At 46.4% G+C, this 115343-nt stretch carries 83 protein-coding genes, 1 tRNA gene and 3 pseudogenes (1 of these 87 running past the window's edge); 39 read left to right on the plus strand and 48 right to left on the minus strand.

What is annotated here, in order from left to right; genetic code table 11:
• The 5 genes and pseudogenes from NDI44_RS13335 to recQ all read right to left on the minus strand — a co-directional run.
• Positions 1 to 152 (minus strand): annotated as a pseudogene (locus NDI44_RS13335) (IS701 family transposase); the annotation flags it as partial.
• A gap of 48 nt (positions 153 to 200) precedes the next feature.
• Positions 201 to 554: pseudogene (locus NDI44_RS13340) on the minus strand (HEAT repeat domain-containing protein); the annotation flags it as partial.
• Between the two features lie 12 nt (positions 555 to 566).
• Positions 567 to 2633, minus strand: coding sequence for a HEAT repeat domain-containing protein (locus NDI44_RS13345; RefSeq protein WP_190410274.1), 2067 nt, complete (start codon positions 2631 to 2633; stop codon positions 567 to 569).
• 164 nt (positions 2634 to 2797) lie between these two features.
• Positions 2798 to 3610: a hypothetical protein gene (locus NDI44_RS13350; protein WP_190410275.1), complete on the minus strand. Its 813-nt coding sequence runs from the start codon at positions 3608 to 3610 to the stop codon at positions 2798 to 2800.
• A 607-nt stretch (positions 3611 to 4217) separates the two neighbouring features.
• Positions 4218 to 6371: a DNA helicase RecQ gene (gene recQ, locus NDI44_RS13355; protein ID WP_190410276.1), complete on the minus strand. Its 2154-nt coding sequence runs from the start codon at positions 6369 to 6371 to the stop codon at positions 4218 to 4220.
• A 200-nt stretch (positions 6372 to 6571) separates the two neighbouring features.
• On the opposite strand from recQ, the gene NDI44_RS13360 reads away from it, so the two are divergent.
• The 6 genes from NDI44_RS13360 to NDI44_RS13385 all read left to right on the plus strand — a co-directional run bounded on the left by NDI44_RS13360 (position 6572) and on the right by NDI44_RS13385 (position 10942).
• Positions 6572 to 6856, plus strand: a complete 285-nt coding sequence (locus NDI44_RS13360) for a DUF427 domain-containing protein (RefSeq protein WP_190410277.1) — start codon at positions 6572 to 6574, stop codon at positions 6854 to 6856.
• Positions 6857 to 7010: 154 nt separating this feature from the next.
• Positions 7011 to 7793, plus strand: a complete 783-nt coding sequence (locus NDI44_RS13365) for an SDR family NAD(P)-dependent oxidoreductase (protein WP_190410278.1) — start codon at positions 7011 to 7013, stop codon at positions 7791 to 7793.
• 94 nt (positions 7794 to 7887) lie between these two features.
• Positions 7888 to 7969 (plus strand) — tRNA-Leu (locus NDI44_RS13370).
• A 79-nt stretch (positions 7970 to 8048) separates the two neighbouring features.
• On the plus strand, positions 8049 to 9287 hold the full coding sequence (locus NDI44_RS13375; RefSeq protein ID WP_242031381.1) for a tyrosine-type recombinase/integrase: 1239 nt from the start codon (positions 8049 to 8051) through the stop codon (positions 9285 to 9287).
• A 259-nt stretch (positions 9288 to 9546) separates the two neighbouring features.
• Positions 9547 to 9705 (plus strand): ribbon-helix-helix domain-containing protein, encoded by a 159-nt coding sequence (locus NDI44_RS13380; RefSeq protein WP_190410279.1) that lies wholly within the window; start codon positions 9547 to 9549, stop codon positions 9703 to 9705.
• Positions 9706 to 9805: 100 nt separating this feature from the next.
• Positions 9806 to 10942: a virulence-associated E family protein gene (locus NDI44_RS13385; protein WP_190410280.1), complete on the plus strand. Its 1137-nt coding sequence runs from the start codon at positions 9806 to 9808 to the stop codon at positions 10940 to 10942.
• A gap of 268 nt (positions 10943 to 11210) precedes the next feature.
• On the opposite strand, the gene NDI44_RS13390 is transcribed toward NDI44_RS13385, so the two are convergent.
• Positions 11211 to 11960: an HNH endonuclease gene (locus NDI44_RS13390; protein WP_190410281.1), complete on the minus strand. Its 750-nt coding sequence runs from the start codon at positions 11958 to 11960 to the stop codon at positions 11211 to 11213.
• 972 nt (positions 11961 to 12932) lie between these two features.
• Between NDI44_RS13390 and NDI44_RS13395 the strand changes: the two genes are divergently transcribed.
• The 3 genes from NDI44_RS13395 to NDI44_RS13405 all read left to right on the plus strand — a co-directional run bounded on the left by NDI44_RS13395 (position 12933) and on the right by NDI44_RS13405 (position 17281).
• A complete protein-coding gene (locus tag NDI44_RS13395) occupies positions 12933 to 14297 on the plus strand; it encodes a hypothetical protein (protein WP_190410282.1) in 1365 nt (454 codons plus the stop codon).
• 538 nt (positions 14298 to 14835) lie between these two features.
• Complete coding sequence (locus tag NDI44_RS13400; protein ID WP_190410283.1) at positions 14836 to 16299, plus strand: hypothetical protein; 1464 nt, start codon at positions 14836 to 14838, stop codon at positions 16297 to 16299.
• Between the two features lie 763 nt (positions 16300 to 17062).
• Positions 17063 to 17281, plus strand: coding sequence for a hypothetical protein (locus tag NDI44_RS13405; protein ID WP_190410284.1), 219 nt, complete (start codon positions 17063 to 17065; stop codon positions 17279 to 17281).
• A gap of 260 nt (positions 17282 to 17541) precedes the next feature.
• Here NDI44_RS13405 and NDI44_RS13410 read toward each other — a convergent pair whose 3' ends face one another.
• The 3 genes from NDI44_RS13410 to hetZ all read right to left on the minus strand — a co-directional run bounded on the left by NDI44_RS13410 (position 17542) and on the right by hetZ (position 22070).
• Positions 17542 to 19842: a DUF3488 and DUF4129 domain-containing transglutaminase family protein gene (locus NDI44_RS13410; protein ID WP_199304691.1), complete on the minus strand. Its 2301-nt coding sequence runs from the start codon at positions 19840 to 19842 to the stop codon at positions 17542 to 17544.
• A 73-nt stretch (positions 19843 to 19915) separates the two neighbouring features.
• The gene (locus tag NDI44_RS13415; RefSeq protein ID WP_190410285.1) at positions 19916 to 20935 is read right to left on the minus strand and encodes a hypothetical protein; all 1020 of its coding nucleotides are present in this window, start codon (positions 20933 to 20935) and stop codon (positions 19916 to 19918) included.
• Positions 20928 to 22070 (minus strand): heterocyst differentiation protein HetZ, encoded by a 1143-nt coding sequence (gene hetZ, locus NDI44_RS13420; RefSeq protein ID WP_190410286.1) that lies wholly within the window; start codon positions 22068 to 22070, stop codon positions 20928 to 20930. Before hetZ ends, NDI44_RS13415 begins: the two co-directional genes overlap by 8 nt.
• A 98-nt stretch (positions 22071 to 22168) precedes the next feature.
• Here hetZ and NDI44_RS13425 point away from each other — a divergent pair, with 98 nt between their 5' ends.
• A complete protein-coding gene (locus tag NDI44_RS13425) occupies positions 22169 to 22654 on the plus strand; it encodes a hypothetical protein (protein ID WP_190410287.1) in 486 nt (161 codons plus the stop codon).
• Positions 22655 to 22786: 132 nt separating this feature from the next.
• On the opposite strand, the gene NDI44_RS13430 is transcribed toward NDI44_RS13425, so the two are convergent.
• The 4 genes from NDI44_RS13430 to NDI44_RS13445 all read right to left on the minus strand — a co-directional run bounded on the left by NDI44_RS13430 (position 22787) and on the right by NDI44_RS13445 (position 26314).
• On the minus strand, positions 22787 to 23212 hold the full coding sequence (locus tag NDI44_RS13430; RefSeq protein WP_190410288.1) for a hypothetical protein: 426 nt from the start codon (positions 23210 to 23212) through the stop codon (positions 22787 to 22789).
• Between the two features lie 26 nt (positions 23213 to 23238).
• Entirely contained in the window at positions 23239 to 23547 is a 309-nt protein-coding gene (locus NDI44_RS13435; protein ID WP_190410289.1) for a hypothetical protein, read from the minus strand.
• A gap of 199 nt (positions 23548 to 23746) precedes the next feature.
• A complete protein-coding gene (locus NDI44_RS13440) occupies positions 23747 to 25756 on the minus strand; it encodes an FHA domain-containing protein (protein WP_199300587.1) in 2010 nt (669 codons plus the stop codon).
• A 6-nt stretch (positions 25757 to 25762) separates the two neighbouring features.
• On the minus strand, positions 25763 to 26314 hold the full coding sequence (locus NDI44_RS13445; protein ID WP_190410290.1) for an FHA domain-containing protein: 552 nt from the start codon (positions 26312 to 26314) through the stop codon (positions 25763 to 25765).
• Between the two features lie 586 nt (positions 26315 to 26900).
• On the opposite strand from NDI44_RS13445, the gene NDI44_RS13450 reads away from it, so the two are divergent.
• Positions 26901 to 27521: a serine acetyltransferase gene (locus NDI44_RS13450; protein WP_190410291.1), complete on the plus strand. Its 621-nt coding sequence runs from the start codon at positions 26901 to 26903 to the stop codon at positions 27519 to 27521.
• A 98-nt stretch (positions 27522 to 27619) separates the two neighbouring features.
• On the opposite strand, the gene nfi is transcribed toward NDI44_RS13450, so the two are convergent.
• Together nfi and NDI44_RS13460 are read right to left on the minus strand one after the other, a co-directional pair.
• The gene (gene nfi, locus NDI44_RS13455) at positions 27620 to 28282 is read right to left on the minus strand and encodes a deoxyribonuclease V (RefSeq protein WP_190410292.1); all 663 of its coding nucleotides are present in this window, start codon (positions 28280 to 28282) and stop codon (positions 27620 to 27622) included.
• Positions 28279 to 29259 carry a glycosyltransferase gene (locus NDI44_RS13460; protein WP_242036939.1) on the minus strand — a complete coding sequence of 327 codons (981 nt, stop codon included), beginning with the start codon at positions 29257 to 29259 and terminating at the stop codon, positions 28279 to 28281. Before NDI44_RS13460 ends, nfi begins: the two co-directional genes overlap by 4 nt.
• A 490-nt stretch (positions 29260 to 29749) precedes the next feature.
• Here NDI44_RS13460 and NDI44_RS13465 point away from each other — a divergent pair, with 490 nt between their 5' ends.
• Both NDI44_RS13465 and NDI44_RS13470 read left to right on the plus strand, forming a co-directional pair.
• The gene (locus NDI44_RS13465) at positions 29750 to 30544 is read left to right on the plus strand and encodes a glycoside hydrolase family 16 protein (protein WP_190410294.1); all 795 of its coding nucleotides are present in this window, start codon (positions 29750 to 29752) and stop codon (positions 30542 to 30544) included.
• Positions 30545 to 30857: 313 nt separating this feature from the next.
• Complete coding sequence (locus tag NDI44_RS13470; protein ID WP_190410295.1) at positions 30858 to 31301, plus strand: hypothetical protein; 444 nt, start codon at positions 30858 to 30860, stop codon at positions 31299 to 31301.
• Here the strand turns inward: NDI44_RS13470 and ispD are convergent.
• Complete coding sequence (ispD, locus tag NDI44_RS13475) at positions 31298 to 31990, minus strand: 2-C-methyl-D-erythritol 4-phosphate cytidylyltransferase (protein WP_190410296.1); 693 nt, start codon at positions 31988 to 31990, stop codon at positions 31298 to 31300. The genes NDI44_RS13470 and ispD overlap by 4 nt on opposite strands.
• A gap of 95 nt (positions 31991 to 32085) precedes the next feature.
• Between ispD and NDI44_RS13480 the strand changes: the two genes are divergently transcribed.
• Together NDI44_RS13480 and NDI44_RS13485 are read left to right on the plus strand one after the other, a co-directional pair.
• On the plus strand, positions 32086 to 33045 hold the full coding sequence (locus tag NDI44_RS13480; protein WP_190410297.1) for a glycosyltransferase family 9 protein: 960 nt from the start codon (positions 32086 to 32088) through the stop codon (positions 33043 to 33045).
• 91 nt (positions 33046 to 33136) lie between these two features.
• Positions 33137 to 33730, plus strand: a complete 594-nt coding sequence (locus NDI44_RS13485) for an HAD family hydrolase (protein WP_190410298.1) — start codon at positions 33137 to 33139, stop codon at positions 33728 to 33730.
• 21 nt (positions 33731 to 33751) lie between these two features.
• On the opposite strand, the gene NDI44_RS13490 is transcribed toward NDI44_RS13485, so the two are convergent.
• The gene (locus NDI44_RS13490) at positions 33752 to 34657 is read right to left on the minus strand and encodes an ABC transporter permease subunit (RefSeq protein WP_190410299.1); all 906 of its coding nucleotides are present in this window, start codon (positions 34655 to 34657) and stop codon (positions 33752 to 33754) included.
• A 195-nt stretch (positions 34658 to 34852) separates the two neighbouring features.
• Between NDI44_RS13490 and NDI44_RS13495 the strand changes: the two genes are divergently transcribed.
• Positions 34853 to 37393 (plus strand): PAS domain-containing protein, encoded by a 2541-nt coding sequence (locus tag NDI44_RS13495; RefSeq protein ID WP_190410300.1) that lies wholly within the window; start codon positions 34853 to 34855, stop codon positions 37391 to 37393.
• A 381-nt stretch (positions 37394 to 37774) separates the two neighbouring features.
• Positions 37775 to 40438 (plus strand): EAL domain-containing protein, encoded by a 2664-nt coding sequence (locus tag NDI44_RS13500; RefSeq protein WP_190410301.1) that lies wholly within the window; start codon positions 37775 to 37777, stop codon positions 40436 to 40438.
• Positions 40439 to 40540: 102 nt separating this feature from the next.
• On the opposite strand, the gene murQ is transcribed toward NDI44_RS13500, so the two are convergent.
• The 9 genes from murQ to yidD form a co-directional block, all read right to left on the minus strand.
• Complete coding sequence (murQ, locus tag NDI44_RS13505) at positions 40541 to 41470, minus strand: N-acetylmuramic acid 6-phosphate etherase (protein WP_190410302.1); 930 nt, start codon at positions 41468 to 41470, stop codon at positions 40541 to 40543.
• Positions 41471 to 41553: 83 nt separating this feature from the next.
• The gene (locus NDI44_RS13510; RefSeq protein ID WP_190410303.1) at positions 41554 to 41946 is read right to left on the minus strand and encodes a DUF3110 domain-containing protein; all 393 of its coding nucleotides are present in this window, start codon (positions 41944 to 41946) and stop codon (positions 41554 to 41556) included.
• A 228-nt stretch (positions 41947 to 42174) separates the two neighbouring features.
• On the minus strand, positions 42175 to 42882 hold the full coding sequence (locus NDI44_RS13515; RefSeq protein WP_190410304.1) for a M15 family metallopeptidase: 708 nt from the start codon (positions 42880 to 42882) through the stop codon (positions 42175 to 42177).
• A 344-nt stretch (positions 42883 to 43226) separates the two neighbouring features.
• The gene (locus tag NDI44_RS13520) at positions 43227 to 43562 is read right to left on the minus strand and encodes a DUF6176 family protein (RefSeq protein ID WP_190410305.1); all 336 of its coding nucleotides are present in this window, start codon (positions 43560 to 43562) and stop codon (positions 43227 to 43229) included.
• A 35-nt stretch (positions 43563 to 43597) separates the two neighbouring features.
• The gene (locus NDI44_RS13525) at positions 43598 to 43843 is read right to left on the minus strand and encodes a hypothetical protein (RefSeq protein ID WP_190410306.1); all 246 of its coding nucleotides are present in this window, start codon (positions 43841 to 43843) and stop codon (positions 43598 to 43600) included.
• A 360-nt stretch (positions 43844 to 44203) separates the two neighbouring features.
• On the minus strand, positions 44204 to 44716 hold the full coding sequence (locus NDI44_RS13530) for a GNAT family N-acetyltransferase (protein WP_190410307.1): 513 nt from the start codon (positions 44714 to 44716) through the stop codon (positions 44204 to 44206).
• 147 nt (positions 44717 to 44863) lie between these two features.
• Positions 44864 to 46099: a serine hydrolase domain-containing protein gene (locus NDI44_RS13535; protein ID WP_190410308.1), complete on the minus strand. Its 1236-nt coding sequence runs from the start codon at positions 46097 to 46099 to the stop codon at positions 44864 to 44866.
• Between the two features lie 171 nt (positions 46100 to 46270).
• Positions 46271 to 48394: an ATP-binding protein gene (locus NDI44_RS13540; protein ID WP_190410309.1), complete on the minus strand. Its 2124-nt coding sequence runs from the start codon at positions 48392 to 48394 to the stop codon at positions 46271 to 46273.
• A complete protein-coding gene (yidD, locus tag NDI44_RS13545) occupies positions 48395 to 48640 on the minus strand; it encodes a membrane protein insertion efficiency factor YidD (RefSeq protein WP_190410310.1) in 246 nt (81 codons plus the stop codon).
• Between the two features lie 57 nt (positions 48641 to 48697).
• Between yidD and NDI44_RS13550 the strand changes: the two genes are divergently transcribed.
• Together NDI44_RS13550 and NDI44_RS13555 are read left to right on the plus strand one after the other, a co-directional pair.
• Positions 48698 to 49405, plus strand: a complete 708-nt coding sequence (locus NDI44_RS13550; RefSeq protein ID WP_190410311.1) for a diacylglycerol/polyprenol kinase family protein — start codon at positions 48698 to 48700, stop codon at positions 49403 to 49405.
• A gap of 149 nt (positions 49406 to 49554) precedes the next feature.
• Positions 49555 to 50247: a hypothetical protein gene (locus NDI44_RS13555; protein ID WP_190410312.1), complete on the plus strand. Its 693-nt coding sequence runs from the start codon at positions 49555 to 49557 to the stop codon at positions 50245 to 50247.
• 61 nt (positions 50248 to 50308) lie between these two features.
• Here the strand turns inward: NDI44_RS13555 and NDI44_RS13560 are convergent, their stop codons facing one another.
• Together NDI44_RS13560 and NDI44_RS13565 are read right to left on the minus strand one after the other, a co-directional pair.
• The gene (locus tag NDI44_RS13560) at positions 50309 to 50443 is read right to left on the minus strand and encodes a hypothetical protein (protein ID WP_277877453.1); all 135 of its coding nucleotides are present in this window, start codon (positions 50441 to 50443) and stop codon (positions 50309 to 50311) included.
• Between the two features lie 301 nt (positions 50444 to 50744).
• The gene (locus NDI44_RS13565; RefSeq protein WP_190410313.1) at positions 50745 to 50897 is read right to left on the minus strand and encodes a hypothetical protein; all 153 of its coding nucleotides are present in this window, start codon (positions 50895 to 50897) and stop codon (positions 50745 to 50747) included.
• Positions 50898 to 51385: 488 nt separating this feature from the next.
• Between NDI44_RS13565 and NDI44_RS13570 the strand changes: the two genes are divergently transcribed.
• The 5 genes from NDI44_RS13570 to NDI44_RS13590 all read left to right on the plus strand — a co-directional run bounded on the left by NDI44_RS13570 (position 51386) and on the right by NDI44_RS13590 (position 56409).
• Positions 51386 to 52795: a nicotinate phosphoribosyltransferase gene (locus tag NDI44_RS13570; protein ID WP_190410429.1), complete on the plus strand. Its 1410-nt coding sequence runs from the start codon at positions 51386 to 51388 to the stop codon at positions 52793 to 52795.
• Between the two features lie 97 nt (positions 52796 to 52892).
• A complete protein-coding gene (locus tag NDI44_RS13575) occupies positions 52893 to 53480 on the plus strand; it encodes a nicotinate-nucleotide adenylyltransferase (protein WP_190410314.1) in 588 nt (195 codons plus the stop codon).
• Positions 53453 to 54199 (plus strand): NUDIX domain-containing protein, encoded by a 747-nt coding sequence (locus NDI44_RS13580; protein ID WP_190410315.1) that lies wholly within the window; start codon positions 53453 to 53455, stop codon positions 54197 to 54199. Before NDI44_RS13575 ends, NDI44_RS13580 begins: the two co-directional genes overlap by 28 nt.
• A 137-nt stretch (positions 54200 to 54336) precedes the next feature.
• Complete coding sequence (locus NDI44_RS13585) at positions 54337 to 54660, plus strand: isochorismate lyase (RefSeq protein WP_190410316.1); 324 nt, start codon at positions 54337 to 54339, stop codon at positions 54658 to 54660.
• 57 nt (positions 54661 to 54717) lie between these two features.
• Positions 54718 to 56409 (plus strand): NAD+ synthase, encoded by a 1692-nt coding sequence (locus tag NDI44_RS13590; RefSeq protein ID WP_190410317.1) that lies wholly within the window; start codon positions 54718 to 54720, stop codon positions 56407 to 56409.
• 40 nt (positions 56410 to 56449) lie between these two features.
• Here the strand turns inward: NDI44_RS13590 and NDI44_RS13595 are convergent, their stop codons facing one another.
• Complete coding sequence (locus NDI44_RS13595; protein ID WP_190410318.1) at positions 56450 to 57676, minus strand: WG repeat-containing protein; 1227 nt, start codon at positions 57674 to 57676, stop codon at positions 56450 to 56452.
• Positions 57677 to 57935: 259 nt separating this feature from the next.
• Between NDI44_RS13595 and NDI44_RS13600 the strand changes: the two genes are divergently transcribed.
• Positions 57936 to 59462, plus strand: coding sequence for a site-2 protease family protein (locus NDI44_RS13600; RefSeq protein ID WP_190410319.1), 1527 nt, complete (start codon positions 57936 to 57938; stop codon positions 59460 to 59462).
• Positions 59463 to 59706: 244 nt separating this feature from the next.
• Positions 59707 to 59919 (plus strand): hypothetical protein, encoded by a 213-nt coding sequence (locus NDI44_RS13605; RefSeq protein ID WP_190410320.1) that lies wholly within the window; start codon positions 59707 to 59709, stop codon positions 59917 to 59919.
• Between the two features lie 218 nt (positions 59920 to 60137).
• Here NDI44_RS13605 and NDI44_RS13610 read toward each other — a convergent pair whose 3' ends face one another.
• A complete protein-coding gene (locus NDI44_RS13610) occupies positions 60138 to 61277 on the minus strand; it encodes a GDSL-type esterase/lipase family protein (protein WP_190410321.1) in 1140 nt (379 codons plus the stop codon).
• A 1-nt stretch (position 61278) separates the two neighbouring features.
• Between NDI44_RS13610 and NDI44_RS13615 the strand changes: the two genes are divergently transcribed.
• Positions 61279 to 61410, plus strand: a complete 132-nt coding sequence (locus tag NDI44_RS13615; protein WP_277877454.1) for a hypothetical protein — start codon at positions 61279 to 61281, stop codon at positions 61408 to 61410.
• A 146-nt stretch (positions 61411 to 61556) separates the two neighbouring features.
• Here NDI44_RS13615 and NDI44_RS13620 read toward each other — a convergent pair whose 3' ends face one another.
• On the minus strand, positions 61557 to 62744 hold the full coding sequence (locus tag NDI44_RS13620) for an acyl-CoA dehydrogenase family protein (RefSeq protein WP_190410322.1): 1188 nt from the start codon (positions 62742 to 62744) through the stop codon (positions 61557 to 61559).
• A gap of 316 nt (positions 62745 to 63060) precedes the next feature.
• The gene (locus NDI44_RS13625) at positions 63061 to 64134 is read right to left on the minus strand and encodes a class I SAM-dependent methyltransferase (protein WP_190410323.1); all 1074 of its coding nucleotides are present in this window, start codon (positions 64132 to 64134) and stop codon (positions 63061 to 63063) included.
• Between the two features lie 710 nt (positions 64135 to 64844).
• Between NDI44_RS13625 and NDI44_RS13630 the strand changes: the two genes are divergently transcribed.
• Positions 64845 to 65366 carry a hypothetical protein gene (locus NDI44_RS13630; RefSeq protein WP_190410325.1) on the plus strand — a complete coding sequence of 174 codons (522 nt, stop codon included), beginning with the start codon at positions 64845 to 64847 and terminating at the stop codon, positions 65364 to 65366.
• Between the two features lie 438 nt (positions 65367 to 65804).
• Positions 65805 to 66257 (plus strand): FxLYD domain-containing protein, encoded by a 453-nt coding sequence (locus NDI44_RS13635; RefSeq protein WP_190410326.1) that lies wholly within the window; start codon positions 65805 to 65807, stop codon positions 66255 to 66257.
• A gap of 618 nt (positions 66258 to 66875) precedes the next feature.
• Here NDI44_RS13635 and NDI44_RS13640 read toward each other — a convergent pair.
• Positions 66876 to 67109: a hypothetical protein gene (locus NDI44_RS13640; protein WP_190410327.1), complete on the minus strand. Its 234-nt coding sequence runs from the start codon at positions 67107 to 67109 to the stop codon at positions 66876 to 66878.
• Here NDI44_RS13640 and NDI44_RS13645 point away from each other — a divergent pair.
• Positions 67108 to 74592 carry an AAA family ATPase gene (locus NDI44_RS13645; RefSeq protein WP_190410328.1) on the plus strand — a complete coding sequence of 2495 codons (7485 nt, stop codon included), beginning with the start codon at positions 67108 to 67110 and terminating at the stop codon, positions 74590 to 74592. The two genes, NDI44_RS13640 and NDI44_RS13645, sit on opposite strands and share 2 nt — an antisense overlap.
• On the opposite strand, the gene NDI44_RS13650 is transcribed toward NDI44_RS13645, so the two are convergent.
• The 5 genes from NDI44_RS13650 to NDI44_RS13670 all read right to left on the minus strand — a co-directional run bounded on the left by NDI44_RS13650 (position 74593) and on the right by NDI44_RS13670 (position 83974).
• A complete protein-coding gene (locus NDI44_RS13650) occupies positions 74593 to 74883 on the minus strand; it encodes a DUF4242 domain-containing protein (RefSeq protein WP_190410329.1) in 291 nt (96 codons plus the stop codon). It lies immediately after the preceding gene.
• A gap of 79 nt (positions 74884 to 74962) precedes the next feature.
• Entirely contained in the window at positions 74963 to 81427 is a 6465-nt protein-coding gene (locus NDI44_RS13655) for an AAA family ATPase (RefSeq protein ID WP_190410330.1), read from the minus strand.
• Positions 81428 to 81852: 425 nt separating this feature from the next.
• Positions 81853 to 82437, minus strand: a complete 585-nt coding sequence (locus NDI44_RS13660) for a hypothetical protein (protein ID WP_277877455.1) — start codon at positions 82435 to 82437, stop codon at positions 81853 to 81855.
• A 13-nt stretch (positions 82438 to 82450) separates the two neighbouring features.
• Complete coding sequence (locus NDI44_RS13665) at positions 82451 to 82690, minus strand: hypothetical protein (RefSeq protein ID WP_199304694.1); 240 nt, start codon at positions 82688 to 82690, stop codon at positions 82451 to 82453.
• Positions 82691 to 82723: 33 nt separating this feature from the next.
• Positions 82724 to 83974: a GNAT family N-acetyltransferase gene (locus NDI44_RS13670; RefSeq protein WP_199304695.1), complete on the minus strand. Its 1251-nt coding sequence runs from the start codon at positions 83972 to 83974 to the stop codon at positions 82724 to 82726.
• A gap of 150 nt (positions 83975 to 84124) precedes the next feature.
• Between NDI44_RS13670 and NDI44_RS13675 the strand changes: the two genes are divergently transcribed.
• Positions 84125 to 85717 (plus strand): BamA/TamA family outer membrane protein, encoded by a 1593-nt coding sequence (locus NDI44_RS13675; RefSeq protein ID WP_199304696.1) that lies wholly within the window; start codon positions 84125 to 84127, stop codon positions 85715 to 85717.
• An 84-nt stretch (positions 85718 to 85801) separates the two neighbouring features.
• Here NDI44_RS13675 and NDI44_RS13680 read toward each other — a convergent pair whose 3' ends face one another.
• From NDI44_RS13680 to psaA, 3 genes are all read right to left on the minus strand, one after another.
• A complete protein-coding gene (locus tag NDI44_RS13680; protein WP_190410331.1) occupies positions 85802 to 86596 on the minus strand; it encodes a class I SAM-dependent methyltransferase in 795 nt (264 codons plus the stop codon).
• A gap of 144 nt (positions 86597 to 86740) precedes the next feature.
• Positions 86741 to 88954: a photosystem I core protein PsaB gene (psaB, locus tag NDI44_RS13685; protein ID WP_190410332.1), complete on the minus strand. Its 2214-nt coding sequence runs from the start codon at positions 88952 to 88954 to the stop codon at positions 86741 to 86743.
• 81 nt (positions 88955 to 89035) lie between these two features.
• The gene (gene psaA / locus NDI44_RS13690; protein WP_190410333.1) at positions 89036 to 91294 is read right to left on the minus strand and encodes a photosystem I core protein PsaA; all 2259 of its coding nucleotides are present in this window, start codon (positions 91292 to 91294) and stop codon (positions 89036 to 89038) included.
• A 471-nt stretch (positions 91295 to 91765) separates the two neighbouring features.
• Here psaA and NDI44_RS13695 point away from each other — a divergent pair, with 471 nt between their 5' ends.
• Entirely contained in the window at positions 91766 to 93568 is a 1803-nt protein-coding gene (locus NDI44_RS13695) for a hypothetical protein (RefSeq protein ID WP_190410334.1), read from the plus strand.
• Positions 93569 to 93816: 248 nt separating this feature from the next.
• Positions 93817 to 95345 (plus strand): annotated as a pseudogene (locus NDI44_RS13700) (thioredoxin-like domain-containing protein).
• A 143-nt stretch (positions 95346 to 95488) separates the two neighbouring features.
• On the opposite strand, the gene NDI44_RS13705 reads toward NDI44_RS13700, so the two are convergent.
• Together NDI44_RS13705 and NDI44_RS13710 are read right to left on the minus strand one after the other, a co-directional pair.
• Positions 95489 to 96271, minus strand: coding sequence for a circadian clock KaiB family protein (locus NDI44_RS13705; protein WP_190410335.1), 783 nt, complete (start codon positions 96269 to 96271; stop codon positions 95489 to 95491).
• Between the two features lie 30 nt (positions 96272 to 96301).
• Positions 96302 to 97693, minus strand: a complete 1392-nt coding sequence (locus tag NDI44_RS13710) for a type IV pilus twitching motility protein PilT (RefSeq protein WP_190410336.1) — start codon at positions 97691 to 97693, stop codon at positions 96302 to 96304.
• A gap of 635 nt (positions 97694 to 98328) precedes the next feature.
• Here NDI44_RS13710 and NDI44_RS13715 point away from each other — a divergent pair.
• Positions 98329 to 98703 carry a hypothetical protein gene (locus tag NDI44_RS13715; protein ID WP_190410337.1) on the plus strand — a complete coding sequence of 125 codons (375 nt, stop codon included), beginning with the start codon at positions 98329 to 98331 and terminating at the stop codon, positions 98701 to 98703.
• Between the two features lie 159 nt (positions 98704 to 98862).
• Entirely contained in the window at positions 98863 to 99981 is a 1119-nt protein-coding gene (gene wecB / locus NDI44_RS13720; RefSeq protein WP_190410339.1) for a UDP-N-acetylglucosamine 2-epimerase (non-hydrolyzing), read from the plus strand.
• Between the two features lie 14 nt (positions 99982 to 99995).
• Here the strand turns inward: wecB and NDI44_RS13725 are convergent, their stop codons facing one another.
• The 3 genes from NDI44_RS13725 to ilvN form a co-directional block, all read right to left on the minus strand.
• Positions 99996 to 101141 (minus strand): ABC transporter ATP-binding protein, encoded by a 1146-nt coding sequence (locus tag NDI44_RS13725; RefSeq protein ID WP_190410340.1) that lies wholly within the window; start codon positions 101139 to 101141, stop codon positions 99996 to 99998.
• 229 nt (positions 101142 to 101370) lie between these two features.
• Positions 101371 to 106485, minus strand: coding sequence for a hypothetical protein (locus tag NDI44_RS13730; RefSeq protein ID WP_190410341.1), 5115 nt, complete (start codon positions 106483 to 106485; stop codon positions 101371 to 101373).
• Between the two features lie 931 nt (positions 106486 to 107416).
• Positions 107417 to 107935, minus strand: a complete 519-nt coding sequence (ilvN, locus tag NDI44_RS13735) for an acetolactate synthase small subunit (protein WP_190410342.1) — start codon at positions 107933 to 107935, stop codon at positions 107417 to 107419.
• A gap of 333 nt (positions 107936 to 108268) precedes the next feature.
• Between ilvN and NDI44_RS13740 the strand changes: the two genes are divergently transcribed.
• The gene (locus tag NDI44_RS13740) at positions 108269 to 108637 is read left to right on the plus strand and encodes a BON domain-containing protein (RefSeq protein ID WP_190410343.1); all 369 of its coding nucleotides are present in this window, start codon (positions 108269 to 108271) and stop codon (positions 108635 to 108637) included.
• Between the two features lie 77 nt (positions 108638 to 108714).
• Here NDI44_RS13740 and NDI44_RS13745 read toward each other — a convergent pair whose 3' ends face one another.
• A complete protein-coding gene (locus tag NDI44_RS13745; RefSeq protein WP_190410344.1) occupies positions 108715 to 109665 on the minus strand; it encodes an alpha/beta fold hydrolase in 951 nt (316 codons plus the stop codon).
• A gap of 450 nt (positions 109666 to 110115) precedes the next feature.
• Here NDI44_RS13745 and infC point away from each other — a divergent pair, with 450 nt between their 5' ends.
• The 3 genes from infC to NDI44_RS13760 all read left to right on the plus strand — a co-directional run bounded on the left by infC (position 110116) and on the right by NDI44_RS13760 (position 114354).
• Entirely contained in the window at positions 110116 to 110649 is a 534-nt protein-coding gene (gene infC, locus NDI44_RS13750) for a translation initiation factor IF-3 (RefSeq protein ID WP_190410345.1), read from the plus strand.
• A gap of 124 nt (positions 110650 to 110773) precedes the next feature.
• Positions 110774 to 113746, plus strand: coding sequence for a HEAT repeat domain-containing protein (locus tag NDI44_RS13755; RefSeq protein ID WP_190410346.1), 2973 nt, complete (start codon positions 110774 to 110776; stop codon positions 113744 to 113746).
• Between the two features lie 128 nt (positions 113747 to 113874).
• A complete protein-coding gene (locus NDI44_RS13760) occupies positions 113875 to 114354 on the plus strand; it encodes a Crp/Fnr family transcriptional regulator (RefSeq protein ID WP_190410347.1) in 480 nt (159 codons plus the stop codon).
• A gap of 68 nt (positions 114355 to 114422) precedes the next feature.
• Here the strand turns inward: NDI44_RS13760 and NDI44_RS13765 are convergent, their stop codons facing one another.
• Positions 114423 to 115343 carry the 3' portion of a dynamin family protein gene (locus NDI44_RS13765; protein WP_190410348.1) on the minus strand. Its footprint extends 495 nt past the window's final position, so only the last 921 of its 1416 coding nucleotides appear in the window; the start codon falls outside the window, past its right edge — the gene reads right to left on this strand; it ends in the stop codon at positions 114423 to 114425.

Here is a 115343-nt window from a genome sequence, read left to right on the forward strand (position 1 = left end):
TGAGACAGGTTTTTTCGTTCACTTTCCCCCAATAATCCGCTTATATAGTTCCTAAACTCCCGTTTTTGGGCTTGATGCGTCAATATATCATCAAAGCGTTTGCACCATCTATTGAAGCAAGGGGGCATGGCGGCGGGAGTTGTCTCTTTCATTTATCACACCATAACGTGAAATGGTTGCCATGCCTGTATTATAACTTTTTAGAGTCTTGTTTTTCGTTTAAGCACCGTTAATTCATAAGCTGCACTACAACGTACAACATAAGATTCATCTTGCAGAGCATCAATTAAAGCAAAGACTACTTCTTCTGACTCAGGAGCAATTTTCCCTAGAGACTCAACAATACTTTTACGAGCATGATGGGGATTTAGTCCTTGTGCTTCAGTAGTGTTTTTCATTGCTTTAATAAGGGCAGGAATAGTAGCTTTTGCACCTGAACCAATTTCTCCTAAAGCACGAGCAGACCAGCTCCGAACGGAGTCAGTCCGATCCTCCAGAGCTTCCATGAGGGCAGGAACTACAACTTGTAAATCTGAGCCAATACGTCCTAAAGCAAGGGCAGAACCCTAACGGACTATTTCATACTCATCCTTCAATGTTTCTAGCAGAACAGGAACAGCATCTCTTGCTCCTGAGCCAATTTTTTCTAAGGATGATGCAGCACCATAGCGTGTATTTTTTGATTGTTCGTTCTTCAGTGCTTCGATGAGAGCAGGAACAGCATCGGAGCCAATTCCTCCCAAGGCAGAGGCAATCATGTCAGTGTTGAACTGCAACGCCTTATCCTCAAACAGTGCAATTAAAGGCTGAATTGCTTCTTTTGCCTCTGAACCTATTTTCCCTAAAGTTGTGACAGTATCTCGACGTACACTTGCGTCAGGATCTTCTAATGCATTAATTAAGGCAGGAACAGCAGGCTTTGCTGCTGCACCAATTTCTCCTAAAGCAGCAAAAACTCTTTGACGGAGATATTGATTTTCACTCTTGATTAACTTAACGAGAGCAGGAACAGCAGGCTCTGAGGCTGAGCCAATTTTTTCTAAGGCAGAGACAACGCCGAATAAAGACCTTCCATCTTCTAGAGCTTCAACGAGTGCGGGAACAGCAGCTTTAGCTTCTGAACCAATCTCTGCCAAAGCATAAGCCGCTGGTTCCCGTATGTACCACTCTCCAAACCTTAAAGCATCAATTAGTGGGAGAACCGCTGCTTGACCAATTTTTCCCAATGCAGATGCAGCTTCCCTCGCACTTATTTGCTCTTTTTGCTTAAGGAGTTCAACTAAATCTGGTATTGCTGCCTCTGCTACTGAACCCATATCGCCTAACGTTTGTGCAGCTCTAAGATGGACATGTCGCTTCTGATCTTTCAAAAGCTCAACTAGAGCCGGAATTGCTGCTTGACCAATTTGGGCTAGCACAGGAGCAGCAATGCTGCGACGATTCTTACTTTCTCTCTTCAACTGCTCAGCTAATGCAGGAATTGCTTCTTCTGCTGCTGAACCAAATCTTCCTAATGCAAAAGCAGCGCAGTCACAAACAAATTCATCCTCATCCTCTAAAGCTTGACTTAGTACAAAAATCACATCTTTGGTTGCTAAACCAATATTTCCAAGAGCGGAAGCAGCATTTCCACGAACTGTCTCGTCCTCATCCTCTAAAGCTTTGATTAGTGCGGGGACTGCTTTTTGAGCTGGCATTCCAATCTTTCCTAGAGCTTCAGCAGCAGCATAACGATCTTCAACATCTGGGAGCGAGAGATTAGAAATCAAACGCTGGATGCGTTGATTCAGTTGCTCTTGCTTAAGAGTTTCTGAATTCAAAATCAAAAGCTGTGCTGAAGAATTAATCAATCCAATCCACTCTTTTACTGACTGTGGACGATTCTCTGGTTTCACCTCTAGTCCTTTGAGAATAGCAAAGTTAACCTGCTCACTGATATGTTGGTTGATTTCTTTAGGTGGCTTCAGCGGATAACCATAAATCGCTCTAGATATGGCACCTTCAGGTTCTTGTCCTGTTAGCAATTTGTACAAAGTTGCCGCTAACGAGTAAACATCCGTGTACGAACCTGGTTTAGCACGGCTCTCATATTGCTCAGGTGGAGAATAAAAATCTGTCCGATGTTCTGTGTGAGTCTGTGTCAAATCAGGAGTAAACTCGCGGGCTATTCCGAAGTCAATAAGAACGGCTTCATCCTTTCCTGCCCGCACCATAATGTTTCGTGGCTTTACATCTCGATGTAATAAACCGTTTTCATGAACAGTTATCAGAGCATCAGCGACTTGTCTGATGTATTTTAAAGCTTCAGATTCAGCCAATACGCCTCTGTAAGCTAAATCTTCTCCCTCTATGTATTCCATGACCATCCCCCAGGTCATCCCTTCTGTGATGAGTTCATGAACTCTTACCACATGGGGATGCTGACACTTTTGCAGTCTTAGCGCTTCGTTCGCAAAATCTTGCTGCCACTTATCAAAGTCATGGCTGTTTGGATCTATATCTTTAAGTATTTTGATGACAACTAAGTCACTGTTTTTATGCCTAGCAAGATAAGTTATGCCAAAACCACCCCCACCAATTTTTTGCTCAATGGTGTATTTGCCGTTTTGCAAAATATGTCCTGGAGTCCACATGATTGACTATCTAGAGATGTTTGATTACGTGAGAAAGATTGCCAGAGCAGTTCACTGCTTACGTCTTTTCACTCTAGGGAAGGAATAATAGTAGCGCTCACTTCATCAACTAACTTCCAACATAGCCATTCTTCATAAAGCTATCTCCATTTGTCATTAACTTTTTAATTTTGCGCCTGCTGAAATGCTTCTATCTTTTCCTTCCCCCCAGGAAGATCAGAGCCGACGACATAAAAATCTTGTGGATAAATCCAGTGGGTGCCTAGAGGCCCATGAATTTGAATTCCGGTCATGACGGCGTAGTTAAACACAGAGCGATCGAGAATATTTAAGAGGGCTTCGACATCGTCGGAAATAATTTTAGATGCCAACTTTGTAATCTCTATCAAATCGGGTTTGTCCCCATAGGTAAGGGCTGAAAGAATTTTCTGCCGGATAATTGTTTGTTCAATATCCTGCATATCCATTTCTAGTTTCAGATGACCAGATGCCAATTCTTTGACGACTGTTTCTAATGCTCCACAAGCATGGGAAACTTTTTGAACACCATCTCGATAAACCTTACCAATATCACCATGTCTAGAAATAGCGATATGGGGCATCGCATAGAAGGTAAAACGACGGATACCATCAACGATAGGGGTATGGTCAGTCGCAGCGGCTAACCCCGTTTTCCCCATCATGACGAACCCGGCTAAGCTGCAACAATTAAAAGTTTTCCCCCAGTATCGAATTACTTCAATGAATAGGGGTTCGGCGACTTCATCCCGACAAATTGCTATCATTCCCATCGTGTTTTCGTCACAAAAACCGTAGGAACTCAAGCTTTGGAAAGTCTTTCTCATGTACTTGCTCATGGGAAGTGCCCCTGGAAAGTGAGTTTGCAGCGTTTCATGAAATGCTGGAAACACGTTAGGGTCATATCCATTGAGCGTTTGGGGGATAGTTTCGCCAAGCTGATTGACGTGATGGGTCATCTCTTAACTTCTCCTAAAGAGCTTGCAAAATCCGTCATTGCGTAGCTTAAACTTAACTTCACACCCGTCCTTGAGGATTCGGGCAATATTATTGGTTTTAACACTAGATGAGTGAGAAAGCTCCTGTCCTTACCATTTAAAAGGTTGGTGAAGCCCTCCTGACTCCCTCAGCTAAAGCGTTTAACCACAAATTTTAGACGATCAACGATCAACCGTGACGTCGCCTCTTTAACCGATGCTTGACTATCAGACGAATGCTGCATCCGATTGAGCCAGCTATTCGGCTTCAAATTAGTTGTCTTTTTATACGTGATTTGGTGGCTTGATTGAAGTGCAACTGCACGCCCCAAACATTCCTAGTGAAGCCCTTTTCTTGCTTCATCTTGTCGAAGAACCCAACGGGCTTCAGGGAGTAACAGCCTACCTTCGGTTATGGCGATCGCCAATATCCTTTGAACACATTTCCCACATTGCACCATACCCCAAAAGTAGTATTTTTTGCCTACTAACCACTTCAGGAAACGAGAGGTAAGCTCTTACCTTGCGTACCTTTGCTCTTACCTTGCGTACCTTTGCGCTAACCTTTGCGTACCTTTGCGTTAAAAAATTAACCTTTATTCTCTCGTTTCCACAGTCCCCGCACCAGCCGAATCTCATCAAAAGTATAGATTTCCCCCAGAGAATCTCGAATCTTTGAGAGTGAAGTAGCACCCACCTCTTGAATTGCTTTTAAAATGGGTTCTTGACGTTCTAGGGGTACTAACGAGTTTAAATCAACAGGCTGATTCATCGAAATTAATTCTGCTAGATGATCTAAGATAGTGCCTATACGCAAGTTACGTTTTAGAGCAATTTCCTCAATGCTCAAACCTTGCCTATACAAATCCAGCGTCGCTAACTGGGTGTAGCTAGGGTGATTTTTTTGAGTAATTGCCGCAACAGAAGTGGACTTGAAAATTCCTTGTTCTTTACAATAAGTTTGGATTTCAGCAACAAATCTCTCACCATATTGAGCTAATTTATAATCTCCAACACCGGAAATTTTGCCAAATTCCGGTAAGCTTTTAGGTTGCATTTGAGCCATCAGCTTTAGCGTAGAATCTGCAAAGACGACGTAGGGAGGCACGGATTGCTCATCAGCAAGTTGTTTGCGAAGCTGGCGCAATTGTTCATACAGCATTTCTACTTCTACTGCCATTTGCGGCGATTCATCAATTGCAGTAACAATTGGAACGGCAATCTGCACCTCACGCTGACGCCGCAAAATTTCCCAGCTTAAAGCATTGAGCTTCAAGACAGAATAACCGTCAGTGGTTTGATCGACAAGTCCTTGATGCAAGAGCGATCGCCCTAACATCTTCCAATCTTCTACACTTTTATCAGTGCCGATGCCGTAGGTAGAAAGTTCCTGATGCCCATTCTGAGAAATCTTCTGATTTTTTGAGCCGCGCAACACATCAATAATGTAATTCATCCCGTATCTTTCTTTGCATCTGGCGACACAAGAAAGAAATTTCTGCGCTTCGATTGTCCAATCTTGCACAGGTTTAGGAAAACGGCAGTTGTCGCAGTTGCCGCAATTTCCCGCAAAACGTTCGCCAAAGTAACCCAATTGTATTGTGCGGCGACAGTCTGTACCTTCCGCATAATCAATTACTTGTCGCAATTGTTGACGGGCAATTCTTTGTTCTTGCGGGTCAGTTTTTTGGTCGATAATATACTCAATCGTCTTCAAATCGCCGTAGCCAAAAAAGACCGTACAACGCGCAGGTTCTCCATCTCTTCCTGCCCTTCCAGCTTCTTGATAATAACTTTCTAAATTGCGCGGCAAGTCGTAATGAATGACAAAGCGCACATCTGGCTTATTAATTCCCATGCCAAAGGCAACCGTTGCTACCATTACTCGCACGTCATCTCGAATAAAGCGAGTTTGATTAGAAGTCCGTTCTTCATCATCTAGCCCTGCATGATAAGGTAGCGCTGAGATGCCATCTTTTTGTAATCGAAAGGCAATTTCATCCACGCGGCGACGACTGAGGCAATAAATAATCCCGGAACCCTCAGTTGTGCGAATTTGTTTTAAGAGTTGGGAGTAAGCTTGTTTCTCTTTTGGCTGAACTTCGTAGTAGAGATTGGGGCGGTTAAAACTGGCAATGTGAATACTGGGTTGCCTGAGCGCCAGCTGTTGGATAATATCTTGACGGACGCGATCGGTAGCGGTGGCGGTAAGGGCTAAAAAGGGCACATTCGGATAGCGTTGGCGTAATTGTCGCAATTGCCGATATTCTGGGCGAAAATCATGTCCCCACTCAGAAACGCAGTGCGCTTCATCAATCGCAATCGAGTGAATTCCAATTTGGTGTTGCACCAAATCTAAAAAGGGCAAAAATTTTTCCCCCAAGAGTCTTTCTGGGGCAACGTAGAGTAGTTTGATGCGGCGATTGAGGATATCTTGTTCGCGCGATCGCACTTGTCCCCAACTGAGACTACTATTGAGAAACGTCGCGCCAATGCCGTTATCCCGTAACGCTTCCACTTGATCTTGCATCAAGGCAATCAACGGCGACACTACCACGGTTAAACCAGATTTCAGTAGGGCTGGTAGCTGAAAGCACAAAGATTTTCCTCCGCCTGTAGGCATCACAACCAGCAAATCCTGGTTTTGTAGCGCTTCTTCAATAATCTGACGTTGCCCTAGGCGAAAGCTGTCGTAACCAAAGAAATGTTTGAGTGCCTGTTCGAGAGAATGAAACTGGGGCATCTTCCGAAGGATGAAGGATGTTAGCAAAGCGGCGCATCCGCGCAGGATCAAAAGGATGAATGAAGAAATTCCGAATTCTCCGCAAGGGAGTTTCAGAGTGCTGTGGGCATCCAAAACTGCTGCCCGAAATTGGTTGCGCTAACGAGAGCCTGCTTTACGAATCATAATGATACTTGGAAAGTCTATTAGTAAATTAACCCATGCCGAAAGCAATCTGGAATGGTACGGTTTTAGCCCAAAGCGATCGCACCGAAGTCGTGGAAGGCAACCACTACTTCCCGGCTGATGCTATCAACCAGCAATATTTCAAAGATAGCGACACTCACACCAGCTGTCCTTGGAAGGGCAAAGCCAGTTATTATTCCATCGAAGTCGATGGGCAAGTCAACAAAGATGCGGCTTGGTACTATCCCCAAGCCAAGGACGCCGCCAAAAACATTGAAGGATACATTGCCTTCTGGAAAGGCGTCAAAGTCGAAGCATAAGCCAGTGGAGGCACGGCATTGCCGTGCCCCCAAGCCTGGAAGGAATTACCTATCACCTTGCACGATTCCAAACTACGTCTTCCAGAAGACGGATGTAGTGTCCCTTCCTTTGTTCAACCATCAATAGGAAACAGGTCAAAGCAGAGGAGGGGCAATGCAACTTGGTGACAAAGTAGCACTGATTACAGGTGCGGGTTCGGGCATCGGCAAAGCAGCAGCAGTGCTATTGGCGAAAGAAGGTGCAAAAATCGCAGCCTTAGGACGTACTGAAGACGAACTCAACGAAGTCGTTGCCCAAATCCAACAAGCCGGTGGAGAAGCCATCCCGGTACTCGCTGACATCTCCGAAACAGAGGAGATGCAACAAGCGGTGCAACAAGTCATAAATCAATGGGGACGCCTTGACATTGTATTTGCGAATGCTGGAATTAATGGCGTCTGGGCACCGATAGAAGAGCTAGAGCCAGAAGAATGGGACAAAACGATTAAAGTCAATCTGAGAGGCACGTTCCTCACTGTTAAATATGCCGTGCCTCATCTCAAGAAACAAGGCGGATCTGTCATTATCACCTCCTCCGTCAATGGCACGCGGATGTTCAGCAACAGCGGTGCGACAGCTTATTCCTGCACCAAAGCGGCTCAAGTCGCATTCACCAAAATGGTGGCGCTAGAACTAGCCAAACACCGCATCCGCGTCAATGTGATTTGTCCGGGTGCCATAGAAACCAATATTGACCAAAGCACCGAACGACGGAGCTTGGAACAAGCTCGTGAACCCGTGGAGTATCCGGCAGGAAAAATCCCGCTAACTGATGGTAAACCTGGCTCCTCTGAACAAGTTGCCAACCTAGTGCTATTTTTAGCCTCAGACGCCTCCAGCCTGATTAGCGGGACGGAAATGTGGATTGATGGTGCCGAATCCTTACTGGCTGGCTAAAACATCCCAGCCCCCCTTGATCGGGAGGGCAAGAACAAATCTCAGAAAATGCTGGTATTGGCGATAGTTTCTGCTATGATTGTAAACGCCATGAGCGGATGTGGCGGAATTGGCAGACGCGCTAGATTTAGGTTCTAGTTTCGCAAGAAGTGAAGGTTCAAGTCCTTTCATCCGCATTACATACAGTATAAGGGTTTCAGCTTGTTAATAGGGCTGGAACCCTTTTTACTTTGGTACTGAATTGACGATTTTTACTTGACTTTTGACTATGGCGTGACTATGATTGGCGTCAATGGTACTAGAATTCATAGTCAAAAAATGAACACAACACAGAAAGCTTCTAAAGGGTCTGTAGGTATCGAATCATTTCAAGAGCGCTTACGCTTGCGTCTCCCACGTCAGCTTTTTGGAGGTAAGCAAAAATACTTAACACTTGGTCTATCAGATACCTCAGAAAATCGTAAGTCAGCAGAAATCAAAGCACGCCAGATTGAACTAGACATCATTTCCGGAAACTTTGACCCAACCTTAGCTAAATACAAACCACAGACATATCTAACTCTTATAGAAACGATTAAACCCAAGCAAGCAATAACGTTATCTGATTTGTGGAATAAGTACACAGAGTACAGAAAGCCTTTGATTGCTGAGACAACACTACGAATTCAGTATGCTGCTGTACGTAATCACATTGCCAAACTGCCTACTAAAGATTTAAATGATTCGATTAAGATTCGAGATTTCTTAGTTGCCAATCTCTCGAATGATGCTGCACGACGTACCCTAACACAGATTTCAGCCTGTTGTGAATGGGCTTGCGACTCTTTTCTTATCACCAATAATCCGTTTCACGGAATGGCTAAGAAAATAAAGGTAGTAAAGGACGAAGTAGATACTATTGACCCATTTACTGCTGAAGAGCGCGACACAATTATTGCTGCTTTTGAACAACATCCTTACTATTGCTTTTACGCAGCATTTGTCAAATTCCTGTTTATGACTGGATGTCGTACTGGTGAAGCCGTTGGTATAAAGTGGAAGCATATTAGTCAAGACTGCAAACTGATTACATTCTGCGAATCCGTTAGCAGTCAGCTAAAAATCCGAAAAGATTGCAAAACTCACAAAACACGTAAATTTCCTTGCAATCCGTCTTTACAAGCATTGTTGCTGAGTATTAAGTCTGAGAACTGCGATCCAGAATCATTAGTATTTCCTAGCAAACGCGGGGGTGAAATACGTTCAGGTCATTTTATTGATAGTGCTTGGAAGGGTCGCGGAGATAGAGGAGTTGGAATCGTAATGCAACTTGCTCAAGACGGGAAGATCAGCCGCTACCGAACTCAATATACTACTCGTCATACATTCATTACACTTTGCTTAGAAGCTGGGGTTACACCAGTACAAGTAGCTAAATGGGTAGGAAATACCCCTGAGATCATCATGAAGCATTACGCAGGTACAACTCTACAGATGCAAGTACCAGAGTTCTAAAATTCACTAACTATAACCTATAGAGGAGCGTAGAAAAAACTACTCTCCTTTTTCTATGTCTTCTATTTAGTCAATTTAATTGCTTCCTTTTAAAAGAAATCTACATCTAATTATCTTTATATAGATTCTCCTATAAAAACTATTTGCATCTAAATAAATGGCTTTACTTTTAGATATAAATCCTTAACTAATAAAGTAGAAAATATTAGAAAAAATAATTATAATGAAAATATAAGAAAACCTATTAAAAACAAAAAATATGAAAAGAAGGTTATTAACTGACTGGAAACCAATTACAGCAGCTATTCCATTTGAAACTATCGAAAAATTAGATGAAACAGCGGATAAACTTAAAGTAACTAGATCAATTGTTATTCGTGCTGCTTTAGATCAATACTTAGAAAAACAAGTTTTATAAAAATCCTAATTTCATAGTTCAAAAAAGCCAGACAACTAATATTGCTGGCGTTTATAAAAATTTATATTTTTATTACTAATTATTACATTCAAATTATATCATGAGCAAGGAATATATTCTAACTAAACAAGTTATAGACACTCATTTCTCTTCTAGATTAAAATATCATAGCGTAACTAAAGATATTTATTTGGACAATAAAATTTTTGACATTGCTGAATTTAGAGCGGAAGTATATAAAAATCACAACATCGTTCTAGACAAAGATACGTATATTTATGAAAATGCTTATTTAGCTGCAAAGAATAATCTTTTTAATCCTTTAAAAGATTATTTGGATAGTTGTATTCAAAAGTATCTAGATGTAAATCATCAGCAAGTTTTTGATGAATTAAGTGAAAAAGGATTACATATAGATCCATCTTCAATCGAAGCAAAATATTTATTTAAAACTGTAGTAGGTGCAGTTAAAAGAGTATTTAAGCCAGGATGTCAATTTGATACTGTGCTTATACTTAAAGGTGGTCAAGGTTTTTACAAAACATCTTTTTTCAGAGAACTTGCTAGTCAAGAATGGTTTACTTCTACCAATCTTCAGAATTATAATAAAGATGAATTAATGACTTGTCACAGCAAATGGATGATCGAATTAGGAGAATGTGATGAAACTCTTAAACCTCATTTAATGAGTAAATTAAAATACTTCATTACTACACAAGAAGATACATTTAGAAAACCTTACGATAGAAATGTTATTACAGCAAAACGTTCATTTATTCTTGTAGGTACTACTAATAAAGATCAGTTTTTAGTAGATCCAACAGGAAATAGAAGATTTTGGGTTATTGACATTAATCAAAAGATTGATATTGATTGGATTAAACTAAATAGAGATTTAATTTGGGCAGCAGCAGTTAAAGCATATAACCATAATTATCCTGTCTATCTAAATGAGACTGAACAGCAGATTAGTAATGCTATGAACATGAATCATCAAGAATCCGATATGTGGAAGGACTTAGTAATTAATTGGATATCGCAACAAAAAGAGCCATTTACATTATCTGATATTTTAGTTCAAGCTATCGGTAAAGAACCTAGAAGCTGGAAACGTTCCGATGAGACTCGTGTTACATCTATATTGGAATCTATAGGATTAGACAAACCTGATAAAGCTACGAGAGTCAATGGTAAATCTGGGAAATATTGGCATCCTAGCAACTTAGCTCTTGTGTAACTAGCTAATTGTTTAGTTACAAGTCAGTTACAAGCTGGAACTCCTATGATTAAAGGGTTTCAGCTTTTTTGTAACTATGTAACCATGTAACTGAAAAATGGAACCTTTTTTCAATAAATAAAGTTAGTAAAATATTAGTTACACCAGTTACAGTTACATAAATGATTGAAACTATTATTAGGACTAGATTATAGAAAATACTATCTAGTTACATCGCAGTTACATCAGTTACACCATGAAACAGAAATATGTATATACTTCAGCTCTTCTAGGAAGTCTTATAAAGACTGCTACTGTTTTGGCAAAGTATTTTTAACTCTTCAATAGAGAGCCAAGGTCGTTTCCTATGCAACATCCTATGACAGTTAGAACAAACAAGAGCTAAATCTTCAATCCTAGCTTTATGCTTATCTTCAAGCTCTGATACTGGCTTTATATGATGACACTCAATATAATCTTGTCCTAATTCTCCATAGGTACAAGAGAAATCAAAGTTACAGACATCACATCTAAGTGTACCTACTTCTTTCTTGCGTTTCTCTTTTGCTTTCTTTACTAAGCTCTGACTTCTTTCTCTTGTTCTGTGTATACGGTATAATACTTTACCTTCAGGAAATTCTTCTTCATCTTCATCGGTAAATACCCTATATGTATCATGTATTTCAGCTTTATTCTCTAAAACTGATTCAGTAATTAACTTAGCTATTTGCCTTAATTGGGTTTTATCAGATGAGAACTCTTCCCATATAATCTCTTCAAGCTTCCCTCCTGCACTTAGTCCTTTACCTTGATAATTAGGATCAAGTCTTAGAAAGTTACATAATTTCATGTAGACACCATTAGGGTTCCTAAACCTTTCTTGATCGGGACGTTCAGTATGTATTGGTAATCTATTAAGAATGTCGCTTAATGTAATTAGCTCAGGATGTGTTTGACTAATGCTGTATGGAGGATAACGAAAATAAAAGTCTAAAGCCAGAATTAATTCATCACGTTGCCAAGGTGGATTGCGTTTCATCCTGCTCTCTCCTAGCGATTTTATAAAAGCTAAATTCACAAACACCATGACTCATTCTTTTGAATCATCTCCTGAGTTTCATCTAGAGGTGATTTTGGGTCATCAAGCTTATCAGTACAGAATTATAAGTGAACTTTGTCTAAACCTAAATTTACATCACCTATACGTATCTCTATACTGACCTTTCCTTTTCCTGAACTTCAATGATTTCTGTCGATATTCAACTGAATAGGGTTTTATGCTGATTTTTATAATTGATAGGCTCGAATCATAGTATATTTCATAGATGTGAGAAATGTTATAAACTCAATAAGATAAATTGAGTTTGACTGGGTATGTATTAATCATTAAAAAACTCAAGTTGTATTTTTATCTACATAAATATGACTTAGGAATTTTTCTACTTGTATACTTTGGTTATAGTAATTTATTTTGACTAATAGATTCTATGCATCACAAACAAATAAAATTACTAAAAAATTTGATCAAAAATTTTCAAAATAATTTTTAAGGATAAATACTTATCCCCACTAAGCATAAATACTCATTATGTAGCGGGTTTAGCCTTATTTGGGTATAGCAGTGGTAAAAGCAAAGCTGATTTACGAAAAATCAAGGGTTTTGGGGCGATCGCCTATTCAGGTAGAAGGCTGAATATTTAATTGATTAAACCACTGAACGGCTGAAACCCTCACAAAATAAAGCTTTCAGGCTATTCTAACAGAAAGCCATAAAACCACATTAAAAACATTTTAGGTACTAGATGACCTAAAGCAAATTTCATGCCACTTAAAAGTGCTTATAGAGGCTAGGTACTTTTACTTAGGATCAATGGTTATGCTTTTAAAGACAGTGTGAACCGTAAAAATACGTGTTTCATAAATACTAAAGAATAATTTTCAGTAGAATTTACAATTTTTTAATTTCTTTATCTGTTGTATTTTATTACCACTATTAACTTAGAGTTTTAAAATGTCTGACGTTAAACCACAGAACTTATTGGAACTTTCTCAAGATAAACAATTAATTTTAAATCAGATAATAGAAAGATTACAAATTGATAGAACTTACCTACAGGAGAGTCCTAAGTTAATTTTTGGTAGTGTTGAGTTGATGAAAGAACAGGCTAATAAACTAATTGATATTGAAAATCAGTTGATGCACATAAACTATAAGGTAATTGCTGAAATTAAAAAACTTGAATCTAGAAATATAGTTGAGAATGTAGTTGTAAATGTAGTTGACAATGTTAGTAATACTGTTGATCGTACTGGAAAATTTGCCACTGGACTTGGTAAATTTGCATTAGGATTTAAACTAAAAGTAGTTACTATGCCAATCCCTGTTATATCAAATGTTGCCTCAGAAATAGGTCAAAACTTACTTGGAGATGGTGTTGATAACATGGTAAATGCTTTATTCGATAAAAGTAAAAAAGAAAGTAAAAAAAGCTTAGAACTTTCGGTGCTACTGTTTCTTATTAAGACAATCAACCTACTAATATCTGAAAATAGCAAGGTAAAAAGTTTAGCAGAAGAGTGCCTCAAGAACCCTAAGTTAAGGAAGCAGTTAGAGAAAAAACAACTAAGAAAAGAGTTTTTGAAGAAAAACTTAACGTTAATAATACTTTTAACATTTGCAAGTTTTATAAGTTTAAATGCTATTGTTTCAGAATTAAGGCGAATTCAATATCAACCAATAGTTGCTACTAAAAATATAGACACTAATAACAATGAAAGTGAAGCAATTGAAAATACAAATATATTATCCCAAAGTTTTGATAATCAAAAACAGGTAGTATCTAATATAGAGACTACTAATAAAATTTCAGAAAATCCTAATGTAAATGATGAATTACTTTCTGACAACCTAAAACTAGAAGCTGCACAAAAGAAAGCTATGGAAGCTTCTATTATTGCTCAAAATCCACCTCATTCACTGGAGGTTTGGCAACAGGTAGAATCTAAATGGCAGGAAGCGATCGATTTATTAGAAGTAATTCCTCCAAATTCACCTATCTATATTAAAGTAAAAGATAAACTTACTGCTTATCAACAAAATCATTCTATTATTAGTCAAAGAATTTTAATCGAACAGAAAGCAGCAGATAACTTAAAAACTGCTCAAGAGTTAGCATATGAAGCTGCTGTGATTGTTCAAAAACCTTATTCTATAGAAATATGGTTAAAAGCTCAATCAAAGTTGAAACAGTCAATTAATTTATTAAGTCTTATTCCTCAAGGAACATTTGTAGAATCTATAGCTAAAGAGAAGCGTATTACTTATCAAGCTAATTATGCTGTAATTAGTAGTAAATTAAAAAGCTATAAAAAATAGCTTGTAAATAACCATTTTAATCACAGCTAATATTTTAGGAGACTGTGAATTTATAGATTCTGTAAGTCCTTATAGAAAACATTTTTGATTTCTGCTGTTCGTCATCAACAATGTTTTTCAATTGTCAAATATACACTTTGCTCTATTCTAGAATAAGCATTTATATAAAAATATAGTTAATGTTTTCACCAATCCTATACACTTTTTTATATCCAGCTTGTTAAAATAAATCTTGCAAAAACATAGATTAATAGATTTTATGAGTAGCCAAAGTAAGACTTTGAGGAGTATTTAAACACTAATTTTTATCTATGCCTGTCTGATTAAATTCAGTTTTAAAGTTTATGTATATGTATATGTTTGACAAACTTAAGCTTCATCAATTTCTATATAAACCAGAAATAAAAAGGCGATATACACAAAGTAAATGATATCAATCATCAATATTTGTGATATTAATCACAAGAGCGAATAGTAACTGTAACTTTAAATTTGGGAATACTGCTAAAAGACGTACTAGACTTGGGAATTATAAACGATGGATAAGGCAATATCAATCTTGGGAGAAACTTTTGAAGAAGATATTATTAAAGCAAAAGATATTACGAAAGATGAATATGAACAATATATAAAGTTAGGCTTAATTTGTCCAGAATGTTATCTGCCTGTTTATTTTAGAGATGCTGCTACAGCACATTTTGCACATTTTCCTAATCTTCCAGAGTCTTGTCCAAGAGAAGAAAGCTCTCTATGTCAAACTTATTTAAGAAACGACAATATATTTAGAGGACAAAGTATAGAAAAATTTAAAGATGCTTTTTGGAATATTATAAAAAAGCGCAATCTCAATTTTGAAAAACAAGTTGATAAAGTTAAAAAAGTCAAACTATTAAATAACAAAAACATTACAAATATCGCAGCTATTGAAAAATATTGCAGGAATAATTGTAAAAATGAAGAAAATTTTAAAAAAATATCTACTAAAATAAAAAATGTTATTAATTTTTTGTATAAAACATTCGCTTCTGATTTTCTCACAGCATTGATTCACTACAGCATTTATAAGTGTAAAGAAGAAGCTAATAGTAGTAGCTTGAGAGAATGGATAAACAGTGACAATTTAGATATTTTGAAATCTCAAGTTATTAGCAAGTTATTGGAAATTATTGTATTAACGTTTGGTATCAGAGAAGATACTACACACACTATACTAAGAAAAGTATCAAGAGTTGTACCAGAATCTACAGGAATAGCAGAAGTTACTGAAGTTGTACCAGAATCTACAGGAATAGCAGAAGTTACTGATGATAACAAAAAAAAGATTAAACCTTTCCGCAAGTCATTCACGGTTACAGGTAACTCAGTATTTTTTCTATCCCACGTCACCCACGAAAAACGTCCGACAGTTTACCAACTTAACACAAAGGTTGAAACTGTATTTAAAAATAGAGTCAAAGACCGCCCACAATTATGCTTTATAGTAGAAGCGTTATATGGTGGAAAGCAGCGACCAAAAACAGCTTTCTCTATTCAGTTCTTTGAAGATTCCCATTTTTTCTATTCAGAACCACAGCCTAAAGATGTCAATCATATTGAGGACATAGTCAATGATTGGCTGACGTTTACTCAATCGTTTTATTCTGAAACTAGGGAGAAAATCTATTCGTTTAAACGGCTAGCGCAGGCAGTAAACGACGAGGATACGCCGATTTATTCGCTGTTAACTTTTATCCTGTTTACTCAGTTTCAACGACCAAAGTTTCAACTACCAAAAGCCGAACCGCTCAATTTATCGGACTTCTACGGTGCTTTGATCATTGCCTACCGAGCTGGCGTAAGCTTAGAACTTATAGAGAGTTGCTTCGGGCAAGATGAACAGGCAATAGAGGTGCTTAGAGGCTTTATTACAGACTCTGGATCTCAATCTAAGTATCTGGAGGGTAGTCTAGCTGATACAGAGTTGAAGAAAGCAATCTTTATAGACTTCACATCTGACATCTAGAACACGCAAATAAAGCTAAATTCTACCAATCTAGAGGGATACTTTACTTTTAATTAACTCTCTATTTTTCAATGTACATACTGAAAATTAACGGAGTTAAATCGATGTCAGTATGTCAATATTTAAAATATAGAAAGACAATCTAAAGATTGAGTATGCTTTAAAGGCTCTTAGTGAATAGTGTTTTAACAATGAGAATACTATAGTCAAACTTATTTATTTCCTAGCAATTATTGAAATAGTAAAAATCATTATAGTTTAATAAAAACTTTGAAAATAATATTACTGATTCTTTTATTGTTAATGTATCCCTATAATTACACAATTTATAGGCATATTGTGATTATTCATTAATTTATTACATATTCATGTATAACAGTATGTTCTACTTTTGTAAGCTAATTGTAGATACTGTGTGTGTATTTAATCCCAATAATATTGTGTTAGAAGCTTGAATTTCTGTTGTTTACATCAGTTGTATGTGTCTTTCTATAGCAGAAATTGTAAAATTACATCTGCTATGTGTATACAGCAATTATGTGTTTGTAGTTATAGAGCTATTGGATTTATATATGATTAGCACTCAAGAACTGATGATCAGGAGTATAGATACAGATAAGCCATAGTTCTGTTAGAGCTATCTGTACTTCCTCTAGAATCGTCTGTAAGGCACGATATAAGCTTATTAGGTACACTGGGAAAGAAAAAGTTGTTTTAGTGCTTTAGAGGCGCAAATAAGAGGTAGGTAGTTTTACTTATTAAAATGAATCAAGCGCAAGACTGGAAGCTACAGGAAACTGTAATAGCGATCGCTACTGATAAACCTGGTGAATGGATTTATAGTACATACCCCAATTGGAATGAAGCACGAAAAGCTGTCAATTCAGCACGTAGCCAAGGAAAAGCTGCTGTGATTTACGACGGAGCTTGTCCACCAACACCTCCGGATTTTAGCTTAATGACCCGTTTGACTATGAAATGACTATATATTAGATTGACTATTATTGACTATCCTTGCAAATCAAGGGTTTCAGGCTTTTTGCAGCTAGATTTAGGTTCTAGTTTCGCAAGAAGTGAAGGTTCAAGTCCTTTCATCCGCATGAGTGATGATAGATAACTCCGTAACTAACCGAGGCTTTTAGCCTCGGTTTTGTTTTGAGTGGGTTGGGTAGGACGGAGTCCGAGGCGAAGCCATCGCGATTTCCAGTTCAACGGCAAATAGCGATCGCAACCCGAAAAATATTATGGAGTCTTCAGCTTTAAATCTTGGCGCTGCTGCCAACGCTTCTTCAACTGAGATTTTTTCAACTCTCGCAGCCGCAGCCGCAACTGATTGACATTGGGATTCTGTTTCCCATAGCGCCAACTGACATAAGCTTGGGTAATCTCGTCAATTGCCTTAGCAGATTCTGGTGGCTGGTGTTGATACGCCAGATAAGCGTACTCCGAGGGCGTCTGGGCTGGATGTTTGGCATATCCCTGAGTGCGTAAATTTGCCAACATTTCCTGGTAAAGACTTTCCATCGGAGGCAGCTTCGCTAACCAGCGACGGTACAGCCATACACGCACCCCATTCCAAGCTAGCCAGCCCAAGAAACCCAGGCAAATCGCTAAGATGAGACCGGCGAACAAGCCCACCCACCCCCTGGATAATAGCGCCCACAGCCAGATGATTCCCCCAATCAGCCAGGTAGCGATCGCACCGAACACGTTATTCAGCCAACTGGTGAGTGGCGAAGGCAACCAACCAGCAACCCACTTCCAGAATTGGCGCAACACGCTAAAAGTTTGATCTTCTTCAATTGAAGGGGGAATGAGTGGATGCGTGGGAATCGGATCGAAAGCAAACCAACCGTTACTCGGAAAATACACCTCCGTCATCATATAGGCATCGGTGTTGCGGACGATGTATAAGCCAGTGAAAGGGTTGAACTCGCCAGGGGAAAAGCCCCCCACCAGTCGCGCTGGGATACCAATCGAACGCAGCATGATCGTGAGGACGCTGGAAAAGTGGTCTGGATAGCCGCCTTTGTACTTGAAAAGAAACGTTTCTACTAAGTCTTCGTTTTCATCCAAAAATGGCAAGCTATTGGGATCTGGTGGAATTGTGTAGTTTTGTTTGAGATATTGAGCCAAGTAGAGGGCTTTTTCGTAAGGCGAGGTGATGGGTTTTCTCGACTTCGCTAAGATTTCTTCCGTTAGCTGCCGCACTTTGTCAGCAATTTGCGGGGGAACTTGCAGATAGTAATTTCGGATGGGTTTGGAATAGTTAGTGGACGCCTGCCCCAAGCGAGTGCGATCGCGGTAAGGGACTTCTGAAACGACTGTGTAGGTGAGTCCTTCCTGCAACAGTCCAGGCGATCGCACGCTGCCTTCTGTATCCAGTGCCACTCTTTGCGTGGGATAGTAGAGTTCCTTAGGAAACGCCAGGGCTGGCAGCAGATTCGCCATATCAGACACCACCGTGTAGGTCTGAATCACTTCCCTAGTTTTCCCAGTAATGAACTGTCTGGGGATAAAAAATCGGTATGACCAAGGTGGACGTTCTACGGTCTGCGTTTGATTATTGCGGGAAATCTCCCACCCTTGACCCGTGTAGCGGTCGAACCCCAGCACCCGCCAAAATCCCTCTGACTGGGAACGTACCCGCATCAAAACCTTGGGCTTCATCTCTCCCCGCAGGTTCTGATTAATCTTGCTGTTAAAGCCGTAGTAAAAGGTATCATCGACATTGCCAGGACCAGTGTCTTGGTTTGACCCACCACCAGAACCTTCCTTACCCTGTCTACCAGGATTAACAATGCCACGGTTATTGTCAGGAAAATCCTTTTGGGCGAGATTGCTGGGGGCACTAACGGGAAATGTCTGTAGCTGATAGCTAGGAAACCGAGGCATCAGGGCGAAAATGGTCAGCCCCAGTCCTACAATCGCTAAAAAATTGATACTGAAAAACTTCCAATTAAAAATTGGGGAATTCCCCTTTTTTAATTTTTCATTTTTCATTTTTAAGTGTTCCAAACCGAGTCGCGAACGGTAATCTAGCACCAATACCGGCAGCCCGATGCCTAAGAACAAGAGCAATATAGGTGCAAAAGCGAACGTCTGGCTCACCGTCCCAGCAACACCCAACAAAATCAGCCCGATCACCATCGAATACCCCAAGTCCTTGCGACGAGGTAGATCGAAGCTGTGCAGCACTTGCAGATGAATTAACAACTCTGCCAGCACCAGCCGCGTATCGTTCAATTGACCGAACAGATTTCTCAAGAAAACTGCCAGTGCCACCAACATTCCAATCGCCAGTAAGAACTTCACTGGCACATTGCGATCGCGTCGTCGATACCAACTCCACGTCGCACCGGCAATGCTGAGCGGCACAGCCCACAAGCTAATCTGCGTCTCGGCTGCCACATCCGTCGCAATGATTCCTACCACCACGAGCGCCTGCACCAGCACCCGCAACAGAATGGATTCTTCCGTTTCGGGCATCGGCATCGCCGCTTGCCGCTGCCTAAACTGATTAAAAACTGGTAGACGCCGCATACTGGTGATTGGTCAATCGCTAATTGCTCATTGCTAATTGTTCTATCACAGTTAGCCATTCACCATTCGCCATTTAATTACCGACCGCGATCGCAAAAATCAGCGGTTGCCGATCGAGTTCCTGAAACTGAATCTCCAGAGGATAAGTCTGGTTGGCTTCCAAATCAAAGGATTCTACACTCAAATAGCCCGGATAAGTGCGCTGTGCCGTTGCCGAGCCTTGCGGGGTTCGTAAGGTTAACCTACCGCCGCGAGGCAAGCGCGTCTCAATCCGGCATCTGGGAACCCGCCCCTCTAACTGATATTCCGCCCTGAGAGTCATCAGTCCAACTGTCGTCTGCCACTGCCGCTCTACCGGCTGCCGATCCGGCGATACAGGCAGCGTCAGCGCGTTGATGATTTCTCTAGCCGCCAATAAGGACAGCGCCATTTGTTGGCTGTCTGTCGCCTCTTCATAACGATTTGTAAACAGTTGCTGCTCTTGAGGAGAACGGGTCGGATAGAGCAGCACCAATCCTGCTAACTGGTTCAGTGCCTGGGGTTGCCCTGGAAATAAGGCACTGGCAGCACGCACCATTTTTGCTCCCTGTTGCAGCGGCGACTGCATCGCCTCCTGGCAAGAGTTTAGCAGTTGTGTTAAAACCGTTTCGGGTAGGGTGACTGGCAGACTAAAGTTAGAAAGCTGCGGTGTCCATAGGGGAACCCAGCTGTTTGCTTGGCTGTCTGAATAGTCAGGTTCATAATTACGAATTTCCGTCTCCCAGGGAAACAGGGGCGGATTTCGTTCAATTTCTGTTTGTAGTTTGCGCTTCAAAAGCGCATGGAAACGATTTTGCACAGTCGGTATTTCTCCTCCCAAGTTGAGTGGTTGACAGCCTTGGGTCGCTTCACCGAAGTGGTCGGTCACTACGCTCAAGTCTTCTGAATCCAGTGGGTCTAACGCATCCAATTCCAGCTCTGCCGCCACCAAGTCGTCTGTAGGAGCAGGCGGCTCTTGGGGTGGTGGCGCTGCTAGAGGATCGCCATCCTCTAGCAGACTTGCCAGAAAGCGGTTTTCGATCGCTTCGGAATTGTTGTCTAGGTCACTATTCATCTTGAGATGCACTTGCTCCGGATACTGAACGATTGCGAATTTCCCAGGCAATCTCTAGCAGCTTGAACCACCGCTTCTCAACCTGGGAGACCGTACAACCCAAAGTTTGAGCGATCGCTGCATTTGGGAATCCCTGTTGCTTTAATCGTAGTAATTCCGCCTGCTCTTGGCTCAGCATTCCTTGAAATGTTTGCCACTGTTGCGGCGTCAAACCCAAATTCCGTTCTAAATCCGCTTCCAACCACTGATGCACCAGTTCCCATCGCTGGGAAAGAGCAAATCGAATCAAATGATATTTGAAGCGTTGCTGCAAATAATCCCTTTGGCGCGGCGTCAAACCTAAAATTGCTTCAATTTCCCCGGCGGATAAATCTTTCAGACGCAAAGTAAAATAATCGGCGCATTCAGTTTGCTGGCGCTCTTTCAGATAAGCCAGCAACTCCTTAATCACCGTCTGGCGCAGACTTTTTTCAAGAGGTTCGGATTCGTGAGCAACCATCGCCTCCCGCACCTGCTGCACCGTCGCTTCATTCCAAACCGAGTCGGAATCAGTGGCAGATCCCTCTGCCGCCTGCTCCATATCTACGGAAGTTTCCGGGGGTTGCTGTTGCGAAAAAGTTTGGGCCCGCAGGATGATTAATTGCTGAGTGCGATGACCAGGCAAAGGAATGCGCCGCTTGCCGTAGCGCTCGGCAAAAGCCATATACTCTGCCAGTTCCAACAAAGTATGAGGACGATACGCCGGACCCATGCCGCTTTCTCGTCGAAATGCATTTAAGGACTCAGCATAAAATCCCTGTAAGAAATCTTCTATCAGAGTTAGCCGTGCCTGGTAGCTCGTAGGCACCTGCGACGGTGTAATGTAGCGATAGATAATCGCACTCAGGGTGCTGTGTAATTCCACCCGTCCCCGGTGTGCCCCCATTTGGTAATAATGAAGACATTGCTTCAGGCGGAGACGAGCCAGTGTTATTGCCCAGGTTTCGATGTCTCCTGAGTCCTGGATTCGCTTACTCTCAGTGCAAATCCGACCGACTTCGCTAGCTATCCGCGCCGCAACCTCACGACAGTTCTGCTCCGAAGCCTTGGATGACTGTCGGAGTTCGTTAAATAGTAGTTGAAAGATTGCGTCCACCACTCCCTGGTAGATTTCCCCACAATGGCTAATTATTGTCAAGACCCTAGCATACCCAACTACGACACGTTAACGGCAGAAGACCCTATATAGTCCTTATGAACTTAGACCAACAAATTCAAGCTCTGATTGACAAAGCGTCCCTCTATCGCATCCCACCTAAGTGGATTACGGAAATTGCACCCGTTCTCGTAGACTATGCGACTGAGCTGCAACATTCCGAGTATTACATTCTCCAGAGTCAGGAAGATGGTTGGCTGTTGACGACCCTTAGCAATCGCGCCCAAGTCAATCTCGAAAAAAATGTGATACACGCCTTTTCAACTTTAGAAGACGCCAACCTTTTCTCTTCCGTGCCAGATCCGGAAATTATTGCCTTGGCAGAACCTGTAACTCACATTTTGTTTGAAATGGTTGGCAGAGATATTGTTGATAGCACGATTTTCTTTGAAACTCCCGGTAATCGTACCACCGGGGCTGAAATTTTTCGGGAAAATTTGCTAAGCCGGATTAAAGAACACCGGCAACAACACTGGCCTTCCTTCAACTCTAATCCCAGAAATTTGCCCCCCGATATCGCTTGAGTCATGGGCTTTTTGTAGGGTGGTGTTGTCCGCCCTACGAATCATTATGATTCTTTGAGCGTGTAACGCCGAATAAACCCTGCTAATTTTTAGATTTTTTAATAAACCGGATTCAATCCGCTGCAACGTTCGTCAGATTAACTGACCCCCGTGGAAACGCCAACGCGGAAATAAAATTCGCATGATGGTATGCGACGCCAGATAGACGCTCAGCCACACTAGACTGTAGTGCAGAACAAACCATTGCAACGGCAGATCCCGTCCTACACCTGGTAAGCTAAATATTTTCACCAGCAACCCGATAAATACTGCTTCCCAAATACCGGCAAGCAACTGTAAAGCTCCAGGCCAATCTCGATCCCAACGGAATTTCTGGATATAGTCATATAGGAGATCCCAGCCGAGTCCAAAAACCGCAACATACCCTAGTATCCAGAAAAAAAGCAAGTTGGCACCGGGACTAATAACGCCCAAAGCAAAGGGCAACGTTACCAACGCGCCCACTGTTGCTAGTAGAAATAATCGGGTTTGCCAACGACCAAAGAGTGTCGGAGTCATGGTAAATTTTTAATCCACTTACCGCATCAGTTTTCAAGCTTCAGTTCGGGCAGTCCGGACGTTTCTTTCTTGCGTAAATGACCTTCATAGACTGTTCCGACTTCTAGCTTAGATGGGCATTTCACCCACACAGAATTTCCAACAATTGGCAACCCTGTCGTTTCAGACATGACATTTGCTTCTTCGGGGTCGGAAATACAGCCAAAACCCATGTAGTCAGCAATTTCCTTCATCGTCAAATCTTCTAGAAGGTAGCTGCTGCTCATCTCAGCTTCTTTACACTTGAACAGCCTGACTTCAGGTAAAACTTCGTTAAAAATTTTGAGTTTTCGCACTTTATGGCCTCCATTCCGATAAGTGCAATGGACTCGCATATTTTTGGCTCGCTCAGGGCTATAACGGCAGTTATTGATGGAGTCAACTTTCTTTCAGTATCTATCTATATTTTCTGCTTGCCCGCTTCTAGATGAATCAGCAATATTGCTGAAATCTACTCTGACAATCCGTTGAGTGCCCAGAGCAAGTTTAGTAAATTTACGGTGCTTGGTTCGCGACCCATTTTATCCATTGCCCAAAAGAACTTAAAAAGTTCAATCGATGGATTCCAGGGGCACGAGCTGCCGACAGACTATCAACTGCACAAAGTGCTGCATATTGCAACCCTAAGAAGCTATCAACAGCGGCGTAAGGCCCACCGAGGGTCATGGCACCAGCAGCATACATCCGACCCTGCGGCGATCGCATTTCGACAAGTTCAAAATTGTTGGCAACAGCTATCCGCCCATTTTCATGGAGGGGGAGTTTGTAATGGGTGACAAGGTCGTTCAGGAGGGGATTCGCTTTGACTTTGGCATCGAGTCCGGTGGCGTCAATGATAAAGTCAGCTTCGAGGCGAATTTGTCCTTTTAATCCCTTTTCTTGAATATAGGTAACGGTGCGCTCAATTCCTGACGAGTGAGGGTTGCGTTCGACTCGTTCCACTTCCCCAAAGGTAATTTGATACCAGCCTTGACGGATGCCTTCTTCAACCATGCGTCGCCAATCCTGACGGTCAGCTGTGGTGGTGCCGCCCCAATCTGCGAGTAGGCGCTTTCGCTGTTCGGGTGCTGCTTTTTCAAGCATTATCCGCAATTCACCACCCCAAGTAGCTTTAGGCCAGTTAAAGGGTTGAAATTCGTAGTGATTTTCAACAGACCGTTGCGATCGCCCAAATTTGTTACCTTGGGGTTTAGGCGATCGCATCAAGTGTAGCAGGGAGATATTTGGGTTTTTTGCCCTCGCTTCATAAATTCGCTGTACGATCCGCGAAGCGACAATCCCCCGCCCCCGAATCATCACGGTACCGCCAAATTTCTCTAAATGCTCGTAGACGTGGTTATGTTCTTCGTAGGCATTGACGACGGACTTAAAATCATTGGTTTTTTCCCGGTAGGCTTGCAAATCCGGGAGAAACTGAATCGCCGCGTAGCCGGTGGCGAGTTGGACATTGCGGGCAATTAAGAAAGCATGGTCGCGCTGGTTGGCACTGGTACGAGAATAAGCGATCGCATATCGTCCATCCTCAGTTTTCCGAATCGAACGGACGCTGGCGTAACGAAACATCTGTTCCCAACCAATCCGTTTTGCTTCCCTATCAAGGGCGTCAAAGACATTACCCGCACGAGGGGTATAAGTTTGGGCAAAAGCCGGTTCGGCAAATACCTGCCACAAATACCCGAATGCTGTTCCTATGCTTCCCTTGAGCAAATCGTGCCCAGCTTCTCGCAGGGCATAGCTAGGCCAACCCCAAATATTATCGGGGCAAGAATCTGAATTTGACCGCAGGCGTTCGTACAGAGGAATTTGCGAATTCATGCACAGCCGCTTGTAACGAGCATACGGTTGGGGTTCCATTCCCAAAGCCACAATCTGACTGCTTTTCACCCCGTAAATTCTTAATAAATCTACCCAGACAAAGCTGCCCAAACCGCCCCCAACAGCGGCATAGTCCACTTCATCCACCCGCAATCCAGTGGCATGAAGGTCTTGCACGACGACTTGCTGCGCCTGAAAAGCCGGTGGAGGAAACGCTGCCGTTCCCCCTGGTTGCGCGGGGGAAGCAAGCGGAGGCAGGGGTGCCGGATGACTAATCCTGGGGTCAGGGAGATCTGTGTCTGGGTGGAAGAAAATCTGGGAATTTCCAGACGGGGGCGATGCAGGTGGATTGGCAGCGAAGGTAACGCTGATGTAATAAGGGCCAATTTGCAACGAGTCGCCATTCCCCAGAACACTGCGCGTCTGACGTTGTCCATTAATCAAGGTGCCGTTGCTGCTGTTTTGGTCAATAACCACCAACCCGCCAGCGTCCATATCAATCAGGGCGTGGAAGCGGGAAACCTCAAGACTATTGAGGGTTAATCGGGAGACGCGATGCCCATTCATTTCCCCTGGCATCTGATTAAATTCCCGTCCCAGTGCGATTGGAACTGCCAGCGTCGGTTCTTTCCGTTCTCCCGTTCCTGGATCGTCCCAGCTGAGGCGAAGGCGCATGGGTGCTGGATTCATGGTTGATTAGTTGCTGCTAGGAGTGACTAAAACGCTCAATGCTGCTGCTAGGGATGTGCCACACCACGGACACCCCAAATTCATTAAGTTATACGGTGAAACGCGATGGCAACTGGAACATTCCAAACCATAGGTTACAGCCGCTGGGTTAGGGGCGGTGGGGGCTGGTTTGCCTGCTGCGGGTGATGGCGGTGACAACAAAACCGTCGGAGGAACGCCCACCACTGCCAAGGAAACCTTTGTCACCTGGATTTCTATCTGTCCTAAACAGATCGTGCTACCCTGACTCAGAAGCACTTCGCCTTGGATGAGGGTGTGACCATCCACTAGCGGCGGATTACTTTCTCGCAGGTTCCGCAAGTAAAAGCTTTGCTGCTGTGGGTTAAAAAATATTTCGACGTGCAGCCCAGATACCGTGGGATCTGTCAAAACGATATCGCATCGAGCTGGGTCACGACCGATCCGGATAGTACCGGGATGTTTAGCGATTTGTCGATCGTGAATTGTTTGGGTTTGTCCCCGACCGGCTTCTTGCCACTCTAAAGTTAATTCATTCATATTGCTTAGCCTTTATATATTGTTTCTTTCTATAAACTGCTTCAAGTCTTAATGTCCTGATTTCTAACATGACCTGGAAGAAAAATCTGAAATTGTGTAGGAAGTTTAAAAAAACGAAAATCTACGGGAAATGACGATGAGCCGCTATCTTTGCTCAACTTTACTTCAGGAGAAGGCGTTACTTATGGGCAAACTTTGTCTATGTTCCCGATGTCGTTCTCGTATAATTCGTTTAACTTTGGGCATTCATGGTGGCACCAACCACCTCGCTTGCACAGTTTAATAATTTTGTCAACGGAAGCAAAATATAAAATTATAGCTGGCGTTGATACCAATTAGCGATCGCTTGCTCTTTTAGTTGCAAGATTGGGAAACTGAAAACGGCAACTCCTGCCCTGTTGATGATTTCTGACTCCTCACCGCCTAGATTAAACCTAAAAAAAGTAGTTGCATTGTTGATAATATGACTGCATTCTAGTTGGAGTCAGCATTATCCCCGGATTGGAAACACCTCTTAATAAACTATGGTATGTCGTAAAAACCTTTGCTATGATTTACGCTAACTAAGATTTCCTCTCTAACACCCATGAAAGATTTTTTTAGAAAAACTTTATACAACCTAGGAATAATTTTGGTTTCTCCTTTGTTAATTCCTTTCTTCTTAACCAGTGAAAAAGAAATTATCGAGGCAGATGTAAAGCGTTGGGTGAACGTATTTGGCTGGAAAGGCGAATCAAATTTAGGAAATTTACTTTCTTTGCTGGATCGTCAAAAAGAATTTAGGAACTTGTATTATCATCGATTATTTAAAGGAAACTTATCCGCCAGGATATTTATGTATTTATTCAGTTATTTTTATAAATCTTGTCCTTACCTTTTTATCGATACATCTTCTACTTTCGGTCCTGGACTGTTTATCCAGCATGGCTTCAGCACAATCATTATGGCAGACATGGGCGAAAATTGCTGGATTAATCAACAGGTGACAATTGGTTATAGAGATAAAACCAGTCGTCCAAAAATCGGGGATAATGTCCGCATTACTGCCGGTGCTAAAGTAATTGGCGGAGTAACGATAGGGAACAATGTTACGGTTGGAGCTAACGCAGTTGTCGTTAAAAATGTTCCTGATAACTGTGTGGTCGTCGGCGTTCCCGCTTATATTGTGAAGAAGAATGGCATCAAAGTAAAAGAAGAATTGGTTTAAGTTAGGAATTGAATTTAAGGCTTATATTGAGACACTCTATGAAGCGATCGCCCTTGGCAACCAATCTGTACGACGATCGCATCCCTCTCAAGCTTGCATTATCGATTTGACGCCAATTTATCAGCAATGCGAGTTGTCTCTGGTAAGCGATATTTCGTAGTGCAACGCATCACATAATCAATCGCCGTTTCTAGACTTACCCGATGTCCGCTAGAAACATAAACGGGTTTTACACCCGTGCGCGTCCGCAATACTGCACCAATGATTTCGCGGCGATACCGCAACGGTTGCCATGCGCCTTTTTCAACTGGCAACTCATCATGCTTACCAACGAGCAAAGATTTGGCAACGCCAATCGTGGGAAGGTCGATTAGAACTCCGAGATGGGAGGCGATGCCAAATCGGCGGGGATGGGCGATCCCCTGACCATCACAGAGGATTAAGTCAGGCGTGATGCTGACTTTTTCTAAGGCGTCTAGCACGGCTGGAATTTCTCGGAAGGAGAGGAATCCGGGAATGTAGGGAAACGTAGTGGGACGGAAGGCGATCGCTTGCTCTTGTAACTGTAAATCTGGAAAACTCAGAACAGCAACGGCTGCTCTGCTAATGGTACCCGACTCCTCAAAACCCATATCGACCCCGGCGACATACTGCACCGATTCCAACTGGTCTGAAGTAATCACTTCTTTGCTCAGTTGTTGCTGAATAGCGATCGCTTCCTCAGCCGTATCAGGCCATGCGTGGCGTTGGTGGATTTTCATGGATTTACTTCCACATCCTGGGGTTTTTCCAGCCACTCAATTACTTTGGCTGCTTCTGGAAGCCTAGCTTCATTTTGCCCTGCGGCTCTCGCGCGGACATTGATCAAATTAATCGGAGTCCTTAACAAGTCTACAAGCGCGGCTTTCCCCGCGATCGCTTTCACACCTGTCACCGGCACTTCCTTGACCAACCACCGGCTGAATCGATATAGATATTCCTTTGCACTCAGGTTTGCTGTCAGCTTGACACCATGCAGTTCGTGCAAGTATCGATTTGAGCGACCATACCGACGCAATTGACTTTGAAGTTCCTGGAACGTGGAGCGGTGACGGTGGCGGACAATAGCAGTTGGCGCAAAATGCAATTGCCAGTCACTTTCGCGTTGGATACGCCAACAGATGTCAGCATCGCCGCCAGTGGTTAGATAAGGGCGAAACAAACCTACCTGTTCCAAAGCTTTCCTCCGAATTGCCAAGTTAGCCGTTTGACCATAAGGACAGAACGGATTTGCTAAAGAATGTTTTTGAGACAAAACATTTTCTCGGTCAGCGTACTGTTCTAACAGGGTGTTCCCTGGCAAAGCCATAATTTCACCGACGACGATGCCAATCGTTGGATTGGCAAACGGCTCAATCAGGTCTGCCAACCACTGCGGTTGAGGACGACAATCGGCGTCGGTAAAAGCAAAAATTTCAGCCGTTGATGCCCGAATTCCGGCGTTTCGAGCCGCGTAAGAGCTTTGGATTTGGTTTTCCGCAATCGGGCGAATGGTTAAGCCGTCAGCGGCGGCTGAGGCGGCGGCTGACTGGAGAAGGGTGGCAGTGCGATCGCTACTATTATTATCGACCAGCAAATATTCGACAGACTCAGCAGAGTAAGTTTGCGATCGCAAGCAGTCGATTAAGTCTGGCAAGTCCGCCTCACCATTGTAGATAGGGACAATTACGGAAACCCTGGGCAGAAAGGGCTGTGTCATAGGGTGGGAATTCATATTTACCTGAAATCACCATAGCAAGCCTGCGAATGCCAAAGCAGGGTGCTGTATAACCGCTTCTGAGTCGTGTTTAGTTATCAACATGGCTTTGTTGCCATTAAAAAGAACGTCATTTCAACTGAAATTTAGCAGCTATGAAATTTAATTTGGGTCTTTATCTTGCTGATTTTCTTAGCTAGATACTCTAGCTGCTCTCTGGGGCTGCTTCAACCAACAAATTATTGAGCGATTAATCGAAGTATTTCTACTTAATTTGTTTAAATATTACTACATTTCTATCAAGTATTTACGGAAGCTTCTTGAGAGTGAAATCTAGTTACTACTCGTAAACAACAATATATTCCTTGACAGTTAGCATTACCCAGACAAGCAGGCGGTTCCTGATAGTGTCCGGTGCGATCGCAACAAGTCAGAAGAGTAAATAGGCTGATCCCCTGCAAGGAACAGCCATGAACAATTCGTTACGATCGAAATGAAAAGAATTCTTGTGTTTTTGTTCCTGTTTGTGCTACCGCTCGTGCCAATATTGAGCCTGAGCCAAACAGGTTCTGCAATCACTGCCACGACCGGAAGCGCTCCGAATATTCCGGGTTGGACTCTTACCTTCGCAGATGAGTTCAACTCAACTTCTCTCGATAAAGCGAATTACGTTCGATACTGGGGTAAACCGAGTACAGCAGGAGCAGTTTCCTGGTGGAATGGAAACTCAGCACTGATTGTACAAAACGGACTCTTGCGCCTCAAAATTGCCAAGGAAACCATCACTAAGGATGGAGTCACGTTTCCTTATACCGCAGGCGGGTTTACCCAACTTACGGCTCAAACCTACGGGCGTTGGGTAGTTCGGGCGCGTTTTCAAAAGGGAGAAGGTACCCAAGGTTACATTTCGCTGTGGCGACAGGACTTTAAATGGCCTCCGGAAATCGACTTTGCTGAACTTAGGGGAAACATCCCTAACGAAAATATTTTTACGCAGCACTATTTGCTGGATGGTAAAAAGAAGTCAGAAGTTTCCAAGCTGTACGAAACTAACTACACCGACGACTTTCACGAATACACTGTAATTTGGGAACCCGGACGCTTGACATGGCTCGTCGATGGCGTGCAAAAGTTTACCACCACGCAAAAGTTTGATGCTTTTCCAATGGTTCTGGCGGTGGGCAATCTCGTCGGTAGCTGCAACAGCTTTGCGGGATGTCCTCTCACCACCACCCCATTTCCGACTTACTTGGATGTTGACTACATCCGCATCTATAAAAAGGCTTAATAGATGTTTTCTAGTCAATCCAATTCACTTTCTGGGTTCAATAAAAACGCCTGACAACTAAAGTCACGACTACACAAATAAATACCATTTGGGTTGTGAGGCGCTACATTTTTGATTCCCCAACCCCCCAATTTATTGGGGGGTTAAGAAGTCCATCTATTGCAAGCAGGAAACAACAACGATCTCAAGCTCTCGTGAAAAACTAATCCAAATCGCGGATGTGTAGGCTGGGGAGCCACCTCTGGGCGCGGGGTGCATGGCGATTGAGTTGCGCGTTACCCAGCACTAGGGCAGTTTACCCTGCTACTCTCCCTTGAAAGCTCAAGCCTTACGGCACGAACACACCTACGTTTACGCTCTACCCGACCTCCGATTGTGCAAGGGTTTCAGAGTTTTAGACGTGGTTGAAACCGCCGACTTAAAAATGGTACAAGATACGGAGATATTTACTTTGGCTTCCTCCGCAAGACGGAGTGGACTGTTCCTTATCACAAGTTACATTAATTTACAAGACAGGTTAAAAAAAATTTGTGAAGGGGGACGAATGCAAGCTGTGGCTGACAGAGAACAGAAAAAAGTAAAAAATACGATTATTCATTGGCGCAATATTGACTTTCAGACGGTTAAGCAAAGAATTAATCAAATTACTAAGCAGCTGGAAGAAGTTCAAAAGAAATATGAACCCAGCAGTCAATTGAACTCCGATGCTCAAGAAAGCGCTCAGTGCGATCGCGCACCAGAGTCACACCGTCATTAAGATCGTTCCGTTGCCAAGCGATCGCGCAGGATAAACTCTGCTACGCTCAAATCCACCGGCGTAGTCACCTTCAGATTCGTCTCTTCTCCCTGGACAATCCGGACGTTCAAATTGCACTTTTCAAATAAAGCCGCATCGTCGGTAACTTCCCAATTTTGGCGTCGGGCTTCCGTATGACACTGTTGCAACAAATCAACTTTAAAACCTTGGGGCGTTTGAGCCGCCCATAGATGCTGTCGATCGGGTGTACTTTCAATGAACCCAGCCGCATCCACGACTTTAATCGTATCTTTCACCGGCACCGCTGCAATTAAGCCGGGACAATTTATTAGTTCCTCAGCACACCGATCCAGTAATTGGGGCGTCGCCAGACACCGAGCACCATCATGAATTAAGACGTGGTGGGCGGATGGGAGCGCCTGCAAGCCGTTGTAGACCGACTCTTGACGGGTTGACCCACCAACGATCAATTGCACGGGCTTAGTGAGGGAGAGGTCAGCGAGAATCTCCTTGAAGTCAGAAAAGTCATCTGGATGAGCAATTAAACCGATCCAACTGATGTGACGAGAAGCTTCAACCGCTTGGAGAGTCCAGTGAATTAAGGGTTTACCAAGCAACGTCAAAAGGAGTTTGTTGCGCTCGCTCCCCATCCGACGCCCCATCCCTGCTGCTGGAATCAATAAATGCACAGTCTTCCTCTTTTGCTGACCGCTTTGTTAATCCTTGTTGCGCTCAGTATATCTTCCCCTAAAATGAAGCTGATAAGTAACCTCAATCAACAGTAATGCGAATACTTGCCCTTGTCCCCGGCGGGATTGGCGACCAAATTCTGTTCTTCCCTACCCTGGATGACCTGAAGCGGTATTACCCGGAAGCTCAGATTGATGTCATTGTAGAACCCAGGGCAAAGGGTGCCTATCGGGTTTGCAAGTCGGTTAATGAAATCCTCACCTATGACTTCAAAGACCGTACCGGACCAGCAGACTGGGGAAATTTACTGGGTATAATCCGCGATCGCGAGTATGATATCGCCCTGTCTCTGGGGCGCAGGTGGAGTGTAGGGCTGCTGCTGTGGCTGACCGGCATTCCCACTCGAATTAGCTATAACGGCCCAGGAAACTGGTTTCTCACGAACCCAGTCCCGCTAAAAACCGAGCAGTATGCCGCTGATATGTATCACGATTTGCTGCAAGGTTTAGGAATAAATTCTCCTTGTCCACCGCTGGCGGTCAATGTACCTAAACCAGATATTGAGTGGGCAGAAAAAGAACAAAAACAACTGGGTGTTCAGGAAACTGGCTACATTCTGATTCATGGCGGTTCTAGCGCCTTGGCTCAGGCGAAAGGGATTGATAAAATCTATCCGGTCAAGAAATGGCAGCAGATTATTCAAGAAACTCAACAGCGACAGCCTGATTTACCGATTGTCCTCCTCAAAGGGCCTGAGGATAAGGCGTTTGTTAGCGAATTGATGCAGTCCTCGCCTAACTTAAAGGTGACTTCGCCTGGAGATATCGGGAAGTTGGCGGCAATGATTGCTGGTGCCAACTTGATGCTGTGTACGGATAGTGCGCCCATGCACTTAGCCGTCGCCGTTGGGACTTACACGATTGCACTGTTTGGCCCGACAGAAGCGAAAAAATTGCTACCGAGTAGCGATCGCGTTCGCGGTTTGCAATCCCCTAGTCGCTCGATAGCCGACATTCCCCCAGCAGACGTTCTCCAGCAAATCTGGGGCGGTTAAATCCTGAAAAATTAAAAATTAAAAATGCAAAACAAAATTTTTAATTTTTAATTTTCCCGCCCCTCCAAACTATTCTCTGTTGATTCAATTCATGTCTAAAACTGCCAAACCAGCAGTATTTCTTGACCGGGATGGCGTCCTCAATGTCGAAGCCGGTTATATCCATCAAGTTGAGGATTTACACCTGATACCGGGGGTGGCTCAGGCGGTACGGCTGCTCAACGACCGGCAGATGTTTTGCTGTCTCGTCTCCAATCAATCTGGCCCCGCACGAGGCTACTATCCGGCTAGTCATGTGGATGCTCTGCATCTGCGCCTCTGCCACCTCTTGCAAGCTGAAGCAGGGGCGCGTTTAGATGCTTTGTATTACTGCCCTTATCTCAGCCCCCCAGAAGGAGGGACAAATCCAGAATTCAGCCGCTGGAGTACCTGGCGCAAGCCGAATACGGGAATGCTGGTGGCGGCTGCTTGGGAACACGATCTGGATCTGTCGCGCAGTTTTATGGTGGGGGACAAAGCCACCGATATTGACATGGCGCACAATGCCGGTTCTACCGGGATTTTAGTGCAGACTGGATTTGGCGATCGCGTCTTGGGTGGCGAGTATCAGCACCACACTCGCCCGGATTTCATCGCGGCGGATTTAGTCGCTGCGGTTGAGTGGATTTGCCAGCAGAACAATTAAAAATTATTTTTAATTTTATTTCTAATTTTTAATTGAGTTTGATAGCTTTAAATTCAAGATTGATAGCCCCAGAATTGCCAAAAACAACACCAATCCAATTGTGCAAGCATAACTCATCTCTAAATTTTGGAAAGCTTGCTCATAGAGATAATAAACAATCGTTTTAGAACTGTTTCGCGGCCCTCCTTGGGTCATAATATAAACCTCTTCAAATACTTTCGTGGCAGAAATCGCAGAAATCACCGCCACTAGCACTAAATACGGTTTCATCAATGGGATCGTAATGTCCCAATGCTTAGCAATCCCATCCGATCCATCAATTGCCGCCGCTTCATAGACATCAGCTGGGATTGATTGCAAGCCAGCTAAATAAATCACCATGTAGTAGCCTAATCCCTTCCAAACCGTCACCACCATCACGCTAAAAAGTGCAAAGCGCGGGCTAGTCAGCCAGGGGACGCCATTTTGGAGAAATGGGATAATTTTTGTATTTACTAACACCTGATTCAACAGACCGTTTTCTGCATAAAGCCAGTTCCACGCAATCCCAGCCACCACCATTGAAATGACTACAGGTGTGTAATAAGCTGCCCGAAGCCAGCTAATTCCACGTAGCTTTTGGTTGACCAGAATCGCCAAACCCAACGATGCTACAACCAAAATCGGCACGACACAAATCAGGTAAAGCAGAGTATTCCACAGCGTCTGCCAAAACACCGTATCGGTCCACAAACGCCGAAAATTCTTAAAACCTACCCATTCTGGCGGTTGCCCGATGAGAGTGTATTCCGTAAAAGAAAGGTAAAACGCTTGCAAGGCAGGCCAAAAAACGGTTAATCCCAAAAGGAACAAAGCAGGCAGCAAAAACAGATAAGGCGTTAATCTTTGTTTAGCGAAAATTCCATTTCTTGGCATCCAATGCTGCATATTAAAAACTATTAGCAATTAGTAATTAGAAATGTTTCAATTAGCGATTCGAGTGTAGTCTATTTTACTGTTGTTGGAAACTTCAGGGTAGTTTAATATACACTAACCATCCTGAAAGGAGCAGCGAATCGCTGCCTCGCCGCAGCTGACGAGCTTTCTCCCAGCTTTACATTATTTCTGTAGGAGACGCCGAGAGTGGAGCGGTTAGAACCAGTTGATCTCGTTGATCTCAAGGAAAACATCAGGGGACTGGGAACACCGTTTGAAATGACTTATACGTTGCAGACAGAAGATGCATTACAAGAGTGCCCTGTTTCAACGGGACAATCCCTATCCGGAGTTCGTCCCCTTTCAACCCTGATGAGTAACTTACCTGGCATGGCCTACCGTTGCCGCAACGACCAGAGCTGGACAATGGAAGCGGTCAGCGAGGACTGCTATCAGCTCACTGGTTACTCTCCGTTTGAACTCATTGGCAACCGAGAAATCTGCTATGCCCAACTGATTCATCCCGACGACCGAGAGCAGGTGTGGAACGCCATACAAGCCGCCGTGCAAGAATATAGACCCTTCCAGCTTGTCTACCGCATCATCACAGCGGCGGGAGAAGAGAAATTTGTCTGGGAACAGGGTTGTGGAGTTTTCTCCCAATCGGGAGAACTGCTGGCGCTGGAGGGCTTGATCATGATTTCAATCCCTAATCGGGATTTAGACCCCCGCCCCGCTAACACTCTACACCCCTTTGCGAATACGTCTATTGACGTATCCGATCGCCAGCGGGCTGAAGAAGAAATTCAACTGTTGCAAACCCTAACCCAGGCAATTAATGCTGCTCCTGATTTTCACACGGCACTTTCAGTCGCGCTACGTCAAGTGTGTGAAAAGACCGGCTGGAATTGTGGCGAAGCTTGGATACCCAGCTCTGACGGCACTGTTTTAGAATGCAGTCCCGCCTGGTACAGCAGCACTTTAGAGTTACAGGTTGAAAGGTTGAAACTGGAAAATTTAAATCAACCAGCTAACTTTCAACAGGCTAACCTGCAATCCAACACTAAGCTGCAATCAGAACTTCCCCTAACCCTAAGTGAGTTTCGGCAACAGAGCGAAATGTTGAAGTTTTCACCGGGGATTGGGCTACCGGGACGAGTTTGGTTATCCAAGCAGCCAGAGTGGATTCCCGATGCTTCGGTTCAGCCGCCCCCATTTTTTATGCGGACTCAGTTCGCCAGAAATTGCGGACTCAAAGCTGGATTTGCCGTGCCGATTCTCTCTAAAGATCGGGTAGTGGCAGTTCTCACTTTCTTCCTGTTAGAATCTCGCCAGAAGGATAAGCGACTGGTTGAGCTGGTGTCAGCAGTAGCAGCACATCTGGGAACCGTGATGCAGCAAAAGAAAGCGGAAGCTGCGTTGAGAGAGAGCCAGCGCCGTCTTGCAAGTTTGATTGACTCGTTGCCAGGGATTGTGTTTTCTTGTGGAAATGACCCAGCGTGGTCGATGACTTACATTAGTGAAGGTTGCTTTAAGCTGACTGGGTATCACAGTGAAGAATTGATTGGCGATCGGGCAGTCTCTTATGATTCCATTACTCATCCTGAAGATTTACCCAAGGTTTTAGAGGCGATCGCTACGGGCATCACGCTTCTAAAACCTTATGTTGTGGAATATCGCATTCTTACCAAATCAGGTGTAGAAAAATGGGTTTGGGAAAAAGGAGCGGCAGTTTGTGACAGCGCCGGTAAAGTTCTCGGACTCGAAGGCTTCATCACCGATATCACCGAGCGCAAGCGGACAGAAGAGGCTCTACAGCAAGCGGAAGCAAAATATCGCAGTATCTTTGAGAATGCAATTGAGGGGATTTTCCAGACGACGCCCGATGGACAGTATATTAGTGCCAATCCCGCTCTCGCACGCATCTATGGATATGAGTCTCCGACAGAACTGATGGCACGTCTGACGGATATTAAGCAGCAACTATACGTTGACCCGAACCGGCGTGCTGAGTTTACGCGCCTGTTGCAAGAACACGATGCCGTTTCAGAGTTTGAGTCCGCGGTTTCCCGCCAAGATGGCAGCATCATTTGGATTTCGGAAAATGCCCGTGCGGTGCGCGATTGTGAAGGTAAGCTGCTTTACTACGAAGGCACGGTGGAAGATATTACCGAGCGCAAACGGGCAAAGGAGCATCTGCGGGAACGGGCGTTTTATGATATCTTAACCGGCTTGCCCAACCGAGCTTTGTTCATGGAGCGCCTCAGTCAAGCGGTGGAGCGAGCCAAACAGTGTCAAGATTTTCAGTTTGCGCTGCTGTTTGTAGATTTGGATGGCTTCAAAAAAGTGAACGACAGTTTGGGGCATCTGGTTGGGGATAAATTATTGGTGGCGTTAGCGGAGCGGCTGCTTCGCTGCGTCGCTCGCCGTCTCGAAACCTGCGTGCGTGCTGAAGACATCGTCGCTCGTTTGGGGGGAGATGAATTTACCCTGCTTTTGGAAGCTATTGACGACCTGAGTCACGCCACCAGCATCGCCGAACGAATCAACCGAGAACTGATACCGCCTTTCTATCTCGACGGACACGAAGTTTTTACTGCCGCAAGTATTGGCATTGTTCTCAGCAGCGGCTACGATCGACCTGAAGACCTCCTGCGCGATGCCGATACAGCCTTGTATCGTGCCAAAGCGCTAGGAAAGGGACGGTATGAGGTGTTTGACCAAACGATGCACTCAAGTGCCCGGTGAAAGGAAATGATTCCCGGTCTTCCTTTCTCCAGCGGAGGGGGGTGGGGGGATAGAGATGGTTCCCAATCAATTTTTATAATTGAGATGCTGCTGTTGCAGTTGAGCGCAATTACAAATTTGGGTATCCATTTAACAAAACCTTTTAGAAAATTTTGGATGGTAGATTTCGGATTGAGGTTGAATTCGCAAGGGAACTAAAGGCGATCGCGTATAGCCCTTTGGGCATGAAAACAGCGAGGCGTTAGCCTAGCGCTGAAAGAGTCAGTTCGCGTCTCTACCAAATTGAGAGTTGGAAAAAATTAAACCTAGCAGCATTAAGCAAAATTGTTATAAACGGTCGCATCAACGCTGTTGCGACTCCTTTGGGAAAACAGCAGATGTATGAACTGGCAATTCCCTGAAAAGTCCAAAATTCAAAGTTTAAAAGTAGAAGAAAAAGAAAAAAAATCCTTTATTGCTAATTTTGCTTTTTTCTTTTTTCCTTCTTTAATCGTTGCAAGTGGTTTGGTGCTAGGGATTTGGCAACCACTGGAACAGCTTGCTTATCGGGGTTTATTCCGCCTCCGGGGAACGATGCCTTGGGATGAACGGGTGGTGTTGATTGACATTGATGATGCCAGTTTAAAGGAACTGGGTCGCTTTCCTTGGCCTCGCAAGCAATACACCCAGTTGCTGAATCAACTGTCCGCAGCAGAGCCTAGTGTGGTGGTATTGGACGTGCTGATGCCCGAAAGTAGTCCGGAAGATGCACAGATGGCGGTGGCGATGGAAAAAGTGGGTCAGGTAGTGTTGGCGCAGGGGTGGGATCGGACAACTACCCCTTTGCGTCCGACTCCAGAATTGAGTAAAAGCGCGATCGCAATCGGACATATTGCCAACCATAAGGATAGCGATGGTTTAACTCGCCAAGTTGTACCGCAACTTGAAGGCGTGCCTCTTTTAAGCATCGCGGCTTCCCAGGTTTATTCACTGGTGAAAGAGCCGGTAAAACTCCCACCGATGAATCAACCGCTGCTCGTGAACTGGCCCGGTGAGGTGCTTCAGGCACCTCACTATTCCTTTGTTTCAGTCCTTCAGGGGAAAGTGCCTGCCTCGGCATTCAAGGGAAAGATTGTGATGGTGGGCGTTACAGCAGCCGCTCTCGATCCTCTAAACACTCCGTTTGACAATCATCCACCCGCGAGTGGAATTCACCTGCACGCTACCGTTCTGAATAATCTCTTGCAAGAAAACTTTCTGAAAACCCCAGACCCCAAGTGGCTGCTGGGTTTCCTGTTGCTGGGCGGGCCAATGCTTGGCTTCACGCTCAACCGCTATCGGGCGAGACACCAGCTGATTGCAGTCGTTAGTCTTTGTAGCGGCTGGGTCATTGTCAGTGTAGTGCTTTTGCGGGTGAGTTACTTGATGCCGGTAGTGTCACCCGTGGGATTATTTTGTTTAACGGCAGCGAGCTTGAGCATCCAAGAGCGTCTGCGAATGAAAGCGCAGCTTCAACACATTGAGCAGCAGCAGCAGCAACGGCAACTTTATGACTCGCTGACGGGTTTGCCCAATCGAACCTTATTTATGGAGCGGTTGGAGGTTGCCCTAGAACGTACTTATCAGTTTGAAAATTATCTATTTGCGGTGCTGTTTGTGGATCTCGACCGATTTAAGGTGATTAACGACAGCTTGGGGCATACGGTCGGAGATAAACTACTCGTCGCGATCGCTCATCGGCTCTGTACTCTGATGCGCCCCAGAGATACAGTGGCACGTCTCGGCGGAGACGAGTTCACGATCCTGCTGGAGGAGATTCAGCAACTGGGTGACGCGACCCGGGTTGCCGAGTCAATCCACGAAGCCCTCGCATCCCCTTTTTACCTTGATGGACATGAAGTATTCGCCGCCGCGAGTATTGGCATTGCCCTGAGTCGGAGAGTCGGAGAGCCGGAGAATCGGAGAGTGGGACAGGATGGTAAGACAATTCCCTTCCTCACGCCTTCAAGCCTTCCTTCACCCAACACTCAAAAGGGGCAAGAACCCGGACTTAACCCGGAGTGGGACTTGCTGCGCGATGCCGACATTGCCCTATCTCAGGCAAAAATCATGGGGAAAGGGCGTTATGCAGTGTTCCACACGACTTTACATGCACGAGCGATCGCACTTTTACAATTAGAAACCGACCTGCGTCTGGCAATTGGAGCTTTATCTAAGGAAGGTTTTGAGTTCTCCGTTTTGAGTTCTCCTTTACAAGATGAAAATTCAAAACTCCAAACTCCAAACTTAAAACTTTTACCTAAGTCTGAGTTTCGGGTTTACTACCAGCCTATCGTCTCCCTCTCAACCGGCAAAATTACTGCCTTTGAGGCACTCGTGCGCTGGCAGCATCCCAAGAGAGGATTAGTTTCCCCGCTTGAGTTTATTCCCGTTGCAGAAGAAACCGGGCTGATGGCGCAACTGGATTGGTGGGTATTGCGCGAAGCCTGCTGCCAGATGCGTGCTTGGCAAGAAAGATTCGTTCAGAATAGTGAACCCTCAACATCCAACTATGAACAATTAACAATTGGCGTAAATCTTTCTGCGATGCAGTTTGCCCAATCTGACATGGTTCAGCAGATCGATCGAATTGTTCGGGAGACTGGTTTGGAAACTCGCAGTTTAAAGCTAGAGATTACTGAAACTTGCTTGCTAGAAGATGCCGATGCCGTAACCGCTATGCTTGAGCAGCTCAGAGCTTTAGGAGTGAAAGTGGGAATTGACGACTTTGGCACCGGCTATTCTTCCTTGGGGCGTCTGCATTGCTTACCAATTGATACTTTGAAAATTGACCGCTCCTTTATTAGCGGCATGGGGGAGGAGGAAAATCGCTGGGAAATTGTCCAGACAATTATGACGCTGGCTCACAATCTGGGGATGGATGTGGTTGCCGAAGGTATCGAAACCGCAGAGCAGATGCTTCAGCTCAAGCGGCTGCAATGTGAATACGGACAGGGATACTTTTTTTCTAAGCCGGTAGATGCACCGGCAGCTGAGGAGTTATTGGCAGCACAGCCCCAGTGGTGATAAAAATCAAAAATTGCCTCAAATCGGCAAGGCAATATCAGCCGTTGAAACTGGGAAAAATTTGAGAGTTGAAATAGAATTCCAACATCTCAAATCTCAAATTTAGGGTGAGTCGCTGGGGTGGTTGTAGCTGGAAACAGCTGCTCTGAGATTACCTTTGTGTTCTGCAAGGAGGCGATCGCCTTCTTGCTTCTCCAAACCCGTCCAATGCATCAACAACGCTAACTTGACAGAACGCCCACTTTGCTCCAGCAAATATCCAGCGTCTTCTCGATTTAAATCCGTGAGGTCTTGCAGCATTCGCAGGGCGCGATCGTGCAATTTTTTATTAGTAACGGCGACATCTACCATGCGATTGCCGTAGACTTTGCCCAGCTTCACCATCACGCCGGTGGAGAGGATATTTAAAGCCATTTTAGTGACGGTTCCGGATTTCAGTCGCGTCGAGCCTGCCACTACTTCTGGCCCTACAATTAGGCGAATATCTAAATCTGCATCGATGGTAACTTGTTCGGCTGGGACACAGGCAATCAAAATCGTGGTTGCACCCCGCTGACGTGCCGCTTGGATTGCACCGTGGACAAAAGGTGTTGTTCCCCCGGCGGTGATGCCGACAACGACATCGAGATGGGTAATCTGCCGAGTCGCGATCGCAGATGCCCCGTCTTCATCTTTGTCTTCTAAATCTTCTGAGCTGCGGATTAACGCCCCCGCACCCCCGGCGATAATCCCTTGTACCAGTTCTGGCGGCGTACAAAAGGTGGGCGGACACTCGGCTGCATCCAAGACGCCCAGACGCCCGCTCGTCCCAGCTCCCACATAAAACAGGCGTCCACCGTGACGTAACGCCTCAGCCGTCTTATCGATTGCTTCAGCGAGCTGAGTTCTGGCGATTGCGATCGCTGCTAGCGTCTGAGCATCTTCCTGATTGAACAAATCTACCAATTCCAGAGAACTCATCTGGTCGAGATTCTGGCTATTGGGATTAACCTGTTCTGTTAAAAGATGTCCCCGCTCCTCCAGATTCTTCATCCTCGATCCTTCATTTTTTTATCGTTCATCCTGCCAAGAAAGCGCCGCTATGGGTTACGCGATCGCTAACATCCTCGATCCTTTCATAACAGTCCTTCTAATTGACGGCGAATTCTGTCTAGATCGGAAACTTCTGCTTGCGGAGCATCTGGTTTCCAGTCTGTTTCCTCCAGATTCGTTTCTGGCGGAACCAGAAAAAGACGTTCCGCATCTCCTTCGGGAACAAATCCCTCCGGAATTAGCTTGCACTCATAACCTGCACCCTCGCAAAATGCCTCGACTTCCTCTGCATCGATGGCTTCAACACTGGGACTGAGAAAATCTTGGGCTTCTAGCAGCATCGCATAGCGAGTCGCATCGTCTTCTGATTCAAACATGAGTATCCAGTTGCGATCGCCAATCTGAATCGAGTGAATCCCCTCGTTGTCAGTCCGAGGATTAAATATTAAAACGAATACGCGCCTAGATGTAGTCATCGTTTTTTATCCATTCTTAACTTAGGATATCTAACTGGCTTCCCTGATATCACGTCTAGTTGCTCTTCCTTTGCTAGCTAGCGATGCGGAGCAATAAAGACAGAGGGAAAGAGAAATTCAAGAGAGAAGATTCAAATGAAATTGCGAGGAAATCAGCAAAAAAGCTAAATTACCCCCAACCAATAGATGTTAAGACATTTCAGATCGCCATAGATATCCTTTCCTAGCTCAAGCAACTCTACCGTAACGGGCAGTCACAGGATGATGGGGATTTTCTTGATTGCATAACCACGCCCACATCTGATCGCCCAAGCAGAAATGCCACCACTCGTTGGGATGACGGCGAAACCCAGCTTGGAGCATGACATCATTTAATAGCTGCCGATGAGAATGATACTGCTGTTCTACTGGCTGGATGCTATTGGCATAATAATCGGGATGCGATCGCGCTGATATTTCATCAATTTCTCCCCCCATATCTATCGTCTTGCCAGTATTGTCTACTAAGGTGATATCCACCGCAGCCCCCGTACTGTGAGGCGGTGGCGTTGCTGGATCGAGGTTGGGGGGTGCCCAAAATTGATAAACTATCTCCCAAATTGCTTGACGCTGAGCTTCTGTTAACTCAATCAAGTTTAAACCTTGAGCCTGAACCACTTCAGCAAAGGTGTAATCTACCATGAATTGCTGGACTTCCACGGGTCGAAAGGCATCAAAGAGATCGATCCGCCAATCTGGATTCGTGACAGCTAACTGGTGTTGGGCGGCAATTAGGGATTCGAGGACACCCTGACGGAGATAATAAGGTGAGCGATCGCCATAAGTCGCACCCAATTTTTCATAAGGATGGGGAGAGACAACCGCAAATTGTTCCAAAGGAATGGCAGTGAGCGGCTCACCACACTCTACAATTACAATCTGCTGATAAGGTTTCATATTCCGTTCTTTCAGACTGACCCTATTTTGCCGTCTGGCGTGAAATATTCAAAATATGCAGTATTTTTATCAGTAGTTTTAGACAAGTTTAATCGACGCTTCAAAATAACGAGATAAAAAGATTTAAAAGCTAAATATCTATATCAAACTTAGAAAATAATTATTAATAAAAAATTAACAGTGCTAGAATCCACAATAACAATCTTAATTCATCCCTTAAAATCTTCTTTCTTTTCTTTCTTCGCGTCCTAAGCGCTAACGCGCAGGCTACGCCAACGCGACTTCGCGGTTCATCAAAAAATTGCTGTATCCAGCGTAATCTTGATAGTTGATTTCCGCAATACCTAAACTTCTGTCATCCCCTCTAAGTCGATGACCAATTCTAGGGGCTGGATGTCTCCCCAAGTTTCGCTGATGAATTTCTGAGTAGCCAAGGCGAGTGGAGAGCTTGACTGATGGAATGTTTCGCTAGCTTTGCTTAAATCTTTTGCCTTTTGATACAAAATTAAATAGTCTCCATCTTGGCTGCGTTCGAGAAAGATGGATTCTATAATGACTCCTTCGTTCCTCAGCAATTCCCGCACTTCATCCAATTGATTGTTCAAGTTCTTGAGCCAACCAATTACAGGGAGGGTCAATCCTGGCTTAATCCGAATTTTTAAGCATTGGGTGTCCGCCATTAACTTGCCCTTTATGGATGGATAAAATTGAAAAATTACCGAATTGCGTATTGCGTGTTAGGTTGCTTATTCGTTTTACAGAAAGTTTGCTGTAAACCTCTTAATTCCCGCGATTCTTGCTTCACCTGACCAGACATTGCAGCCGTCTGTAAGGCCATGAAAGCGTTGAAGTCTTCCAGGCCATACTTAGTTCTTAAAAGCTGTCGCAGTTGATTTTCTGCTGCAATGGTTAAATAACCTGTTGTCAGAGCCTGTTGTACAAGGTCGCGGATCAGAGACATATTCACCCCTCAAAAATTTTTATATTAACAATATGACCCGGAAAACTAAGTAGCTATCAGTTCGCCTCAGCCAGAAAAATTCAGTATTTTCAACCGTTATTTTAATAAACTTGGGCGATCGCAGCTTTATGTATTTCTGGTTTGGCTAATGCTAATAGCAATGAATTATTAGCCGTTAGCAATTCAGAAATGGCTGGCTGTTCAACCGGCTTTTAGATGGGTCATCCTGTTAATCTGCCACACTAGGTAGGAAACTTTTACTCCCCGAAGGGCTATAGAAGTTTCCTACCTAGTGTAAAAGAAGCGGTTCTAGTAAACCTCATCCTATGGACTCACCCGATCGGGTGATTTTCTCGATCGCTAGCATGGTTCGTGCGTTTTGGTCAGCGGTAGCACGTAACGCCAATACCGAAGACCAAACATACGTGGGAGTTCGATGTCCTGCTGAAATCCCATTCGCTCATACATTTTTCTGGCAACCGTCATCAACTCGCTCGTATGCACTCCAATTTCGCAGGCACCGTCTGCTTTGGCACGCTGAATACACTCCTGGGTGAGCAGTCGTCCGGCTCCCTTTCCGCGATGGGAAGGCGATACTGCCAGCAAGCGAATGGATGCCCACTGGGGCGGAAACAGCCTGCCGTCAGACTTACCAGGAGCAAAGTACGCCACTGTCCCGACGAGGTGACAATCCTCCTGTGCCACGATTAACTGAGCTACCTCGGCTCTCTTTGCGACTTGGGACAAATTCCCCTGCATCACCTCCCAGTCACCGGGCGCTAGGGCGCGTGCGTACTCCTGGTAAGCTGCAACTGAGATTTGCTCGATTTGGGTGAAATCCTGTGACAGGGCGTTCCGAATCGCGATCGCCATATTTTATGTTTGCCTGTCTGATTTGAACTCTACGAAGTTTTCTTGGTTTCACTGATTCGGCGCTGGCGCGGAGCTAAGAACCCAGCACTGAGTATCATCAATCCTTCTAGGATGCTGGGTTTAGGGACGAAAGTGAGATCGCCTTGCTTACGGTTTCCCCAGCACTAACTCTAGAGTGGCATTGCGGATAGAGGTAAAGTACTGTCCGACTTCTTGGTTTGACAAAGACACTATCGTAAGCCCTCGATTAGGCAAGTACCACAGCGCAGCAGCAGTCCCGATGCCACTCCCGCTGATTCGCCATGCTTTTCCCCAAGGGGTGTCGTTAGACCAAATCCCCAACCCATATCCGAAACCGCTTCCCAAGTCGATAAAGGTAAGCATTTCCTTGAGGGTGCGAGATTTCAACAATTTACCCCGGAAAAGTTTATCGCCAAAGCGAATCAGGTCTTGCGTGTTAGAAACCATTGTGCCAGCAGCCCATGCTACTGACATATTTACAGATGTAAGATCCTCATCAATTCCATCCTGAGGGTAGATATCCCAATATGCATGAACGATTCCCCCCGGAACGCTATCGGTTCTAGCAGTAAAAAAGGTATTTTTCAGCCCTAAGGGTTTAATAATTCGATTTTCTATTTGACTAGCTAAGCTGGAATTTGTCGCCTTTTCAACGATCATCCCTAGCAAGATAAAACCAGTGTTGGGATAGACCCACTTCCCAATCGTTGGTTGTCGTCCGTAAATGTAGGAAACAAGCTCCTCTGGCTTCCAGTCTCTGTATGGATTCTGAAGGATATCCTGCCAAATCGCGCTGTCGTCGGCTAAGTAATCGTAGATGCCGCTGGTGCCGTTCAAGAGTTGGCGAATTGTAATTTTGTTACTGTTCGGAATATTTTTGGCAATTGAAGGAAGCCATTTGTCTAAAGTATCGTCTAATTTGAGCTTTCCTTCATCCACCAGTTGCAGCACAACGGTTGCCGTAAATGTCTTAGTGGCGCTCCCGATGCGGAATTGATCCTGTGGAGCCACAGAGGTTCCCGTTGCCAGGTCAGCTACACCACTAGACCCAAACCATTGTCCCTCGTCGCGGCTGGCGATCGCTAAAGTTGCACCAGCTACTCCTCCTTTACCTGGAATTCCCGCTGCCAAGCGGGTTTTGTCCAGTGTTGCTTGAAGTTGGCGAGCGAGTTTGTCAGATACAGTGTTTGTCGGTGAGTTGCTGTGTTTTTGAGCCGTTAGCAATGAGATAAGATTTGAGCTGCCTGCCGTTGGTGCTGCCGTGCTTGACACTGCTTTACTAGCAATCGCGGTGCTGCCTGAGATACCGAGAACCACAGTTGCGGCAACAGCGACTGATGCAGCTATTTGAGAAAAGTACATATTCGCCATTCCTTGTCAAGTACAATTTTTGCTTGGGTTAGTTTTAGTTTGGCGAAAGAAAGCTATACAATTCCAGATCGAAACTCGATCGAAAAGCGATCAATTTCTAACGGCTAATAGTCACTCTTGCATTAGCCATTGGCTTGTCTTCAAAAAGCGACACGCTTGATATTAGTTTTCCAGTCGGTCGATTTCTTGATGCCACAAAATCTCTGTGACTCGCACAATTCCTGCTTTCAAATGACGGCCAAAGGTGCCGATAGATATATCTAATATTTCTGCGGCTCGTTCCTGCGATGGAGCGGGGTGCAGGTAGGCGCGATCCAAAGCGCGATAAAATTTGGCTTCGCGGGGCGATCGCTGTAACGATTCAACCGCTTCTTGCAACAGCGCTTGTAAGGCGGCAATTCGTTCTGCTGCACGAGTATTGGTGCCTGCACGTTCGATAACCAGATGCGATCGCGCTAAAGGATTATGTAATAGTGCCTCCGGTCGCACGAAATCCCGCAAAGCTTGATGCACCGCAGAGGCAAATTCAGATTGGCTTAAAGGGGAATTGGGAAGTGGTAATGAGGAATGGGGGATTGGTATTCCCTTCCCTTGCCTTATCTCCCCCTCTCCTGGTGGAGCGATCGCGATCGCCCAAGCTGGCAGTTCCAACAAATCATTGAATACGGGAGAAACTCGATAATTGTGTGCGGATACACCATAACGCCGTCCACCCACTTCAAAAGATGTTTCTGGCAGCAACGGCATATTGGCTGCCGTACAAAACAATTCCCAGAAATCCGGTTGAGAGATCGCTGTAAAAATAAAAGCTAAGCCGGGAGTCGTGACGCAGTGCCGAAAAATTTTGATAAAGATGAGGCTTTGAATTTGGGAAACAGCTTGATAAGTATCAGCAGCCATCCAAAAGCGGCAGAACGTAGCCTTCTCACCAAGTTGTAATGCTCCTTGCTGCTGGATATAATTCCATACCACCTGAGTAGCGGGGTCAACTTGTAAATCTTCTAAACTAGCTTCATCCAAAGCCAGCATCATCATAAAGCCTAGAGGAGTTCCCTCCTCCGACTGGCGAAACACCAACACTCCTTGAGGCTGTCGCGCCAACCAATGTGCCAAAAGCTGGGCAGAAGCTTCCCCCTCATGAGTCGTCACCATCTCCATCAGCACCGAGCGATCGCTCTCACGCAGCGTGTCGGTCAGCAAGTTGTTGTCTTGCCAGATAAAAAATTGTCGTACTTGCGGACTTTTGAAAACATAATCAAATAGGGCGCGTTCTAGTTCCAAACCCTGAGTTTGCAGGATACGTTTGCAGTAATAACCACGGGCACGACCGAACAGTTCGGCATAGCGTTCGGGATTTCGCCAGCGCAAGTCAGCGGAAATTGCTTCCCGTGCTAAGTCGTGGGGAAAGATACCTTGTAATCTCGATTCTATAAACGAAAGTCCTCGCAGCCAGTTGAACAACTCGTAAGCATCGGGAATCGCGAGAGTTTCACACAGCAGTGCTTCGGTAGTTAAACGCACTAAAGCACAAACTTCTAATGCTGCCCGATGCAACGGACTGGGGACTTCTTGCACAAATTGTTCTAATAAAGTTTTCACCACATCTGGTGCGGCTTCTGGTCGAAAATCAATATTGCCGTGCTGGGCAAAAACATCCGCAACTAGGGACATTGCCAGAGGATGACCGCGAGTAAAGTTCAAAACAGAGGAATGCTGTTCGACAGGAATCTGACGTTTTGTCAGATACGTCCGACTTTCTTCTGGATTCAGGTTATCTAAGGATATTAAACGCATCAACGCCTGCCACCCCGGATCGGCACGCCAAGCAGATGACGGGGGTTGACGACCCGCGAGAACGACGAGGGCATTTTCCGGCAACTGGGGTAAGAAAAATTCCCGCAGCCAGTCTTCTAGTGGCGTTAAGGTTTGGTAGGTATCGATCAGAAGGACACAGTGACCAGGTTGGGAAGCAAACCACTCCCAAGGCTGGTTTTGATGCCCCAGACCGATAACCATCTGGAGGGCGCTGAAAAAAGAGTCGGGTGAAGGTTCGACATTACGGGTATCCAGGTAGACGACTGGTGTTTTCGCTTGTTCGCAGATGTAGGCAAACTCGCGCAGCAAAGTCGTCTTGCCAACACCACCCGAACCATGAATATAGAGGAGATGCCAAGGTAATTGCGCCTCGTCCAGCGCCGACTGAAATAGAGTTTGTTCGCGATCGCGTCCTACAAACCGACTACGACGCAACTCCTCTAGACGATCTGATACCCGCGATGACTTCATTTACTCTTTTGTTTGTTTAACCGCCCCAGAAGCGGCGGGTGGCACCGGATCGTAACCGCCAGGATGGAAGGGATGGCAGCGCAAGATGCGCCGAATCGCCATCCAGCCGCCGCGCCAAGGGCCAAATCTCTCTACCGCCTCTAAAGCATATTTGGAACAAGTCGGCTGAAACCGACACGCTGGGGGAAAAAGGGGAGAAATTAGCACTCGGTATCCCCGAATTAGCCAAATTAGTAATATTTTCATTACTGTGCCCTGGATCTAATAGATTGGTAAGGAGAGCTTTTTTTTATAATTCAATCTTTGCGTAAATCCGTGTTGTGGTTAGAATCAATTCCGGATCTATGGCTCCACATTGGGTTAGTTGGGGCTTGCCTGGGCATTCTTGTGTTACTGGCAGAAGGGCTGCATCGCTACACTTCTACCGAACCGGAAAAGGTGCGGAAGGTGGTTCACATTGGCACGGGCAATGTGATTTTGCTTGCCTGGTGGCTGAACCTTCCCGCTTGGGTGGGGATTACGGCTTCGATTTTCGCGAGTGCAGTGGCTCTTTTGTCATACAAATTTCCGATCCTCCCAGGCATTAACAGCGTTGGGCGCAAGAGCTGGGGGACATTTTGCTATGCCCTCAGTATTGGCATTTTAATCGGTTGGTTCTGGCCTCTAAACCAACCCCAATATGCAGCACTGGGAATTTTGGTGATGACTTGGGGGGATGGCTTAGCTGCTCTCATTGGTCAACGATTTGGTAAGCATCGCTATGAATTTTGGGACATCCGTAAAAGTTGGGAAGGCTCGCTGACGATGTTCCTGGTTAGCTATGGGGTTAGTAGCTTAATTTTCCTAGGAGTCCAGGGCAATATCTGGCAAACGTGGGTAGTGCCGATTTTCGTTGCTTTCTTTGCTACTCTCTTAGAAGCTTTCTCCTGGTTCGGCATCGACAATCTGACGGTTCCTGTAGGCAGTGCCGCGATCGCTTTTTTCTTGACTCAGCTGCTTTTACTTAGCTAACACTTTTGATAACTAGCAAACAGTTAGTTTGGTTCTAATATCCGTAGAATCCCAGATTACAAATTTTCTGCTTCCATTAAGATAGTTGAAGAAGCCTACCTAGGGACAGATTCCCGCTTTATTCAATTTATCTCCAAAGATGGATGTCAATGACTTTTTTTAATCCTGCTGAACCGCTTGTCCGTAGCAAACAGGAAGCCCTTGATTTTCAGGATCGTCAGGGGCTTTTACGTATTCACTTGCAAGTTGGAAATAAAACGCTGATTTCGAGCTTTTATTCTCGAATCGATCAGGCGTTTATTGTTTGGGGTTGGATTACCGCTGCAATTTTTATCAATGCTCAGTTTTTACCTGTTAGCTGGTACGTGCAAGCGATGTTTTGGTCAGCACTTACCTTAGTCGGTACGGTGGGGATGGTGGTGTTGACTCACTTTTGGGTGAAAGTAGAACGCCTGCGCTGGCTGCTTTATAGCTGGGTTGCACTGATGTTATTCGGGATGGTGCTAACTGACTTGGGTATTTTTCTGGGTTGGGGGTTGGTGCTGATGAACCTGTGTCAGTTTTGGCTGGGTTTAAGTACCATTGGCTACTTTTTTACGGGGATGGGAATGAGATCGCGTACTTTCCTGATTAACGGGTTCGTTCATCTATTGGGCATTGGGATCTTGCCTTATGTCGGAGGCTGGCAATTTCTCACCACGGGTCTTGTCATGGCGGGGACTTTACTGCTATTGGCAGGAGTGCAGTGGGATATGCGATCGCCCATTGATTATGACGTATTAACCCCCGAACAAAAGCAGTTTAACCAGGAACAACATCAGCTACGTCAAATGAGTATTTAGAACTTTAAATAAGCTCTAACTTTTGTATTAAATTCCGTACAATTTTATAGAACGCTTGTCACTATAGAACTAGGCAATATTCGGTGCGTGAATTTTCCTCATCCACCGAATATTGCCCGACCATAGCAGGCGTTTTGCTGTTTGTCCTGCGAATTGCCCCACTTAGGAGAACGGCGTCTAGGCGGCGAGTGGTCATTCATTGCCCATTCTCAGGATATGGGCTAACCAAGCCAGTTGAGCGCCAGTTGAGCGTTAAGTAGTGGTACAGGGTTTTTGTCGTTTCCCCTGCTTTGCAGCCACCAAAGGGATGTTAAACCATCCAACAGAGCAGTCTGAGGTGACTGACACATTAAAAGACGTTCTGGCGGGACTTTTTAGCCATATCAGAAGAATAATTTTTAAAATCATTTCATAAAATTTGGTGGAGAAAGAGCCTCTTTCTCCACCAAATTTCTTATTTTTGACTCCAACAATATAGAAAAAAGTATTCAGGCTGACTACCAATCTTCTTTGCGACGTGCGCTAAACGGTTCCCCTGTAAAGGGCTGCACGCCAGTCGCAGGATACGCATCGTCACTTAGTCCAAAGATGCGAGCGATCGCGCCAGAAAAATATTGGATGATATTGTCAAACGTTCGGGTAAGACTCATATCTTTACTCTCCAGATTCCTTTGAGGATTCGATGAAATGTATATTAGCCTTTGATACTTTTATTATGAATCTGGCTCGATAATTTGAGGTAATTTGCAATACTTGTTTGATTAGGTTTGCAATACTTTGCTTAGACTTGAGTTGGCGGTCAGTTCACTTAAGATTTCTACATACTTTAAAATTTATTTAGATTTTGCACAATTAACTCTAAAAACTGATGGTGAGTGGTTAATCACTAATGAGTAACGCCGCCCCTCTCCCTTTTTCACTCTCCTGTGTCCTTCTGACATTAATTGCCCTTTTCTGTAGCTTTTAAGTCAAAATACTATTAAGAATAATGTATATAACCTAAGAATGACCTGAAGATGGCAGTACAGCTCTTTTCAACAGCCCTCTTCTTCAAGCAATCATTAAAATGCCTTGACACTATTATGGTAAATCTTACTATAATTGAAAAGCCCACTCTCTCTGGCTAGGAAGCAAGATGATGAGAACTTCCGTGGACGGACTTGTAAAGCATCCTGCTAACCTGCTTCAGGAGCCGGTTAGGGTAAAAGATCGGGAACTCGCGATCGCTTCTGAAGATTACAGTCTCTTGACCGACCTGTATCAGCTGACAATGGCAGCTTGCTACACCGGCGAAGGTTTAGATCAAACACGGGCAAGCTTTGAGCTATTTGCGCGGCGTCTACCTGCTGGCTTTGGCTATTTGATTGCGATGGGGTTGGAACAGGCGCTGGACTATCTGGAGAAATTTCGCTTCAGTCCTAGCCAGATAGTGGCTTTGCAAGCGACCGGAATTTTCGATCGGGCACCAGACCGTTTTTGGTCGCTGTTGGCAGATGCTCGGTTCACCGGTGATGTTTGGGCAGTTCCAGAGGGAACCGCCGTATTCGCTAACGAACCGCTGCTGCGGGTGGAAGCGCCGCTTTGGCAAGCTCAGCTGGTGGAAACCTACCTGCTGAATACAATTAATTATCAAACTTTAGTTGCCACACGAGCGGCGCGGATACGGGATGTCGCGGGGCCAGAAGCGACGCTGCTGGAATTTGGCACCCGGCGCGCTTTTAGCCCCCAAGCGTCTCTGTGGGCAGCCAGGGCGGCATTGGCGGCTGGATTGGACGCGACTTCTAATGTACTGGCAGCGATCAAGTTGGGTCAAAAGCCCAGCGGGACGATGGCTCATGCTTTGGTGATGGCGCTGACAGCAACTGCTGGGAGTGAGGGAGAGGCTTTTACCTCCTTCCATCGATATTTTCCGGGTGCGCCGTTGTTGATTGATACCTACGATACAGTTGCCGCTGCCCAAATGCTGGCAGAAAAGCTCGATGCAGGAGAAATGCAATTGTCTGGGGTGCGGCTAGATTCTGGCGATTTGGTAGGGTTATCCAAACAAGTGCGATCGCTCTTACCGGATGTTCCCATCTTTGCGAGTGGCGATTTGGATGAGTGGGAAATTGCCCGTTTGCAAGCAGGGGGTGCTTGCCTTGATGGTTATGGATTGGGAACTCGATTGGTTACGGGAACCCCAGTCAATGGAGTGTATAAACTGGTTGAAATTGATGGCATTCCTGTGATGAAACAGTCGAGTGGCAAGGTAACTTATCCCGGTCGCAAGCAGATTTTTCGCTGCTTTGAAGGCAATTTGATGAAAGGAGATCGATTAGGATTGGTGACGGAAAGTCCGCAGTTTGAGCAGCCTTTGTTGCAGCCGATGTTTAAGCAAGGGGAACGGGTGTTTCTACCAGAATCTTTAGCAGAAATTCGAGAACGGACTGCGATTTCGGTAGCAAGTTTACCAGCGGAGACTCGTCAGTTGGATTCGCCTGTGTCGCCGTCGGTGGAGGTTTCGGCTGCATTGTTGGAGTTGATGGAACAAACTCGTCGTTCTGGTTAAGAATTTGAGAACGAACCGCAAAGACGCCCTAGCGAAGCCATGCGCGTTAGCGCTATAGAGCGCGAAGAAAGAGGAAGTAAGAGGAATTAGGAAGATAATGAGAATTGCTTTGTTTGGTACGAGTGCTGACCCGCCAACTTCTGGGCATCAAGCGATTTTGAAATGGCTGTCGCACCACTATGATTGGGTGGCGGTTTGGGCGTCGAATAATCCGTTTAAATCGCATCAAACGCCGCTAGAACATCGCTCAACGATGCTAAGGTTGCTGATTGAGGAAATTCATCCGAGTTGCCACAATATCGGACTGTATCCGGAATTCAGCAGTCCTCGAACTCTGGAGACGGTGCAGAAGGCTAGGCAATGCTGGGGAATGTCGGCAGATTTCACCGTCGTCATTGGTTCGGATTTAGTAAACCAGATGCCGCGTTGGTATAGAGTTGAAGATTTATTGCAGCAAGTGCATCTGCTTGTGGTGCCTAGACCAGGATATGCGATAGATGACCCTGATTTAGAAGCGCTAAGACAACTAGGAGCGCAGATTGCGATCGCTGACATTAAACCACCGGCGGTTTCTTCCACAGCTTATCGTGAGAATGGCAACAGACAAGCCTTGACGACGACCGTTGAGGATTATATTCACAGAGAACGTTTATACGAATGCGAGGACGCAGCTCGAAAAAGATAGGAGATTCGGTAAAAAAACCGGCATTAGCGGATTTTAAAGTCGGAGTCGATAACGTGATTTTCTCAGTCGATACGGCGCAAAACCGGCTATTAGTTTTGTTAGTCATGCGGCAAGACGAACCTTTTTCCGATCGCTGGAGTCTGCCCGGTACTTTAGTGCGGCAAGGGGAATCTTTGGAAGATGCCGCCTATCGAATTTTGGCTGAAAAAATTCGCGTGAAAAATCTGTATCTAGAGCAGTTATACAGTTTTGGCGGGCCTGGACGAGATCCGAGAGAATGCGAAGAAAGTTACGGGGTTCGTTATCTGTCGGTCAGTTATTTTGCTTTGGTACGATTTGAAGAAGCTGAATTAATTGCCGATGGAGTGAGTGGAATTGCCTGGTATCCTTTAGAGCAAGTGCCACAATTAGCCTTTGACCACCATAAAATCTTAGAGTATGGTCATCGGCGTTTGCGAAATAAATTGGAATATAGCCCAGTCGCCTTTGAAGTGTTGCCGGAGTTGTTTACTTTGAGTGACTTGTATCAGCTTTACACGACCGTTTTAGGTGAAAATTTCTCGGATTATTCTAATTTTCGCGCCCGACTCTTGAAGCTGGGTTTTCTTTACGATACCAAAGTCAAAGTCTCGCGTGGGGCAGGGCGTCCGGCGAGTTTGTATCGATTTGATGCTGAAGCGTTTGCTCCGTTTAAGGATAAACCGTTGGTATTTATTTAAACGCAAAGGTAGCGCTGTCGCGCCGCTTCGCTAAAGCAGAGGTTCGCGCCAAAGTTCGCTAAGTTAAGAAAAAAGCAAATTCACTCTAGCTCGGTGTTATCTTTGGCGGTTAAAAAGAAATGAAAGGAAAATAAACGATGCAAGATTTAGAGGAATTTTCAAATAGCAAAGAACCCAAAGATTGCTTAAGCCTCGGAGACATTCGCCAGGAAATTGATAGGATTGATTTCCAAATTACCGCAGCTTTTGGTAAACGATTTGAATATGTAAAAGCGGCAGCAAAGTTTAAAACAGACGAAACCAGCGTGAAAGCTCCAGAAAGGGTTAAGTCGATGTTGCAGCAAAGACGCCTTTGGGCTGAAGAACAAGGCTTAAATCCAGATGTAATTGAAAAGCTATATCAAGATTTGGTTAATTATTTTATGGATGAAGAATTAAAACATTGGCAATCTAAATCCTAATTGCTGCGATTGAAAAATTAGTTTAAATAATCAGAACGACGCAGGTGATAACTGAATATGAAAATTGCGATCGCTCAACTCAACCCCACAATTGGCAACCTCACCGGCAATGCCCAACAAATTCTAGAGGCGGCAAGACAGGCAACTCAGCAAGGTGCCCGTTTGTTGCTGACGCCGGAACTCTCTTTGTGCGGCTATCCGCCACGAGATTTGCTGCTGAATCCCGGCTTCGTCGAGTCTATGGCAAGGGTGTTGCAGCAGCTAGCAGAGGATTTGCCACCCAATTTAGCGGTGTTGGTGGGTACGGTAGACCCAAATCCGGAAGCGCACGCCGCTGGAGGTAAACCGTTATTTAATAGTATTGCCTGCTTAGAACAGGGCAAAATACAGCAAATTTTTCACAAGCGACTGTTGCCCAGCTACGATGTTTTTGACGAATATCGATATTTTGAACCGGGACTTCAGCCAAATTCTTTTACGCTCGATAATCTTCGCATTGGCGTCACAATCTGCGAAGATTTGTGGAACGATGAGGAATTTTGGGGAAAGCGTAGCTATGCAGTGAATCCGATTGCTGACTTAGCTCAATTGGGTGTAGATTTGGTGGTGAATTTGTCAGCTTCTCCCTACAGTGTTGGCAAGCATCACTTGCGAGAAGCAATGTTGCGTCATAGTACTGTCCGTTACCGCCAACCAAGCATTTATATCAATCAGGTTGGGGGAAATGATGATTTAATTTTTGATGGAAGCAGTTTCGCTTTGAATCACGCCGGGGAAGTCGTGTGTCGTGCCCTTCGTTTTGAGACGGATTTGGTACTGCTGGAATTTGATGAGGAACAGCGGGATTTGATCTCCCCTTCAGTAACCGAGGATAACGGGGAAGTCGCACCGCTTGCAGCGAGTGAAGATGAAGAAATTTGGGCAGCATTGGTGTTGGGAGTGCGAGACTATGCCCGCAAGTGTGGCTTTTCCAAAGTTACGCTTGGCTTGAGTGGTGGAGTAGATTCGGCGTTGGTAGCAGCGATCGCATCCGCCGCTTTAGGGGCAGAAAATGTATTCGGCGTCCTGATGCCTTCGCCCTACAGTTCCGATCATTCTGTAGAAGATGCGCTGAAATTAGCCCAAAAGCTGGGGATTCCCACTCAAACCCTAGCGATTGGGCAGCTAATGCAGGGTTACGACCAAACGTTAGAACCTCTGTTTGCTGGAACAGCTTTTGGGCTTGCGGAAGAGAATATTCAATCGCGGATTCGGGGCAATTTATTGATGGCGATCGCGAACAAGTTTGGCTATCTCCTCCTTTCTACGGGTAACAAGTCAGAAATGGCGGTTGGTTACTGTACGCTTTATGGCGATATGAATGGGGGATTAGCGGTGATTGCTGATGTGCCGAAAACTCGCGTTTATTCTCTATGCAATTGGCTGAATCGTAACGGTGAAATTATTCCGACGAATATCCTCACGAAACCGCCAAGTGCCGAACTAAAACCCGGTCAAGTCGATCAAGATTCTCTACCCTCTTATGACATTCTGGATGATATTTTGCAGCGGTTAATTCACGAACATCAATCAACCGCTCAAATTATCGAAGCTGGTCACGATCCAGTCGTTGTCAATAAAGTGATGCAATTAGTGGCGCGTGCTGAATTTAAGCGGCGACAAGCACCGCCTGGACTGAAAATTACCGATCGGGCTTTTGGCACCGGCTGGCGAATGCCGATTGCGAGTCGTTGGAGTGCGATCGCATAACGCGGGGCTTATTTTTGAGAAACGGCAATCTTGGCTCATTTTATCGGCTGATATAGCCCCACTGATTGCCAATTTTTACGGGTGCCAGCCCTTCTTGAAAGGAACCAGCCGCATCAAATTGTGGCTGAATAACTGTTTTGCCAGTTTTGTCCATATATCCATACTTCCCGCCAATTTCTACCGCGATTAGTCCTTCGGAAAAACCACCGCGATCGCGTACTTCATTAAACTGCGGCGGAATCACAATTTTTCCGGTTTTGTCCATATAGCCATATTTACCACCGGTGGAGATGAGTGCCACTCCATCCTCAAAACTGCCCGCATAATGAGACTGCGGCGGGAGAATTAACTTCCCAGTTTTATTGATATAGCCAGTCTTTTTGTCAACTGTTACTGCTGCTAGGTTTTCGTTTGGGTAAAAGGGAGAAGCATACTCAAATTGCGCCTGGATGACAAACTTCCCAGTTTTGTCAATATAACCCCAACACTGAGGAATTTTACTGCCCATTGCTACGGGTGCTAGCCCTTGGGAAAAACCATCATTTATCCCATCGAATTGTAGCTTGATGACTAGATTGCCAGTTGTGTCAATAAAGCCTATCTTTAACTTATTATCAAATACCGCTGCCCGCCCTTCTTTAAAGGGATAAGCTTGTTTATACTGCGGTTTAATAACTATCTTGCCCGTCTTATCAATATAGCCTTCTTGATTACCAATTCTGACAGATGCCAACCCTTCTGAAAAGTTATGAGCAGCGGCAAACTGCGGTTTAATAACCAGATTGCGATTCGTGTCAATATAACCCCACTTACCGCCAATACTGGTTGGTGCAAGTCCTTCGGAAAATTGTAAAACTTGCTCAAATGGTGGATTGATAACCACCATTTTTCCAGTCTTATCAATATAGCCGAACTGATTGCCAATTTTGGCGGCTGCCATTCCTTGTTCAAATTTTTCAGCAAAATCAAACTGCGGCTTAATGACAATATTGCCAGTCTTATCGATATAACCTTTTTTTCCATTAACCGTGACGACTGCCAGCCCTTCTGAGAAGTTTTCAGCACCCTCAAATTGTGGCTTGATGACGCGATCGCCTGTTTTGTCATTTTGGGGCGCTAAAGACGGTGAAGAAGCTTGAGAGGATTGCTGGGTGGATTTTAGGGAACTGACACAGGCGGTAAGAGGAACGATGCCCAAGGCGATCGCGATTAATCCCAGTCTAATTAACTGACTAAAATTCTTATCTTCTAACTTTTTAAATAGCATAGGGTTTCTAGTAGGTAAATATTGGCGTTAATCTCAACCAAATTTATTTGACATTTATTTGGCATTCAAGAAATTTAAGCTGGGTTCAGCTCGCTCGAATATTGCACTGTATTTAGGGTGGTGTGGAGATGGCTGGATGAATCCCTAGCAGAGATTGAAATCATTTCCCGACCGAGAGCCAAGAGTAACCTTGAATCCTTATCAGAAATTGAAATACAGTAGACTGGTTGGCTATAGCTGCTACGGCTCCTCATCAAAAATGTTTACTGGATCGGAAACTACGGCGACAGTTTTAATTGTGCTGGTGGCTTTAGGCATCCTGGGTTGGGGCTTCTACCGTGCCAAGTCATTCGGCAAACTCGGCATCTTAGCTTGGTTGCAGTCAGTGGTGTTGATGTCTCCCTGGCTGTTGTTTTTTGGATTGTTCGCGGCGGGGATTTATCTCAACCTGGTGAGCATCTTGTTTATGTTGATAGCCTCCGCTGGGTTGTACATCTTCATCGGAAATAAACTGCGAGCAGCCGGTCAGGATGCCATACTGCGGGAGCGGGTCTTGAAAATGGTGCAAGAATCCAACCCGATAGAAGATACTGCTGAGGAAAATGGGGGAGAGACAGCGGCGGCGACGCCAAAAGAGGCGACCAATCCCGTCTCCCAAGAAGTGGTTCCCATTCCAGATGAAGACTTGAAAAACATCCAAGGAATTTTTGGCATTGATACCTTCTTTGCCACCGAAAGCATTCCTTATCAGGAAGGAGCCATCTTCAAGGGAAATCTGCGGGGAGAACCTGCGGCGGTTCATTCCCGCTTGTCTGCGAGTTTGCACGAGAGATTGGGCGATCGCTATCGGCTATTTTTAGTAGAAAATCCGGAAGAGAAGCCGGTGGTGATTGTTCTCCCCAGCAGCAACGATCCGAAACCAGCAACCTTACCTCAGAACATCTTGGCAGGCGTCCTCGTCGTGGCGACCATTGCCGCTAGCTTAGAGACGGCGGGAATTTTCCTCGGCTTTGATTTCTTCAGCAACCCAAGCCGCTTTGGAGAAGTTCTGCCCATCAGTGCCGGAATCTGGGTGATTTTAGTGACTCACGAACTCGGTCACTGGTTCCTAGCTCGTCGTCACAATATTCGCCTAAGTTTTCCTTTTTTCATCCCATCCGCACAGATTGGCTCGTTTGGGGCGATTACTCGGTTTGAATCGCTATTACCCAATCGCACAGTGCTGTTTGATATCGCTTTAGCTGGCCCTGCTGCTGGTGGCATTGTTTCCCTATTGATGCTAATCGTCGGTTTAATTCTTTCCCACGAAGGCAGTCTATTTAAGGTGCCATCGGAGTTTTTCCAGGGATCAATTTTGGTGGGTACTCTAGCACGGGTTGTCCTTGGTTCTAGTCTTCAGCAAACCCTGGTTGATGTCCACCCGCTGACGATTATCGGTTGGCTGGGTTTGGTGGTAACAGCGTTCAATTTGATGCCAGCGGGAATGCTCGATGGGGGTCGAATTGTCCAGGCAATCTACGGACGCCAAATCGCTCGACGCGCTACCGTCGCCACGTTAATTTTGCTGGGAATTATCTCTCTGGTGAATCCGACGAATCCTTTGCTGCTGTACTGGGCGATTGTAATTCTGTTCTTGCAACGGGGTCTAGAACGCCCTAGCTTGAATGAGATTTCCGAACCCGATGATGCGCGAGCTGCTTTGGGGCTGTTGGCTCTGTTTTTAACAGTGGCAACTCTCCTCCCTCTCACTCCAGGCTTAGCAGGACGCTTGGGCATTGGGGGATAGGCATTGGGAATGAGCGAATGGGGAATTGGGAATTGGGAATGGGGGAATATTCTCTCCTCACCTATTCCCTGTCTCCCACTCAGTCCTATCTGGAGGAATGCAAAGAAGTTTAAACAGTCCTAGAGGGGATTTAACATTTCTTAAAGATTTTCCCTAAAAACGATTAAACTTCATTGCAAAATTAGAAGAGACTAGGAACGGTGTGATAACTTCGTTAAGGTTGACAAACGGCTGAGAGATAACGATGGAGAACACAATAAACGTGCCTTTACAGCAATCCTCAACTCCTTCATTTCGTGAAGATTTTAGTGAGTACGTGGCGCATCTACAGCTTCACATGGCGTTACAAGCGCGCAACCTAGTTCCCACTCTCACCAAGGCTGTTGATAGCCGCGAGCAGCTATTGCAGCAAACTCAGGCGGATATTGAAAAGCTAATTTCTCGTCAAGGCATCTAATTCGGCTAATTTTGATTGATTGGCTGATAAATTGATAGCCGCGCAATTATTTCTAACAATTTTTTGAAACTCCACTGAACTTAGTTTGACAATCAGAGCTTTATCGCTCTGATTTTTTTATGGATTGAATTGCTAAGTAGAGGCATGGCAGGCATGATAGGTATGCCTTTAGGGGCGTGTTTGTGCCATGCCCCTACAAAACGTAAATTTTTTACCAGTTAATTTAATCCAGATAGATCAGAGAGACGCGATCGCTTTACTGAGTTGTCAGCACGCACATTATTCCGATTGAGTGCAATTACCGATTCTGCCTGTTGGAGTGCCGATTGCCAAACTTCATATCCTCGACCGCTCAAATGTAGCCCATCCGTCGTTAAGTCCAGACGCAAATTTCCTTCAACATCGCTAAAGCGAGAGTGAATATCTAGATAGCCTGCACCCTGTTGTTGAGCAAGGATAGCAAGTTGTTGGTTAAGGTTACGAATTCGACGGTTTGGGATGGTGTTGATCCGGGTGGGAAGAATGGATTGCACAATGACTGAGCTGCGAGGATGCTCTTGTCGTAAGCGGCGAACAATTTGGCGAAGATTATCGAGAATTGTTTCATCCGTTGCACCTTGGCGCAAATCGTTGATGCCAGCTAAAACGTAAATAACATCGGGACGAGTTTGGGAAAAAGCAGACAATCTTTTCAAGATGCCACGGGAATTATCCCCAGAAATTCCCTGATTCAGCCACAAACTCCCCCCAGGAAGACGTTCTTGGGGAAACCACAATGAGAGAGAATCTCCCACTAATACGGAAAGACGGTTGGAACCTTGACCTTGAGAAACTGCTCTCGCTTCCTTTGCCAGTAGGCGTTTCCACTGTTCATAGCTAGGTTTTTGTAAAGCCAGTGCTTTAGTACCTGCTTGGTTCGCCCAGTATGACTGAAAGCTATCAACAGGTAGACGAGTATAAATCTTGCCTGCTTTCAGAGCAGCTAATCTTTGGTAAAAAAGTTGACTGCCAGATGCCGGTTTTGTCGTTGCTGTATCCGGTTTCAGCTTCGCTTGTAGGGAGGGTTTCAGTTCTGTCGCGGCTTGAGCTGCTGTCGGTGCTAAGGCTGTAGTAATGGTTAGTGTGTCAGTCCCCTGGAAAGGATTAGTCTGCGAAATCAACTGCTGGCTAAATTCCGGAGAGGTGATTTCAATGGTCGGGACGATTTTCTGAGCCACCAGTGGCTCAAAGGTACTCGACTCACTGGAATGCCATAACGCTAACAGGTTGTCAGGCTGTGGAGGTAGCACGGGTGGGGGCGGGGCGGCTATTTGCCCGCCGCTTAACAAACTTACCGCCAACAGATAAGGATCGCCCATTGTGTCTCTACTCCTTCACTTGTGCCTTCCTTTCCCTTTGACAGGGATTATTGGTTGGAGTCAGGAATTTTTAGGAGAAGCGATCGCTTTCTGTTGGCAAGACGCAGGAGCGATCGCGTTTAAACTCCTCTAAAGTGACGGCATACACGAGTCATTTGTCAAGCGCATTCAAAAATAAGCCAAAAAAATAAGTCAAAAGTCGATTTGTGCGCCCTAGGAATCGACTTTTGACTATCTACTTGCAAGCAAGCCAGACTAGGGAATGCGATCGCATTGTGGTTACGAATACTGCGATATCATTGGCAGTTCCTGATTGAGAACCCAATTGCCAATATCCCGTAGCTTGTAGTCCACTGGGTCATGCAGGGTAAACGTCCGCAAATCGCGCCAGTAGCGGTCGAAGCCGTATTTCGCAGCAGTGGAACGAGCGCCCATGACTTCAAAGATGCGGGTGGTGATATCCAAGCCAACTTTAGTGGTAAAAGCTTTAGCAGTATAAACAGCGATCGCAACTTCACCCCGTTCCTCATGAGTGAGCGCCAGTCCCTTTTCCCACGCTTTCTGTACCTGTTGCGAAGCTTGATTGCACAGCGCGATCGCTGCCTTTAGCTCAGTCCATAGCTCACCATAGTGCTGCAAAATGTAGGGATCTTTCGATGCCCGATCGACGCCTGATGTAATCCAGGGTCGAGTCATCGTCGTCGTGTAATCCTTTGCAGCTTCCAAGGCACCTTCGGCAATTCCCAGATAGACATGGGTTTTCGCCAACTGATTCACCACGAATAGCAAGGTGGAAAAGGCACCCTCTGGAGATGGCGGTGGGCCGAGAATTTCATCCGGGTTCACCAAGACGTTGTGGAAGGTGAAACTACCGCTAGCGGTGCAGCGTTGTCCCATATTGTCCCAGTCGTTGTTGTAGACAATGCCTTCTCGATCCTTGGGAAGGATAAAGGCAATCGGATGATCGACCCCGTCTTGCACGGCGGCGAATACACGAATATCCGCTGCTGCCACTCCGGTGCCAAAGCTCTTAGTTCCATTTACCCGGAAGCGATCGCCTTCTGGCTCAATTTTGAGGCGAGTGTCCCGCGTGTTAAATGCATTGCCCCAAAACAAGTGATTCTGGGCAGTGGCTCGATAGTAGCGTTCTGCTTGAGCAGGGGTGCCGCTTACCTGACCCACCACTGATAAGATTAGCTGATTGCAGTAGAGTTGCCCCGTAGAACCATCTGCTTTAGCAATTTCCTGAAGAACCTTGTAAGCTTCTACCCAGGTTGCGCCAATACCGCCATATTCTCGCGGTACAACCAGAGGTAACAGTCCTGCTTCTCGGAGTCGTCGTACTTCTTCATGGGGGATACCTGCTTGGCGATCGCGCTCAACGGCACTCGCTGCCAATTCTTGGGAGAGAGCAGACGCGATCGCTGCATAATCTTTCAATTCGATGCGGTTTAGTAATGTAGTCATGGTTTTTTCTCCTTTTTACTTGTCTTTTGTAGTAGATAATTTCTGAACTGGTTGCGAGGCTTGATTTAAAACAACCAGTGAAGAGAACTGTTTCGTAGTTAGCAATAGCGAGTCACTGCTACCAGGTTTTTGATAACGCCAAGCAAATGCACAGAGTTTGCACATAGGGTTTTCTAGCTTTCAATGGTTTTCAGAATTGAAGGTTGGTGTTACATATTTTTTTAGCGATTCACTTTCTTGCCGCTACATTTGTGATTTTTTCTGTATCCCCCCAATTGATGGCAGGGATTTAATCCAGACAATTCGTAAAACGGGTTTAATTCTTCCGCACAATGTAGTAATTGTTTTGAAAATCATGAGCGAGTTGCTTGATTTCCACGCTAGTGAAACCGGCATCTTCCAGCATTTCCAATGCTTTCTCCTGACCCCACATGGCACCAAGCCCCATGCCTCCTGCCGCAAGCGATACAGTCATGCAGTGCATACAAGAAATGGTGTAAAGTAACGGCCCTGCCGGATGATCGAGATTGCCATCAACATAACCGGAGGCACGAATATCCTGCATCAAATAAATGCCATCCGGACGCAGTGCTTGGGCAATTCCTCGCAACACTAGATCGGGCTGAGCTTGGTCGTGAATTGCATCAAAGGTAGCGATGAAATCATATTTCTCTACTTCATCTAAAGTGGCAGCATCTTTTACTTGAAAGTGGATATTTGCGAGACCGAGGTGTTGGGCTTCAGTTTGCGCGATCGCGATCGCTTCTTCTGAGAAGTCGTAGCCTGTAAACCGACTATTCGGAAATTCTTTCGCCATTTTGGTGATAGCACGACCGCTACCACACCCCACATCCAGCACCTTAATTCCCGCCTTAAGTGCCTCAATCAGTCCGGGAATTAAGGGCAAAATGTGGTCATTCAGCGCCGCAACGACCGTTTGACCGCTATCTTCCGCCATCACTTGATGAAAACGCTTGAAAGCAGAATAGGGAACCCCACCACCCTTGTAAAAGCAGTCGATGATTTGCTCCTCAACACTTCCTAACAAAGGGATGTATTGGGAAAATGCCGCAATGTTGTCAGGACTGGAAGCCCGCGTTAAGAATGCGGCGTGTTCTAGAGGCAAATCGTAGGTATTCTTAGCTGGATTGTATTCCACAAAGCCACCCGTAACCATTGCTCCCAACCATTCGCGCACGTACCGCTCATTCAACCCCGCTGCGTCTGCAATCTGTTGGCTTGTAGAAGGCGGTAGTTCAGCCATCCTGTCAAATAGCCCAGTTCTGTGACCGATAGACGTCATCAGAGCGATCGCGCCACTGTTGAGAATGTTAAGCATCCGTTCGGCAAATGCTTCTGCTTTGGTTTGGTCTAGGGTAAGTGTTGTCATAAAATCCTCGTCATGATTTTCAAGTTTGAATGTGTTATTCAGAGTGCGATCGCAAAAACTTAGATTTCTGTTGCACTCTTAAGCGGAGTTAGAGGAGCTGATAGGTAGCATTCTGAAGAGAAATAGATATCAGAAAAACGGAGGGTATTCGCAGGAATTCAACCCAAGCTGTGTGTCCCTTCAGGATTTATTCGGTATCCTCTATGAATGTTTTTTGATATATGAACAAGCTATCAAGGCAAGCGTTCCGATAGCGTTCTGGAAGCGTTCGCTCCCCCAAAACCTTACACTAGGCTATGTATGCATATAACCACTGTGAAATTGATGCGATCGCGTACAGCCCTTTGGGCATGAAAACAGCGTCAGCGTAGCGAAGGCTAACACTACTAGGTAGTTGTTCGTTCGTCGTTCCTGATAACTGATTGCGGCTCGTATACACTGCTTGAGACGGTTAATACAAGACCGGAAAAATAGACTTATGCTGTTGCTTGCTGCACAATCCTAGAAAAATTTATATAGAATTTGCGAGTTACCAAAAAGATTGTTATCGGGTATCTTCGCTTTAACACGAGCGCCAGTGATTTGAGTCACAAAAATGTAAGTTTCCGATCGCATTTAATTGAACGCTTCGCGAACGCTGCTTTGAATAACTTGGTATTTAGGTGAAGCAATTCACTAATTAACAACGCAAATACCAAGGAGCAACTTCTATGATGTCCAACATAAAACGTGTAAAAGTAGCGATCGCATTTTCTGCCACTCTATTCTCCACTGCTGCCATTCCCACCGCAGCATTAGCTGGAGATAATAAAGTCTACGCTGGAAGTATGTGTCAGCCTGAGACTTCCGCTTCTAATCAGCAATTTAGTCGTGCAGCTGGACAGTTTTCAGTTCAAGGTACCACATCCATTAACCTACATTGTCCTGTTGTTCGGGACATTACATCAGGGACTGAAAATGGCAGCGCAGGGCCTCTTGCTTTTGTGCATGTATTCAGCAGAAACGCTCAGTCTACAACCCTACAGTGCGAGCTGCGGGCTAACCAGCCGAACTCTCTAAGTTTTCAATTCCAGAAATTAACAATCGCACTTAGCGGTGGTGCTACAGGTACTCCGAAGAAGCATGTGTTCAACTTCACGGGACCTGTAGCTCAAACTGCTAACGGAGCTTATGAGGTTGTTTGCTCACTACCACCAGGTACTGGAGTTGCAAGTTACTCCATTGCTGAGTAACTGGGTACATTTGCGAGTCGATTTCCAATGCTCTAATACCATTCTGTTTTTTGCTTGCAACATATAGACTTCTTAGCCCCCCAATTTATTGAGGGGCTGGGGAGATCCTTAATGTATCGCCACACAATCTAAATGGTATGGCTAGCAAACTGGTTGATTAAGGTATTGGAATTTTCTCAGCTACTCTAGCCTAGAGATTACTTTTTATTCCCTCTTTATGGCTACGGTTTAAACGCCGGACGATCCAATACTTGGTATTTGTAAAAAATGCCCAATACTCAAACTAAAAAGTTAGAACTTTGCCTTAAATACTGCCTTAAATTAAATTCGTGTTCATAGCTTAAATCTCTTGAATTTGAAACGAGTTGAAATTTGGTTGGTTATTTCAGCCTTTTCAGGCTAATAAATTTTCATTACTTATTGCCAGCTATTATCACCATGCAAAAACCAATTTATCTAACAACCTTCCTTTGGATTGCTTCAATTTTGTTCGGCAACTATCACCCCTCAAGCAATTCATGGATTCCAATTTTTCAAGCTGTGAGGGCGTCAGCTTCTGAGATTGATATGCCCTTTTGCTATATGCAGACATCGGATGGCAGAACTTTAGACCTCACCCAACTATGCGGTGAGAAACCTCAAGTCATCATCGCAGACCAAACATCTGATGGGGATATTCTGACGGGTCGCATCATCAACGAAACCCAAAAAACAGTTCATTCGATTGAAGTCACCTATAACGTTGTTGGATTAGATGGCAAGGTGATTAAAAGTAGTTCTGTCAATGCAGAACCCTCCACGCTAAATCCAGGACAAAGCGGCTCTTTCAAAGTTCACACGATTATCGGTGATGGCAAATTGAGAGCGACATCTGTTAATTGGAAAGAGTAACAAGAATGGTGGTGGGCAAATGAAACCACGCAGTTATTTAGCCTCAGCGATTGATTGGGTTGAAAACAACAATGCAGGCAAAACTCAGAAATCAGAAAATTTCTGATAGGTTGGCTCTAAAAGTAGTCAATAAGCAAGGGATAGTAAAACTAAATGGTCTGGACGCAGATATCAGCGATCGCTTTTTCGGGTATTCTCTGAATCCAAGACTTTACTTTTACTGATTCCGTTGTTGCTGTGGTGCAACTGTTACTAAGAGGGTAGTCCAGTTGTACTTTCTTCCCCAAGCCATCATAGAGTTGAGCGATCGCATAAGCACCACCAATATCAGAAGACTCTCTAGGAGGTAGGGTAAACCTACGGAATGGAGGGTCTTATCGTTATCTCCTCGTGGTTGTCTAAATGGGGATGGCTGTTATTGTGCATTCTGTAGCTCAGAACTAGGAAAATCTCTCGTAGTCAGTATTAGAGATCCCTTAAGCTTGTCGCAGATAGCGTCAGGAGGCTGGTCTTGTCAAGAGAGCCGAAATGATGACTAAATACTTACAGGAGAATGGTCAGTAGTTTGTCAGCTTTCAAGCATCGAATTTTTCAATTTTTTATGCCATCTTGGGGTAATTACAGATGAGCTAACCGATAGGTCGGCGCTAGGCTAACGCCTCGCTTCGCTGTTTTCATGCCCAAAGGGCTGTACGCGATCGCAGCAGGATTCCATCTGCATATTGCCAAGCCTGGAGAATCGGAAAAACTGGTTGAAGCGATTGCTACTCTAGTTAAATCTAGCAGATGAGTCTGAAGCACCATTGGCCTCTGACTATTCTGACGAAGCACGGCTATAGGATCTGTTGACATGACCTTGAAGTTACCCGGATTTACGATTGTCACTTTGCTCAAAGAAGGGATAAAAGCCGTCCTATACCGTGGAATCAGAGTCGAAGATCGGCGTCCGGTGATTATTAAAGGGCTACGTCCAGAGTGCTGTACGCCCAACAATATTGAGCAACTCAGACATGAGTATGCGATCGCCCAACGGTTGAACACCCCCGGAGCAGTTAAAGCCTACGCCTTAGAGGTGCATTGGGGCATTCCTTATCTGATTTTGGAGGATTTTGGCGGGCGATCGCTCGATCGGCTTCTAGAAGACTTTCGGGAGCCGATTCCGTTTTTAAAAATTGCCATTCAAATCAGCAATGCGATCGCCCAAATTCACAGCCATAGCATTGTCCATAAAAATATTAAGCCGCAGAACATTCTCATTAATCTGGAAACGCATCAGGTCAAAATCGCTGACTTCGGGATCGCTGCTTTTATCCCCTACGAACAGCAAATGGTCAGCAGTTCCAGCCAGATTGCAGGCAGTTTGGCTTATCTGTCGCCAGAGCAAACTGGGCGAATGAATCGCGGGATTGACCATCGCAGCGATTTATATTCCTTGGGAGTCACCTTCTATGAAATGCTGACCCGTCAGCTACCGTTTCAGGGCAAAGACCCTTTAGAGTGGGTGCATTGTCATATTGCCCAATCGCCGCCACCACTCACAAAGGTAAGACCGGAGATTGGGCGATCGCTATCTGACATCATCATGAAACTGCTCTCAAAGGTTGCAGAAGATCGCTACCAGAGTGCTTTGGGTTTGCAGTTCGATCTGGAACGATGCCTAAAACAGTTGGAGACAATTGGACAAATTCAATCTTTCCCTTTAGGCGAACAAGATATCTCAGAGCGGTTTCAAATTCCCCAAAAATTGTATGGGCGAGAGCGAGAAATTGCACAGCTTTTACAAGCATTTGAGCGAGTTGTTAGCCAAGGTACGCCAGAACTTATATTCGTCGCTGGATATGCTGGGATTGGTAAATCTTCTCTCGTGAACGAGATCCAAAAACCCATCGTAAGAGAACGTGGGATTTTTATCTCTGGTAAGTTCGATCAGTACAAACGAGATATTCCTTATTCCACCCTTGTTCAAGCTTTTCAGACGCTCGTTCGGCAAATTTTGACGGAACCTGAAGATAAACTTGCCACTTGGAGAAAGCGAATCCAAGCCGCATTCGGGAATAATGGCAGACTGATTACCGATGTGATTCCAGAAGTTGAACTCATCGTCGGCGAACAACCTCCTGTACCAGACTTGGGACCCGCTGAATCCCAAAATCGATTCAATCTGGTGTTTCAAAACTTTATCAGTATCTTTGCTCAAAAAGAGCATCCACTGGCTGTCTTTTTGGATGATATGCAGTGGGCAGACAGCGCCACTCTGAATTTGATTCAAACTATCACCACGGGGTCGAACCTCCAGCATCTTTGCTTTATTCTGGCTTTTCGAGATAATGAAGTCGATTTGCTCCATCCCTTCAGTTTGATGATGGAGCAGATTCGTCAAGGTGGGGCAAAAATAACCGAAATTTTTCTCACTCCTCTCAACCTTGCTTATGTGAATCAGCTCATTGCTGAAACCCTACATTGTGAGCCGGGACGGTCAGAATCTCTTGCAAAATTAATCGTCCAGAAAACCGATGGCAATCCTTTTTTTGTCAACGAGTTTCTCAAAACGCTGTACCAAGAAAATCTGCTGACGTTCGATCGCAACCATCGTGTCTGGCAATGGGATCAAGCCCAAATTGAAGCCCAAGGCATTACGGATAATATTGTCAATCTGATGATTGGGCGGATGCAAAAACTGCCGCCCGAAACTCAACAGTTGCTCAAGTTAGCTTCCTGTATCGGGAATCGTTTTGATTTAGAAGTTTTAGCAATCGTCGGTGAAATATCTCTTCAGCAAACAGCCAACACACTTTTGGAAGCGGTTCTGAGAGGATTCATCATCCCAACAGAGGCAACTGAAAGCATTGAGAAAAGCTATCGCTTTTACCACGATCGCATTCAACAAGCTGCCTATGCCTTGATCGATGATGAACAAAAGCAAGCGGTTCACCTCACGATTGGGCGACTTTTACTTAAAAGTTTCAATTCTGCTCAACTGGAAGAACAGATTTTTGATTTAGTGAATCAACTTAATCTAGCTGTTGGTTTGATTACTGAGCGGACAGAAAAAGACGAATTAATTCGCCTAAATCTAATTGCTGCTAAGAAGGCAAAAGCCTCCACTGCGTACACACCTGCGAAAAGAATGCTTGCTGTCGCTGCAAATCTTTTAAATGAAGATTCTTGGTTTGACCATTATGAACAAACATTTACTCTAGTTAAAGAACGAGCGGAATGCGAATTTTTAACGGGTAATTTAGAGGAGGCGGAAGATCTATTTAAGCTTCTATTTATCAAAGCCGAATCTTATATAGACAAAGCGAATATTTATATACTTCAGCTCAGACTTTATCAAGTTGCAGGGAGGTATGAGGAGGCGCTAGCACTCGGATTAGAAGCTTTAAAAATTTTTGGGGTGACTTTCCCGGATTCAGAGGAGCAAGTGCAGGTTGCGATCGCTATCGAAAAAAGCCAGGTATTGGCAAATTTAGGTGACAGACAAGTCTCCGATCTACTCAACGCCCCAACGCTCCAAGATCCAAATCTTAAGACACTCATCGGTCTGCTGACAACTGTAGGGCCGCCTGCTTATCTCGGCAGACCAAGTATTTTTCCGCTAGTTGTACTCAAAGCAGTCAATTATTCCCTGAAGTATGGTAATACGGAAGATTCCTGTTTTGCTTATAGTATGTATGCGATGTTGTTGGTTTCTATATTCCGTGATATTCCGACAGGCTACGCATTTTCCGAGATGACGATTCAACTAAATGAGAAGTTGAATGACCCGAAACTCAGAGGAACAGTTCTGCACATTCATGGCAGTCATATCAACGTTTGGCGGAACCATATTTCTACCGATATTCCATTTTTAGAGCGAGGCTTTATCGGTTGTGTGGAAGCAGGTGATGTGACGATGGCTAACTACAACGGCTATCAAGGCTCTTGGCAGATTATTCAGGTAGGAAGTCCACTTCCCGAAACGTATAATTTAATTCAAAAGTACGTTAACTTTGCCCAGCAATCTAAGCATGAGGCTGCCTATCAGACGATTAGATTGCAGCAGCAGTTTCTCCTAAATTTACGCGGACTCACCTACCAAAAGCTGACCCTAAGTGATGATAGTTTCGATGAATCGCACGCCTTTTCCATCCTTACGGATGCAGGCTTCGTCAGTGGAATTATCTTTTATCACATCATCAAATTAATTTTGTTTTTCACCTACGAACAGTATGAGGAGGCGCTGAATTCTGCCTTACAAGTGTCCGTGTTTCCAGTTACAACCCTGGCATTACCAATCGAAACCGATTATGTTCTGTATCACTCGCTGACCTTGGCGGCTCTTTATCCAGCTGCATCTTGTGAAGATCGGGAAGGGTTTTTAGAAACCTTGGAAATGCATCAGCGACAATTACAGGATTGGGCGAGCCACTGCCCCGCTAACTTCTTACATAAGTCTCAATTAGTGGCGGCGGAGATAGCTCGAATTGAGGGTCGGTACATGGAAGCAATGCGCCTGTATGAGCAATCAATTCGCTGTGCCCGCGAGCAGAAATTTGTGCATTATGAAGCCTTGGCGTATGAGTTAGCAGCTAAGTTTTACTTAGATCGGGAGTTTGAAGCGATCGCTAAAACCTATCTGCAAGAAGCCAGGAATGCCTATCGGCGCTGGGAGGCGCTCGGCAAGGTCAAGCAGCTTGAGCAGCTCTATCCGACCTTATTGCCGCAACCGTTGCCGCAACAGCCCCCTGCCTCCAACGAAACGTTTTTAAGCACGGGGGAGCAACTTGACTTTCTATCGGTTGTTAAGGCGTCTCAAACTATTTCTAGCGAAATTGTCTTCTCTCGACTTTTGAAGACATTGATGCAGATTGCGCTTGAGCAAGCAGGAGCCGAACTGGGTTATTTGCTGCTTTTTCACGAGCAGAATCTAGTGATAGAAGTCGAAGCGAAAATAAATTCCCAAGCAGAAAAACTTAATGTTTTTCGACCTGAATTGGCGGGTGAAATTGCATTGCCTCAGTCAGTGCTGAATTATGTGCAGCGAACTCAATCAACTGTGATTTTGCCCGATGCCACAGAGCAGAATCTATTTTCGGAAGACGAGTATGTGATTCAAAAGCAACCGAAGTCTGTACTTTGCTTACCAATCGCCCGTCAGTCAAACTTGCTGGGAATTTTATATTTAGAAAACAACTTTATCCCAGGCGCTTTTACACACGACAAGCTTTCCGTGCTGGAAATTTTAGCAGCTCAAATTGCCATTTCCCTGGAGAATGCTCGTCTCTATCAAGGGTTAGCACAAAGTCAAGAACAACTTAACCTAGCGTTGAAATCTGCTCAAATCGGTGTTTGGAGTTGGGATATTCTCAACGATCGGTTTGACTGGGATGAGCAGATTTATCAACTATTTGGAGTCACCCCCGAAACGTTTGTTGCCACCTCAGAAGCAGTGTTGGCTCGCCTGTATCCAGAGGATCGGGAATCGCTCGCTCAATCTTTGAACCGAGCGGTTAACGAAGGAGTGGAACACGATCTCGAATATCGCATTATTCAGGATGACGGCAGCATTCGCTACGCTGCTTGCCGGGGAAGAGCCTTTTTCAACGAAGCAGGCACAGCGACTCGCATGAGTGGTGTTGTAATTGACATCACAGAGCGCAAACAAACTGAAGAATCTCTGCTGATTTCTAAGGCTGCTTTGGAGCAAATGCCCGATGCTGTTGTGTTAACCGATCTGGAGGGAAATATTCAACGTTGGCTGGGCAACGCGGAACAGATTTTCGGCTATACGGCGTCCGAAGCGATCGCTAAACCCCTGAGTTTCTTACATCACCCTGACATTGCAGCAACGATGACCGCCCAAATGATCCAGTCTATTCAGGAAACAGGAGGATTTTGTGGTGAAGTTCCCTGTGTGAGAAAAGATGGGTTGAAAGTGTTGATTGAAACAACATCAAAGCTTGTTTACGACAAGGCTGGCAAGCCGCTCTTTTTTGTGGGCATCAACAAAGATATTAGCGATCGCAAACAGGCTGAAGCGGAACGTGCCCAACTGTACGCAGAGCAAACCGCCCGCCAGGAAGCAGAAGCCGACCGACAGCGAGCCGCGTTTTTGGCTCAAGTCAGTGCCACCCTCGCCTCTTCCCTCGATTACGAAAGCACGCTCTCCAGCGTGGCAAACCTAGTTGTGCCCTACTTCGCCGACTGGTGCGGCGTTGACTTCCTGCAAGACAACCAATCAATTAATCGGGTCGCCGTTGCCCACCGAGATCCGGAGAAAGTAAAACTCGGCTGGGAACTCCATCAGCGTTATCCCAGACCATTGGAAGCACCGGAAGGTGTGCCGAAGGTGTTGCGTACTGGGCAAACAGAAATGGTGGCGGAAATTTCCGATGCAACCTTGGCAGAAGCGGTCAAAGATACCGAACATCTGCGAATTCTGCGCGAACTGGGTTTAAAGTCCTGTATTATCTCGCCGTTGATGGCACGGGGACGGATTCTCGGTGCCATTACATTTGTCACGGCTGAATCCGCTCGTTGTTTTAGCACCGCCGATATCTTATTGGCGGAAGATATTGCTCATCGGGCAGCGATCGCTATCGATAATGCCCGCCTCTATCGGGAAGCGCAGCAGGCGCAACAGACGGCGGAGCGGGCAGCAGAGCGAATTGCCCGTCTCCAGTCCATTACCGCTGCCCTTTCAGAATCGCTCACACCCACCCAAGTGTCTGAAGTCATCGTCGAACAGGGCATGGCTGCCTTGGGTGCCAACTATGCTCTAGTGGCATTGCTCAATGAAAGGGGTACTGAACTGGAAATTGTGCGGGCGGTTGGCTATGAAGTGAATCAAATCGATGGCTGGCAACGTTTTTCCATCGACACAGCAGTCCCTCTAGCAGAGGCGGTACGGACTGGGCAACCTGTTTGGGGTGAAACGTCACAAAAACGAGCTGCTCGTTACCCTCACCTGGCTGAAGCCTATAGTCAATTTAACTTTGGGACGTGGGTTTCGATTCCGCTGATGGTAGAGGGTCGGGCAGTTGGAGGGTTGTCTTTGGGCTTTACTGAGCCACAAGAACTTAACGAGGATGACCAAGCTTTTATCTTGGCGCTTGCCCAACAATGCGCCCAAGCAATCGCTCGTTCCCATCTCTACGAAGCAGAACGAACCGCGCGAAGTGCGGCGGAAGCGGCAAACCGCGTCAAAGATGAATTCTTAGCCGTTCTCTCTCACGAACTGAGAACGCCGCTTAATCCGATTCTGGGTTGGGCAAAACTCCTGCGTAGCCGCAAGTTCGATCCGGCAACCAGCGATCGCGCCTTAGAAACTATTGAGCGCAACGCTAAGTTACAAACCCAATTAATTGAAGATTTGCTTGATGTCTCCCGCATCCTGCAAGGGAAGCTGAGCCTCAACGTCTACCCGGTTGACTTGGTATCGACGATTGAAGCCGCAATCGAGACGGTGCGTTTAGCAGCCGAAGCCAAATCTATCCAGATTCAGACTATCCTCGAACCGGGCGTCGGGCAGGTTTCCGGCGATGCCAATCGATTGCAGCAAGTCGTTTGGAATCTCCTTGCCAATGCGGTTAAGTTTACTCCGGCTGGGGGACAGGTCGCGATCGCCTTAGAGCAGGTCGAAGCGCAGGCTCAAATCCGCGTAACTGACACAGGCAAGGGGATTGCACCTGAGTTCTTACCCTATGTCTTTGACTATTTCCGTCAGGAAGATGGTACCACCACCCGAACCTTTGGGGGATTGGGTTTAGGGCTGGCAATCGTCCGCCATCTCGTAGAACTTCACGGCGGCACTGTAAGTGTATCAAGTCCGGGTGAAGGACAAGGTGCAACTTTCCTAATTAAGCTTCCCTGTTTGCAGAATGATAGAGAAAGGCAGTCGGATGAAAAAGACAACTTCTCAGTTCTGACTTTTGACTCCTTACCTTTGTCTGGCTTACAAATTCTCGTGGTGGATGATGATGCAGATATGCGAGAGTTTTTGTGCTTCCTGTTGGAGCAATATGGTGCAACTGTGACCTCCGTAGCCTCAGCCGTTGCAGCGCTGACAACACTAAGCCAATCCCAGCCAAATGTCATCATCAGCGATATTGGAATGCCAGAAATCAATGGCTATATGTTGATGCGACAGGTGAGGAGTCTGAAACCAGACCAAGGAGGAAACATTCCAGCGATCGCGCTGACTGCCTATGCTGCCGAGATGGATTACCAACAAGCGATCGCCGCAGGATTTCAACAGCACATTTCTAAGCCTGTGGAACCAGAGGCATTGGTGAAGGCGATCGCATCATTACTGTTTCTTCAACCTGAAAGTGAGACTACAAAGGTTTTTTGATTAAGAGCAATTAGACAGGGTTGATACATTTGATCCAACAGATGGTTCCAAAATATCAACTGTCCAGATCCGGGCGAAGGGTAAGCCAGCTTTCCGAAAAGACTTCCGGACAGTCTCAGCATCAGGTGCCTCAAATTCGCAAATTACTTTAGCGCGATCGCGTGCCATCATTGAGCGAATCCAATGAACATTGTGTGCCCGGTGACAAGGTATTCCGATCTCAAGATCGTGGTTCCACTTCTGTTCGGTGATCGGTGGCTCAAATATCTTTTCTACAAGGACACGAACCATATTTTCCTCCTGATTGATTGAGCAATTTAGGTTTTTAAATACAGGACTTACGCACTGAAAACTTGAAGCCTAGATTCCCCTAACCCCCCGATAAATTGGGAGGAACTGGAAAAGTCTCCTTTTTTAAGGGGGACGCAAGGGGGATCTCTGCGTTAGTCCTCAGATCCTGCGGTAAGCGATTGATGGCAGTTTGGGCACGAACGCTCAAGACGCGAGGGTCAATTTGGTGCTGTAAGCTTTGAAATAGCTCTGCTGCACGCTTATGTTCGCCTAAAGCTAACTTTCCCCGAATGAGTGCAGCCCAAGCTAGGGCAATTTCACTGGGATGATCTACAATTTGCGCGGCATGAAGTGCTTCTTGAGCGCGGGCGATCGCTAATTCAACGCGACCCCTTTCCAAATCCCTTGCCGCTGCAAAGCTCAGGATATAAGCTAGCATTCGGTTCGCATCGATCCGACGCAGGGTGGATAATGCTGGCTCAAGTGCTTCTTCAGCGCCCATTTCTCCGATAACATAACGGGCGAGCGAACTCAGGGCAACGGCGAATGGGCCTTCGCTGCCTTCACCACTAATTTTTGTGGCAACTGCTGCCAGTTCTTCGGAGTAAGCGATCGCCATCGTCGGATTGCCCGCTTCCAACTCGGTCATTGCCAGATAAGTCAAACAAGCAGACTCTCGCCAGCGATCCTGTTCCGCCTGCGCCATTCGCCATGCTTGTTCCAAAAGAGAACGCGCCGCCGGGAAATCCGCTGCATGACGGCGCACGCATCCCAGACCACAGGGAATATCGATAATTTCAAGTCCCACTCTCGCGGCAAGCGGCTGTGCTTCTAGCAACAGCGCCTCAGCACGGGGCATCTCGCGTTCGGTTTCGGCGAGGCACCAACCGCTGTGAGCTAGCATTCGGGCGGTGGTCGCCGGACTTGCCAATCGTCCTCGTTTCACTGCTTGGAGGGAGTGTTCGCGGACGCCCATGAGATTTCCGCGATCGTAGTTCAGCACGATTAAGGCTTCTAGAGCGATCGCTTCTTCATCCTTCAAACCAAGGGCGCTGGCTTCGGCAATCAGTTGATGCAGGTTATTTTCGAGTTGGGGAATTTGATTTCTGGTAACTCCTGCCAGAACGTAGACTTTTAGCAGCCCGATGTGAAGTCGAACCCGTAAAGTCTTTTCAAGGTTCCGGCAATGCTGAATTCCCCGTTGAGCCAGTTCCGATGCTTCTGAGTAGGCGAACTGGCGCAAGCAACGTTCGGCAGCTGCCTGGAAAGCTGAGGCGGCTAAGGAATCATGACCGCCCAATGATGCATGATGCGCGACATCGCTGGCTAGGGCGTTGTCAGGAACCGAGAGACGATTCAAAGCCTGGGCAATCTGCAAATGCACTAATTTACGGCGGGGTTCTGACAACTGGTGATAAGCGACTTTCCGCACAACATCATGAGCAAAGTCATAGCCAGTTTCGTTATTTAATAAAGCTCCTGGACGGATAATCCCCTGCCGCTCCAGTTCTTCCACGGCTAAAAGTAATTTAGAGAGCGGATAGTCGGCAACCCGTGCCACGATTGTCGGATTGAAACTTCGTCCCAATGCAGCTGCCCAAGGTAAAAGTTCTCGCGCCGGTTCGTCGAGTTGCCGCAATCGGTCTTGAATCAAGGCTTCCAGATTGTCGGAGTAAGCCGTGTCATGTTGGGCTAGGGCACGAGCCACTTCTAGAGCGAATAGGGGATTCCCGCCACTATCTACAAAGACGCGGTTTCCATCCACATCGGTATTAATCGAGCGAGTCAGCTGAACCACTTGCGCTTGATTTAATAGTGGCAGTGAGATGGTTTGCACCCGCTCCTCCCGCCGCAGCGCTTGCACCAGCTTACACACAGGCACATTATCTGATAACTCGCGTTGACGAGCAGAGAGGGCAAACCGAACGGAGGAATGACCCAGCAGGCGGATTGCATAATGCAGGAGTGCCGTAGATGCCTCGTCCAGCCACTGAATATCATCTAGGATAATGACGGTTCGTTTGCCATTACTCGAAAGTTGGGACAGTAGGTTCACCACCGCATCAAATAGCTGAGAGCGATCGCCCGGATCTCTTCTTCCCTCCACTTCTGGAAACAGGGAACTCAGTTCTGCTGGCAATTGCGATCCTGAATCACGAGCGATCGCCCGCAGTGCATCAATCCAAACTCCATAAGGTCGCAGCATTTCCGCCTCAAACCCGCGTCCCCAGAGTACGCGACCGTTGCTCGTGACAACGGAAGCAAGTTCTTCCAGCAGGCGCGTCTTCCCAATTCCCGATTCGCCAACCAGTAAAAGGATTTCTGAAACGACCATCCGGGTATCGGATGCCATCCAATTACAGATTGTCGCCCATTCCCGCTCTCGCCCGATTAGGGGAGCCAAGAATCGGGGCTGATTCTCTCCTTGGCTCCCCTTTTCCACTGCTCCCAGCGCCTTCAAAGCAGCCTTTTGGGCTTCTGTTAATCCGGTCACTCCGGTGATGTTCATTCCCTCATAAGGTCGATCCGCCCTTAAGGTTTTTACACACTCACCCGTCTGCACATCCCAAAGCTTAATCGTTTCATCCTGGCTGCCACTCGCGACCCTGCGGCTATCCTGGCTGAAGATAACTGACCAGACTAAATTGGTGTGTCCCTGCAAGGTATGAAGACAAGAACCGTTTTGGACATCCCAAAGCTTTACTGTCTGGTCGCTACTGGCACTAGCAAGGATTTGACCATCTGGACTAAAGGCAACTGACCACACTCGGCTGGTATGTCCTGCCAAGGTGCGTCGGCACTCTCCTGTCCGCACGTCCCATAACTTAATACTGTGGTCGCCACTTCCACTCGCTAAGGTTTGACCATCTGGGCTAAAGACAACTGACCAAACCCAATTGGTATGTCCCTGCAATGTCTGAGCGCATTGTCCCGTCTGGACATCCCAAAGCTTCACTGTTTGGTCGTAACTGCCACTCGACAGAGTCTGACCATCCGGACTGAAAGCGATCGCGCAAACCCAACTGGTGTGTCCCTGCAAGGTGCGTTGGCATTGTCCCGTCTGCACGTCCCACAGCTTCACCGTCTGGTCATCGCTGCCACTGGCAAGGGTTCGACCATCGGGGCTGAAGGCAACCGACCAGATCCCGCAAGTATGCTCTTGTAAGGTTTGGCGACAAAGTCCCGTTTCAAGATCCCAAAGCTTCACCATTTGGTCGCCACTCCCACTGGCGAGAGTGCGACCGTCTGGGCTAAAGGCAACAGCCGAGACTGAACTGGTGTGACTTTGCAAGGTTTGAACGCATTTCCCCGTACCGAGATCCCACAATTTAACGGTGCGATCGTCGTTCCCACTTGCCAAAATGCGACCATCCGGACTTAATGCCAGCGATCGCACTCGGTTCGCATAACCCTGTAAGGTTCTGCGACATTGACCCGTGAGAGCGTGCCACAGCTTCACAGTATGGTCGCCACTACCGCTTGCCAGGATTTCTCCATCCGGGCTAAATGCCACCGCTCGCACCCAATTTAGGTGTCCCCATAATGTTTGGTAGCATTCCCCAGTCCGAACTCGCCACAGCTTCACGCTGCGGTCTTCGCTGCCACTCGCTACCGTTTGACCATCCGGGCTGAAAGAAAGCGATCGCACCCAGTTTCCATGCCCTTTGAGAGTTCGGCTGCATTCACCCGTCTTAAAATTCCAAAGTTTAATGGTGCGATCGCTACTACTGCTGGCTAAGGTTTGACCATCCGGGCTAAAGGCGACCGACCAAACTCGCTCGGCGTGTCCTTGCAGGGTTTGGTAGCATTGACTGGTTTTGAGATCCCACAGTTTAATCGTCCGATCGTCGCTGCCAGTCGCTAAGGTTTTTCCGTCAGGACTGAACGCTACCGATCGCACCCAATTTTCGTGACCCTGAAGCGTTTTACAGCACTGTCCTGACTTGACATCCCACAACTTGACCGTTCGATCCTCACTCCCACTGGCTAAGGTTTGACCATCCGGGCTAAAGGCGACCGACCAGACCTGATGGGCGTGTTCTTGCAAAGTCTGGAGGCATTGCCCTGTCTTGAGATCCCACAGTTTAATCGTTTTATCATCGCTACCACTCGCCAGGATATTCCCTTGAGGACTAAAAGCGACCGACCAAACCCAATTGGTATGTCCTTGGCAGGTCAGTAAATTTTTCCCATCTGCTACTCTCCACACCCGCACCTCGCGGTTAGTATCCCCAGTCGCTAGAAGTTGTCCGTCGGGGCTAAAAGCAACGGCGAGGGCGAAGCTCAAGGGTTCTGTAAACACAGCTTTGGACAGGTCGGCATCAGCAAGATTGACCTGATGTAAATTCACTTCTCGTAAATCAGCCTGCCAGAGGGTGAGATGGGAGAAGTCATAACCTGTTAAGTCTTTTTGCAATTGAACGAGCAGATTGAGGATATTGCCACCTGCATATCCGGGTTGTCTCGACCATTCATTTCGTAGCTTTGAAAGCAGTTGAGTCAAATGACGCTCAACGTTGTATTGCCCGTGCAGTCGGGTCATTAAAGTGTTTAAAACGGTTTTAACAATTTGTTGAATCTGAATCTCTCGGATATAGTCTTTGCCCTGAGGCTTGAGCAAGGCGTGGCTGTGCAGGATGGAAATCAGGGGTCTCTGGTTTTCTGCTAACAATTCCCCATTTCCGACTTCTAAATGTTGAATTTCTTCACAGACTTGGGCAATCAATCGCTCAGTGATGTACTCCATCACCACAGGTTGCTGGGTATAGCTGCCTGACTGCTTTTCGATCAGCGATCGCCAACTGAGAGAACCCAATGCTTCCAGTAGGTCTGCACGAGAAACGGTGGGAACGATATCCTCTGCCAATTCCGAGAAGGTTGTCCATTCTCGATTAATGGCAAGCCAAAACATAATTGTTTTTTCTAGGGGAGAGCATCGCTGACACTGCTGGTCTAGTAGTCTGTGAATCCCATTAAAAATCGTGGTATTTTGAGCGAGAAAATCTTGGATCTTGCCATCAAAAACATCTTGAATGGAAGTGGCAACAATCTTCAATGCCAAAGGATTACAGCCGTAGAACTGACACAAATGCTGTTGCTGTGCTTCAGTTCCTATCAATCCTTTTGCTTGAATGAGTGCTTGCGCTGCCTCTGGCGAGCCGCTCAGTTGCAAGGTTCGCACAGGTAAAGCTGAATTCCCATCAACTACACCTTCTAAGATGCCCACCTCAGCAGGCTTCTCCCGACTGGTCAGCACCAGGCAACTTTGATGAGCGGTTTCTGCGATCGCTCGCAGCAGTTCCCCATAGCCTTCATATCCCGGACGATACTGCCCCGGACAACTGACCTGAAAAAGGGTTTCTGCATTGTCTAGAACGATTAGGCAGCGAGAATTTCGCAGCCAATATATCAGTCGTTCAAGCTCACCGCCCGTCTCTTGTTGTTCCGATAGAAAAGAGATCGAGTCGTGCAAAAGAGTTTCTAGGGTGGGAGCATTTCGTAGCGATCGCCAAATCACAAAATCAAATTCTCCCTGGATTTCCTGCGCTAGTTTGGCGGACAAGGCAGTTTTCCCAATTCCACCCATGCCTAATAAGACAACTAGGCGACAGCGATACTGTACAATCCACTGCTTGAGCGAGTTTAGCTCCTCTGTCCTTCCGTAAAATAGGCTTACATCGATGATTTCGCCCCAATCGCAACGAGGTTGCCTGTCGTTTTGAGGGGGTGTATTTAATTCAGAATTTGTATTGAGTAATTCAAAGCTTTTTTCTCGACTGCTTATCCCTTCAGAATCTTCATTCAGCAGGCGATCGTAGAGGTCGCGGGTAATCGGACTAGGATCGATTCCTAACTCTTCTCGTAAAAGCGTCATGCAGCGGTGGTAGATTCGCAAGGCACTCGCGCGATCGCCATTAAGCGCGTGCAGTTGCATCAAGTCACCATAAGTTGCTTCGTTGAGCGAGTCAACTTCTAACAACTGCTGGGCATAGCGCATCGCCGTCCGGATATCCCGTTGCTCCTTTAACAGGCGAACCAACCATTCCAATCCTTGGATAAAAATTTGTCGCAGTCGTTCCTGTTCCGGAAAAATCCATTCGTCGTAACAGTTGGGCAGTAAATCCCCCTGATAGAGGGCTACCGCCTGTTCTAACAAGGTTCGGACGGTTTTCCGGTCAGCCGCTCGTTCTGCCTCCTCCGCTTGAGCTACTGTCCGCTCAAACTCTGCAACATCTAACGTAAAAGGTGCATCTGAGCGCCACTGTAGCGTTTTTGTATCTACTTCAATGAATCGATCCGCGTCCGGCAAAACCCGCCGTAAGTGGTGCAGTTCTCTTCTTAGGTTCGTTCGGGCTTGCTCGTCTGTTGAGTCAGCCCAAAACAGGGAAGCCAGCCGCTGACGAGGCTGAGGCGTGCCCCTGTGCAGCACCAGATATGCCAGCAACGATTGCGATCGCTCCCCGCTCACGTCTGTCACCGGCTTTTCGTCATAAGTTAGGCGAAAGCCACCTAGCAATACGATCTCTAAAGTAGGCAGCATCATATTTTTACTCTGCCCGTCCATTTGGTACTCAGTCTATAACTTTTCGCAGTTTACTGACAGCTGCTTGCGATCGCGGTTAATACTCATCAACTTATAACTGCTCTTTGTCAGTATTGTTAGAAATAAATTATTAAATTCCGAGAAAAAGCCGTTTGGGGCAGTCTGGTCTTAAACCTCAACTTTCCAGTAAGTAAGGGTTGCTATTTTTATAAAAATATTTTCCCGCCCCCTTCATTGATTATTGTTGCCATATCCTCTTCTGATAGGTTTTTTGGTCATATATAATACCTGTTTTTTCCAAGTTTTTTATTTGGGTTTATTTTAGCTGTATTTAAATAGTTGAACCGTGTTAATTATTCACAAAATATTCCTTGGTATATATTTGTAGACATTAAAGTTAAAATGATTAACAAATAACTTTATTCTCACTTTACAAGTTTAGAGATTTTAGCAACTAACTCCGAGGCTAGACCTATTAAAGATTTCTCAACATCAACGCTATAATTTGGATGATTAATAATTGCATTTACGACTTCTCCCAAGTCAGCATTCCCTTTCCTGGCTCCCAGTCCATTAATCGAGCATTCAATTTGCCTGACACCCCAACTGAGAGCTGCGATTGAGTTTTCTACTGCTAATCCCATATCATCATGACAGTGGACAGAAATCGTAGCCCGATCGATATTTGACACCCAATTAAAGAGCATATTCAGCAACCCTGAGAATTCTATTGGCGACGATAAACCAAGGCTGTCAGAGATACTGATTGTTCTGGCACCGCTTTTGATGGCTGTTTCAATTGCTTTGCAAAGAGAATCCGGCTGGCTTCGAGGAGCATCAAAGGCACTCCACTCCACATCCGCGCAGTAGTTTCTGGCAAGTCCAATAGAATCGTGTATCGCTTCTAACGTTTGTTCTTCAGCCCAGGTTGATTGATGTTTAAAATTAACTTGGGTGTAAATATGAATTCTGCCTCGTACCGCTGGTTTAATTGCTAAAGCAACGTCCATCAATTCATTCAGTTTAGAATTTGCTAATCCGCAAATGGTACTGTTTAATTTGCTGGGAAACCAGAAAAAATTCATCAAAGTCTTTCTGGATAGCCCCTGGATATCCCACTTCAATGACATCAACCCGCATCTCCTCTAGAAGCTTGGCAAGCCGGAGTTTTTGATGAATATTCATTTTGACACCGGGCGTAAGTTCTCCATCTCGCATGGTGGTGTCGAAAATGATAATTTTTGGTAAAGATGGTTGTGCCATAGCCGATTTTTCTCTGCATTTTTAGGTAAGCAGCTAGTAATTTTGACCAATCATTTGCTGCCAATCACTTTTCAAGATGCCGTATTGTTCGATATCTTCAAAGGTTTCTCCTTTCCGTAAATGTTGACGGAGACATCCCTCATACTGCATCCCAAGTTTTTGCATGACTCGTCCCGAACCTGGATTTCGCGAAAAGTGAGACGCATGAATGCGGTGCAATTTAAGCTCCTCGAAGCCGTATTGCAGTAGAGCTTTTGCTGCTTCAGTACAGTAGCCTTGTCCCCAGTAGGGCTTGCCAATCCAGTAACCCATCTCCGCATTGTTCTGTTTGGCATTAATCATCAGATTAACCGTCCCACAGAGTTCTCCAGTTTCCCGGAGTGCGATCGCTTGCGTGATGGCTTTCTTTGCCTTAAATGCTGCCGAATGAGCCTTAATCCACGCTTGAGCCATCCCATCTTCGTAAGGATGAGGAATTAGTGTTGTATCAGCAATTTCGCGAGCGCTGGCGAAGCGTTGCACATGAGGAGCATCTGCCAAGGTGAAAGGACGGAGCGTTAACCGTTGTGTTTGAATTGTGGGTGGTTGTATCTCTGACTCCGACTGAGCAGAACGAGATCCACCAAACACGACAAAGCTGTAATGCTTATACCAGCAGTCCACGTTCTGAAAACCGGCTGCTTCCAGCCATTGCAGTTGAGCGTCGAGAGATGCTAGACGATCGTAGGTCATCCGATGTTGAGCGGCGTGGAGATGTTCTTGGGAGATCCCGCGATCGCGCACGGTATTCAGCCATTGTTGTTGATAAAATTGCTCCAGTTGGGGTGTTCTGCCTAAAACTTGATCGGCGTTGATAAACATCCCTCCAGGTTTGAGGGCATCATAAATCCGCTGATAAAGATGCTGCTTCTCGGAATCAGACAGATGATGAATCGATAAGCCGGAGATAATCAGGTCATAGGAATCGCTCAAATCTGTCTTAACGTAGTCTCCAATCCAGATTTTAGGAGATTTTCCCATCTGCTGGAATCGAGCCTTTGCCTGCTCTAACATCTCAGTCGCGAGATCCAGCAGTGTAAATTCAGCATTCGGAAACACTGCCTGAACCATGCCTGAGTAAAGTCCCGTCCCTGCACCTAAATCGAGAACGTTTAGGGCTGCTGTGCGGTCAAATGGGATAACCTGAATGGCTGTTTGGTAAAAGTCATCAAAACAGGGAATCAGGGTGCGTCGGAGCTTGTCGTACTCAGTTGCTGCTGTGTTAAATGCCTGTTGAATACTCATATCCTTGACGTTTACTTGGTTGTTACTGATACCATTTCACTTGATATCTGCAATAGATTCCGTCTGTTGCCCGCCTCAAAAGCCAGTCCTAGTTAAGGATACAAGCCAATGAGCCAAGCACAATGGTAGCCAGCCGATTAAGCTAATTTTATGGGTCTTAAAACATTTGCAATTTTGATGGTGGCAACGCTGGGAATCTGGGAAACAAAAGGAGCGATCGCATCCTCCCCACCCCCTGCCCGGACGACTTCGGGCGATATGGCGACATCGGCACCCATTGAGGATGCTGCGACTCCAGCCGTAACCCAGGTGACGCCAGGATTGGCTCAGACAGCAAATCCCATTCCTGTTGTTGAATATGATGCCAAATACGGTGATTATCTGCCACAAACGATACCGCCAGGGTCCAGTGGGGAGGGCGTCCAGACTGCTGAGGTTGCCTCTAGAATTGTCAAAGATGTGCAGATCCGCTTTGTCAATAACAAAGGGGAGTCAGTCGATGACCAGAATCGACCGATACCCAGTCGCACTAAAAAAGATTTTATTATTGGCGAACTGAAACTCAAGACGGGTGAGGTATTTCGTGAAGATTTGCTTCAGGAAGACTTGCAGCGATTGAGGCGATTAGAGTCTTTTGAGGATGTCAATGTTGTTGTGGAGGAAGCCACCGACGGGGTTAACATCATCTACGACATCCAGGAGAATCGCTTTCCTTCTATCACATTAGGGGGTGGCAATAGCGGTGACATCGGGCTTTACGGTTCGGTAAGCTATCGAGACGCCAATATCAACGGTGTCAACGATCGCTTAGCTGCCAAACTTCAGGTGAGTGGTAAGGATGTCCAGTTTAATACCCAGTTTACCAGCCCTTATCGGGCTGGGGAGCCAAACCGCTTGGGATATAGCGTTAGAGCGTTTCGCAATCGGGATTATTCCCGCACCTTCACCGATGAAATCGAGTTGCCCAATGGGGACAGTACACGGGAAGGACGATTTGGCGGCGGTGTGGCGGTGTTGCGTTCTTTTAATGGCTGGGATGGATCGTTGGGTTTGAACTACACCCGGATTAGTACCCGCGATGCTGATTTCAATATTGCACGGGTGGATGAATTGGGGAATCCGCTATCTGTCAGCAAAACTGGCATTGATGACTTGGTAACGGTGTCGTTCGGTGTGGCGAGAGATCGGCGCGATCGCCGTTCCAATCCGACTCAGGGTTCGCTGCTAACCCTCACCACGGAACAGTCGATTCCGATTGGGTTGGGCAGTATTTTGAGTAACCGAGTGCGAGCGAATTATATTCAATATGTCCCAGTCAGCTGGATTGGCAAGGGTAGGGAAACCGAAAATCCAGAAATGGTGGCTTTCAATTTGCAAACTGGGACAATACTTGGCGAATTTCCTCCGACTGAAGCGTTTAATCTTGGCGGATTCAATTCTGTGCGCGGCTATGGTTCTGGTAAAGTCGCTAGCGGTCGCAGTTATGCCTTGGCTTCAATCGAATATCGCTTCCCGATTTTGCAGTGGCTGGGAGGGGTTGTCTTTGCTGACTATGGCTCAGATTTGGGGTCTGGTGACACGGTGCTTGGGCAACCGGGTTTGCTGCGCGGTAAACCGGGGAGTGGTTTTGGTTACGGATTAGGATTGCGGATCAAGTCCCCGTTTGGTTTAATTCGCAGCGATTTAGGCATTAGCGACCAGGGAGAAGTCCGACTTGAAGTAACCACGGGTCAGCGCTTTTGATGGAAAGGGGATATTTGGGCGATCGCGTTTAAGTCACCTAAAAGAGCGATCGCTTTGTACGCTGCTACCAAAGGCTTGCGATCATCATTCAGAGGATTTTGCCAAGGGTTTCCTAGCGACAAACAAGTAGTTTTGACAGACTACAGAGAAAGGATATGCCAAAATGTCATCTAAAAAATCCCAGCTCCATGCCAGCAGTGGGAAATTTCCGATTGCTTTGGGAAATACGCCCCACATATTTCTGGGTAGAAAACCATAACGCTGGACTTCTAGAACCTCAAATCCGGTTTCTTGGCAGAGAGTTGTGATTGACTGGCGAGTATAACGATATTGATGATGATATTTGTTAGGCAACCGGGAAGCGATCGCTTCAATCAGACTAAACTGATTCGGAAAATGGTAACAGATAAAAACGCCACCTGGTTGGAGCAAACGGAAGATTTCCCGTAAGCTGGTAATTTCATTTCCTCCAGTCTCTCTGACATGCTCTAAAACCCCTACAGATACGATTGCATTGAATTTATTATCTGGATAGGGAATGGCTGTTGGATCTTCAGCACTCCCTTTTCTAAATTCATAAGTTGAGCTGTTTAGAGTTTCCCGAACACAAAAGTCCTCAAAAGCAAATCCAGAGGTTTTATAGCCAGCCTTTACTAAGAAATAAGAAAAATGACCGTTCCCACAACCCCAATCTAATACTTCACTTCCTTTAGGAACATATTTTAAAAAAATTTTATATAGCCGAAGATATTGATTAGCACTGATTAAGCTTCTAAATTGCCACAAACTACAATTACTATTTTGCTCTTGAATCTTTATTAGCTCATGGGTGATGCCATTAATGTTTAAGTTACTCACAGTTGCTATTTTATTAGACATTTTATATAAAATACTTCGCCGTTTTAAGCTACATTTTCCTTGAGAATTTTAGCCAAGACAATCTTATAAAAAAATCCCCTACCAGAAGGCAGGGGATTTTGTTTTAATTACCTAAAATGCATTGATTCAGCGAACTACAGGAGATCAACCAAATTTACCAGCAGTAGAGGCAATCAGGAAGGCGGCGTAGGTCAAGACATAGCCAACTGCAAAGTGAGCTAGACCAACCACGCGACCTTGGACGATGGACATAGCAACCGGCTTGTCCTTCCAACGAACTAAGTTCGCCAGAGGAGTGCGCTCGTGTGCCCAGACAAGGGTTTCGATCAACTCTTGCCAGTAACCACGCCAAGAGATCAGGAACATGAAACCAGTAGCCCAAACTAGGTGTCCGAACAGGAACATCCAGTCCCAAACCGCCAGGTTATTCATGCCGTAGGGGTTATACCCGTTGATCAACTGAGCGGAGTACAGCCAGAGGTAGTCGCGCAGCCAGCCCATGAGGTAAGTAGAAGACTCATTGAACTGAGCCACGTTGCCTTGCCAAATGCCCAGATGCTTCCAGTGCCAGTAGAAGGTTACCCAACCAATGGTGTTCAGCATCCAGAACGCAGCGAGGTAGAAGGAATCCCACGCGGAGAGTTCGCAAGTACCGCCACGACCGGGGCCGTCGCAAGGGAAGGCGTAGCCGAAGTCCTTTTTATCGGGCATCAGCTTGGAGCCACGAGCATCCAACGCACCCTTGACCAAAACCAGGGTGGTGGTGTGGATGGCGAGGGCGAATGCGTGGTGAACCAAGAAATCGCCAGGGCCAATTGTCAAGAACAGAGAGTTCGTACCGTTGTTGATAGCATCAAGCCAACCGGGAAGCCAAGGGCCACCAGCCATTGAGGCAACGCTATCAGGATTAGACAGGAGAGTATCCAAGCCGTAGAGGACTTTTCCGTGAGAAGCCTGAATGAACTGGGCAAATACCGGCTCAATCAGAATCTGCTTTTCGGGAGTCCCGAAGGCAACCACAACATCGTTGTGGACGTACAGACCTAGGGTGTGGAAGCCTAGGAATAGGGAGACCCAGCTCAGGTGCGAGATGATCGCTTCTTTGTGCTGGAGTACTCGATCGAGGACGTTACCTCTATTTTGTTCTGGGTCGTAGTCACGTACCCAGAAGATACCTGCGTGGGCAAATGCTCCCAGCATCAGGAAACCAGCAATGTACTGGTGGTGTGTGTAGAGCGCTGCTTGAGTTGTGAAGTCTTTCCCGATGAATGCATAGGGAGGCATCGCATACATGTGCTGCGCTACCAGGGAAGTAGCAGTTCCCAGCGCTGCCAGGTGTATAGACAACTGGAAGTGCAAAGAGTTGTTGTAGGTGTCGTACAACCCTTGGTGAGGTAGGTTGAATTGACCTTCAGTCTTGGTGCCAAAGAAGTTTTTGGCGTTCAGCATATCTCTGATGCTGTGACCAATCCCAAAGTTAGTTCGGTACATATGACCGGCGATGATGAAGATGACTGCGATCGCCAAGTGGTGATGAGCCATATCCGTCAGCCACAGCGATTGTGTCTGGGGATGGAAGCCACCCAAGAACGTCAGAATCGCTGTTCCTGCACCTTGAGAGGTACCGAACACATGACCAGCAGCCTCTGGGTTCTCAGCGTAGACGCCCCAGTTGCCGGTGAAGAACGGTCCCAAGCCTGCGGGGTGAGGCAGCGTTGTCAGGAAGTTATCCCAACCTACGTGCTGACCGCGAGATTCGGGAATCGCAACGTGAATCAAGTGACCTGCCCAAGCCAAGGAGCTAACGCCAAACAGACCTGCCAGGTGGTGGTTCAGCCGAGGCTCGGCACTCTTGAACCAAGAAAGGCTAGGACTGAACTTGGGCTGTAGGTGCAGCCAGCCTGCAAACAAGAAGACTGCAGACAGGACAATTAGGAACACTGCACCTTGGTACAGATCATTATTTGACCGCATACCGATGGTGTACCACCAGTGGTAAACACCTGAGTAGGCAATATTCACTGGAAAAGTCGCACCACCTTGAGTAAAGGCATCTACTGCCGGTTGACCAAAGTGGGGGTCCCAAATCGCGTGAGCGATAGGACGCACATTCAACGGATCTTTAATCCACTGTTCAAAATTACCTTGCCAGGCGACGTGGAACAGGAGGCTAGAGGCCCACAGGAAGATAATTGCCACATGACCGAAGTGAGTAGCGAAAATCTTTTGATAAAGATTTTCTTCCGTCATGCCATCATGGCTTTCAAAGTCGTGAGCCGTTGCAATCCCGTACCAGATCCGACGTGTAGTCGGGTCCTGAGCGAGGTCTTGGCTAAATTTGGGGAATTTTGTCGCCATAGTCTCCTCAATTATCAGTGCTGAGTGCTGAGGACTCAGAGCATCATACTCTTTACTCAGCACTCGTTACTCAGGCTTAAATCATCCTATTGAAAGGATTCGCGCCTCGAAGAACGCCCATATCGTGACGATCGCGCCCAGGAGGAAGTGAGCTACCCCAACGGCCCGACCCTGAATGATGCTCAGAGCGCGAGGCTGAATAGAAGGGGCAACCTTCAACTTATTGTGAGCCCAAACAATCGACTCAATCAACTCCTGCCAGTAGCCACGACCGCTGAATAGGAACATCAGGCTGAATGCCCACACAAAGTGAGCGCCCAGGAACAGCAGACCGTAGGCTGAGAGGGCTGTACCGTAAGACTGAATTACTTGAGCAGCTTGTGCCCATTGAAAATCACGCAACCAGCCATTGATAGTGATGGCACTCATCGCAAAGTTGCCTGCGGTGATATGATCCACCGTTCCATCAGCATTGACTGTGCCCCACACATCGGATTGCATTTTCCAGCTGAAGTGGTAAACCGCGATCGCAATGGTGTTGAACATCCAGAACAGACCCAGGAATACATGGTCCCAACCAGAGACCTGGCAGGTACCACCACGACCGGGACCGTCGCAAGGGAAGCGGAAGCCCAAATTCATCTTGTCTGGAATCAGACGAGAGCTACGGGCAAACAAGAAGCCTTTCAGCAGAATTAGAACAGTGACGTGAATTTGGAAAGCGTGAATATGGTGGATCATGAAGTCCGCCGTACCCAGCGCGATTGGCATCATCGCCACCTTACCGCCTACAGCAACGATCCCGCCGCCGAAGGCATAACTTACTGGTTCTAGCTGGTTAGGAGCTGTGCCACCAGGAGCCAGAGTGTGCAGGTTTTGCACCCACTGAGCAAACACCGGCTGCAACTGAATCGCCGTATCCGAGAACATATCTTGGGGGCGACCCAAAGCACTCATCGTGTCGTTGTGGATGTACAAGCCAAAGCTGTGGAAGCCTAGGAAGATACAAACCCAGTTGAGGTGGGAAATAATTGCATCCCGGTGACGAATCACCCGATCCAGCACGTTGTTCTGGTTCACTACCGGATCGTAATCCCGCACCATAAAGATGGTAGCGTGAGCCGCTCCGCCAACGATCAAGAATGCCCCAATCCACATGTGGTGGGTGAATATGGACAACTGAGTAGCGTAGTCAGTGGCAAGGTACGGATACGGAGGCATCGCGTACATATGGTGAGCCACGATGATGGTCACAGAACCCAGCATGGCAAGGTTGGTTCCCAACTGCGCGTGCCAGGATGTGGTCATGTTTTCATAGAGACCCTTATGACCGTCGCCTGTGAAGGGACCTTTGTGGTTCTCTAGAATTTCCTTAATGCTGTGACCAATCCCCCAGTTCGTCCGATACATATGACCGGCGATCAGGAAGAGTACTGCCAAGGCTAGGTGATGGTGTGCCGTATCTGACAGCCACAATCCACCTGTCTGGGGATTTAAACCGCCTTTGAACGTCAGGAAGTCAGCATACTGGCCCCAATTCAAAGTCCAGAATGGCGTCAACCCTTGGTTAAAGCTGGGATACAGTTGGGCCATCAAGTCACGGTTCAAGATGAACTCATGAGGCAGCGGAATATCTTTGATGGCAACTCCTGCATCCAGGAGCTTGTTGGTGGGCAGCGCCACGTGAATTTGGTGAGCGGCCCAAGACAAGCACCCCAGACCCAGCAACCCAGCTAGGTGGTGGTTTAGCATTGACTCTACATTCTGGAACCATTCCAGTTTGGGAGCCCGCTTGTGATAGTGGAACCAGCCAGCAAACAGCATCAGAGCTGCTGCTACCAAGCCACCGATGGCAGTGCAGTACAGCTGGAATGTGTTTGTGAAGCCAGCTGCCCGCCAAACCTGGAACAAGCCGGAGGTGATTTGAATCCCGTGGAAGCCACCGCCCACATCGGCATTCAAAATATCTTGACCAACGATAGGCCAAACGACTTGAGCGCTAGGCTTGACGCCTAAAGGATTAGCTAGCCAAGCTTCGTAGTTTGAAAACTTAGCGCCATGAAAATACATACCGCTTAGCCAGATGAAGATCACGGCTAAGTGACCAAAGTGCGCGGCAAAAATTTTCCGAGATACGTCTTCTAAGTCACTGGTATGACTATCGAAATCATGCGAGAGGGCGTGAAGGTTCCAAATCCACGTGGTGGTTTTTGGACCTCTAGCAAGGGTGCGGTCAAAATGACCCGGCTGCGACCACTTCTCAAAGGAAGTAGGCACTGGATCTTTATCGACAACAACCCTTACTTTTTTCTCCTCTCGCTCCGGAGGACTGATTGTCATGAGGACTCTCCTCTCTCTAGACAAGGAACGAGTTCTGTCCCATTAGAAAATTAGATTTTAATGGGTAGGAAAGCAGGCTCTTTGAAGAACTACTTTCCCCAATTTATGGAATACCCGTTTTAAAGGGTTCGCTGAGAGGGAAGGGTTGTAAAACCACACCCTCTATCTTTGTAGATGATAGGACTAGGTTTACTGGGTATTTCGAGCCACTTAACAATAATTCAAATTTGGTCAAGTATTGATGCAACTTAGCTTGCACCTCCATATTTAGTGTTAAAAAGTCAAGAGGGATTAAATTTAGTTAACAAAACGCAACGATTAGCTCATTTAAAATCCGTGTCTTCTGGGTTGTCAGAGCCTGAAATTCACGGCATTGCGAGGGTGTAGTTGATGCTTTTGGGCTATAGTTCCCTATGGACAGGTCTTGATTTTTGATGTTGGTCGCGGAAGGAGTAGGAGTGCGTGTTGGGCATGAATCGCCGGTGGAACCCTCTAAGAACGATAGTTTCGTTACTGATGGCAACTGTTTTGGTAGGAAGTTTAGTCAGTTGTGGCGATCGCGCCCTGACGACCCCATCAGGTACCTCCAAACCCTCATCTTCTCTAACCTCTGGGCAAATCTCAGAGGTATCTCCCCCCGAGGTCATTCAACAGCTGCGCCCAGCGTTGGAGAGTTATCAGCCTCAAGTCACCATCCTCAGTCCCCAAGCTGATGAAGTTCTTCAAGACACAACAGTGGCAGTGCGGCTCCAAGTTCGGGATCTACCCATCTTCAAAGACCCCCAACTCGGTCTTGGCCCCCATTTACATGTCATCCTGGACAACCAGCCTTACAAAGCCGTTTATGACTTAGAACAGCCTCTAGTCTTTGAAGATTTAGCTCCCGGAACTCACACCCTGCGAGTTTTTGCCTCCCGCCCCTGGCATGAGAGCTTCAAAAACGAAGGTGCTTACGCCCAAACAACCTTTCACCTTTTCACCAAGACAACGGACAACAACCCCGATCCAGGGCAGCCTCTGTTGACCTATAGCCGCCCCACGGGCAGTTATGGAGCCGAGCCAATTATGCTTGACTTCTACCTGACTAACGCCCCCCTGCACTTGGTCGCCCAGTCCAATCCCGACGACGAAATTGCCGACTGGCGAGTTCGCGTTACCGTAAACGGTCAAAGCTTTGTCATGGACAGATGGCAACCCCTTTATCTCAAAGGCTTTAACTCAGGGAAGAACTGGGTACAACTGGAATTTTTAGATGAACAGGGAAATCCAGTCACAAACGTCTTCAACAACACCGTGCGGCTGATTACCTACGAACCGAAAGGCAAAGATACCCTTGCCAAATTGGTACGCGGGGAACTCTCGGCGACTGCTGCTCGCGGGATTGTAAACCCCAACTACAGTGGTAAGACGCCAGTGCCGACAGCAACCCCTGAGCCATCTTTCACGCCGACGCCGACGCCGACACCGGAACCGTTAGCGCCTCCTGCCGTTGAAGAAACACCAGCGCCGCAGCTGAGTAAAGAAGAACCGACGTCCTCTGAAGTTGAGCCAGCCAAGCCAGCCGAGGCACCCCCAGCGACAAAACAGTTAGAAAAACCCCAAGGCGGATTCTTTAATCGTTTTCGGCGTTCAGAGGCTCCAGTTAGCCCACCACCTGCACTGCCAGTGCCTGAGGCAATTGAGGAGCCTTCTTCCTTAGCCATACCCCCAGAAAAGATTCCTCAACCAGGGACTTTACCAGAGATAACGCCAAGTCCAGAAGCAAGTCCTGAAGTAGAAACGGTTCCATCTACGCCCCCAGCGTCCCCAGCGCCAAAGCAGGTAGAGAAACCCAAAGGCGGATTCTTCAATCGCTTCCGGCGTCCAGATGCAGGTGTTGATACTCCTACGCGCAATTTACCGCCAGCCTTACCGGAAATAGTCCCATCGCCAGCGCCAGAAGAGCCGCTTCAGGTAGTACCTGCTCAACCAGATTTGCTACAACCACCGTCCTCGCCTCAGCCAACAGATTCTGTACAGCAGAAGACTGAAGAGACAACCCAATCAGCTCAATCATCCCCAACCTTCGCTCAAGCAAAACCAAAAGCCGATATCAAGGACGTATTGATTCCTAAACCTGCTGCGGCTCCACCGTTGCGGATTATCCAAGCTCCATCTGAGCCAGATATCCCCAGCCGTTTCTTCCAAAAATCAAAACCGGCAACACCGGAACTAGAAGTCCCAACAGCGGAAAATCCAGAGGATGCTCAGCTAGGGGAAGCTGCAACGCCTTAGAGATTGCTCAGGAATCCATAAATCGGTCTCAACAACAGATGTAGGGGCACGGGCTTTGTCCTTGCCCCTAGGAGCATAGATGGATATTGATTCTCTGAAAGCCCCAGGCTTACCGTGCTGCTTCGCGAATGCGTCTCTAAATATCTAAAATTCCCACCGATTCATCTTTAACCGAACAGTATCGGCTTGACAAAATCCTTCTTGAGGAGCGCTCTGTTCCCATCGCGGTTAGTGAAAAAGGAGACATGATGACGCCCCGTGTTAGAGCGCCAGAATTTCCCCAAAACCAAACCTGGTTCAATACAGATCGTCCCCTTTCCTTACGTGAATTAAAAGGGAGAGTGGTAATTCTTGACTTTTGGACGTATTGCTGCATCAACTGTCTGCACGTCCTGCCAAAGTTGAAGTACCTGGAGCAGAAATACAAAGACAGCCTCACGGTGATTGGCGTCCACTCCGCCAAATTTGACAACGAAAAAGAAGTTGAAAACATTCGTCAGGCAGTTCTGCGCTACGACATTGAGCATCCAGTCGTCGTCGATAGCAATTTTGCTATTTGGAGTCAGTATGCTGTCCGTGCATGGCCCACTTTGACGATGATTGACCCCCAAGGTTACGTCATCGGCTATGTATCTGGGGAAGGAAATCAGGATGTCGTAGAGAAGCTGATTTTGCAGCTGATTCAACAACACAAAGAGAGAGGAACGATTAATTTTCAAGAACTCAGCCTTACTTTAGAAAAACAGCGGCAACCGTTGCGTTGGTAACACCCCTGGCTTTTCCCGGTAAAGTGTTAGCGGATGAAACACGCGATCGCCTGTTCATCGCCGACTCCGGACATCACCGGATTGCGATCGCTACCCTTGCCGGTCAAGTGTTACAGATTGTTGGCACTGGCAAACAAGGCTTAACCGATGGTTCCTTTACAGATGCCCAATTTTTCGCTCCCCAAGGTATGGCACTCGACGCAGAAAATGACATTCTCTATGTTGCCGATACCGAAAATCATACCCTGCGACAGATCGATCTAAAGAATCAAAAGGTTGAAACAATTGCCGGTACTGGCGAACAAAGCCATCACCTTCGCTCCTACACGGGTACGGCACGAGAAACTCCGCTCAATTCTCCTTGGGATTTAGAAAAAGTAGGAAATCGCTTGTTTATTGCGATGGCAGGAGTCCACCAAATCTGGGAAATGCAGATGGAAAACGGCATCATTGGTACCTACGCAGGAATTGGAGCCGAATCATGCGTTGATGGAAATTTAGACGAATCTGCCTTTTCTCAACCCAGCGGCATTACCACCGACGGACAAGAGTTATACGTTGCCGACAGCGAAATTAGCTCAATCCGTGGCGTCGGACTGGGTCAAAAGGCTCAGGTGCGAACAATTTGTGGCAGTGGTGAGCTATTTGGGTTTGGGGATATTGATGGTAAAGGCTTTGAGGTTCGACTCCAGCATTGTTTAGGCGTTGAATACGCTCAGAATTACCTCTGGGTCGCTGATAGCTACAACCACAAAATTAAGCGAGTTGACCCGAAGACCGGCATTTGTAACACGGTTTTGGGAGATGGGACGGCAGGAAACCAAGATGGTCAAGGCACCAGCACCCAATTTTTTGAGCCATCAGGAGTGAGTGCGATTAGCTCTTATTTATACATTGCCGATACTAATAACCATGCTATCCGTCGTGTCGATCTCGCCACGATGGAAGTGACAACCTTGAAGTTTCCGGGGTTGTGTGCGCCAGACGTCTGTATTCCTACCGCTGATTAAAATAAGAGACAAGACATGGGGATTTTAGATTTTGGATTGTAGAAGACTTATAGCGATCGCATTTTGTCAGCAGCCACTTCCAGCAATATATTTGTAGCGACCTTCAGGTGAAATAGTATTACACGGCACTCGTGTGCCTCTACTCAGTAATCTACAGCCCCAAGTACCTGCAAGACTCTCTCAATATTGTCTAAATCTCCCACAATCCGTCGCACAGGTTCAGGCCAAACTCTAACAAGGGTGGGTGTAGCAGAGATATGATTTGACTCCGCCTGTTCTGGATGTTTGAAGATGTCAATCACTTTCAAAGTGTAAGGATGACCCAGAGATTGCTCTAACAACTGATGCAGGCTTTGGAGTGTGTGTTCGGTAGAGCCATTATGACCGGAAACAAACAGGCGCAGAACATACCCAGGCGTCGAACCTGGGCGGAATGAAGGCTGGAAACCCGTGCGTTCTAAGCGCACAATCAAATCGTGATTTTCCCAAAGTTGGGGAAATTGGTGCCGATAAGTTTCTAATACGATAGGATCGCCTAATTCTGAAGGCCAAGGAGCAACTTGCCAATTTTGCAAGTTGCTATTCTGGAAAATCCCATTCAGCAATGCCTGATGCCGTCGTACCGGCAAATAAACCTCAGCGGCAATTCGTAACTGCTGGGTGTAAGGATCGAGCCACCGATCGATCGTCGCGGTATACGCTGGCACTAGAAAATGGGGAGGTTCGGGTAATCCCAGCATTTCTTGAAGCCCAGCACACAGATGTAGGTGCCAGTGGCTCTGCTTATTGGGATCGATGCAATAAATTAAGTCTCCCCCTGGCGTAAACAGGGCAATACCTTTAAAGAGCTGGGGAAGAGAGAGTGGATCTTGAGTCAAGAAAAAGCGCCAAAATAATAAAAATGAAAGAAGAAACCCTTCTTCCATTTTTAATTTTTAATTTTACATTTTTAATTGTTACACCCGACCTCGGAGGAACTGAGCCATCTCATTCGGAGTGGGCGACATTTCCAGAGCAGTCTCTTCGGTGATTCGACCCTCATGGTAGAGGTCGAGGAGGGCTTTGTTCATTGTCATCATGCCGTCAAAGCTGGAGCCTAGCATGATTCCCGTAATTTCTTCGTACTTACCCTCCTTAATGTAGTCCTTGATTGCTTCGGTATTAATCAGGATGTCGTGGAAAGCCGCACGCTTGCCATCGGTCGTTTTGCATAATCCTTGGGAAATGATCGCCACCAGAGATTCAGCGATCGCTATCTTCATCGAATGCTGTTCTTCTGCTGAGTAGAGGTTGAGAATCCGCTCAATCGTTTTCACAGCGCTATTGGTGTGCAGCGTCCCCATCACCAAGTGACCCGTTTGCGCCGCTTTGAGAGCAGTGTTAACCGTTTCTTTATCTCGCATTTCCCCAACCAGAATCAGATCGGGATCTTCCCGCAAAGCGGCTTTCAGCGCATTGTCGAACTTTAAGGTGTTCAACCCTACTTCCCGGTGCTTAATCAGCGACTTGCGACTCGTATGAACAAACTCAATCGGGTCTTCAATCGTGATGATGTGCTTTGCCATCTCCTTATTGATGTAGTCAATCATGGCAGCCATCGTGGTGGATTTACCCGAACCCGTTGGGCCTGTGACCAAAATCAATCCCTTATGGTAATGGGAAATATCCTTAAACACCTCTGGCAACCGCAGTTGCTCCAAAGTCAGAATATTGTTTGGAATCAATCGCATCACCATCGCTGGACCGCGCATCGAACCAAACACATTAATCCGGGCGCGAGAGAATTCATACTGGGTAACGCCGTCAAAGTCTAAGCGCTCTTCAAATTCCCGAATCTGAGCATCAGTCATCACCTCTCGCAACCAGCTCATGAATGTCGCTTCATCCGTCTGCGGATAATCGGTCATCTCCATGTCGCCCCGTTTGCGGTAGCGAGGAATTTCACCGACACCTGCATGAATGTCGGAAATTCCGTTTTCATGAGCTTTAACGACGATTTCCTTTAAGGTGGGCTGTCCGGGACTAGGACCTGGACCCCTTGCAGCCGTTCGAGCCACCACCGTTGCTGCTGTTGCTGATGCTGCCGAAGCAGCTGTAGCAGGGGATCGAACTCCTGTCCCCGCTGCTGGAGGAGCCGCTTTCGGTGGAGCAGATACAGAAGCTGCCCCTGCACTTGCCGCTGCATGGGGAGAGGGCGGCGCAGTCATCTGCATCGTTTGCATGGGCTGCTGCTGAGTGGAAACGGTGGCAGCTGTATCCCTAGCCGGAGGTCGCATTCCTGGCGGGGGTGGTGGGGGAACGCGGGGTGGAGGCGGTGGTGACATGGGCGGACGCTGCGGTTCTGTCATCTTTCAACTACCACTGATTGAAAATTTGTAGGAATCGTTACAAAAAAAGCTAAGGATAGCCCGCGAATACGTTCTTTTAAGATGCAAAGCGATTCGGTGGAACACGCCACAGCTTTTATTTGAGGAGCCTTAAAAACTCCTATTCCTAGTTTTCCCAAAACTTTTGGTTCGCTAACATTCAACACCAAAAATTCTCTTACCAGCTCAAAACAGCAGCAGTGGCAACTTAGCCGTCTGGCGGCGGTTTACCCGTTAGCCCTAGATGAGCTGGTTTATGAGAATACCCGTTGAAAGTTATAAGATATGTTAAGCGTACTGAAAGCGGGTTTGGTTGTTTCGCTCTGCCACTGCTTGGGCTACAAAATTGCTCGATTGGTGGAAAAGACTGAAACCTAGAACCTCTTCAAATTTCTATCTTTTGGATGATGGTCGTTTTATAAGGCAGTCTAATATAGAGCATTTGGAAAAGTTTCGCATCCATAAATCTTCTGGATTGACTGTAAATTTTGGTTAAGAACGGCTCATCTAAAGAAAAGGATTAACTATACTGATTTTCACTTAGTCGATACTAGGGGATCGATTAAAAGTCATTTTCCGCATATAAATTTGTTCTTTGACTATCAGGAGAAAAAATCGTGCAATTAAGTCACAATCAAGGTTTGGCAAAAGTGTATTCATTGTCTATGGTCAAGAGCTTTTTGATCTGGACTTTTACTTTAGGGGTTTGCTTGCTGGTGGTGGGTTTCCCCTTAGTTGTTTTGATGGTTACGGTTGGCGCTTTGTTAGCGATCGCTTTACAATCTGTACTGCCGGTTAGCGCAGTTTTGTTGGTCGCTGGAGCTTTAATTGGCGGGAATATTTTGGCAGTTGTCGCTGGTGCGGCATTGCTAACCCTAAAGGGTGTTAATCCTCAAGAAGTTCGTTGGTTGCACTGGCTGCATGGTGAAGCCAATCCGCTACATACCTCTGTCTATGCAGCTTGCCCACTAACCTGCGATCTAGATTCTTGAATGGCCTGTGAACGCTTTTAAAAAGTTAGTCTATTGTCTGCAAGAGTTCTGCGACCCGGCACCTGCCGGGTCTTTTCGTAGGAAAATGGCAAGCGTAGGATGGGAAGAGAAGCGCGATCGCGCGTCTGTCCCGATTATTCCCAATTAAGCTAAATTTCCATGCCGCCATCTCCTATCAAAGTTTGCATCACACTGGGAACCCGTCCGGAAGCCATTAAGCTAGCACCTGTTATCCAACAGTTTCAGGAATCGCTAACTTTTCAAACTCACGTAATATTGACGGGTCAACATCGAGAGATGGTCGAGCAAGTCATGCAGCTATTTGGGCTGAATGCCGACCAAAATTTAGAAATTATGCAACATCAACAAACTCTGACAGATATTACTTGTCGTAGTTTGCGAGGATTGGAAACTGTATTTAAACAGTTACAGCCTCATTTGGTAGTAGTTCAAGGAGATACAACCACAGCCTTTGCAGCAGCTTTAGCAGCGTTTTATCAAAAAATTCCGGTCGGTCATGTAGAAGCAGGATTACGCACCGACGAGCTTTTTAATCCTTACCCAGAAGAAGCCAATCGGCGATTAATTTCTCAGCTAACTCAGCTGCATTTTGCCCCCACAACCCTAGCGGTAGAAAATCTGCAACGTTCTGGCGTCACTGGCGAAGTTCACCACACTGGGAATACAGTCATCGATGCTTTATTAACCGTGGCGAAAAGTCAGCCGGATTGCCCGATTCCCGGTTTGGACTGGAGTGGATATCGCACGCTACTGGCAACAGTCCACCGACGCGAGAACTGGGGAGAACCCCTGCGGGGAATTGCGGAGGGATTTCTCCAAATATTAGATAAATTTTCGGATACTGCATTACTGTTGCCGCTCCATCGCAACCCGACTGTGAGAGAACCGCTACAAGAACTTCTCGGTAATCATCCCAGAATCTTCTTAACAGAACCGTTAGATTACGCCGAACTGGTGGGGGCGATTCAACGCTGTTATTTGGTATTGACTGATTCTGGAGGATTGCAGGAGGAAGCACCGAGTTTGGGGAAGCCGGTACTGGTATTGAGAGAAACCACCGAACGACCAGAGGCGGTAGCAGCGGGAACTGCAAAATTAGTAGGAACAGAACCCAATCAAATTCTTGCAGCGGCAACAGAACTCCTCAGCGATCGCAGTGCTTATCAAGCAATGGCAACGGCAATTAATCCCTTTGGCGATGGTCGTTCTGCTGAGAGAATATTGCAAGTTGTTGAGAAACATTTCCAAAGCTGTTAACAAGTCGCGAATTCTTAAGGAAACAGAGCATCGCCCGTGGTGGGGTCAAAGACAAATAACTGGTTGAGGTCGAGCTGTACAGAAATGCGATCGCCGGAATGACCCCGCCAATCTGAAGCTGCCTGGATATTGATCGGTACCCCAGACGCCGGTAAATTCGCCCGAATCAGTGTCTCCCGTCCCAGCGGTTCTACAACCTTCACCTCAACCATCAGCAGTGAGTGCTGTAGAGGCAAGACCCCGTCCCGACCAAAGGCTTCGGGTTCTTGTTCGTTTTTAATCTTTAATTTTTCATTTTTAGTTGTTATATGCTCTGGGCGAATCCCTAACTCTATGCCCTGTCCCTGTCTGAGTTGCAACTTGTCCTGAAGCGCTGGAGGACAAGATAAAGCCTGATCCCCCACCTGAAAAACTTCACCCGTATAAGTCGCGTGGAGAATATTCATCGGTGGATTGCCTAAGAATGTAGCAACCATCAAATTTGCCGGTCGCGCATAAATTGTTTGCGGGTCGCCAATTTGTTGAATCCGACCGCGATTGAGTACCACAATTCGATCCGCTAGGGTCATCGCCTCTACCTGATCGTGAGTGACGTAGATCGTGGTAATTCCCACTTGTTGGTGCAATTGCTTGAGTTCTGCCCTGGTATCGTCTCGCAGCTGGGCATCTAGGTTAGAGAGGGGTTCATCTAGTAAGAATACTTGGGGTTGACGAGCGATCGCTCTCCCTAATGCCACCCGTTGCTGTTGTCCCCCCGATAGCTGCTTGGGTTTGCGGTCGAGGAGATGGGCGATATCGAGCGATCGCGCGACCGTCTCTACTCGTTCCTGCATCGTTTTCGCGTCAGTCCCACGCATCCGCAGACCAAAAGCTAAATTTTTAGCAACGGTCATGTGCGGGTAGAGGGCGTAATTTTGGAACACCATCGCCACATCTCTTGCCCTAGCAGGAATCTCATTCATCAGGACATTCCCAATGTAGAGATTGCCGCTACTTTGCGTGTCCAAACCCGCAATTGTCCGCAAAATCGTGGATTTGCCACAACCGGAAGGTCCCACCATCACCCAGAACTGCCCATCCGGCACCTCGAAGGAAATATCCTCAATCGCAGTAGCATTATTAAATTTTCGGGTAATTCCTTCTAAGCGAACGTTTGCCATTGTTGTTAGAGATGAGTCAATTAGTCATTAGTTTATAGTTCAAAGCCCTAGTTTCTACTGCCCACGTTCCTCTAGCAATCTTCGTTCGCGTGGGGTACACCAAAACTCTTACTCATTAAGCATTTCAGCTTGTTATTTAGCAATTCTCATTTATTTATAAACTTCTTTCATTTTTCTTCTTTGGCGCTCTCTTCGCCAACGCGGTTCATCATAGAATGACCCAAAACCACTAATTATCACAAAGTAGGCGATCGCTGTCTCGGACTTTGGGATTGTTTTCTAAATAGTCCTGCACCCAACTACAACTGCGTGCCAGCAGATTATCGAGATCCAGATTCCACAACATCACGGTTTTGTCCTTACTGGCAGAAGCAAGAATCTTGCCATCTGGACTGAAACTCACACTGGTAACGCGATCGCTATGACCTGGGAGCGTTTTAATTAACGTGTCATCCAGTCGCCACAATTGCACCGTGTTTTCCCAGGTCGTCGTGGCTAGAATTTGACCATCCGGGCTAAAACTAACGTGAGCAACGCTATCCGTATGCCCTTTCAAAGTTCGATATAAAGAACCATCGCGCCGCCAAAGTTTAACCGTATTGTCATAACTCGCGGATGCGATTAGCTGACTATCCGGGCTAAAAGCGACATCCAAAACCCAACCACTATGTCCCGGTAAGGTTTGCAGATATTTTCCCTCGGCAGTCCAGAGTTTGACCGTATGATCGTCGCTAGCAGTCGCCAGTAATTCCCCGTCGGGGCTAAAAGCCACTGCATTAACGCGATCGCGATGCCCAGTTAAAGTTTTAATCAAATTGCCCGAAGTATCCCAAAGTTTTACCGTCTTATCACGAGAAGCAGAAGCAATCATTTTGGCATTGGGACTAAACGCCACATCCAAAACCCAATCGCTGTGCTTATTTGGCTCATTCAGGGGGTTGAGAAGCGTACCCGAGCGATTCCAGAGTTTCAACGTCTTGTCACGAGAAGCAGAAGCAATTAACTGAGAGTCGGGGCTAAAACTCACGCTATTTACCCGATCTTTATGTCCATTCAACGTAGCGATCAAAGAACCGCTTCTGTCCCACAACTTCACTGAATTATCTTGACTGGCAGAGGCAGCCATCTGACCATCGGGACTGAAACTCACATCATATATCTGATCCGTATGTCCTCTTAAAACAGTGCGCGACATATCATTAAGTCGCCAGAATTTGACAGTTTTATCGTAACTACTAGAAGCAATCGTCTGACCATCGGAGCTAAAACTAACACTTGTCACCCCATCACTATGTCCCCGCAGGATTTTCAGCAGCTTCCCGTTGCGATGCCAGAGTCTCATTGTATTGTCATTACTGGCAGAGGCAATCATCTGGCTATTCGGACTAAAACTCGCTCCAAACACCCAGTCACTGTGTCCCTGAAGAACCCGGATCGTTTGTCCAGTTTGGTAGTTCCAAAGCCTGACTGTTTTGTCATCGCTTGCTGAAGCTAACAACTGCTTATCGGGACTGAAATTGAGGTTGGTTACTTTGCCAGTATGTCCCTTGAGGATTTTGTAGGGTTGCTCGACCGTCATGGAAGCCATGTTCCAGATTGTCACTGTTTTGTCGTCACTCGCCGATGCTAAAAATCGACCATCCGGGCTAAAAGTGGCGCTGGTAACTTTTCCGTTGTGTTTCAATGTTTTCAGCAACTTGCTGGTGCGATAGTTCCAAAGCTTTACCGTTTTGTCATCGCTTGCCGAAACTAATATTTGACCGTTTGGGCTAAAGCTGACGTGATTAACCAAACTACCGTGTGCTTTGTCAATCGTTCTTAGTAAAGTACCGTCTGTTTGCCAAAGTTTTATTGTCTTGTCAGAACCAGTCGAAGCTAAGAGGCGACCGTTAGGGCTAAAACTGATGCTGGTGACGCTCTCACGATGACCTGACAAGGTTTTCAGGATCTTGCCATCGCGCCGCCAAAGTTTTACCGTTTTATCGACGCTGGCAGAGGCAATTGTCTGACCATCGGGGCTAAAGCTGACGCTCCAAACGACATCACGATGTCCTTCCAAGCGATTGCGTTCTTGTACTCCGTAGATTGCCTGCTGCATCGCCGTAACGACGCGCATTTGGGTATCGGGTTCTACCCCAACTGCACTTTCGAGGCTTTTCCCTGCCCTCAAGGCTTCAATTAAGGCATCAAATTCTTTGTAGGAGACAAAGAGCGTTTCGGAAGAAGCACTCAGGGCGGTGAGTTGAGCATTTGTTTGCGCGATCGCTGCCAGCTTTCTTTGAGCTTCGGCTCGCAGCGCAAATCCTCCGGCAGAAACTGCCAGGATTGTCATCATAATGCCGACGCCGATCGTTCGCAATTGTTGTTTCCGTGCCTGATACAGCTTTTCCTCACTTTGTGCTAATTGGGCTTTCAAGTTCAGATCGGATTTTTGACGAATCCGATCGACTAGATAATCATGAACCAATTGGTAACGGGCTTCTGACCCTTCCCAAATTACGAAAACCAAACCAGATCCTACAAGAATTTCTAAAATTAAGTCTAGTAGAGGCATTTCCCCGCCCACTGCTCTTTCCGCCTCAAGCTGCAATACGGTTGCCAGCTCTTGCTTCGTCTTCAGGGGTCGCGTTCCTTTCTCGTTCGTCAATAAAAATAAAACGTTCCAAGCCAAAGCTTCATTTTCGATACCACAATCAGCAATGACTTTTTTCAGAAATCGCTCAACCAGTTCGGCTTTCGGATTCGCTCCCAATTGCTGATACTGTTGCATTGTGGTGATTTTGTCTTCTTCTTCCTGCAATTGGGCACCCACTAATTGCAATTCAATGGGGCGCACCTCTCCCAGTTCTTCAGCCAAATCTTCCACTAACCGATTAATTAACTGTGGCTCTAAATAAAAAAATGGAGAGCGTTCGGTTAAGCTTTTAACAATCTGCCGCGCATCCGGCTTAGAAAAATTCCCCAAATAGTAGCGAATATCTTGGTTTAAAATGTCGTTATTTATGACATCTAAATACTGGAGTCGTTCGCACTCTAGTAAATAATGTAGATAGTCTTCTCGCAGAGACAAAATAACTTTTACAAAGGGAATGTTGAGGCAGTCGCGCAAAAATTCATAAAACTGCCGCCGCATCGCTGGATTAGTACAGACGAAAAAGAATTCTTCAAACTGGTCAAAAATCAGAACGGTTAACAGATTGCGATCGCTATTGTGTCGCAACTGTTCTAGGAGGTTGGCAGCAAGTAGTGTCGGCGGAACCGCAGACATTGGCATTTCTTCAGCGCGATCGCTTTCTTCTAAGATTTCCTGTAAAGATAAAGTTTCTCCGCCCGTTCTCACTTCGCTGCTATCTTCTGACTCCTGTCCGGACGCGATCGGGACGGGAAGGTGTTGGGCGTCTTCCTCCTCTAAAGGGAGTTCTGATTCCTGGTTTCTGAGTCTGAGTTCCTTCGATAATTGTCTTGCCAGCGTCCCTACCCAATCTTTATAAACTTCGATAACGACAGGTAAAACATCGCGTGCGCCGATGCTTTTGAGCTGGAGTGCTGGAACTAACCCAGCAGTGATAATTGAGCTTTTACCAACTCCAGAAGGACCGTGAATCACAATCAATTTGTAGTCATTGCGGCCGATCCGGTCAATGAGGCGAGTGACATCCTGCTGCCGACCAGAAGCAGCAATTTCCTGGGGAATCGACCCTCCCAAGCGCATATCTCCTCCAGATGTGACGCCTGGGTTCAGAGCCTGCCGGTAAGGCTGTAGGCGTCCGGCACCTGTAAAAGAACGGAACCCGTATTGATGCTCCAGGGAACGCTGCTCTTGCTTCAGTTGAAAGGCTTGCAGATAATCACCCTGCTGAAAGTAGAGCGATCGCAGTGCCTTGAGAATCCGCAAACATAAATGGGGATCGTACTGATGGTTACACTTGTTGAGCGCCTGTTCCAAGTTTTGAATCGCGGCGGTAGCTTGCCGCTGTCCCAAATGTTTCTGAGACTGTGCCAGCAGCAACAAATATAAACTTTCGTACTGAGATTGCGGGATTGAGGCAGAAGTTGTCTGGAACGTTTCTTCCGCCAGCGTTGAAAGTGCCAGAGTCGCTTGCTGATACGCTTCTATCCAATTGGACTGGTTAAGCGCCACCTCCGCCAGAAAGCCAAAATCTTGAGCCTGCTGGAGGTTTGCATCATAAGTTTGATGCAGGATCAAAGCTTTTTCTGCCAGCTCCTGCAAATCCGCCCACGCTTCCAAACGCCGCAGCACTTCACAAAGGAATGAAATAAACTTAGCAACCAGTTCTGGACGTTGAGCTTCCTCAAAAACTTCAATGCACTGCTGAAAATAATCTCTCGCTTGCTTCCAGTGCTGGCGGCTCATTTCCGGTCGCAAGTTAGCCAAACGGGTATAGCATTGCCCCAAGTGAAACAGCAGCAAACCCACTTTTAGGACTGAGTGCTGAGGACTAACGACACACAGAGAATCGGAAATCGTGGTGCTTGCCTCTTGACCCTCATTTCTGATGTTTTCCCCAGTCCGTACTTCGTGGCGCTTTGCTAACAGTTCTGAGTCTTCAGTCTTGAAATAAGCCAGACTTCGTTGATAATGGGCAATGCTTGACTGGATTTGATCGGTAGCGTAGTCATTGCGCCCCCGCACAAATTCGAGACTTGCCTGTAGTTGAGGCTCCAATTGTTGCCCGCGACGCCGCAAATCTGTTAAGGCCGACTCCAGTTCTAGGCGATGCTGGGAACCAACAACTAAATCGAGAGCGGAATGGTGCAACAACTCAAAATTGCTAGAATCTAGCTCTCTGGCAAATAGAGAGTCCGCTTTCTGCCGCAATAATTCGATTAACTCATCCCCTGACATCACAAACCGGATCGAAGAAGCTGCCCAGCTTTTGAAATCTGGCGCAAACCGAATCAGCTTTTGTAGCACCGCGTCGGAGAGCCACAACACGAGGGGGAAAGGAAACTGAGCGCGAAATTCATCGCGTACTTGATTGGTTGAGGTCAGCAGCTGATCGAGAGCGATTACCGACTCCAGCCCTAAGATCATCGCGGCGGACAATATTTCTGTTTGTCGAGACGTATTCCCTGGCTCTTCCAGCGCTTCCAAGATGGGGTTGTAAAGCGTCTTGACCGAATCTGCTAATATCACCTCGCGCACGGGAAACGGATTTTGTTCCCGTACCTGCTGCACCATCCGCTGTTGCAACAAGCTATAGTTGCAGCGCACCAAAATTAGCGAGAATTGCCCCTGAGAAAGGGCGATCGCTCTCAAGAGCGTCTTTAATGAGCGTTGGTTGTATGCATCTGCCTCTTCTGGTCGGCTCAGATCGGTCATTGCTTCTACGTTTGGCCTGCGCGTTCGATAGACAATATTCCTCTGCCAATGCTTTAGCAGTAGCGGTATTTTAAAAACGAATAGGCACAAATACTATTTTTAATCAGATGAACCGGCTTCGGAGCTGCTTAGGTTTTGCATTTGCAATTGACTGATAATTCGCCAGAATTATCGTCAGGCAGCTTTGTTATACGTGAGTTTTATGATTCCCAGAAATCGTTGATTAAAATGAGTTCCTCCACTCATTTCTGCCAAGATGTCTCTTTTCCTAGGGGCTTAAGCCAAGAGTCTTATAAAGAATCCAGATAGGGAACCATCTGGAACTGCCTACCCAGCAGGAATTTTCGGTATTGCTCCCAGCATTGGCATCCAGGAATGGTTTGCGAACCAACTAGGTTCGCAACTCCCCCTTTAGCAGAGGTTCTTGACGGCTGTTTCGGCAACTCACATCTTATTATGTAGTTATCAGAGAATAAACGATTTTTCTGATAAAAGAAAATAGTATCTGTCGTGAGCAAGAACTGAACTCTAACCGCTCCTGATACAGTCGAGTTCCTCTAATCCGAGGTAGGCATCAGCTCATCCGGAAACTTTTGCGAATGTTTAGGACAAAGTTGTACTCAAGGGGATTCCTTGCCTACTCCGGGAAGGGAACCTCTAATCTCACGCTTCTATAGCTATGCCAGTCTTTGGCTACACAGGGCAAGTAGGAAGCCAGGGAATAAGAGCGATTGGGTAGATTTCCTGGAAAGTCGTTTGGAGTACCTTACTAAAAAAGCTCCGAGCCAGACTCAGTAGACTGGAGACTCGGAGAAAATAAGCGCGAATAGAAAAGAAGAACAGATGATAAAAAGCGCGATCGCCGAGCGAGGAAAATTGATGCTTCTCTCTACTTCCCGCATCAGCAAGCTGAAAAATTCCCTTACCTCGATTAAAGCTTAGCTTCCAGAGACTTGAGAAACTCTGTGTTAACACCCGACTCGCGGGTAAGGGCGATTTTGCCGGTACGAGCAATTTCACGCAAACCAAATTTATTCAGCACTTGAACAATCGCCACCAATTTGCCTGGATCTCCCACCACTTCTAAAGTGAGCGCATCCTCCGCAATGTCTACTACCCTAGCGCGGAAAACCTGAGCCAGTTCAATCACTTCCGAGCGATTGGAGCTGGTAGCATTCACCTTCAGCAACATCAGCTCTCGTTCTACACACGGAGTATCCGTTATATCCTGGACTTTCAGTACATTCACCAGCTTGTAGAGCTGCTTGGTGAGTTGCTCGATTACCCGGTCATCTCCCGGCACGACCATTGTAATCCGGGAGATTCCGAGCTGTTCAGCTGGTCCAACAGCAAGGCTTTCAATATTAAATCCCCGACGGGCAAACAAACCGGCAATCCGAGTCAGGACTCCAGCTTCATCTTCAACCAAAACTGAAAGGGTATGTTTCATTTTATACAAAACAGGCGGAGGCGCGATGTTGCTTTCAACACGCTAAGCAATATTTTGCTTCCCTACAAGAAGCTACGTGGGTTGTAAGCAGTACGTTAGCAAAGACTTACTACCTACACGGTATGCGAAGGCAATGTTAACAGAAATTACGTTAACGAAGCTACATCTTAATGTTACTGTATAGCACCCCTTGGCTACAAAAAAACGGCTATCTCTGTATATTTAGGGATTTTTAGCCCCCGGAAAACCTTAAATCTTTTCATTGATAGATGTCTTGATTTAGCAATTTCATAATAATGGTGTAGTTCAGCTTAATTCGGAGCAAAAATACCTATGGGTTGGTTAAAAAGACTTTTTGGCATGGAAAAGCCGCAAAATGCACAAACTAATGCGGTACCAGCACCGACAGCTCAAGCTCCTGCCTCAACCGGCACTGCAAGTAGCAGCGAGACGATTCCCCCAGAGCGAGTGGGATTAACTGGAGAATATGACCAAAGCGGACTTGCCAAGCGGGTTGCTCTAGCTTTCGATCAAGATCCGGATCTGGATGATATTAATACGCTCTATGTAGCCCAAACCGGCGGCACAGTTGTGCTAAAAGGACAAGTTCCCAGCCAGCAAATTCTCAACCAAATGGTCTCGGTCGCCCGGAGTGTGGAGGGTGCCACGGGTGTCCAAACCGATCAAGTCACCATTGGCTAGAAGTTAGAGGCCTAGAAATTCGAGGCTAGAAGAAAAAATCGATAGGGTGGGAAGTGCCCACCCTACTTGGCGAAAAGCTAATCACTCACTGCTAACTGTTTTTGGGGTGTAGTAGAGCTATCTACCTGGTCTTCAGGCATCGTTTCAAGCCAGTTGAGGATAATCTGGTTAACTTCATCTGGACATTCGTCATGGGGACAGTGACCTGCATCCAGCTCAACCAACTGAAGCTTAGGGTTGATATCCCTAAACCGAGCCAGTACGCTAAAAGGAATCATTTTATCTTGCCGACCCCAAATCAAGAGCATGGGGGTGTTCAAGGTTGGCAGTAAGGTTTTGACACTGGGGCTAAATTTAGCACTGGTCATCGCTTTGAGAATGGCACCGAATGCTGCTGCCGAACCCCGATCTTGAGCAGGGCCTGCCAGAATATCTACCAGTTCGTCAGTAACAGCATTTGGGTTAGCGTAAGCGATCGCAGCCCACTTGCGGACGAAGGACGGACGCCTGACTAGATAAAAAACATTCTTAAGAATCACGGGTGAAGCCACAACACCTTTGACCCCTGCCACAACGGGGCGCAACCAGGCGGGAATTGCCTCTTCCTCCACGGAGGGATCGGGCAAACTCATCATCACAAAGCCCTTCACCATCTCTGGATGCGCGGCTGCCACTGCCAGACACACCAACGATCCTATCGAATTTCCGACTAAGACTACTGGCTGCTGAATGAAAGTCCGCCAGAAATCATAAACTTGCTCTACCCATAGATCGACTTTGTAATCTGCCTGCGCCTTCCGGGATGCCCCAAATCCCAGCATATCCAGCGCATAAACCGTGTGAGACTGACCGAGTACCGCTAGATTGTGTCGCCAGTGTCCAATGGAAGTCCCAAATCCATGCAGCAGCAATAAGGGGGTCGTCTTTTGTGTCGGTTGAGACGCCCGGATGTATGTATAGCGAGTCTGCCAACCCCGCCAAACCCAGTCTCTTTGACTGCCAATTCGATGCTGCCAATGCTGGGTCACGATCGCTTTTGCCTCAAATTAATAAGTTTTATAAACTTTATCTTTGTCTGTTGATTTCCATTTTAGTGGTTTGCTGCTAGAGCGTGTCTCATCAGGGTTTCTGAGAACTTAAGTTAACAAACCTAGACAAAACCCATGCTGTATGGCTGCACAGAAAAAGTCCCTACCCCGAACACCAGACTTACATCGTCTGCGTAAATTGCCAATCAACAGTCGTTGAGGGGGAGATGGGAGCGATCGCTTTTTGGAAGTTACGTGAACAACTATAGACAGAAACTCTCCCATACTCAGTAGAATGGCAGATACAAGGAAAGAAAAACTTGGTTTCTTTGGGAATGAAATTGAGAACGCCAGGAAGCAGCCTGTAGCCCTAGTGCGATCGCTCAAACATTCAACAACCCACTGCTATCAAAATTAACCTTATCAACTAACCGAGCAAACATAACCCTAATGCCTGTGATTGAGAAAAGACGCACTCGCGATCTACCCCAAATTAACGAACGTATTCGTTTTCCCCAAATTCGCGTCATTGACACCGATGGCACGCAGCTGGGAATTATGACGCCAAACGAGGCTATCCGCATCGCTGAAGAAAAAGAGCTGGATCTTGTCCTGCTCAGCGATAAGGCAGAACCCCCCGTTTGCCGGATTATGAACTATGGCAAATATAAATTTGAACAAGAGAAAAAAGCGCGGGAAGCTCGGAAAAATCAGCATACCGCTGATGTCAAGGAAGTGAAGATGCGCTACAAGATTGAAGAGCATGACTATCAGGTGCGAGTTAATCAAGCCGAGCGCTTTCTGAAAGCGGGAGATAAGGTTAAAGCCACGATTACGTTCCGAGGTCGCGAAATTCAACACAGCGATTTAGCCGAGGACTTGCTCAAGCGGATGGCGACGGATTTACAGGAACTAGCGGAAGTGCAGCAAGCTCCCAAAAAAGAAGGTCGCAACATGATGATGCTGCTGTCTCCGAAAAAATAGCTCAGTAGTCGGCGGTCAGTAGTCAGTGGTCAGTGGTGTGGGGAAGACCAGGCGTCGCCCGAACAGTGGTCAGTGGCAAAAAAGAAACACTGACCACTGACTACTGACAACGGACAAAATACCAATGAAACTGAACAATCGCGCTTGGTCTTGGTCCGATTGGGGTCGGGGATTACTCCAGTGGGTCAATCTTCGTCCAGAAGAAGGAGAGCGAACACTATTCATGTTCGCTTTCTATACCACAACTTCCATCGGCATCATCTGGGCAGAAGCTAGTACTGTAGCCCTTTTTCTGAAAGAGTATGGCGCAGAGCAATTGCCCCTGTTCTATATCCTCTCAGCGGGTATCGGTTCGAGCCTGGGCTTTGTCTACTCTTGGATGCAAAAGATTTTGCCTTTGCGCTGGGTAGTTGTCCTAGTAGCCTCCCTTGCAGTCATCCCCCTTGTCCTATTCCGCCTGGGATTAGATATTGTCTATTTGGCTGGCGTCACAGTCTTTCTGATGCGGCTGTGGGTGGAAGCGATTAACGTCCTCAATGACCTCAACACTTCCATTACTGCTAATCAACTCTTCAATATCCGGGAAATTAAGCGCACCTACCCCCTCATTAGTAGTGGCATCCTCGTTGCAGATGTTGTCAGTGGTTTTTCCCTCCCCCTAATCCTCGCCACCGTTGGACTGAATAACGTTTCCCTAGTTGCTGTCGTGATGATGGGGTTGGGAGCTTGTAGCCTTTTTTATCTCACCCAGCAGTACAAGCAAGCCTTTCCGGATTCTCCCGTCAGAGCCAACTTAAATCAAGAAAGCGACTTCACATCCAGGCGTCTGAGAGGCCCCTTACAGCGCTACGTCATCCCCTTATTTGGCTTCTTCATCGTCGGGCAGATTCTGTTTTTGTTAATTGATTTTCAGTATCTGAGTCAATTAGAGCTGAACTTTGACAGCAAGGAAATTGCCAGTTTCCTCGGTTTGTTTAGCGGCATCGTGGGTTTATGCGAACTAGCAACCCAGTGGTTTATCTCCAGTCGAGCCATCGAACGGCTGGGAGTATTTGTTGCCGCTATGTTGTTGCCTGTGGCAATTATTATTCTTAGCTTGGTTGCTCTCACCGGGGTTACAGGCTTTTTTCTAGGTCTGATCTTCCTCAAATTTATAGACGAACTGCTGCGCTATACCCTCATGGCTGCCCTTGGGCCGGTTCTATTCCAACCGCTCCCCGATAACATTCGCAGCTCAATCATGGCTCAGGTGCGGGGCATCGCCGAATCCCTCTCAACAGGATTTACTGGAGCGGGGATTTTAGGCATCATCAGCTTGTTAGCCTTTACCTTTCACAACCTGTCGGAGAACTCGCTGCGATCGCTCCAAAGTTGGGTGTTTGTCGCCGTTATTATTATTTTTGCCCTCCTCTGGCTGTTAATTGTTTTCCTGCTCCGATCGAGCTATGTCGGCTTGCTGGTTCAGAGCGCTCAAGGAGAACGGCTGAGCGTTTCAGATGTCGATTTGCGAGTCCTCAAGCGTGCTGTCGTCGAAACACTGGAGAAACCAGGTACGGAAGCAGATAAACGCTCTTGCATCGAACTCCTGTGCCAAATCGACTTGGAGGATGTGGGTGAAATCCTTGCTCCGCTGCTCACTCACCTCACTCCAGCCTTGCAGCGCCAGAGCCTAGAAGCAATGCTGCTGACGCCGAATCCCACTTATTTAGACCAAGTTCAGGGGCTGATTGCTCAAAAACTCAATCCAGAAGTTCTTGCTGTCGCTCTACGCTATATCTGGCTAACTCAGGAAACCCCTGATATTAGCCAGTTACAGCCCTACCTCCGCCCAAACGTAGACCCGGTGGTACGGGGAACCGCCGCCGCCTTAATATTGCGCCGGGGCACCCCGACGGAGAAAGCCGAAGCGACCAATACCTTGCGCCGGATGCTGACTCATCAACGGGAACGGGAACGAGTCATGGGTTGTCGAGCGCTGGGAGAGGCAGATTATTTGCAGGCACTGCGACTTTATATTCCTAGTTTGTTACAAGATGAGTCTTTGCGCGTGCGCTGCGCCTTGCTAGAGGTAATTTCCTCAACCCGTTTACACGAATACTATCCGGCTCTGGTGCGAGGGCTTTACTACAAATCTACCCGCGAAGCCGCTCTAGGTGCGATTGTGCGTTTAGGAGATGAAGCGATTCCGATGCTGGTCGAGTTAGCACAAGATATCCACAAACCAGATTTGGTAAGGCTACAGGCTTGGAGTGCGATGGGTCAAATTGGCACGCCGGAAGCCCTCAATCAGTTGGTGGCTCATCTAAAAACCGGCTGGGGGACTACGCGACGCAACATCCTGCGGATTCTGCTCAAAATGCCCCACGAAACCGGAATCGAGGGGGTTCTCGACCGCTTAGGTCGCAGCGGTGTTGAAATGTTAATTGAGCAGGAAATGCTGTTTGTCGGACACTTGTATGCTGCTTTAGTAGATTTGTCAGCGGATGAACCAATTGAATCTTTTTTCGCCTCAACACGAGAAGCAAACCAGTCAGCGCTCTCATTGCTACAACGGGCACTTCTGGAAGAGCAGTCGGATGTGATTGAGCGGTGTTTTTTGCTGATGAAGTTTCTTTATCCGGCTAGCTCGATTCAAGCAGCAGCGTTTAATCTCCAATCTGATTCGCCGTCGAATATCGCGCTGGGGTTGGAAATTTTGGATAATACTCTAGATATCGCTAAGAAGCGATCGCTTGTGGGAATTCTCGATCGGCGACCAGAGAAAGAAAAACTGCAAAACTTGGCAGAGATGTTTCCTTATCAACCGATGATTCAGAGCGATCGCCTGCGTCGGTTGCTGGATTTACGTCATTTTCTGTCAGACTGGCCTTTAGCGTGTTGTTTTCATGCAGCACGTCAGGCGAAATGGAGTCTGACGCCGGAACAGACGCTGGTGTGTCTGCGCCATCCCACCGGCTTTGTGCGGGAAGCAGTTTTGGCTTATTTGAGAGCCGCTGCACCCCGCGCTTTGCAGGAAATGTTGCCCGTCCTGAAAAATGACCGCGATCGCCTTGTCGCCGCCCAAGTTCAGCAGATGATGGCAGAACTGGGACAATAGAGGGACTAGAGACTCTGGACTCTGGATGATTACCCTAATGACGATGGGCTGTTCTCAAGTCTAAAGTCTAAAGTCCAAGGTCTAAAAGTCTAAAGTCTAAAAGTCCAAAGTCTAGAGTCTAGATTCCGATGTTAACCAGCGTTGAGCGCCTATTATTTGTCAGAGGCGTCCCGATTTTTCAGGAACTGCGGGATGATTTTCTGGTGCGGCTGGCTTCTGTGATGGATGAGCTATCCTTTCCAGCGCATCATACGATTTTTACCGAAGGACAAGAGGGGCGATCGCTCTATATTGTCGTTTCTGGTAGGGTACGGGTTCATTTTGGCGGTCGAGATTTGGCGCACTTAGAGCAGGGAGCCACCTTTGGGGAGATGTCGTTGTTTGATGCTGAGCCGCGTTCGGCTTCGATTACGACTTTGGAATCTTGCGAGTGTCTGATGCTGACGCAGTTGCAACTGTATGATGCGATTGACGAGACGCCAGGAATCGCGGTGAACATCATTCGTTTGCTATCCCGTCGCATCCGCGAACTGAACAACAAGATCAATGTTTATAAGGCGGAAACTCAGGAAGCAGATTTAAGTAAGGCGGGAAATTTGGGGGGATGAACCGCTAAGCAAGAAGAAAAAGCAAGGAAAAGACGCGATCGCATTTATTAGCCAAATTCTTTAACAGCTTAGTTCATTCTCTGTACTGGCTTCCAACTATCCAACGATTTCCGAATTGAAGTTAATTCATCCATATATTCATTCAGTTGAGCTTTCCGCTCCTTTAAACTTGTCACAATTCGAGGGGGATTTACTTCCGGTTTTTGGGGTTCGGTTGCCAAATGTTTTAGCTCATTCCCTAATGCTTGAATTGGCTCATTAGTTAACGTCTCTGTACTTTGGGAAGCTGCCTTTTCTTGAATATTTTCAGTTTCTACTTCCCCGCTTACAAGACGGGTATTCAGAGAATCTTCTATTGCTTTTGCAGCTTTATTGAGTTCTGCCAAAACTCCATTCAGAAGATTCCAACCTGAATTTTCAATAATTGTTTGAAGCACGATTTCTTGAATAACAGGAATTCCGCTATCTCTTAGAACTTTTGGCGCAATTTCTATAGGCTGGGGAACTCTAAATTCACCTTCCTCAGTTTCTTCTATATAGTTCCCTAAAAATACTTGGACGAACTCTTTTGTATGACTGCTAGTTGCTGTGCTGTTTTGAATCAGTTTTGCTAAAAGTCCTTTTCTAGAATTTGCCGAATAGATAATCGGACTTGAAACACCTAAGCCAATTAACTTTTGTTTCCAGATTTCAATAACTTCAGAAACGTCTATAGATGTCTTTGTCGGCTCAACCTCGTTAATAATAAAGAAAATCTTCCCTTGGTCTACTGCTAAGATTTGGCGATAATTATCTATTACTTTTTTTAAAAAAACGGATGCAGAATCATTCTCAAAATCCTTTTCGTTTAAAATAAACAAGATCGCATCAATATTTTTTAAGGTTTCTAATATTATCTGCTCCTGGTTTTTTTTCGGGGTGAATTCTACAAATATTTGCTCGTTTTCAACAGGCAGATCGCTTAGAGTAAAGCTAGCTAGAGAGGAAAG

The organism is Trichocoleus sp. DQ-A3 (genome assembly GCF_039961975.1).
In the GTDB taxonomy this organism is placed as follows: domain Bacteria; phylum Cyanobacteriota; class Cyanobacteriia; order Cyanobacteriales; family FACHB-T130; genus FACHB-T130.

Coding starts and splice junctions, on each gene's coding strand:
- NDI44_RS13345 (WP_190410274.1), bottom strand. CDS start 2,633: ATGTGGACTCCAGGACATATTTTGCAAAACGGCAAATACACCATTGAG.
- NDI44_RS13350 (WP_190410275.1), bottom strand. CDS start 3,610: ATGACCCATCACGTCAATCAGCTTGGCGAAACTATCCCCCAAACGCTC.
- recQ (WP_190410276.1), bottom strand. CDS start 6,371: ATGCCCCAGTTTCATTCTCTCGAACAGGCACTCAAACATTTCTTTGGT.
- NDI44_RS13360 (WP_190410277.1), top strand. CDS start 6,572: ATGCCGAAAGCAATCTGGAATGGTACGGTTTTAGCCCAAAGCGATCGC.
- NDI44_RS13365 (WP_190410278.1), top strand. CDS start 7,011: ATGCAACTTGGTGACAAAGTAGCACTGATTACAGGTGCGGGTTCGGGC.
- NDI44_RS13380 (WP_190410279.1), top strand. CDS start 9,547: ATGAAAAGAAGGTTATTAACTGACTGGAAACCAATTACAGCAGCTATT.
- NDI44_RS13385 (WP_190410280.1), top strand. CDS start 9,806: ATGAGCAAGGAATATATTCTAACTAAACAAGTTATAGACACTCATTTC.
- NDI44_RS13390 (WP_190410281.1), bottom strand. CDS start 11,960: ATGAAACGCAATCCACCTTGGCAACGTGATGAATTAATTCTGGCTTTA.
- NDI44_RS13395 (WP_190410282.1), top strand. CDS start 12,933: ATGTCTGACGTTAAACCACAGAACTTATTGGAACTTTCTCAAGATAAA.
- NDI44_RS13400 (WP_190410283.1), top strand. CDS start 14,836: ATGGATAAGGCAATATCAATCTTGGGAGAAACTTTTGAAGAAGATATT.
- NDI44_RS13405 (WP_190410284.1), top strand. CDS start 17,063: ATGAATCAAGCGCAAGACTGGAAGCTACAGGAAACTGTAATAGCGATC.
- NDI44_RS13410 (WP_199304691.1), bottom strand. CDS start 19,842: ATGCGGCGTCTACCAGTTTTTAATCAGTTTAGGCAGCGGCAAGCGGCG.
- NDI44_RS13415 (WP_190410285.1), bottom strand. CDS start 20,935: ATGAATAGTGACCTAGACAACAATTCCGAAGCGATCGAAAACCGCTTT.
- NDI44_RS13425 (WP_190410287.1), top strand. CDS start 22,169: ATGAACTTAGACCAACAAATTCAAGCTCTGATTGACAAAGCGTCCCTC.
- NDI44_RS13430 (WP_190410288.1), bottom strand. CDS start 23,212: ATGACTCCGACACTCTTTGGTCGTTGGCAAACCCGATTATTTCTACTA.
- NDI44_RS13440 (WP_199300587.1), bottom strand. CDS start 25,756: ATGAATCCAGCACCCATGCGCCTTCGCCTCAGCTGGGACGATCCAGGA.
- NDI44_RS13445 (WP_190410290.1), bottom strand. CDS start 26,314: ATGAATGAATTAACTTTAGAGTGGCAAGAAGCCGGTCGGGGACAAACC.
- NDI44_RS13450 (WP_190410291.1), top strand. CDS start 26,901: ATGAAAGATTTTTTTAGAAAAACTTTATACAACCTAGGAATAATTTTG.
- nfi (WP_190410292.1), bottom strand. CDS start 28,282: ATGAAAATCCACCAACGCCACGCATGGCCTGATACGGCTGAGGAAGCG.
- NDI44_RS13460 (WP_242036939.1), bottom strand. CDS start 29,259: ATGACACAGCCCTTTCTGCCCAGGGTTTCCGTAATTGTCCCTATCTAC.
- NDI44_RS13465 (WP_190410294.1), top strand. CDS start 29,750: ATGAAAAGAATTCTTGTGTTTTTGTTCCTGTTTGTGCTACCGCTCGTG.
- NDI44_RS13480 (WP_190410297.1), top strand. CDS start 32,086: ATGCGAATACTTGCCCTTGTCCCCGGCGGGATTGGCGACCAAATTCTG.
- NDI44_RS13485 (WP_190410298.1), top strand. CDS start 33,137: ATGTCTAAAACTGCCAAACCAGCAGTATTTCTTGACCGGGATGGCGTC.
- NDI44_RS13490 (WP_190410299.1), bottom strand. CDS start 34,657: ATGCAGCATTGGATGCCAAGAAATGGAATTTTCGCTAAACAAAGATTA.
- NDI44_RS13500 (WP_190410301.1), top strand. CDS start 37,775: ATGAACTGGCAATTCCCTGAAAAGTCCAAAATTCAAAGTTTAAAAGTA.
- murQ (WP_190410302.1), bottom strand. CDS start 41,470: ATGAAGAATCTGGAGGAGCGGGGACATCTTTTAACAGAACAGGTTAAT.
- NDI44_RS13510 (WP_190410303.1), bottom strand. CDS start 41,946: ATGACTACATCTAGGCGCGTATTCGTTTTAATATTTAATCCTCGGACT.
- NDI44_RS13515 (WP_190410304.1), bottom strand. CDS start 42,882: ATGAAACCTTATCAGCAGATTGTAATTGTAGAGTGTGGTGAGCCGCTC.
- NDI44_RS13520 (WP_190410305.1), bottom strand. CDS start 43,562: ATGGCGGACACCCAATGCTTAAAAATTCGGATTAAGCCAGGATTGACC.
- NDI44_RS13525 (WP_190410306.1), bottom strand. CDS start 43,843: ATGTCTCTGATCCGCGACCTTGTACAACAGGCTCTGACAACAGGTTAT.
- NDI44_RS13530 (WP_190410307.1), bottom strand. CDS start 44,716: ATGGCGATCGCGATTCGGAACGCCCTGTCACAGGATTTCACCCAAATC.
- NDI44_RS13535 (WP_190410308.1), bottom strand. CDS start 46,099: ATGTACTTTTCTCAAATAGCTGCATCAGTCGCTGTTGCCGCAACTGTG.
- NDI44_RS13540 (WP_190410309.1), bottom strand. CDS start 48,394: ATGAAGTCATCGCGGGTATCAGATCGTCTAGAGGAGTTGCGTCGTAGT.
- yidD (WP_190410310.1), bottom strand. CDS start 48,640: ATGAAAATATTACTAATTTGGCTAATTCGGGGATACCGAGTGCTAATT.
- NDI44_RS13555 (WP_190410312.1), top strand. CDS start 49,555: ATGACTTTTTTTAATCCTGCTGAACCGCTTGTCCGTAGCAAACAGGAA.
- NDI44_RS13560 (WP_277877453.1), bottom strand. CDS start 50,443: ATGACCACTCGCCGCCTAGACGCCGTTCTCCTAAGTGGGGCAATTCGC.
- NDI44_RS13565 (WP_190410313.1), bottom strand. CDS start 50,897: ATGAGTCTTACCCGAACGTTTGACAATATCATCCAATATTTTTCTGGC.
- NDI44_RS13570 (WP_190410429.1), top strand. CDS start 51,386: ATGAGAACTTCCGTGGACGGACTTGTAAAGCATCCTGCTAACCTGCTT.
- NDI44_RS13575 (WP_190410314.1), top strand. CDS start 52,893: ATGAGAATTGCTTTGTTTGGTACGAGTGCTGACCCGCCAACTTCTGGG.
- NDI44_RS13580 (WP_190410315.1), top strand. CDS start 53,453: ATGCGAGGACGCAGCTCGAAAAAGATAGGAGATTCGGTAAAAAAACCG.
- NDI44_RS13585 (WP_190410316.1), top strand. CDS start 54,337: ATGCAAGATTTAGAGGAATTTTCAAATAGCAAAGAACCCAAAGATTGC.
- NDI44_RS13590 (WP_190410317.1), top strand. CDS start 54,718: ATGAAAATTGCGATCGCTCAACTCAACCCCACAATTGGCAACCTCACC.
- NDI44_RS13595 (WP_190410318.1), bottom strand. CDS start 57,676: ATGCTATTTAAAAAGTTAGAAGATAAGAATTTTAGTCAGTTAATTAGA.
- NDI44_RS13600 (WP_190410319.1), top strand. CDS start 57,936: ATGTTTACTGGATCGGAAACTACGGCGACAGTTTTAATTGTGCTGGTG.
- NDI44_RS13605 (WP_190410320.1), top strand. CDS start 59,707: ATGGAGAACACAATAAACGTGCCTTTACAGCAATCCTCAACTCCTTCA.
- NDI44_RS13610 (WP_190410321.1), bottom strand. CDS start 61,277: ATGGGCGATCCTTATCTGTTGGCGGTAAGTTTGTTAAGCGGCGGGCAA.
- NDI44_RS13620 (WP_190410322.1), bottom strand. CDS start 62,744: ATGACTACATTACTAAACCGCATCGAATTGAAAGATTATGCAGCGATC.
- NDI44_RS13625 (WP_190410323.1), bottom strand. CDS start 64,134: ATGACAACACTTACCCTAGACCAAACCAAAGCAGAAGCATTTGCCGAA.
- NDI44_RS13630 (WP_190410325.1), top strand. CDS start 64,845: ATGATGTCCAACATAAAACGTGTAAAAGTAGCGATCGCATTTTCTGCC.
- NDI44_RS13635 (WP_190410326.1), top strand. CDS start 65,805: ATGCAAAAACCAATTTATCTAACAACCTTCCTTTGGATTGCTTCAATT.
- NDI44_RS13645 (WP_190410328.1), top strand. CDS start 67,108: ATGACCTTGAAGTTACCCGGATTTACGATTGTCACTTTGCTCAAAGAA.
- NDI44_RS13640 (WP_190410327.1), bottom strand. CDS start 67,109: ATGTCAACAGATCCTATAGCCGTGCTTCGTCAGAATAGTCAGAGGCCA.
- NDI44_RS13650 (WP_190410329.1), bottom strand. CDS start 74,883: ATGGTTCGTGTCCTTGTAGAAAAGATATTTGAGCCACCGATCACCGAA.
- NDI44_RS13655 (WP_190410330.1), bottom strand. CDS start 81,427: ATGATGCTGCCTACTTTAGAGATCGTATTGCTAGGTGGCTTTCGCCTA.
- NDI44_RS13660 (WP_277877455.1), bottom strand. CDS start 82,437: ATGGACGTTGCTTTAGCAATTAAACCAGCGGTACGAGGCAGAATTCAT.
- NDI44_RS13665 (WP_199304694.1), bottom strand. CDS start 82,690: ATGGCACAACCATCTTTACCAAAAATTATCATTTTCGACACCACCATG.
- NDI44_RS13670 (WP_199304695.1), bottom strand. CDS start 83,974: ATGAGTATTCAACAGGCATTTAACACAGCAGCAACTGAGTACGACAAG.
- NDI44_RS13675 (WP_199304696.1), top strand. CDS start 84,125: ATGGGTCTTAAAACATTTGCAATTTTGATGGTGGCAACGCTGGGAATC.
- NDI44_RS13680 (WP_190410331.1), bottom strand. CDS start 86,596: ATGTCTAATAAAATAGCAACTGTGAGTAACTTAAACATTAATGGCATC.
- psaB (WP_190410332.1), bottom strand. CDS start 88,954: ATGGCGACAAAATTCCCCAAATTTAGCCAAGACCTCGCTCAGGACCCG.
- psaA (WP_190410333.1), bottom strand. CDS start 91,294: ATGACAATCAGTCCTCCGGAGCGAGAGGAGAAAAAAGTAAGGGTTGTT.
- NDI44_RS13695 (WP_190410334.1), top strand. CDS start 91,766: ATGAATCGCCGGTGGAACCCTCTAAGAACGATAGTTTCGTTACTGATG.
- NDI44_RS13705 (WP_190410335.1), bottom strand. CDS start 96,271: ATGGAAGAAGGGTTTCTTCTTTCATTTTTATTATTTTGGCGCTTTTTC.
- NDI44_RS13710 (WP_190410336.1), bottom strand. CDS start 97,693: ATGACAGAACCGCAGCGTCCGCCCATGTCACCACCGCCTCCACCCCGC.
- wecB (WP_190410339.1), top strand. CDS start 98,863: ATGCCGCCATCTCCTATCAAAGTTTGCATCACACTGGGAACCCGTCCG.
- NDI44_RS13725 (WP_190410340.1), bottom strand. CDS start 101,141: ATGGCAAACGTTCGCTTAGAAGGAATTACCCGAAAATTTAATAATGCT.
- NDI44_RS13730 (WP_190410341.1), bottom strand. CDS start 106,485: ATGACCGATCTGAGCCGACCAGAAGAGGCAGATGCATACAACCAACGC.
- ilvN (WP_190410342.1), bottom strand. CDS start 107,935: ATGAAACATACCCTTTCAGTTTTGGTTGAAGATGAAGCTGGAGTCCTG.
- NDI44_RS13740 (WP_190410343.1), top strand. CDS start 108,269: ATGGGTTGGTTAAAAAGACTTTTTGGCATGGAAAAGCCGCAAAATGCA.
- infC (WP_190410345.1), top strand. CDS start 110,116: ATGCCTGTGATTGAGAAAAGACGCACTCGCGATCTACCCCAAATTAAC.
- NDI44_RS13755 (WP_190410346.1), top strand. CDS start 110,774: ATGAAACTGAACAATCGCGCTTGGTCTTGGTCCGATTGGGGTCGGGGA.
- NDI44_RS13760 (WP_190410347.1), top strand. CDS start 113,875: ATGTTAACCAGCGTTGAGCGCCTATTATTTGTCAGAGGCGTCCCGATT.